103 protein-coding genes and 1 pseudogene (1 of these 104 running past the window's edge) are annotated in these 115,343 nt (G+C 48.5%); 41 read left to right on the top strand and 63 right to left on the bottom strand.

Annotated features, from left to right (window positions below; all coding sequences use genetic code 11):
- From WCN91_RS06875 to WCN91_RS06905, 7 genes and pseudogenes are all read left to right on the top strand, one after another.
- Positions 1–238: transposase (locus WCN91_RS06875; protein WP_342676409.1), on the top strand; the 238-nt coding region annotated here is incomplete at its 5' end.
- 393 nt (positions 239–631) lie between these two features.
- Positions 632–1,063: pseudogene (locus tag WCN91_RS06880) on the top strand (NAD-binding protein); the annotation flags it as partial.
- Positions 1,064–1,393: 330 nt separating this feature from the next.
- A complete protein-coding gene (locus WCN91_RS06885; RefSeq protein ID WP_342677567.1) occupies positions 1,394–1,774 on the top strand; it encodes a response regulator in 381 nt (126 codons plus the stop codon).
- Between the two features lie 5 nt (positions 1,775–1,779).
- On the top strand, positions 1,780–2,688 hold the full coding sequence (locus tag WCN91_RS06890) for an AAA family ATPase (protein ID WP_342677569.1): 909 nt from the start codon (positions 1,780–1,782) through the stop codon (positions 2,686–2,688).
- A gap of 1 nt (position 2,689) precedes the next feature.
- Positions 2,690–3,679 (top strand): DUF58 domain-containing protein, encoded by a 990-nt coding sequence (locus tag WCN91_RS06895; RefSeq protein ID WP_342677571.1) that lies wholly within the window; start codon positions 2,690–2,692, stop codon positions 3,677–3,679.
- Positions 3,672–5,609, top strand: coding sequence for a transglutaminase TgpA family protein (locus tag WCN91_RS06900; protein WP_342677574.1), 1,938 nt, complete (start codon positions 3,672–3,674; stop codon positions 5,607–5,609). The genes WCN91_RS06895 and WCN91_RS06900 overlap by 8 nt, the downstream gene beginning before the upstream one ends.
- 2 nt (positions 5,610–5,611) lie before the next feature.
- Complete coding sequence (locus WCN91_RS06905) at positions 5,612–6,928, top strand: Na+/H+ antiporter family protein (protein ID WP_342677576.1); 1,317 nt, start codon at positions 5,612–5,614, stop codon at positions 6,926–6,928.
- 224 nt (positions 6,929–7,152) lie between these two features.
- Here WCN91_RS06905 and WCN91_RS06910 read toward each other — a convergent pair whose 3' ends face one another.
- Genes WCN91_RS06910 through WCN91_RS06920 form a run of 3 tightly spaced genes read right to left on the bottom strand, consistent with a single transcriptional unit; the run spans position 7,153 to position 9,293 of the window.
- Entirely contained in the window at positions 7,153–7,590 is a 438-nt protein-coding gene (locus WCN91_RS06910) for an acyl-CoA thioesterase (RefSeq protein WP_342677578.1), read from the bottom strand.
- Entirely contained in the window at positions 7,583–8,443 is an 861-nt protein-coding gene (locus tag WCN91_RS06915) for a M23 family metallopeptidase (protein ID WP_342677580.1), read from the bottom strand. Before WCN91_RS06915 ends, WCN91_RS06910 begins: the two co-directional genes overlap by 8 nt.
- Positions 8,436–9,293: a 6-carboxytetrahydropterin synthase gene (locus WCN91_RS06920; protein ID WP_342677582.1), complete on the bottom strand. Its 858-nt coding sequence runs from the start codon at positions 9,291–9,293 to the stop codon at positions 8,436–8,438. Before WCN91_RS06920 ends, WCN91_RS06915 begins: the two co-directional genes overlap by 8 nt.
- 237 nt (positions 9,294–9,530) lie before the next feature.
- On the opposite strand from WCN91_RS06920, the gene fabA reads away from it, so the two are divergent.
- Positions 9,531–10,046 (top strand): bifunctional 3-hydroxydecanoyl-ACP dehydratase/trans-2-decenoyl-ACP isomerase, encoded by a 516-nt coding sequence (fabA, locus tag WCN91_RS06925; protein WP_105189746.1) that lies wholly within the window; start codon positions 9,531–9,533, stop codon positions 10,044–10,046.
- Between the two features lie 62 nt (positions 10,047–10,108).
- Here fabA and rmf read toward each other — a convergent pair whose 3' ends face one another.
- Complete coding sequence (rmf, locus tag WCN91_RS06930) at positions 10,109–10,279, bottom strand: ribosome modulation factor (RefSeq protein ID WP_105189745.1); 171 nt, start codon at positions 10,277–10,279, stop codon at positions 10,109–10,111.
- A 469-nt stretch (positions 10,280–10,748) separates the two neighbouring features.
- The gene (locus WCN91_RS06935) at positions 10,749–12,566 is read right to left on the bottom strand and encodes a protein kinase domain-containing protein (protein ID WP_342677585.1); all 1,818 of its coding nucleotides are present in this window, start codon (positions 12,564–12,566) and stop codon (positions 10,749–10,751) included.
- 168 nt (positions 12,567–12,734) lie between these two features.
- Here WCN91_RS06935 and WCN91_RS06940 point away from each other — a divergent pair, with 168 nt between their 5' ends.
- A complete protein-coding gene (locus tag WCN91_RS06940) occupies positions 12,735–14,474 on the top strand; it encodes a hypothetical protein (protein ID WP_342677587.1) in 1,740 nt (579 codons plus the stop codon).
- Between the two features lie 234 nt (positions 14,475–14,708).
- Here the strand turns inward: WCN91_RS06940 and WCN91_RS06945 are convergent, their stop codons facing one another.
- From WCN91_RS06945 to WCN91_RS06975, 7 genes are all read right to left on the bottom strand, one after another.
- Complete coding sequence (locus tag WCN91_RS06945; protein ID WP_342677589.1) at positions 14,709–15,482, bottom strand: SDR family oxidoreductase; 774 nt, start codon at positions 15,480–15,482, stop codon at positions 14,709–14,711.
- Positions 15,483–15,484: 2 nt separating this feature from the next.
- Positions 15,485–16,372, bottom strand: a complete 888-nt coding sequence (gene mmsB, locus WCN91_RS06950; protein ID WP_342677591.1) for a 3-hydroxyisobutyrate dehydrogenase — start codon at positions 16,370–16,372, stop codon at positions 15,485–15,487.
- 9 nt (positions 16,373–16,381) lie between these two features.
- Positions 16,382–17,515 carry an enoyl-CoA hydratase/isomerase family protein gene (locus WCN91_RS06955; RefSeq protein WP_342677593.1) on the bottom strand — a complete coding sequence of 378 codons (1,134 nt, stop codon included), beginning with the start codon at positions 17,513–17,515 and terminating at the stop codon, positions 16,382–16,384.
- Entirely contained in the window at positions 17,515–18,291 is a 777-nt protein-coding gene (locus WCN91_RS06960) for an enoyl-CoA hydratase (protein WP_342677595.1), read from the bottom strand. The genes WCN91_RS06955 and WCN91_RS06960 overlap by 1 nt, the downstream gene beginning before the upstream one ends.
- A gap of 9 nt (positions 18,292–18,300) precedes the next feature.
- On the bottom strand, positions 18,301–19,458 hold the full coding sequence (locus WCN91_RS06965; RefSeq protein ID WP_342677597.1) for an acyl-CoA dehydrogenase family protein: 1,158 nt from the start codon (positions 19,456–19,458) through the stop codon (positions 18,301–18,303).
- 57 nt (positions 19,459–19,515) lie between these two features.
- Entirely contained in the window at positions 19,516–21,006 is a 1,491-nt protein-coding gene (locus tag WCN91_RS06970) for a CoA-acylating methylmalonate-semialdehyde dehydrogenase (protein WP_342677599.1), read from the bottom strand.
- Between the two features lie 63 nt (positions 21,007–21,069).
- Positions 21,070–22,263 carry a thiolase family protein gene (locus tag WCN91_RS06975; protein WP_342677601.1) on the bottom strand — a complete coding sequence of 398 codons (1,194 nt, stop codon included), beginning with the start codon at positions 22,261–22,263 and terminating at the stop codon, positions 21,070–21,072.
- 293 nt (positions 22,264–22,556) lie between these two features.
- Here WCN91_RS06975 and WCN91_RS06980 point away from each other — a divergent pair, with 293 nt between their 5' ends.
- The 9 genes from WCN91_RS06980 (at position 22,557) to WCN91_RS07020 (ending at position 33,864) form a co-directional block, all read left to right on the top strand.
- Positions 22,557–22,973 (top strand): MerR family transcriptional regulator, encoded by a 417-nt coding sequence (locus WCN91_RS06980; protein WP_342677603.1) that lies wholly within the window; start codon positions 22,557–22,559, stop codon positions 22,971–22,973.
- Positions 22,974–22,978: 5 nt separating this feature from the next.
- Complete coding sequence (locus tag WCN91_RS06985; RefSeq protein ID WP_342677605.1) at positions 22,979–24,154, top strand: isovaleryl-CoA dehydrogenase; 1,176 nt, start codon at positions 22,979–22,981, stop codon at positions 24,152–24,154.
- A gap of 8 nt (positions 24,155–24,162) precedes the next feature.
- Positions 24,163–25,770, top strand: a complete 1,608-nt coding sequence (locus WCN91_RS06990) for a carboxyl transferase domain-containing protein (protein ID WP_342677607.1) — start codon at positions 24,163–24,165, stop codon at positions 25,768–25,770.
- 8 nt (positions 25,771–25,778) lie between these two features.
- Complete coding sequence (locus WCN91_RS06995; RefSeq protein WP_342677609.1) at positions 25,779–26,555, top strand: enoyl-CoA hydratase-related protein; 777 nt, start codon at positions 25,779–25,781, stop codon at positions 26,553–26,555.
- A 3-nt stretch (positions 26,556–26,558) separates the two neighbouring features.
- Positions 26,559–28,523 carry an acetyl/propionyl/methylcrotonyl-CoA carboxylase subunit alpha gene (locus WCN91_RS07000; protein ID WP_342677611.1) on the top strand — a complete coding sequence of 655 codons (1,965 nt, stop codon included), beginning with the start codon at positions 26,559–26,561 and terminating at the stop codon, positions 28,521–28,523.
- The gene (locus tag WCN91_RS07005) at positions 28,523–29,434 is read left to right on the top strand and encodes a hydroxymethylglutaryl-CoA lyase (protein ID WP_425416020.1); all 912 of its coding nucleotides are present in this window, start codon (positions 28,523–28,525) and stop codon (positions 29,432–29,434) included. The genes WCN91_RS07000 and WCN91_RS07005 overlap by 1 nt, the downstream gene beginning before the upstream one ends.
- 18 nt (positions 29,435–29,452) lie before the next feature.
- A complete protein-coding gene (locus WCN91_RS07010; RefSeq protein WP_105199023.1) occupies positions 29,453–30,154 on the top strand; it encodes a CoA transferase subunit A in 702 nt (233 codons plus the stop codon).
- Positions 30,155–30,164: 10 nt separating this feature from the next.
- Positions 30,165–30,824 (top strand): CoA transferase subunit B, encoded by a 660-nt coding sequence (locus WCN91_RS07015; RefSeq protein ID WP_342677614.1) that lies wholly within the window; start codon positions 30,165–30,167, stop codon positions 30,822–30,824.
- 253 nt (positions 30,825–31,077) lie between these two features.
- A complete protein-coding gene (locus tag WCN91_RS07020) occupies positions 31,078–33,864 on the top strand; it encodes a M16 family metallopeptidase (protein WP_342677616.1) in 2,787 nt (928 codons plus the stop codon).
- 185 nt (positions 33,865–34,049) lie between these two features.
- On the opposite strand, the gene WCN91_RS07025 is transcribed toward WCN91_RS07020, so the two are convergent.
- Both WCN91_RS07025 and WCN91_RS07030 read right to left on the bottom strand, forming a co-directional pair.
- Positions 34,050–34,427, bottom strand: a complete 378-nt coding sequence (locus WCN91_RS07025) for a DoxX-like family protein (protein WP_342677841.1) — start codon at positions 34,425–34,427, stop codon at positions 34,050–34,052.
- 294 nt (positions 34,428–34,721) lie between these two features.
- Positions 34,722–35,081, bottom strand: a complete 360-nt coding sequence (locus WCN91_RS07030) for an NADPH-dependent FMN reductase (RefSeq protein ID WP_342677618.1) — start codon at positions 35,079–35,081, stop codon at positions 34,722–34,724.
- Between the two features lie 469 nt (positions 35,082–35,550).
- Between WCN91_RS07030 and WCN91_RS07035 the strand changes: the two genes are divergently transcribed.
- The gene (locus WCN91_RS07035) at positions 35,551–35,886 is read left to right on the top strand and encodes a zinc ribbon domain-containing protein YjdM (RefSeq protein ID WP_342677620.1); all 336 of its coding nucleotides are present in this window, start codon (positions 35,551–35,553) and stop codon (positions 35,884–35,886) included.
- Between the two features lie 81 nt (positions 35,887–35,967).
- Here WCN91_RS07035 and WCN91_RS07040 read toward each other — a convergent pair whose 3' ends face one another.
- The 3 genes from WCN91_RS07040 to hutH form a co-directional block, all read right to left on the bottom strand.
- Positions 35,968–36,531 carry a Tll0287-like domain-containing protein gene (locus WCN91_RS07040; RefSeq protein ID WP_342677622.1) on the bottom strand — a complete coding sequence of 188 codons (564 nt, stop codon included), beginning with the start codon at positions 36,529–36,531 and terminating at the stop codon, positions 35,968–35,970.
- Positions 36,532–36,666: 135 nt separating this feature from the next.
- Entirely contained in the window at positions 36,667–38,667 is a 2,001-nt protein-coding gene (locus tag WCN91_RS07045) for a urocanate hydratase (RefSeq protein WP_342677624.1), read from the bottom strand.
- A 14-nt stretch (positions 38,668–38,681) separates the two neighbouring features.
- Positions 38,682–40,175, bottom strand: coding sequence for a histidine ammonia-lyase (gene hutH, locus WCN91_RS07050; protein WP_342677626.1), 1,494 nt, complete (start codon positions 40,173–40,175; stop codon positions 38,682–38,684).
- Positions 40,176–40,337: 162 nt separating this feature from the next.
- Between hutH and WCN91_RS07055 the strand changes: the two genes are divergently transcribed.
- Entirely contained in the window at positions 40,338–41,240 is a 903-nt protein-coding gene (locus tag WCN91_RS07055) for a LysR family transcriptional regulator (RefSeq protein ID WP_342677628.1), read from the top strand.
- 62 nt (positions 41,241–41,302) lie between these two features.
- Here the strand turns inward: WCN91_RS07055 and sucD are convergent, their stop codons facing one another.
- The 8 genes from sucD to sdhC form a co-directional block, all read right to left on the bottom strand.
- A complete protein-coding gene (gene sucD, locus WCN91_RS07060; protein WP_342677630.1) occupies positions 41,303–42,175 on the bottom strand; it encodes a succinate--CoA ligase subunit alpha in 873 nt (290 codons plus the stop codon).
- Positions 42,175–43,341, bottom strand: a complete 1,167-nt coding sequence (gene sucC / locus WCN91_RS07065; RefSeq protein WP_105199039.1) for an ADP-forming succinate--CoA ligase subunit beta — start codon at positions 43,339–43,341, stop codon at positions 42,175–42,177. Before sucC ends, sucD begins: the two co-directional genes overlap by 1 nt.
- Before the next feature lie 181 nt (positions 43,342–43,522).
- Positions 43,523–45,019 (bottom strand): 2-oxoglutarate dehydrogenase complex dihydrolipoyllysine-residue succinyltransferase, encoded by a 1,497-nt coding sequence (gene odhB, locus WCN91_RS07070; protein WP_342677633.1) that lies wholly within the window; start codon positions 45,017–45,019, stop codon positions 43,523–43,525.
- Between the two features lie 10 nt (positions 45,020–45,029).
- On the bottom strand, positions 45,030–47,843 hold the full coding sequence (locus tag WCN91_RS07075) for a 2-oxoglutarate dehydrogenase E1 component (RefSeq protein WP_342677635.1): 2,814 nt from the start codon (positions 47,841–47,843) through the stop codon (positions 45,030–45,032).
- Between the two features lie 114 nt (positions 47,844–47,957).
- Positions 47,958–48,674, bottom strand: a complete 717-nt coding sequence (locus WCN91_RS07080; protein WP_105189709.1) for a succinate dehydrogenase iron-sulfur subunit — start codon at positions 48,672–48,674, stop codon at positions 47,958–47,960.
- Positions 48,675–48,685: 11 nt separating this feature from the next.
- Positions 48,686–50,458, bottom strand: a complete 1,773-nt coding sequence (sdhA, locus tag WCN91_RS07085) for a succinate dehydrogenase flavoprotein subunit (protein ID WP_342677638.1) — start codon at positions 50,456–50,458, stop codon at positions 48,686–48,688.
- A complete protein-coding gene (gene sdhD, locus WCN91_RS07090; protein ID WP_105189707.1) occupies positions 50,459–50,806 on the bottom strand; it encodes a succinate dehydrogenase, hydrophobic membrane anchor protein in 348 nt (115 codons plus the stop codon).
- Positions 50,797–51,174 (bottom strand): succinate dehydrogenase, cytochrome b556 subunit, encoded by a 378-nt coding sequence (sdhC, locus tag WCN91_RS07095; RefSeq protein ID WP_105254189.1) that lies wholly within the window; start codon positions 51,172–51,174, stop codon positions 50,797–50,799. Before sdhC ends, sdhD begins: the two co-directional genes overlap by 10 nt.
- A 427-nt stretch (positions 51,175–51,601) precedes the next feature.
- Between sdhC and WCN91_RS07100 the strand changes: the two genes are divergently transcribed.
- From WCN91_RS07100 to WCN91_RS07110, 3 genes are all read left to right on the top strand, one after another.
- On the top strand, positions 51,602–52,891 hold the full coding sequence (locus WCN91_RS07100; protein ID WP_342677640.1) for a citrate synthase: 1,290 nt from the start codon (positions 51,602–51,604) through the stop codon (positions 52,889–52,891).
- Positions 52,892–53,008: 117 nt separating this feature from the next.
- Complete coding sequence (locus WCN91_RS07105; RefSeq protein WP_342677642.1) at positions 53,009–54,220, top strand: aminotransferase class V-fold PLP-dependent enzyme; 1,212 nt, start codon at positions 53,009–53,011, stop codon at positions 54,218–54,220.
- The gene (locus WCN91_RS07110; protein ID WP_342677644.1) at positions 54,220–54,633 is read left to right on the top strand and encodes a SufE family protein; all 414 of its coding nucleotides are present in this window, start codon (positions 54,220–54,222) and stop codon (positions 54,631–54,633) included. The genes WCN91_RS07105 and WCN91_RS07110 overlap by 1 nt, the downstream gene beginning before the upstream one ends.
- 363 nt (positions 54,634–54,996) lie before the next feature.
- On the opposite strand, the gene tcdA is transcribed toward WCN91_RS07110, so the two are convergent.
- The 7 genes from tcdA to WCN91_RS07145 are packed head-to-tail and all read right to left on the bottom strand — an operon-like array spanning position 54,997 to position 62,176.
- The gene (gene tcdA / locus WCN91_RS07115) at positions 54,997–55,794 is read right to left on the bottom strand and encodes a tRNA cyclic N6-threonylcarbamoyladenosine(37) synthase TcdA (protein WP_342677646.1); all 798 of its coding nucleotides are present in this window, start codon (positions 55,792–55,794) and stop codon (positions 54,997–54,999) included.
- Between the two features lie 4 nt (positions 55,795–55,798).
- The gene (locus tag WCN91_RS07120; protein WP_342677648.1) at positions 55,799–56,464 is read right to left on the bottom strand and encodes a TIGR01621 family pseudouridine synthase; all 666 of its coding nucleotides are present in this window, start codon (positions 56,462–56,464) and stop codon (positions 55,799–55,801) included.
- Positions 56,461–57,210, bottom strand: a complete 750-nt coding sequence (gene kdsB / locus WCN91_RS07125) for a 3-deoxy-manno-octulosonate cytidylyltransferase (protein WP_342677650.1) — start codon at positions 57,208–57,210, stop codon at positions 56,461–56,463. The genes WCN91_RS07120 and kdsB overlap by 4 nt, the downstream gene beginning before the upstream one ends.
- Complete coding sequence (locus WCN91_RS07130) at positions 57,198–57,395, bottom strand: Trm112 family protein (RefSeq protein ID WP_342677652.1); 198 nt, start codon at positions 57,393–57,395, stop codon at positions 57,198–57,200. Before WCN91_RS07130 ends, kdsB begins: the two co-directional genes overlap by 13 nt.
- Position 57,396: 1 nt before the next feature.
- The gene (gene lpxK / locus WCN91_RS07135) at positions 57,397–58,413 is read right to left on the bottom strand and encodes a tetraacyldisaccharide 4'-kinase (RefSeq protein WP_342677654.1); all 1,017 of its coding nucleotides are present in this window, start codon (positions 58,411–58,413) and stop codon (positions 57,397–57,399) included.
- On the bottom strand, positions 58,413–60,155 hold the full coding sequence (gene msbA / locus WCN91_RS07140) for a lipid A export permease/ATP-binding protein MsbA (protein ID WP_342677656.1): 1,743 nt from the start codon (positions 60,153–60,155) through the stop codon (positions 58,413–58,415). The genes lpxK and msbA overlap by 1 nt, the downstream gene beginning before the upstream one ends.
- 59 nt (positions 60,156–60,214) lie before the next feature.
- Positions 60,215–62,176, bottom strand: coding sequence for a DNA internalization-related competence protein ComEC/Rec2 (locus WCN91_RS07145; RefSeq protein ID WP_342677658.1), 1,962 nt, complete (start codon positions 62,174–62,176; stop codon positions 60,215–60,217).
- Between the two features lie 306 nt (positions 62,177–62,482).
- On the opposite strand from WCN91_RS07145, the gene WCN91_RS07150 reads away from it, so the two are divergent.
- The gene (locus WCN91_RS07150; RefSeq protein WP_342677660.1) at positions 62,483–62,986 is read left to right on the top strand and encodes a DUF2062 domain-containing protein; all 504 of its coding nucleotides are present in this window, start codon (positions 62,483–62,485) and stop codon (positions 62,984–62,986) included.
- A 64-nt stretch (positions 62,987–63,050) separates the two neighbouring features.
- Here WCN91_RS07150 and bamJ read toward each other — a convergent pair whose 3' ends face one another.
- The 6 genes from bamJ to WCN91_RS07180 form a co-directional block, all read right to left on the bottom strand.
- The gene (gene bamJ / locus WCN91_RS07155; protein ID WP_342677661.1) at positions 63,051–63,668 is read right to left on the bottom strand and encodes a BamJ family beta-barrel-assembly machinery protein; all 618 of its coding nucleotides are present in this window, start codon (positions 63,666–63,668) and stop codon (positions 63,051–63,053) included.
- Positions 63,669–63,763: 95 nt separating this feature from the next.
- Entirely contained in the window at positions 63,764–64,126 is a 363-nt protein-coding gene (locus tag WCN91_RS07160; protein WP_342677663.1) for a hypothetical protein, read from the bottom strand.
- A gap of 133 nt (positions 64,127–64,259) precedes the next feature.
- Positions 64,260–64,637, bottom strand: a complete 378-nt coding sequence (locus WCN91_RS07165) for a hypothetical protein (RefSeq protein ID WP_342677665.1) — start codon at positions 64,635–64,637, stop codon at positions 64,260–64,262.
- A 185-nt stretch (positions 64,638–64,822) separates the two neighbouring features.
- A complete protein-coding gene (locus WCN91_RS07170) occupies positions 64,823–65,374 on the bottom strand; it encodes an NAD(P)H nitroreductase (RefSeq protein ID WP_342677667.1) in 552 nt (183 codons plus the stop codon).
- 87 nt (positions 65,375–65,461) lie between these two features.
- Positions 65,462–66,151 carry an HvfX family Cu-binding RiPP maturation protein gene (locus tag WCN91_RS07175; protein ID WP_342677843.1) on the bottom strand — a complete coding sequence of 230 codons (690 nt, stop codon included), beginning with the start codon at positions 66,149–66,151 and terminating at the stop codon, positions 65,462–65,464.
- A gap of 142 nt (positions 66,152–66,293) precedes the next feature.
- Positions 66,294–68,264, bottom strand: coding sequence for an FAD-dependent oxidoreductase (locus WCN91_RS07180; RefSeq protein ID WP_342677669.1), 1,971 nt, complete (start codon positions 68,262–68,264; stop codon positions 66,294–66,296).
- A gap of 209 nt (positions 68,265–68,473) precedes the next feature.
- On the opposite strand from WCN91_RS07180, the gene sppA reads away from it, so the two are divergent.
- Together sppA and ansA are read left to right on the top strand one after the other, a co-directional pair.
- Complete coding sequence (sppA, locus tag WCN91_RS07185) at positions 68,474–70,339, top strand: signal peptide peptidase SppA (RefSeq protein ID WP_342677671.1); 1,866 nt, start codon at positions 68,474–68,476, stop codon at positions 70,337–70,339.
- Between the two features lie 85 nt (positions 70,340–70,424).
- Positions 70,425–71,435, top strand: a complete 1,011-nt coding sequence (ansA, locus tag WCN91_RS07190) for an asparaginase (protein ID WP_342677673.1) — start codon at positions 70,425–70,427, stop codon at positions 71,433–71,435.
- A gap of 76 nt (positions 71,436–71,511) precedes the next feature.
- On the opposite strand, the gene gndA is transcribed toward ansA, so the two are convergent.
- The gene (gene gndA / locus WCN91_RS07195; protein WP_342677675.1) at positions 71,512–72,885 is read right to left on the bottom strand and encodes an NADP-dependent phosphogluconate dehydrogenase; all 1,374 of its coding nucleotides are present in this window, start codon (positions 72,883–72,885) and stop codon (positions 71,512–71,514) included.
- A gap of 452 nt (positions 72,886–73,337) precedes the next feature.
- Between gndA and pyk the strand changes: the two genes are divergently transcribed.
- Positions 73,338–74,774 (top strand): pyruvate kinase, encoded by a 1,437-nt coding sequence (pyk, locus tag WCN91_RS07200; protein WP_342677677.1) that lies wholly within the window; start codon positions 73,338–73,340, stop codon positions 74,772–74,774.
- Between the two features lie 38 nt (positions 74,775–74,812).
- Positions 74,813–75,802: an ATP-dependent 6-phosphofructokinase gene (locus WCN91_RS07205; RefSeq protein WP_342677679.1), complete on the top strand. Its 990-nt coding sequence runs from the start codon at positions 74,813–74,815 to the stop codon at positions 75,800–75,802.
- Positions 75,803–75,831: 29 nt separating this feature from the next.
- Here WCN91_RS07205 and WCN91_RS07210 read toward each other — a convergent pair whose 3' ends face one another.
- The 4 genes from WCN91_RS07210 to ggt all read right to left on the bottom strand — a co-directional run bounded on the left by WCN91_RS07210 (position 75,832) and on the right by ggt (position 81,803).
- Complete coding sequence (locus tag WCN91_RS07210) at positions 75,832–76,659, bottom strand: LytR/AlgR family response regulator transcription factor (protein WP_342677681.1); 828 nt, start codon at positions 76,657–76,659, stop codon at positions 75,832–75,834.
- Positions 76,656–77,729 (bottom strand): sensor histidine kinase, encoded by a 1,074-nt coding sequence (locus tag WCN91_RS07215; protein WP_342677683.1) that lies wholly within the window; start codon positions 77,727–77,729, stop codon positions 76,656–76,658. The genes WCN91_RS07210 and WCN91_RS07215 overlap by 4 nt, the downstream gene beginning before the upstream one ends.
- A 436-nt stretch (positions 77,730–78,165) precedes the next feature.
- Positions 78,166–79,884 (bottom strand): NAD-dependent malic enzyme, encoded by a 1,719-nt coding sequence (locus WCN91_RS07220; RefSeq protein ID WP_342677684.1) that lies wholly within the window; start codon positions 79,882–79,884, stop codon positions 78,166–78,168.
- Between the two features lie 155 nt (positions 79,885–80,039).
- Positions 80,040–81,803, bottom strand: a complete 1,764-nt coding sequence (gene ggt, locus WCN91_RS07225) for a gamma-glutamyltransferase (RefSeq protein ID WP_342677685.1) — start codon at positions 81,801–81,803, stop codon at positions 80,040–80,042.
- 244 nt (positions 81,804–82,047) lie between these two features.
- Between ggt and rrtA the strand changes: the two genes are divergently transcribed.
- Positions 82,048–82,629: a rhombosortase gene (rrtA, locus tag WCN91_RS07230; protein ID WP_342677687.1), complete on the top strand. Its 582-nt coding sequence runs from the start codon at positions 82,048–82,050 to the stop codon at positions 82,627–82,629.
- Between the two features lie 241 nt (positions 82,630–82,870).
- Here the strand turns inward: rrtA and WCN91_RS07235 are convergent, their stop codons facing one another.
- The 4 genes from WCN91_RS07235 to purE all read right to left on the bottom strand — a co-directional run bounded on the left by WCN91_RS07235 (position 82,871) and on the right by purE (position 88,580).
- Positions 82,871–85,357: a S9 family peptidase gene (locus tag WCN91_RS07235; RefSeq protein ID WP_342677689.1), complete on the bottom strand. Its 2,487-nt coding sequence runs from the start codon at positions 85,355–85,357 to the stop codon at positions 82,871–82,873.
- Positions 85,358–85,565: 208 nt separating this feature from the next.
- On the bottom strand, positions 85,566–86,792 hold the full coding sequence (locus tag WCN91_RS07240; RefSeq protein WP_342677691.1) for an endonuclease/exonuclease/phosphatase family protein: 1,227 nt from the start codon (positions 86,790–86,792) through the stop codon (positions 85,566–85,568).
- Between the two features lie 154 nt (positions 86,793–86,946).
- Positions 86,947–88,086: a 5-(carboxyamino)imidazole ribonucleotide synthase gene (locus WCN91_RS07245; protein ID WP_342677693.1), complete on the bottom strand. Its 1,140-nt coding sequence runs from the start codon at positions 88,084–88,086 to the stop codon at positions 86,947–86,949.
- Between the two features lie 11 nt (positions 88,087–88,097).
- A complete protein-coding gene (gene purE / locus WCN91_RS07250; RefSeq protein ID WP_342677695.1) occupies positions 88,098–88,580 on the bottom strand; it encodes a 5-(carboxyamino)imidazole ribonucleotide mutase in 483 nt (160 codons plus the stop codon).
- Between the two features lie 489 nt (positions 88,581–89,069).
- On the opposite strand from purE, the gene WCN91_RS07255 reads away from it, so the two are divergent.
- On the top strand, positions 89,070–89,633 hold the full coding sequence (locus WCN91_RS07255; RefSeq protein ID WP_342677697.1) for a TetR/AcrR family transcriptional regulator: 564 nt from the start codon (positions 89,070–89,072) through the stop codon (positions 89,631–89,633).
- 27 nt (positions 89,634–89,660) lie between these two features.
- Here the strand turns inward: WCN91_RS07255 and WCN91_RS07260 are convergent, their stop codons facing one another.
- Positions 89,661–90,146, bottom strand: a complete 486-nt coding sequence (locus WCN91_RS07260) for a GNAT family N-acetyltransferase (protein ID WP_342677700.1) — start codon at positions 90,144–90,146, stop codon at positions 89,661–89,663.
- Positions 90,147–90,226: 80 nt separating this feature from the next.
- Between WCN91_RS07260 and WCN91_RS07265 the strand changes: the two genes are divergently transcribed.
- A complete protein-coding gene (locus WCN91_RS07265; protein ID WP_342677702.1) occupies positions 90,227–90,427 on the top strand; it encodes a hypothetical protein in 201 nt (66 codons plus the stop codon).
- A gap of 40 nt (positions 90,428–90,467) precedes the next feature.
- Here the strand turns inward: WCN91_RS07265 and htpX are convergent, their stop codons facing one another.
- The 5 genes from htpX to bioB all read right to left on the bottom strand — a co-directional run bounded on the left by htpX (position 90,468) and on the right by bioB (position 95,119).
- The gene (gene htpX, locus WCN91_RS07270) at positions 90,468–91,328 is read right to left on the bottom strand and encodes a protease HtpX (protein WP_342677704.1); all 861 of its coding nucleotides are present in this window, start codon (positions 91,326–91,328) and stop codon (positions 90,468–90,470) included.
- Between the two features lie 190 nt (positions 91,329–91,518).
- Positions 91,519–92,199, bottom strand: a complete 681-nt coding sequence (bioD, locus tag WCN91_RS07275) for a dethiobiotin synthase (protein WP_342677706.1) — start codon at positions 92,197–92,199, stop codon at positions 91,519–91,521.
- Positions 92,196–92,939 (bottom strand): methyltransferase domain-containing protein, encoded by a 744-nt coding sequence (locus tag WCN91_RS07280; protein ID WP_342677708.1) that lies wholly within the window; start codon positions 92,937–92,939, stop codon positions 92,196–92,198. Before WCN91_RS07280 ends, bioD begins: the two co-directional genes overlap by 4 nt.
- Positions 92,936–94,075 carry an aminotransferase class I/II-fold pyridoxal phosphate-dependent enzyme gene (locus WCN91_RS07285; RefSeq protein WP_342677710.1) on the bottom strand — a complete coding sequence of 380 codons (1,140 nt, stop codon included), beginning with the start codon at positions 94,073–94,075 and terminating at the stop codon, positions 92,936–92,938. Before WCN91_RS07285 ends, WCN91_RS07280 begins: the two co-directional genes overlap by 4 nt.
- The gene (gene bioB, locus WCN91_RS07290; RefSeq protein ID WP_105189673.1) at positions 94,076–95,119 is read right to left on the bottom strand and encodes a biotin synthase BioB; all 1,044 of its coding nucleotides are present in this window, start codon (positions 95,117–95,119) and stop codon (positions 94,076–94,078) included.
- Between the two features lie 95 nt (positions 95,120–95,214).
- On the opposite strand from bioB, the gene bioA reads away from it, so the two are divergent.
- Positions 95,215–96,516, top strand: a complete 1,302-nt coding sequence (gene bioA / locus WCN91_RS07295; RefSeq protein ID WP_342677711.1) for an adenosylmethionine--8-amino-7-oxononanoate transaminase — start codon at positions 95,215–95,217, stop codon at positions 96,514–96,516.
- A 448-nt stretch (positions 96,517–96,964) separates the two neighbouring features.
- On the top strand, positions 96,965–98,302 hold the full coding sequence (locus WCN91_RS07300; protein WP_342677713.1) for a KamA family radical SAM protein: 1,338 nt from the start codon (positions 96,965–96,967) through the stop codon (positions 98,300–98,302).
- 62 nt (positions 98,303–98,364) lie between these two features.
- Here the strand turns inward: WCN91_RS07300 and WCN91_RS07305 are convergent, their stop codons facing one another.
- A complete protein-coding gene (locus WCN91_RS07305) occupies positions 98,365–98,796 on the bottom strand; it encodes an ATP-binding protein (RefSeq protein ID WP_342677715.1) in 432 nt (143 codons plus the stop codon).
- 548 nt (positions 98,797–99,344) lie between these two features.
- Here WCN91_RS07305 and asnS point away from each other — a divergent pair.
- Positions 99,345–100,742 (top strand): asparagine--tRNA ligase, encoded by a 1,398-nt coding sequence (gene asnS / locus WCN91_RS07310; protein WP_342677717.1) that lies wholly within the window; start codon positions 99,345–99,347, stop codon positions 100,740–100,742.
- A gap of 307 nt (positions 100,743–101,049) precedes the next feature.
- Here asnS and WCN91_RS07315 read toward each other — a convergent pair whose 3' ends face one another.
- From WCN91_RS07315 to WCN91_RS07340, 6 genes are all read right to left on the bottom strand, one after another.
- Positions 101,050–102,069 (bottom strand): SMI1/KNR4 family protein, encoded by a 1,020-nt coding sequence (locus WCN91_RS07315; RefSeq protein WP_342677719.1) that lies wholly within the window; start codon positions 102,067–102,069, stop codon positions 101,050–101,052.
- 140 nt (positions 102,070–102,209) lie between these two features.
- A complete protein-coding gene (locus tag WCN91_RS07320) occupies positions 102,210–102,476 on the bottom strand; it encodes a hypothetical protein (protein WP_105188985.1) in 267 nt (88 codons plus the stop codon).
- A gap of 146 nt (positions 102,477–102,622) precedes the next feature.
- The gene (locus tag WCN91_RS07325; RefSeq protein ID WP_342677722.1) at positions 102,623–102,988 is read right to left on the bottom strand and encodes a hypothetical protein; all 366 of its coding nucleotides are present in this window, start codon (positions 102,986–102,988) and stop codon (positions 102,623–102,625) included.
- A gap of 418 nt (positions 102,989–103,406) precedes the next feature.
- Positions 103,407–103,718, bottom strand: coding sequence for a hypothetical protein (locus tag WCN91_RS07330; protein ID WP_342677724.1), 312 nt, complete (start codon positions 103,716–103,718; stop codon positions 103,407–103,409).
- 471 nt (positions 103,719–104,189) lie between these two features.
- The gene (locus WCN91_RS07335; RefSeq protein WP_342677726.1) at positions 104,190–105,116 is read right to left on the bottom strand and encodes an electron transfer flavoprotein subunit alpha/FixB family protein; all 927 of its coding nucleotides are present in this window, start codon (positions 105,114–105,116) and stop codon (positions 104,190–104,192) included.
- Positions 105,113–105,865, bottom strand: coding sequence for an electron transfer flavoprotein subunit beta/FixA family protein (locus WCN91_RS07340; protein ID WP_342677728.1), 753 nt, complete (start codon positions 105,863–105,865; stop codon positions 105,113–105,115). Before WCN91_RS07340 ends, WCN91_RS07335 begins: the two co-directional genes overlap by 4 nt.
- A 230-nt stretch (positions 105,866–106,095) precedes the next feature.
- Between WCN91_RS07340 and WCN91_RS07345 the strand changes: the two genes are divergently transcribed.
- From WCN91_RS07345 to WCN91_RS07360, 4 genes are all read left to right on the top strand, one after another.
- Positions 106,096–107,742, top strand: a complete 1,647-nt coding sequence (locus WCN91_RS07345; protein WP_342677730.1) for an electron transfer flavoprotein-ubiquinone oxidoreductase — start codon at positions 106,096–106,098, stop codon at positions 107,740–107,742.
- A 270-nt stretch (positions 107,743–108,012) separates the two neighbouring features.
- Positions 108,013–108,489: an acyl-CoA thioesterase gene (locus WCN91_RS07350; RefSeq protein ID WP_105199913.1), complete on the top strand. Its 477-nt coding sequence runs from the start codon at positions 108,013–108,015 to the stop codon at positions 108,487–108,489.
- Between the two features lie 102 nt (positions 108,490–108,591).
- Entirely contained in the window at positions 108,592–109,299 is a 708-nt protein-coding gene (gene tsaA / locus WCN91_RS07355; RefSeq protein WP_342677733.1) for a tRNA (N6-threonylcarbamoyladenosine(37)-N6)-methyltransferase TrmO, read from the top strand.
- 72 nt (positions 109,300–109,371) lie between these two features.
- Complete coding sequence (locus WCN91_RS07360) at positions 109,372–111,099, top strand: proline--tRNA ligase (protein ID WP_342677735.1); 1,728 nt, start codon at positions 109,372–109,374, stop codon at positions 111,097–111,099.
- A gap of 73 nt (positions 111,100–111,172) precedes the next feature.
- Here the strand turns inward: WCN91_RS07360 and WCN91_RS15170 are convergent, their stop codons facing one another.
- The 3 genes from WCN91_RS15170 to WCN91_RS07370 form a co-directional block, all read right to left on the bottom strand.
- The gene (locus WCN91_RS15170; RefSeq protein WP_425416021.1) at positions 111,173–111,304 is read right to left on the bottom strand and encodes a DUF333 domain-containing protein; all 132 of its coding nucleotides are present in this window, start codon (positions 111,302–111,304) and stop codon (positions 111,173–111,175) included.
- Positions 111,305–111,745: 441 nt separating this feature from the next.
- A complete protein-coding gene (locus WCN91_RS07365; protein ID WP_342677737.1) occupies positions 111,746–111,886 on the bottom strand; it encodes a hypothetical protein in 141 nt (46 codons plus the stop codon).
- A gap of 70 nt (positions 111,887–111,956) precedes the next feature.
- A complete protein-coding gene (locus WCN91_RS07370) occupies positions 111,957–112,154 on the bottom strand; it encodes a hypothetical protein (protein ID WP_342677739.1) in 198 nt (65 codons plus the stop codon).
- A gap of 46 nt (positions 112,155–112,200) precedes the next feature.
- On the opposite strand from WCN91_RS07370, the gene WCN91_RS07375 reads away from it, so the two are divergent.
- The 3 genes from WCN91_RS07375 to WCN91_RS07385 form a co-directional block, all read left to right on the top strand.
- Entirely contained in the window at positions 112,201–113,001 is an 801-nt protein-coding gene (locus tag WCN91_RS07375) for a UDP-2,3-diacylglucosamine diphosphatase (RefSeq protein WP_342677741.1), read from the top strand.
- 103 nt (positions 113,002–113,104) lie between these two features.
- Positions 113,105–114,679 carry a peptide MFS transporter gene (locus WCN91_RS07380; RefSeq protein ID WP_342677743.1) on the top strand — a complete coding sequence of 525 codons (1,575 nt, stop codon included), beginning with the start codon at positions 113,105–113,107 and terminating at the stop codon, positions 114,677–114,679.
- 183 nt (positions 114,680–114,862) lie between these two features.
- Positions 114,863–115,343 carry the 5' end (the start) of an SLC5/6 family protein gene (locus tag WCN91_RS07385; RefSeq protein WP_342677744.1) on the top strand. 776 nt of this gene lie beyond the right edge of the window, so the window shows 481 of its 1,257 coding nt (coding positions 1–481); it begins with the start codon at positions 114,863–114,865; its stop codon lies off the right edge, out of view.

Raw genomic sequence — 115,343 nt, forward strand, 5'->3', positions numbered from 1 at the left:
AAAATATATTGAAGCCAAAGGAGGCGCTTCTGTCATACCCAAACGAAATTATGGCCAAGATATGGACAAAGAGAGTGTCGATTGGTGTCTTTATAAATATAGGCACTTAGTTGAAAATGCATTCGCACGAATAAAACATTATCGTTCAATATCAACTAGATATGAAAAACTCGCGAGGAATTATGCCAGTATGGTGTCACTGGCATTTTCAATGATGTGGCTGCCGATGTATTGCTGAGTAAAATATGTACAGCAAAGATCAACAGGCCCTAGGCAAAATCAAAGCCTTAGTATAAATAGTCGTCTAAACTTGCCCTTAAGCGTGAATTGGTATTCCTAGCTCAAGGGCAAATTGAAGTATTGTCGCCTGTATTTATCTTATCTCCGGTATAGTGGCCGTTCCCATTGCCACGCGCTTTGGTTTAGGCTCCGTACTTGGTTATCTGATAGCCGGTAATTTATTCCTGGTGATAGGCATAGCCTTAATGATGACATTAGTTGGATTATCGCCGGCTTTAGGTACCTTTATCGCCGGGGTAGTTCTTGCAAATGTGCCACGGTTATTGACCTTAATTATCAACATTTGGAAGCCATGGCACGTATCGGTGTGCATTAGTTTTATGGGGCTGCGACACGGCCTGATCTATTAAATAGTGCCGGAATAGATAAAGCGAAATTATTGGTGATAGCCCTGGACGATAAAAAGCAAATCACCACCTTAACTCAGTACGTTTTGCAGAAATATCCCCATGTTCATGTGTTAGCAAGAGCCATAGACAGACATCATGTTTATCAGTTATGGGCACTGGGTTGCCGTGACATTATCCGAGAAACCTACGACAGCTCATTGCGTATAGGGCGCGCCGCTTATGAAGCGCTTGGCATAAACAGCGAACAGGCAGCAGATATCATTTCCAAGTTCGATTCCTATGATAAGAAAATGATGCGGGTAACCGACGAGGGCTTTGATGCCAACTTGCCGTTTCAGGACAATGATGAGTACGTGAAGCTAGTGAAAGACTATATGCAGCAATACGCGCCGGAATTAAAAGATTTAGTATGAGCCAAATAACAAAGGACTTTACCTTATTAATCTTTTTAAACACCCTATTTAACATAACATAAATTATAGGTTGTTTAGGTTTATGTCCAGCAGCACAGATCTACGCGCCTATATATGTCCAATACTAGACGGTATCGGACATTTTAATGGTTTCTATAAATCTTATTCAGCTCTTTTCTATAGCACTAACAATGATCTGATACAGCGGCTATAGCTTCACATTAAATTTCGATTAAATTCACTATAAGTGTTCAATCATGCCTTGGTTGTATTGAGCAAATGCGCCTTATCGCATAGTATTGTTTAAAACAGCAATAAAAAAGATGCATTATGGAGTTTGTTCGCCCGCTGGAGCCAATTCTGATCATCGACCATGATCAGTCCATGCGCAGTTCTTTAGCCGCGATTCTCACCGACCTAGGTTATGACCAGATCACCGGTAGCGCGGATATTAACGACGCTAAGCCTTTACTCGCTCAACTCGATCCCAAGGTTATCTTTGTTGATATTGCCTTACCCGACTGCGACGGTTGTGACATTATCAGCTACCTGTCGGAGCTGCATCCGCACAGTAAAATCATTCTTTGTGCTGACCATAACTCTTACGAGAATGTTGAGCACAACTGGGAATTTGGCGCCGAGGAATACATAAGTAAACCCTTTAATGCCAATAAGGTCGACATGGTTATGAAGCGTTTAGAGCTTAATTAATCCCTATGCAAGAAAAATTAAAACAACTGACGCTGGGCTTAGCGGATGTCATCTATGGCAAAGAGCAACAAATAAAACTCGCTTTATGCGCCATGCTGGCTCGCGGCCATTTATTGCTTGAAGACCTGCCAGGCATGGGTAAAACAACTTTGTCTCACGGTCTAGCGCAAACCCTGGGCATGAGTTATCAACGGATTCAATTTACCAGTGACTTATTGCCCGCTGATATTCTCGGCGCCAGTATTTTTAATACCAAAGAGCATAAATTCACGTTTCACAAAGGCCCTATTTTCAGCCAAATTGTGTTGGCGGATGAAATCAACCGTGCCGGCCCTAAAACTCAAAGTGCCTTACTTGAGGCCATGGAAGAAGGCTGTGTCAGTATTGACTCCGAGCGCTACACCTTACCCGAGCCTTTTTTCGTAATTGCCACGCAAAACCCCCAGCATCAATCCGGGACTTTTCCTCTCCCGGAATCCCAGCTGGATCGCTTTTTTATGCGCCTTAGCCTAGGCTTTCCACCGGCAGACGCAGAAAAACTGCTGATAAAAGGCCAAGGCCCGCAAAGGCACAAAACCATAGAACCTATTATCAGCTGCGCCGAACTGCAACAAATGCAAAATCAGGTGGATAATATCAGTATCGCCAATACCGTGGTTGATTATATTCTCGCCTTGGTGACTCTGACTCGTCATGACCGTAATATTACCCATCCTTTATCACCGCGAGCCAGTATTGCTCTGGCCCAAGGCGCTAAAGCCTGGGCGTTTTTGGAAGGCCGGGATTATGTGATGCCCGAGGATGTGCAGGCAGTATTTGCCAGCATCTGTGAACATCGTATCAATCCACATGACAATTACAGTCAGGCCAGTGTTTGCGACGATATCTTACGCCGGGTTAAGGTGCCGCTTTAGCATGACCGCCCTGCTGCGCAAGGCATTCGCCCCACTTCACTATCGCTTACAAGATTGGCTGCTAAGAGATAAACATAAAACCACGTCGCTCACTTTAGGTCACAGCACAGTTTATGTGCTGCCCTCAAAGCTGGGGTTTGGTTTTATCCTGGTGGCCGCTCTGAATTTTATACTTGCCGCAAACTATCAAAATAATCTGGTGCAACTGAGCTCCTATTTAATGCTGGTGCTGGTGCTTATGTCTTTGATCCAGTCCTACGCCAATATCAAAGGGCTGCAGTTGCAATTCAAAGAAGTGGCCAATGGTTATGCCAATCAAGGACGCACTTATCGCCTGAGTCTGGCGAATCAGCAGCGCAACAGCTATGCCATTCAATTACAGTGGCAAGGCAATACGGCTTTAGTTGAGAAGGTCGAAAATAGCAGCCAGGATGTCTCCATCCAATGCGCTAAACAAGCCCGTGGTTATTATAAGGTACCGAGATTAAAGGTGTTTTCCACCTATCCATTTGGCTTAGCCAAGGTATGGAGCTACCTCGAAGCAAACGCCGATTATTATGTTTATCCGGCTCCTCTGCCCCATAATCATGGTTTAAGTAAACAAGCGCTTGATGACGCGCCGCAACAAACTTCCGGTACTTTAAGCCAGTCCGGTAATGATGAGTTCGATGGTCTTAAAGAGCATAAACAACTCGCCGATTACCGCCGTGTTTCCTGGAAACACTTTGCCAAGCGTGAGCAGCTTTTAGTCAAAGAGTTTATTACCGAGGCCGACAGCGCCTACGTGGTTGATTTTGAGCAGTTTCCTGGCGATGTTGAAAACCGCTTAAGCCTAATGGCTTATAGTATTGAGCAGGCGCAAATCCAACACACTCCCATAGCCATCAAACTGCCTGGCCTTACGCTTGCCTGTGATAACAGCGATGAGCATTATCTCAAGGCGCTGCGTGCCCTCGCCCTTTATCAAAAGTCGGGCTCACACCATGAGTAATTTTGCCAGCACTGCCCTTAGCTTTATTTATATCGGCATCCTGATGATGTTGGCGGCCGAGTTGCCGACCATGCTGTTAAGCCTGCTGCTACTGCTGTGCCTTTGGAACCTGTTATTAGCAAACAAGGGGCTCAAACGCCCAGCCATGCTGGTGACCAATATTCTTGCCGCAGCCTTATTGGCGGTCCTCTTTATTACCGTAAACCTAAAACAAAGTGTCTTGTTATTTGTGATCATGCTGCTACAGGCCAGTATTTTGAAACTGTTGCAGGCAAAGAGTGCGAAACAACAACAAACCGTGATAGTGCTGACGTTTTTCTCTATCTCAACCGTGTTTCTTTATCAACAATCACTTTATAGCACTGTACTTGTAGCCATTTTTTTCGTCACCTTAACCATAGCTCTGGCTAGCCTAAACGGCTTGCCCACCACACGTTTGGCCGTGCGCAAGAGCATTTATTCGCTCTGTATTGCCGTACCTTTAGCAGCCTTAATGCTGGTGTTTGTGCCGAAAATGCCGGCGTTTTGGCAGCTACCCGGCGCTAATACCGCTAAAACAGGCTTGAATGAACGCGTCGACCCCTTTGATATCGCCAGTTTGGCAAAATCCGATGAACTGGTATTTCGCGCCGAGTTTAATGATGAACAAGCAGCTCCGCCCTATTACTGGCGTGCCATGTTACATACCAGTTTTGATGGTAAGGCCTGGGTAAAAGAAAAAGCCCCAACCCATGAGCGTAAAAATATAGATTGGGCTGCCTATACGAATTCGGCGCAAATATACCTAGAAAAAAGCGCCAATCCTTGGCTATATACCTTGGGCGATGGGGTTAGCCGTGCTGCCGATGTCAGAAACATCAATGATGGTTTATTGCTGCGCCAGGACCCATCGGCGTCGAACTTTAAATACCCTTTGCGTTATCGTCCACAATTGTCCGCGGCGCTAAGCCAATCCGAGTATCAGTACTACACCCAATTGCCAGGGCAAGGCAATCCGCAGGCCCGTGCTCTGGCCAAACGTCTTGGTGCAAAAAGCGACAATGCTGACGTATTTGTCAGTGAGCTCTATGATTATTACCGCACTCAAGGTTTTACTTATACTCTGACGCCAACTCCCATTACCAGCACTAACAGCTTGGATATCTTTCTCACTCAGACTCAACGTGGCTTTTGCGGTCATTACGCCAGTGTCAGTGCTTTTATGATGCGCAGCATCGGCATTCCGGCTCGTTTGGTGTCTGGTTATCTGGGTGGAGAAAATGTCGGCGACAGTAATTATCTTTCTGTATATCAATACGATGCTCATGCCTGGGTGGAATATCACAATGGTGAACAATGGCAACGTTTTGATGCCACCTCAGTGGTAGCGCCGGAGCGCTTGAATGGCTCTTTATCTCAGGTCGATGAGCTGCAGCAGGAGTTTCGCGATAATTTGAATCTTGGGCTATTACAGCTAAGTGGCTTCAAATCATTAAACTGGCTGCGGATTCAATTAGAGAAAATCGATTACCGCTGGACCAAATGGGTGCTGGGGTTTGATCAGGAAAAACAAAATAACTTCCTAAAAGACTTGCTAGGGAGTCAGCTCGCACAATACAGTATGGCCCTTGTGGTTATAGGCATTGCCCTGGTATTGTTTGTTGTTTTGCTCCTCAGTTCGCGCCATCGCAAGGTGCAATTGAGCTTCAGTGCTAAGCAGCTGAACAAACTTTTTAATGCGGCTGACACTTCTGCCCTTTTATCACCAGAGCAACTGACGCCGGTGGCGCAATTGAACTACTTGGCGATGCATACGCCGCAACTTAAAACCCAGATGGAACACATTTCACGTTTGTATGTTCAGACCACCTATGAGCAGAAGCCGCTCACAAAAAAACAGTGTTCAGAGCTTAAAAAAGCAGTAAATAAATCAATAAAAATAATAGGTTAAAAATGAATTCAGTCATTGTCGGCGTATTTCTTATGCTGTTATTGACCCTTTTTCGGGTCAATGTCATTGTCGCCATGACGGTCGCGGCGCTTGTCAGCGGCTTGGTTGGCGGGCTTTCCCTTACCGATACGGTTACGGCTTTTAATAACGGCCTCTCCGGAGGCGCCGAAATAGCCTTAAGTTATGCCATGCTTGGTGCCTTTGCCGTGGCCATCGCCAAATCTGGACTGACCAATTTATTGGCAGCGCGCTTATTGGCGTTAATGGGAAAAGAGCAAACCTCAGAGCGTTTTTTATCCTTCGCGATTATGACTGTGGTGCTGTTTTGCGCCTTAAGCTCGCAAAACCTGATCCCCGTGCATATCGCCTTTATTCCTATTTTAATACCGCCGCTTTTGGGAATTTTTAACCGCTTGCAGCTGGACCGCCGCGCCATTGCCTGTATTCTTACCTTTGGTTTAGCCACCGCTTATATGGTACTGCCCTACGGTTTTGGCGGTATTTATCTGTACAATATTTTGCACCTTAACCTGGTTGAAAATGCTTTGGTTATCGACAAAAACCTGGTGCCACAGGCCATGATCATCCCCGCCATTGGCATGTTTGTGGGTTTATTGGTGGCTGTGTTTATCAGCTATCGTCGCAAGCGTGAATATAATCACAGCATAGTGACTGAGGCCAAGTCCTTAGCAGTTGAAAACCCAGGCAAGGTGTTATTGGTTGGCACCTTAGCCATTGTTTTATCCCTGATAGCCCAGTTTATGAGTCAATCTATGATCCTCGGTGGCTTGGTTGGGGTTATGGTTTTTACCCTTTTTGGTATCGTTAAATGGCATGAAAACCAGGATGTGTTTTCTAAAGGCGTGGCCATGATGGCGATGATAGGTTTTATTATGATCTCAGCTCAAGGCTTTGCCGAGGTAATGAAAACCACCGGCCATATCGATACTTTAGTCAGCGGCGCAGCGGATATGATAGCCGGTAATAAGCCTTTGGCTGCCCTGCTTATTTTATTGGTTGGCCTGATGATCACCATGGGCATAGGCAGTTCGTTTTCTACCGTGCCCATTATCGCCGCCCTTTTTGTGCCCTTGTGTTTGCAACTGGGTTTTTCTCCCATGGCCACCGTAGCCCTGGTTGGTACCGCAGGTGCGTTAGGGGATGCCGGCTCCCCTGCTTCGGACTCAACCTTGGGGCCAACTTCGGGCTTAAATGTCGATGGCCAACATGATCATATCTGGGATTCAGTGGTGCCAACCTTTATCCACTTTAATATTCCTTTAGTCCTGTTCGGCTGGATAGCAGCAATGGTGCTTTAGACAAAAAAGCTAGATTCAAAAAGAGCCGCATCGCGGCTTTTTATCTTTTTTAATACTACTAACACCACTATCCGCCATTCCCTTGAAAAACAAGCAATAACCACAAGTTAGGTTAGCTGAGATTAATTAGAACAAATAAATAGTATGATGTGTTCATTGTTGACAGGGAGAATAAAAAAGGGAGCCTTAGCTCCCATTCTTATATCAGTGCATTATATAAATGCTTAGTCTTGAAACCCGTTTATCATTCGCTCACAGACTACAGGAGTTGGTCTGTGGTTTTCATCAACGGCAACAAAGGTGAAGCTACCACGAATAGCTAAATGCTTGTTGTCCTTGTGCATGGTTTCAAGGAAGATTTCCACGTCCACTTTTAAACTGGTGTTACCTACGTGTACAACCTTAGACACTAACTCGGCAAAGGTGCCAGCAGGGATCGCTTCTTTAAAGTCAACGCGGTCTGATGAAATGGTTACCAAGGGCTTGCGACAAAAACGGGTTGCAGCAATAAAAGCAACCTCGTCCATCCAGGCCAAGGCATCGCCACCGAACAAGGTGTTGTGGTGGTTGGTACGCCCAGGAAACACGGTTTTAGTTACATGGGTAATTGAGTCTTGAATACGCTGTGCAACAACGGCTTCTTTATCTAGGGTATTAGTCATTCGTGTTAGCTTCGCTCGCTAAAGTATCTATCATCATAAGTTGCGGGTCTAATCGGGTGTTAAACCAGTTAAAACGCCAGTCTAAATGCGGGCCTGTCACCCGCCCTGTGGCACCAATTTGGCCGATGCGCTCGCCTGTTTTTATCATTTCACCTTTTTCCACCAACACCTTGTGCATATGGATATAGGTTGAACTGATACCGTGGCCATGATCGATAATCACAGTACCACCTGAGTAATATAAATCCGGATGAGCAAACACTACGCGTCCTGGTAAAGGTGCATAGATGGGTGTGCCCGTCTTATTGGCGATATCCAAACCGAAATGAGGGCGTTTAGGCGTACCGTTAAAATACCTTTGACTGCCATACACACCAGAAATACGACCTTTGGCTGGGCGATACACGGGCGCGATAAAATCTGTCAGGTCAGACTCATTGGCGCGGGCCTCACGAACCATGGCGGCATCGCTACTGATACGTGCCAACACCTCTTTAGGTGGTTCTACGTACTTTTGCTCCACCCCTTCGATTTTATCTATCTTGTACTGACGCTGGGTGACGTTAAAATCGAGCTGCTGCCAGTTACCCTGCTTATCAAGCCATTTTAGCTGCTGCTGTAGCTCGGCATCACGGTCTATACCAAAGACAAAGTAACCTTCGGCACTGCGTTTAAGTTCACGCTCAGCAAACACGACTTTTTGCGCATTCAGCAATTGACCAATAAGCATGGCGCCTTGCGTTAGGGTGCCCTTAACCAAGGGCTGGGGCAATTGCGCCGCTTTGGCGGCAACGAGCGAACTGCTAAGGCAGGCAAGCGTAAACAGGCCTGAGCTAATAAGGCGTTTAAGCATAACTGATGGACCCTTTCCCTACCCCTTCATAAGCCGTTACCTTAACCTGCTTATCCGGGTATTCACGTTTTAATTCTTGCGCCATAAAGTCGGCAATACATTCAACCGTGGTATCGCAAGGGAGTACTTCAACACGCTCGGCACTAATAGCCAGCTCAAACTCACCTTGAGTCGAGCGATAGCGGCTGCAAAGGTCGCCCTCTTTGGCTTGAATATGTTGCAGTTGCGTTGCTTCAACCTGATCTTCTGCACTAAGCAGGTAGATATCTTCCCAGCGGTCAGCCCACTGTTTTTGCAGGCGCGGCATTGCCATACCATCAAGCTCTATACCTAGTGTGCTGCGATGACCATGAATAATACGCTGACAATTGCCATCGTGCTTTTTCAAGCCGTGAGAATAATGATAATAGAAGCTGTTACTTGGCTCAGGGCGTAAATGCAAACCCATGCCGGTAACATTGACCGGTAATTGCGGTGTGATCAAGGCAATAAGATGCGTGATTAAGGCCTGCTCATCAATGCGCGGCGCATCGATTTTGCTTACCGCCTGCAGCGGTGCACTCATAGCCAGGTGGTGCTTGGCACCAAAGTGCGCATCAAGAATCACTAAGTCGTCACGCTCAGTCAGGCTTATATCCGCCTGCATTGGCACCGCCAAGGTATGGTCGACGCTGTCATCGATAATGCGCTTTATCTGCTTTTTTACCAAGCCAAAATCCAGCACCATGGACTCATCATTTAAAGCCCCATCCAGGGTCAAATCAACAATCCAACTTTCTCCTACCGGTCCACGGTCGGGACAAAAATATGAAAAATCGATAACGGTAAGATCGTTGACAAACAAAGTCATAGGTCAGCCTAACAAGCAATTGATAATTTTGCCCAAATTATACAGGGGAAAGGGTTAAATTGCTGCCCCTTTGGCGATTTATTGATTTTTTCAGGCCCTATAACAGTGACACAACGACAGGTTCACATAAATTACATAAACAAGGGGTAAAACTAAGGTATAAATTGACTGCTCAGAGTTGTTTAGCGTACATGTGTACGCTAAAGTAGCTGCAAATTTTCAAACAATAAGTGTGATATGGAACGTAAGAATAGCTACTCGAAAGAAGACTTGGTGTTGTGTGGTGAAGGCAAAATGTTCGGTGAGAACAACTGTCGTCTGCCTAGCGATAATATGTTAATGATGGACCGTATCGTTTCTATTACCGAAGACGGTGGTGAGCACGGTAAAGGCCAGATCATAGCCGAGCTGGATATTGACCCATCACTGTGGTTCTTTGACTGTCACTTCAAGGGCGATCCGGTTATGCCTGGTTGTCTTGGCCTTGATGCTATGTGGCAAATCGTCGGCTTTTTCTTAGGTTGGTCAGGTGGCCCAGGCCTAGGTCGCGCTCTCGGTGTGGGTGAAGTGAAATTCACAGGTCAAATCCTACCTACGGCGAAAAAAGTAACCTATCGCATCGATATGAAGCGCGTTATTAAGCGTAAATTATTTATGGGTATGGCCGATGGTACTGTAGAAGTAGATGGCCGCGTTATCTACGAAGCAAAAGATTTAAAAGTGGGTCTTTTCCAAGATACCAGCGCGTTTTAATCGCCCCTGGTAACCAAAGACCACAAAAAACGCCGCTTTATAGCGGCGTTTTAATTGATAATTTAGACTTTAAATTGAGCTCGTTCTTCGATGGCTTCTCGCCACCCGCCAAGCCATTGTGATCGCGGGTCGAGTTGCTGGTAGGGGCAGTTTTCTTTTGAGCGGCCTGCCATGCCTGCTTTATATCCTTGAGAATGGGCGCGTTCTAAACGATCACGTTTTTGTCTCTTCATAGGTAAAGTCCTCACCATTGTAGTTTCGTCATTTGTAGTGTTTTTATCATCTACAAGTAATGGATAATTAATAGAACTGTCACTTTTCAAAGCCATAATTAAACCAACTTGGGCTATTGCGGCTAAATGAGCAGTTATTGACTGCGAAAAAAAGTGGCCGTACCTCTGTTTCTTCGACCGATTACGTGGACTCCGTAATAAGCGCATAGTCGGTTGTGCTAAAACCCCGTGTAATTAGCGGTAATGTTTTTTTGCACAAAACGGACAATGCTTACAACTACTGACAGCCAAAACACTTAATAAGTTCCGCTGTCCCTAAGCTCAATCTGCCGTCTCTTGAAGCAGTTTTCAAGTCTTATTTTTTTATCTGACTAGATATAATATGTGCGGGCATTTGGTAGAAAAGAAAAGTGGCGCAGTTCTTTGTGAAACTGCGCTGACGAACCCCATTCTTATGTTAATTTTTGCATCAACTATGTTTTTTTGGGTTCTTTGATAAAAAATAATCCGGCTGTTTTGCGCACAATGAAAACTCACGAGTATTCTTATAAGGCAGCTTCATAAAGCCCGCCACACCTACCCCGTCTATGCTCATGGCATACTGCATAATTTCATTTAATAACTGGGCAAATCGCGCTTCCTGACTGGCATCAAGCAGGCGATAATAATGGTGTATTTTCAAACGTTGCGCTAATGACTCAAAAATAATACAGCCGGTATGGTGAATTTTGTTGAGCTCGAAAACGCATTGGATGATCTTTTTTGGCAGTTGCAACTGCTCGTCCGGATCCTTGCCATCTTCAAAGTAGGAGTGCGGCCTTAGCATTTCCTTAGTGGGAATATCCGTGACGTCATAACTGAGCTCAGGCAGCTGCTCAAACGCAAAGGCGCCTGTGTCGTCTCGCTCTAGCTGAATCGTTTGCCTGGCATCGAACAGACAACACTTAAACAAGCCCTTTTGCTCAATGCCCTGAGCCAGTTTCACCGTGTTGTCCACCGCATCCTGAAACGCCAATTGCAGGGACTCGTCATAAAGTACCAAGCTGGACTCGACAAACAGGCTGTCCTGTTTCCAGTGAAAACTCAGACCGCCCACCACAGGGTATTTAGCCAGGCGGCTAATGGCGGCAAGAAAGGCTTTTTCCGTATCGCCGGTATCGAACAGAAACTCCCGATAATAACGCTCTAACTGAGCATCATTTACATCGCTTAAGCGCTGATCGCTGTCGGCCTGACGTAAAAATTGTTTGCGCGAGCTATATACTACAGTGTCGGGCAAAATATCGGCAACAGAGCTCCAAAACGGGATCATCGACTTGGACGCAACGCGCTGCTGCACAGGCACATAAGCTCGCGCCATGGCTGGCATATTACGAATAAAATAATCCCCAGCACTGTCCCGCGTCGCCTTATCTTTACTGAGCATGCCATCAATCACCTTGGCAAACTCCACAGGCAAACCCAAAGAGCTGGCGGGAATAACCTGAGCACCAAAGCGACAGGACTGAGCGGAAGCGAGCGCATAGAGCGTTGAGGCCACACCTTGCTCGTCAAAACGCGGCGACGATTTAGCACCAGACATCTGCTCATCACCGATAAAGTACACATCCCCCATGCGGGCATTGGTATTGGTAATATCCGCCGACATTAAATCCATCACATTGGCGCCAACAGGATGCCCCTCGGCATCAAGCTGAGCATAAACGGAGCTGCCCCAATCGACCAAAGATAAGGCGCTGCTATTGGGGTCCCACACCAGATTGGAGGGTTTAATATCGCCATGAACCACGGGCGTGGGTGCAAGGCCGTTTCTATGTTGGCGCAGCAGCAAGAGTAACTGGTGTAATTGCAACCCAAGAGCCAAGATTTGTTTTGCGGATATCTTCCCTAAACGCAGAGAAAAATGCTCAAGGTCGTGGCCTTGAGAGCGCTCCATCATGAGTATTCCCTGCTTTTTTATGCGCTCAAAGGCATAAAACTTAGGGATCATCGGATGGTCGAAGCGAGATAGCATATAGGCTTCGTCTTCAAGGCGATCACGCACAGATTGCGCCAAGGTAATACGGGAAAACTTAAATACCCACTGCTGCGCTTTGTCATCCACACCGGCAAACACAAAGCCATAAGCACCGGAGCCAATTAGCTCAACATCCCGATAACCCAGCATGGTCAGCTGTTTAATACAGATATTTAGCCATTGCTTGTGTTTTTTTGCATCACGGTGTGAGAGCAGATAAATAGACTGCTCTTCGTTGATGTAAAAGTTCGTGATCGGTCGTTGCGCCACCGCCGCCTCAAGGTTTGTAAAAGTGCTAACTATCTGCTCAGTTTACGCTTTTTTTTAACCATTCGAAATAACAGGAAACAAATTCATCATTCCCCTGCGCTTGTGAAGAACCGCACATTAAAGTATTCTTTTTGCTCGAAATAATTATCAACTAGAAATGGAGTTCTCATGAAGAAAGTCCTCATTGGTGCTGCGGTCGTTGCCGCCCTAGGTGTCGGTGTTTATTACCAGCAAAGCAATCAATCCAGTGCCAAAATAGAACTTGCACAATTGGACTATGTACCCGCAGACACTGTCTTTTTTGCCTCTCAGCTCACCCCCTTTCCTTATGAGCAATATGCAAAACTGCTACCCGCAACTCAGCTTAGCGAAGAGCAACGCGGTCAGTTTAGTGAGATCACAGAAGCACTAAAACAAGATGGCGATAACATTGCTGTATTTATCGCCGAGTTATTAGAAAAATATGAGCAAGCCATAGCCACGCAAAGCGCCGATAAGATATGGGGCTTTGGCAGCGAACTGCGTTACCTGACCTATGCGGTTGGCCTTATGCCCGTAGCCCGTATCGAGCTGGCCGAGCCAGACATCTTTGTCAATACGGTGAAAGAAGCCGCAGACAAGGCGGGGATCAGCCACGAAGAAAAAACACTGAATAACACCGCCTATACTCGTTTTATTCTAGAAGCAGAGCAAGGTCAGTCTCTTGAGCTAGTTCTCAGCGTTCAGGGGCAATGGTTAACCTTAACTCTAAACAGCGATATGGTAAGCAGTGAAGACGATCTCGCCTTGGCACTGGCGGCTAAAAAGCCGACCAGCTCACTGGCAAGCACAGGACGTTTACAAGCTTACGCCGACAAATATGGCTGGGATGGCAGCTCGGTCAATTTTATCGATAATAAGGCCTTGGTTTCGGCCCTAGTTGCAGAAAAACCTTCGCGCCTAGGTACCATGTTAGACACCTTTATGAGCAAGGCCGGTAAGACCAACGCCTTGGATGCAGTACGTACTCCAGGCTGTAAAAAAGACCTGCCTGCCATAGCAACTAAGTTCCCGGGCCTGGTCTGGGGCACATCAGATCTGGAAGTGACCAGCAGCCATGCTAACTTCGATATAGATATGATTTTTGAAAGCAGTGATAGCGACCTGCTTGGTGCATTAGCAACTCTGCGCGGCTTTATTCCCAAACATGTTACCGATGCCGACGACGCCATTTTGAGCCTAGGTTATGGCATTGACGTATCAAAGGTGGGTTCTCTAACCAACACCCTATGGACCTCCTTCACTCAAGCCGAGTTTGAATGTGAGCCATTATTAATGGCCCAAGAGCAAGCACAAGGCGCAAACCCTATGGCTATCGCCATGGCCACAGGTATGTTTGCTGGCGTAAAAGGTGTCAGTGTGACCATTAACGACCTGGACTTGGATTTAACGAACCCGCACGCCCCTGATATCAAGCAATTTAGCGGCCTGTTCACTCTCAGCGCCGACGATCCTATGACGCTTATCAATACCGCTAAATCTCTGGTACCTCATATGGCAGGTGTAAATGTACCAAGCGATGGCAGCCCAGTCTCGGTTAACGAACTGCTGGAAATGGGCATGAAGCACGATTTAGACGTTAAATTGGCCGTAAAGGGCAATCACATTACGCTATATACGGGTGAGCAAGCCGAGCAACAGGCCGGCGCCTTGCAAAACGAAGCGCTTGAAGCCAATGGTCTGCTTGGTATGACAGTAAAACTGGCACCATTAATGAAGATTGTCGTTGCCGCCAACGAGGCGAGTGGTCAAGAAACGCCCCCTGAACTTAAGGCCCTGGCCGAGCAGGACATTTCTACCTCTATGACCACAGACATCAATGGTCATGGTTTACAACTAAGTTCAAGCTCGCATATTCGCAAGAATTAACGAATAACAAGCAAACACAAAAAAGGCGGTCACTTCACAGTGACCGCCTTTTTTTACGCCAAATTTACGTACAATACCAATTCACTTAAATAGCTAATCATTCTAGCGGGCTAAATATCATGCTCACTGTGTTGGAATTTTTATATGTAGAATTACTACATAAGAAAAATCCCGCCTTGTGTTCATATCATTTATCCAGCGCTATCTCTGATCACATATATAACAGAATTGGTATTACAAGCGAATGCCGCCGTCGATTTCTACCACTCGGCCGGTGAAGAAATCGTTTTCAAAGATATACTTGGCAGTATGGGCGATTTCCTCGGCTTCACCAAGGCGGCCTACAGGCTTCATCTTAACTAAGCGCTCTTTGGCTTCTGGCTTCATGGCATCCGTCATTTTGGTACGAATAACGCCCGGAGCAATAGCGCCCACGCGAATACCAAAACGACCTAACTCTTTGGCCCAACTGGTCGTCATGGCGACCACGCCAGATTTCGCCGCAGAATAATTGGTCTGACCCATGTTACCAGCACGAGCCACACTGCTCATATTGATGATAACGCCGCCCTCGCCGCTTTCAACCATGTGTACCGCAGCTTCACGGCCACATAGGAAAACACCGGTAAGGTTAACGTCAATAACAGACTGGAACTGCGCCAGCGACATCTTATCAACCACCTTGCCTTCTTTGGCCTTGATAAACAGACCATCGCGCAAAATACCAGCGTTATTGATAAGACCATGAATGGCACCAAAGTCGCTGGCGATAGCGGCAAAGGTCGTCTCCACTTCCTGCTCAACACTGACATTGGCCACATAGGCTTTAATTTTTGCATCCGCATTGGTACTGGCCTGACGTAAATGCGTCACAGCTTCATCCAACAGAGCACTGTCCATATCGATCAGGGCCAAGTGGGCGCCTTGTTCGGCGGCCATTTGCGCCATGGCTAGACCCAAGCCCTGGGCACCACCGGTGACAACTATGGTTTTATTATTTAAATCCATGCTTATTTCTTCTCAAATAGGGTAAAAATAGCGCTGAAGTCTTTCGCTCCCGCCCCTTGGTTTTGCAACAGGGTGTAGAGGTTTTTGCTAAGCGCACCAAGCGGGGTTGCCGAGCCTGAGTTTTGCGCCGCTTCCAACGCCAAACCTAAGTCTTTGGCCATCAAATCAACCATAAAGCCTGGCTGATACTGGTTGCTTGAAGGCACGGAATCAATCACACCCGGACATGGGTTATAAAGCTCTAGCGTCCAGTTACGGCCTGAACTGTTAAGCATGATCTCAGACAGAATCTTAGGATCAAGGCCGTGGTTGATCCCCATTTGCAGCGCTTCACTGGTACCTGCCATCAAGATGCTCAGCAGCATGTTGTTACAGATTTTCGCTACTTGTCCGGCGCCGATTGCACCGGCATGGAAAATGTTTTTACCCATGTTTTGCAAAATCGGTTCAACCGCTTCAAAGTGCTCCTGCGCACCACCGACGATAAAGGTCAAGGTACCCGCCGCGGCACCTGCTACACCGCCTGAAACCGGTGCGTCAACAAAGGCAATGCCCTTGTCCATTAGCGCTTCGCCAAGGCTCTTGGCACTGGCCGCATCTATAGTTGAGCAGTCAATCACTATGGTATCGTCACCAAGGTGGTTAATTAAGCCATCATCGCCTAAATACAGTGATTGCACATGCTTGGCCGCTGGCAGCATGCTGATCACAAAATTCGCACCCTCGGCGACATCATTGGCGTTTTTACAGGCCCTTGCCCCTTCTTCTGCCAATTGGCTGACCACATGCTGGTTTAAGTCAAATACTTGCACTTGGTGGCCGGCGGCAATCAGGTTACGCGCCATTGGCGCGCCCATATTACCCAGGCCGATAAATCCTATTTTAGCCATGCCTTTCTCCTAAGCTAAGCTTGACAACGGGTGGCTCTCACCCATGGGTGCAAAAAATCGTTCAATTACATCCGCAGGCACACTTTCTAAAGTGGGGTATTGCCACTTGGGTGCCATGTCTTTATCTATCAAGAGTGCACGTACGCCCTCTTGGAATTCACCCACCTCACAGCAGGTTACCGACATGCCCAGTTCCATTTGGAAACAGGCTTTAAGGGATAAACCCTGAGCGCGTTTAAGCTGTTCGAACACTAAATGCGCGCTAAGCGGACAACCGTGTTTCAGAGTTTTAATGGCCTTGGCGAGCCACTTATCGTCGGTCTCTAGGGCGCTCAGGTAATCCACCTTGGCTTCTAGCGTGTCAAACTCGGCAAGCTTGGTGATCACTGCCTGATGCTTACGCAGGCCACCTTTTTCCATCGCCTTAGACTCGCTTTCGAATTTCTTCAGAAGCTGAGTCAGCTTATCGTGATTAAGGGCGGAAACCTGGCCCCAGCTTTGCTCACACAAGGTGCTTAGCAGATCTACAAAGCGCTCACTGTCGATGCTGTGATCCGCCAAACTGGCAAAACGAGCATCATCGGCATTCATTAGCGCCCCAGTTAGACCGAGGAACAAACCCACCTGATCCGGCGCTTTTTGTAAGAAATAGCTGCCGCCCACATCCGGGTATAAGCCTATGGTGATTTCCGGCATGGCGAGCTTAGAGCGCTCGGTGACCACGCGGTGACTGGCACCAGCCATCAGGCCCATGCCGCCGCCCATGATAAAACCATCACCCCAGACGACTATAGGCTTGTCATAACAATGAATGGCATAGTCCAGACGGTATTCTTCGCTAAAGAAGGTCTTAACATAGTCTTTGGGCTCACCCGTGGCCATGGCGCGATGCAGGCTAACCACATCACCGCCGGCGCAAAAGGCTTTTTCCCCAGCGCCCTTGATAATAACGAGAGCAACCTCGTCATCGCTTTGCCACTTGGTCAGCTGCTCATCAAGCAGGCGGATCATATTAAGATTTAAGGCATTGAGTGCTTTGGGCACATTTAAGGTAGCAAGGGCGATTTTTGCGCCATTGCTACACTGAGCCAGCTCAAACACCACCTCAGATTCTGGGTTATTGAGAGGGATCAGTGTATCCATTAGCCGTTCACCCAGTTCGCTTTGCGTTTTTCTAAGAAGGCGTTTACACCTTCTTTTTGGTCTTGGGTGTCGAACAATTTCACAAACAGCTCGCGCTCAAGCGGCAATGCACTGGTGATATCGCCGTGACGACCTTTCTGGATAAGCTCTTTACAGAAGCTCACCGCCACTGGGCTTTGCTCGCCCACTTGCTCGGCAAGGGCCATGGCTTTATCAAGGGCGCCACCTGTGGCTACCACTTCTTCTACCAGACCGATCTCTTTGGCCTTGTCGGCTTTAATGCGCTCACCACACAGGATCATGCGCTTCGCCCAGCCTTCGCCCACCAGCCATGCCAGGTTCTGAGTACCACCGGCACAAGGAAGCAGACCCACCTTGGCTTCCGGCAGTGCCATTTGCGCTTGCTCTTCAGCAATACGGATATCACAGGCCAGGGCCACTTCCAGACCACCGCCCATGGCATAGCCGTTGATTGCGGCAATCGACACGCCGCGGAAATTGCTTAGCGCTTCAAAGGCGGCACCAAATACTTGTGACATCTGCGCAGCTACGCCCTTGTCACCACTGGCGAATACATTTAAGTCGGCGCCGGCAGAGAAAAACTTCTCACCTTCGCCTGTCAGTACCAGGGCAAAGATGTCTTTATCGGCGTTAAGGGCTTCAACCTGCTCTTTAAGGCTGATTAGCGTTTGTTCAGTCCAGGTGTTTGCCGGCGGATTACTCATGGTAAGCACGGCAATGTGCCCTTTTTTTTCTAGTTGAATTTGTGCTGACATAACTTCCTCCTAAAGAATTTCGTTCACTTCATCGGCCAGAATACGTCTAGCAACGATCAAGCGCATGATTTCGTTCGTACCTTCGAGAATTTGGTGAACACGTACATCGCGCAGATGACGCTCAAGCGGGTATTCTTTGATGTAACCGTAACCACCGTGGATCTGCAGTGCATCATCACACACCTTTACGCCCACATCGGTAGCAAAACGCTTGGCCATAGCGCAATAAGCGGTTTTTTCGCTATCGCCACTGTCCAGTTTAAAGGCCGCCAGGCGAACCATTTGACGTGCTGCCACCAAGTCGGTGTTCATATCCGCCAATTTAAATTGCAATGCCTGGAATGCCGCCAGCGGCTTACCGAACTGCTCACGCTCTTTAAGATAGGCTTTTGCCGTGTTCAAGGCTTGTTGTGCAGTACCGATTGAACAGGTAGCGATATTAATACGACCGCCATCTAGGCCCTGCATGGCAAACTTAAAGCCTTCGCCTTCGTTACCTAACAGGTGATCCGCCGGGATACGTACGTTTTCAAAGGTAACCAGACGAGTCGGCTGGGCGTTCCAGCCCATTTTCTCTTCCGCTTTACCATAGCTGATCCCTTCCGCGTCCGCTGGAACTACAAAGGCGCTAATGCCTTTGGGGCCATCTTCACCAGTACGGGCCATGACCACCAGCACTTCTGTGCTGCCGGCGCCGGAGATAAACATTTTTGAACCCGTGATGTAGTAATGGTCGCCATCACGTACGGCCTTGGTTTTAAGTGAGGCCGCATCAGAACCGCTGCCCGGCTCAGTCAAACAGTAAGAAGCCAGTTTTTCACCTGTTACCAACTCAGGGCAATAGGTGTCTTTGGCCGCTTGGGTACCGAAACTTGCTACCATCCAGGTCGCCATATTGTGAATGGTCAACATTGCGGTGGTGGCGGTACAGCCTTTGGCCAGCTGCTCAAAAATAATGCTAGAGTCTAGTCGAGAAAGGCCTAAACCACCGGCTTCTTCCGGGGTGTAAAGTGAACAAAAGCCAAGCTCACCGGCTTTTTGAATGGTTTCTTTGGGGAAAATATGTTCCTGATCCCACTTTGCTGCAAATGGGGCTAGTTCCTGACTGGCAAAACGTTCGGCCATATCGGCAAAGGCCAGTTGATCTTCGCTAAGATTAAAATCCATAACACACTCTCTTGTACTACATGTTTACGGGCCGCACAGAGGCGACCCGAAAAGAAATTATTTAAGGTCAATACTCATGTTTGGTCCACTTACCACATCGTCTTCAAACCAACGCGCGGTAATGGTCTTGGTCTCGGTATAGAAACGGACACCCTGCTTACCATAGGTATGCTGGTCGCCGTAGAAAGAGCCTTTCCAACCTGTGAACGAGAAGAATGGCAATGGCACAGGGATTGGCACGTTAACACCAACCTGACCCACCTCAATGTGGTGCTGGAACTTACGTGCCGCAGCGCCGCTGGCGGTAAAGATAGAAGTACCGTTACCGTATGGGTTGTCATTGATAAGGGCAATGGCTTCGTCCAAGGTGTCTACAAACACACAACACAATACCGGGCCGAAGATTTCTTCGCGGTAAATGGCCATCTCTGGCGTTACATTGGTGAACAGCGTAGGTCCAACCCAGTTACCTTCTTCATAGCCTTCGACGGTGAAGTCAGAGCCATCAAGCAGACAGTCGGCGCCTTCTTGCTTACCTTGGGCAATGAGCGACAAGATACGTTGCTTCGCGGCTATGGTTGTTTGCGGACCGTAGGCTGAGTCAGCTTGATCCCATGGACCTGGCTTAACGACACTTAGAGCATCTTTAAGCTCATCAACCCAGTCTTTCGCACTGCCAACGAATACGGCGACCGAAATACCCATACAACGCTGACCGGCAGCACCGACCGATGAACCAACCAGATTATTGATCACGTTTTGTTTATGCGCATCTGGCATCACGACCATGTGGTTTTTCGCACCCACGCAGCATTGCACGCGTTTAAGGTTCGCCGTGCCCTTGTCGTAAATGTACTGACCAACACCACACGAGCCTACGAATGAGATAGCACGGATATCCGGGTGCTCTAGTAGCTGATCAACCTGGCCCTTGGTGCCATGTACTACTTGCAGTACGCCCTTAGGTGCACCGGCTTCTTCGAACAGCTCAACCAAACGCATTGGCGTAAGCGGGTCTTGCTCAGACGGTTTCAATACGAAGGTGTTACCGCATACTATTGCCAGCGGGAACATCCACAATGGGATCATCGCCGGGAAGTTAAAGGGTGTTACACCGGCACACACGCCTAATGGCTGGATAAGTGAATAGGTGTCGATATTACGAGCAACGTTAGACACGGTTTCACCCATCATGTTCGATGGTGCATTAGCCGCTTGCTCAACCACTTCGATACCACGCCATACGTCGCCCTTGGCATCTTCAAAGGTTTTACCAAGCTCATGGCAAATAATGGTGGCCAGCTCGTCGTGATGGTCTTTTAGTAACTGGGCGTAACGCATCATGATACGCGCACGCTCACTTACCGGTACTTCTTTCCAGGTTTGGAAGGCTTCTTTGGCCGAAGCAATGGCTTCAGTTACTTCTGCTTCGGTGGCCATAGGCACTTGTGCAAGTACTTCCTGGTTAGCCGGGTTTACTACGTCTAACCACTGAGATGTTTCAGATTGGCGCATTTCGCCGCCGATATATAATGGCACCTTGTGCATAATACAGGTCTCCCCAAATTGACTGCGCGCCCGGAAGTTATCGTTATACGGGCGCTGAAAAAATTAAAGTGCTTCGACTGCCAAGGCTACGGCTTCGCCGCCACCGATACATAAAGAAGCAACACCACGGCGTTTGCCCTGGTTACGCAATGCGTGAACAAGTGTAGTCAGAATACGCGCACCGCTGGCACCGATTGGGTGACCTAGGGCACAGGCGCCGCCGTTAACGTTTACCTTGTCTTTATTCAGACCCATTTCATTAATGGCCAACATGGTCACCATGGCAAAAGCTTCGTTGATTTCCCACAGATCCACGTCATCCGTGCTCCACTCTAGCTTGGCCAGCAGTTTCTCCATGGCGCCCACTGGGGCAATGGTGAATTCCGCAGGTAAACGCGAATGCGTGCTATGACCGCTGATACGTGCGATAGGTGCAAGACCTAATTTCTGTGCCTGCGCATAGCTCATTACTACTAAGGCCGAGGCACCATCAGAAATAGACGATGAGTTTGCCGCGGTAATGGTGCCGTCTTTTTTAAATGCTGGACGTAGCGAAGGAATTTTATCTGGGCGAGCATTACCAGGTTGCTCGTCGGTATCAACTACCAGGTCGCCTTTACGCGTACTGATGGTGTGCGCCACAACTTCGTTAGTAAATGCACCGCTGCCGATAGCCTTGTTGGCTTTTTCCAATGAAGCGACGGCAAATTCGTCCATTTGCTCACGGGTAATATCATATTGATCAGCCGTAGCCTGGGCAAAACAACCCATGGCCAGGTTATCGTATGCGTCTTCAAGACCGTCCATCATCATATGGTCTTTTACTTCACCGTGACCCATGCGCATGCCGCCACGAGCCTTAGGTAGCATATAAGGCGAGTTAGACATGCTTTCCATGCCACCAGCCACTACGCTGTTTACGCTGCCGGCCTTAATAAGGTCATGGGCCAACATAACGGCTTTAAGACCAGAGCCACACACCTTATTAATGGTGGTCGCACCTGTGTGCTTATCCATACCCGCCTTAAGCATAGCCTGACGCGCCGGCGCCTGACCTAGACCCGCAGGCAGAACACAGCCCATAATGACTTCATCGATCTCACTGGGGTTAATATTCACACTCTCGAGCGCGCCCTTAATAGCAGTGGCACCAAGTTCGGTGGCACTTGCGCCGCTCAAGGCGCCCATAAAACCGCCCATGGCGGTACGCTTTGCACTGACAATTACAATGTCATTATCGTTTAACTGTGAGCTCATATTCGGGTCTCCATAATCAATTTCACTTGAGCATACATAAAATTTACGTTTACGCCAACGTCAATTAGATAAGTTTAAAATGTACATTTTCTAAGCTGTAAACTTATCTAACCAGCCCAAAGCAAGCTATTTAAAAATCCTAGCTTTTCTCCCAACACCAATAAATGCAAGCTTTTACGCACAAATTTATGTTTTCTTACCCCTTCTAAAGAGAGTTGAAATCCAGCTTTACCTTTACGTAAACTTCACTTATATTGGTGTTAATATTTTGTAGTAGATAAGACTAAATAACGATGACTGAGCAAAGCCAAAGCCCGAATGAGCAAATGGAACAAACTTTCTCCATCAGCGATCTGGCAAAAGAATTCGATATCACCACCCGCAGTATTCGTTTCTACGAAGACCAAGGGCTGATCACGCCACGTCGTAACGGCCAAACCCGCATTTACTCAAAGCGCGATAAGGTCCGTCTAAAGCTGATTTTACGTGGCAAACGCCTGGGCTTTAGCCTGGCGGAAACCGGCCGCTTGTTCGAGCTTTACGACGCCGACAAATCCAGCGCCAAACAGTTAGTCACTATGTTAGACCTTATCGAAGAGAAGAAAGCACACCTAATACAGCAAATGGACGACATTAAAGTCGTACTAATGGAACTCGTAACGGCCGAAAAACGCTGCCGTGAAACTCTTTCACATTTACAACAGGATTAATCATCATGAGTACTATCTCTCTATATAAAGAGCTTAACTTTGGCCTAGGCGAAACCGCCGATATGATCCGCGCCCACGTTAATAGCTTTGCCAGCGCCGAGATTGCGCCTTTAGCTGAGCAAACCGATGAACAGAATATGTTTCCTAACCAGTTGTGGACCAAGTTTGGTGATATGGGCCTGTTGGGCATGACGGTTAGCGAAGAATTTGGCGGTGCTGGCCTTGGCTACCTTGAGCACGTAATTGCCATGGAAGAGATAAGCCGTGCCAGTGCCTCTATCGGCCTAAGCTATGGTGCCCACTCTAACCTGTGTGTAAACCAAATTTTCCGTAACGGTAATGAAGAGCAAAAAGCAAAATACCTGCCTAAGCTGATCAGCGGTGAGCACATTGGTGCCCTGGCCATGAGTGAGCCAGGTGCGGGCTCTGACGTGGTTTCTATGCGCTTAAAAGCAGAGAAAAAAGGCGACCACTATATCCTTAACGGCAATAAAATGTGGATCACTAACGGTCCAGACGCCCACACCTATGTAATTTACGCGAAAACCGACGCGAACGCCGGCCCTAAAGGCATCACCGCCTTTATCGTTGAACGTGACACCCCGGGATTCACCCAAGCGCAAAAGCTAGACAAACTAGGTATGCGCGGTTCAAACACCTGTGAACTGGTATTCGAAAACTGTGCAGTACCAGAAGAAAACATCCTAGGTAACCTAAACGAAGGCGTTAAGGTGCTAATGAGCGGCCTTGATTACGAGCGCGTGGTTCTCTCTGGCGGTTCACTGGGCATTATGCAGGCCTGTATGGATGTGGTTGTGCCTTATATCCATGAGCGTAAGCAATTCGACACCCCTATCGGTCAGTTCCAGCTGATCCAAGGTAAGGTTGCCGATATGTACACGCAAATGAATGCGGCGCGTTCATACGTGTACACCGTAGCCCGCGCCTGTGACCGCGGTGAAACCACACGTAAGGATGCCGCTGCGGTTATCCTTTACGCTGCCGAGCTGGCGACTAAGATGGCCCTGGATGCAATTCAAATCCTAGGCGGTAACGGATATATCAACGAATACCCTACTGGCCGTCTATTACGTGATGCCAAGTTGTATGAAATCGGTGCCGGTACATCTGAAATTCGTCGTATGTTGATCGGCCGCGAACTGTTCAGCGAAAGCCGCTAAGGTGTTGTATGACCATTCTATCTTCAAGCATAAACCCTAAGGACCCGCAGTTCGCCGTCAATGATGAAGCGATGCGTGCCCTGGTTCAAGACCTGCATAACAAGGCGGCCACCCTGCGCGGTGGCGGCGGCCCTAAATATGTAGAACGTCACCAAAGTCGCGGCAAGTTATTTGTGCGCGACCGTATCGAACACCTGCTCGATGAAGGCTCGCCGTTTTTAGAGATCGGTCAGTTCGCCGCCTATGGCGTGTATGAGCAAGACATTCCTTGTGCCGGCGTGGTCGCCGGTATCGGCCGCGTTCAAGGCGTTGAGTGCATGATAGTAGCCAACGACGCCACGGTTAAGGGCGGTACCTACTTCCCACTAACGGTGAAAAAACACCTGCGCGCTCAGGAAATTGCCGAGCGCTGCCACCTGCCCTGTATTTATCTTGTCGACTCGGGCGGTGCGAACCTGCCGGAGCAGGACGAGGTCTTCCCGGACAAGCTGCACTTCGGTCGCATCTTCTTTAACCAGGCGCGCATGTCGGCCAAAGGCATAGCGCAAATCGCCGTGGTAATGGGTCTGTGTACCGCAGGCGGTGCCTATGTACCGGCCATGGCCGATGAAAGCATCATCGTTAAAGAGCAAGGCACCATTTTCCTGGCCGGCCCACCGCTGGTTAAAGCGGCCACAGGTGAAGAAGTAAGCGCCGAAGACCTAGGCGGTGCGGATGTGCACTGTAAGGTATCTGGCGTGGCGGATCACTACGCCGATAACGACGAGCATGCCTTGTCTATCGCCCGTCAGTGTATTGCCCGTTTAAACCATGTGCGCCCACTTGCGCCCGTGTTAAACGAGGTAAAAGCACCACGCTACGATATTCATGAGCTTTACGGCATTGTCGGCAGCGACCTGAAAAAGAGCTTTGATGTGCGCGAAGTTATCGCCCGTATCGTCGACGATTCATCCTTTGATGAATTTAAACGTTACTTTGGTGAGACCCTGGTCACCGGCTTTGCTCATATCTACGGTCACCCGGTTGGTATTGTTGCCAACAATGGCGTGTTATTCAGCGAGTCGGCGCAAAAAGGCGCCCACTTTATCCAGCTCTGTGCCAAGCGTAACATCCCACTGATTTTCTTACAGAACATCACCGGCTTTATGGTTGGTCAGAAATATGAAGCCGAAGGCATTGCCAAGCACGGCGCGAAAATGGTGACCGCGGTTTCTTGTGCCGAAGTGCCTAAATTTACAGTGTTGATCGGTGGCTCATACGGCGCCGGTAACTACGGTATGTGTGGTCGCGCCTACGACCCTACCATGATGTGGATGTGGCCTAACGCCCGTATCTCGGTCATGGGTGGTGAGCAAGCCGCCGGCGTATTGGCTCAGGTGAAACAAGATGGTCTTGCCCGTCAGGGTCAATCCATGAGCGATGAGCAAGTGGCCGAGTTTAAAAAGCCCATTGTTGAGCAGTATGAGCGTCAGGGTCACCCCTACTACGCCAGTGCGCGCCTGTGGGATGACGGCATAATCGACCCAGCGGACACCCGCTCTGTTCTCGGTTTAGCCCTTGAGGCGGCTGCCAACGCACCACAAAAAGACACCGAGTTCGGTGTGTTTAGAATGTAGGAGGCGCTATGTCAGTTACACTCAATATTAGTAAAAGCCGTATCGCCACGCTTACTCTGCAGCGCGTCGAAAAGCACAATGCCTTTGACGATGCGCTAATCAGCGAAATGATCCGCTTAATCGAGCATGCAAGCACATTGGATATTCGTGCCTTGGTGCTAAATAGCGAAGGCAAACACTTCTCCGCGGGTGCCGATCTTAATTGGATGAAATCCATGAAAGACAACTCCTTCGAGGACAACGTCGCCGACTCGCTGGAGCTTGCCAAACTCATGCATGTGCTGCACACCTGCCCGCACCCAACCATTTGTTTGGTGCAAGGCGCAGCCTTTGGTGGTGCCCTGGGCCTTATCGCCAGTTGTGACATTGCCCTTGCCAACCCGACTGCCAAATTCTGTTTGTCAGAGGTAAAACTTGGCCTGATCCCGGCTGTGATCAGCCCCTATGTGATCAAAGCCATAGGTGAGCGCAATGCCAGACGTTACTTCTTAACCGCAGAGGTCTTTAACGCCGACGAAGCGCACGCCATGGGGTTAATTCACGAGGTGTGTGAAGACCTGCAAGCCCAATGTGACAAATTCCTCGATATCATTACCGACAATGGCCCCATGGCCGTTAAAGCAGCGAAGAACTTAATTAATGACGTTGCTGGTAAAGACATTGATGCCGACCTGCGCCATTTAACCGCCGAGCGCATTGCCGCCATTCGCGTAAGCGACGAAGGGCAAGCGGGCTTAAACGCGTTTTTCAATAAGCAAGCGCCGGCTTGGCAACAACAAGGATAACTCATGCTAAAACGAATTCTTATTGCCAACCGAGGTGAAATAGCCTGTCGCGTAATTCGCAGCGCCAAAATGCTGGGCATGCACACCATTGCCGTCTATTCGGACGCCGATGCCAATGCTCAGCACGTACAAATGGCGGACAGCGCCTACCACATAGGCCCGGCACCGAGTAAGTCGTCTTACTTGGATATGGACAAGCTGTTTGCCGTTGCCGAGCAGGCCGGCGCCGACTGCATTCACCCGGGTTATGGTTTCCTCTCTGAAAACGAAGCCTTTGCCGCACAGTGCGAGCAAAAAGGCATTACCTTTATTGGTCCCTACGCCAAAAGCATCGAAGCCATGGGTTCAAAAACCCGCGCCAAAGAGATTATGGCAGGCGCCAACGTGCCCTTGGTACCCGGCTATTACGGTGACAACCAAGACCCGACTTTCCTAAGCGATGAGGCCGATAAAATCGGTTATCCTGTGCTTATCAAGGCCGCTTATGGCGGTGGTGGTAAGGGCATGCGTGTGGTACGGGATAAAAAAGACTTTATCAGTGCCCTGGAGGGTGCCAAGCGTGAAGCTATTAGCAGCTTTGGTAATGACCTGGTGTTGATTGAGCGTTATGTCGATAATCCGCGTCACGTGGAAGTGCAAGTATTTGCCGATAAACACGGCAACTGCGTGTACTTGGGCGACCGCGACTGCTCATTGCAGCGCCGCCACCAAAAAGTAATTGAAGAAGCCCCTGCTCCCGGTCTGAGTGACGCCATGCGTAAAAACATGGGTGAAGCGGCGGTACGCTGTGCTCAAGCCATCGATTATGTGGGTGCTGGTACGGTCGAGTTCCTGCTGTGTGGCGAGGAATTCTTCTTTATGGAAATGAATACCCGCTTGCAGGTAGAACACCCGGTTACCGAAATGGTTACAGGCGTGGACCTGGTGCAATGGCAAATCGCCGCAGCCGGTGGTGATACCCTGCCTCTGACCCAAGAGCAGGTAACAATCACAGGTCACAGCTTTGAAGCCCGTTTATATGCCGAAGACCCAAGTGAGCAGTTTATGCCTTCAAGCGGACGTCTGACGCATTTACGCTTCCCGGAGCAAAATGCAAACGTGCGTATTGATACTGGCGTTACCTGTGGCGATGAAATCAGCTCCTTCTACGACCCCATGGTTGCCAAACTGATCGTTAAAGGCGATAACCGTGCGCAGGCACTGTCACTGTTAGAGCGCTCATTGCGTCATACCTATGTTGGCGGCGTTAAAGCCAATACCGGCTTCTTGGTAGCCCTGTGTGAGTCGCAGCCGCTGCAAGAAGCCACCATGGACACCCACTTTATCGACAATAACTGTGACAGCCTAACTCAGGCGCCACAGGCCGATGTTCATACCTTAGCCATGGCCGCCTGGGTGTACTATTGTCATTTACAGGGTACCTGCAAGGCCCCGGCTGCAACTTCGCCGTGGCAGAGCCTATCTGGCTTTAAACTGAATTCCATCAATGAGATCAAGGTGCCGCTGGCGGATCATCAGCTGGTGTTACATGTAACGTCAACCGGTATCAAGGTCGATATCGACGGCCAAGGGCATAGTTTAAGTGGTGAGTATCAAGGTCATGGCCACTATGTTGCCGTGGTCGATGGTCAGCGCCTAAGTGCCGATGCACGAATCGATGACGAAGCACTGAGTATCATGTATCAAGGTGCCCAGTATGACTTTGCCCTGACTTCTAAGCATTATGTCGGCGCCGAGCAAAGCGGTGGCGATGCCTTGGCGGCACCAATGAACGGCACTGTGGTAAAACACCTGCTGGATATTGGCACCGAGGTAAAACAAGGCGATGCCATAGTGGTGATGGAAGCCATGAAGATGGAATACACCCTTAATGCGCCATTTGATGGCGTGCTTAGCAGTTATTGCTATGGCGAGGGCGAATTGGTCAGCCATGGTGCCCTGCTTGCTATCGTTGAGGAGCAAGCATAATGGCCTTTCCAAAACAGGTACGTGTCGTTGAGGTAGGTCCTCGTGATGGCCTGCAAAACGAGGTCAATGTCAGCCTTGAAGACAAGGTGGTCTTGATCAACAGCCTGGCCAAGGCGGGATTAAAGCATATTGAGGGCGGTGCTTTTGTATCGCCTAAATGGGTGCCACAAATGGCGGACTCAAGCGCCGTTTTTGCTGCTATTGAGCGCCATGATGATGTGTTGCTCAGTGCCTTGACGCCAAACTTAAAAGGCGCGGAATTGGCATTGGCAGCCGACGTTGGCGAGTTTGCTATTTTCACCGCTGCCAGCGAGGCCTTTACGCAAAAGAATATCAATTGTTCAATCAGTGAAAGCATTGAGCGCTTCCGCCCTGTGGTAGAGCTTGCCAAGGCAAACAACATCAAGGTACGTGGTTATGTCAGCTGCGCTCTGGGTTGCCCTTACCAGGGCGCGGTGGCGCCTGAGCAAGTGCTTGAGGTGTGTAAACAATTGTTGGCTTTGGGCTGCTACGAAGTCAGTCTCGGCGATACCATAGGCGTGGGTACGGCCAATGAGGTGGAGCAATTGCTTGACCTGCTGCTTAAACACCTGGATGCCAGCCAGTTGGCGGTGCATTTCCACGATACCTATGGCCAGGCCATCAGTAACATCTATGCTGCCTTAAAAATGGGCATTAGCACGGTAGACAGTGCGGTTGCAGGCCTAGGTGGCTGCCCTTATGCCAAGGGTGCGTCAGGAAATGTTGCCACCGAAGATGTGGTCTATCTACTGCAAAAGCTTGGCATAGACACAGGAATTGATTTAAAAACACTGGCCCAAGCAGGCGCGACCATTTGCAAGGCGCTAAACAAGCATCCACAGAGCAAGGTGGCCAACGCCATACTTGCCGATTGTGACCAAGAACAATAAACCTAGGAGTGCTTAGACATGTCCGGATTCGATAAAGTAGTAACAAGTTATGCCGATGCCATGGCAGGACTAAAAGACGGCGATACCATTATTGCCGGTGGTTTTGGCCTGTGCGGTATCCCCGAAGGCCTAATTGCCGAGATTAAGCGCATGGGTACCACAGATTTAACTGTAGTTTCAAACAACTGTGGTGTGGATGATTTCGGTTTAGGCGTGCTGCTTCAAGACAAACAAATCAAGAAGGTCATCGCCTCTTATGTGGGTGAAAACGCATTATTTGAAAAGCAGTTGCTTGACGGTGAGCTGGAAGTAGAGCTTACGCCTCAGGGCACACTGGCAGAGAAAATGCGCGCCGGCGGCGCTGGTATCCCAGCATTTTACACCGCCACAGGCTACGGTACGCCGGTTGCCGAAGGTAAAGAAGTAAAAGAATTTGACGGTCGTCCCTATATTCTTGAAGAATCCGTTACCGGTGAATTTGCCATTGTGAAAGCATGGAAAGCAGACCGTTACGGTAACCTGGTGTTCCGCCACACGGCGATGAACTTCAACCCTATGGCCGCCACTGCCGGTAAGATCACCGTAGCCGAGGTAGAAGAAATAGTTGAGCCGGGTGAACTTGAGCCAAGCCAAATTCACACCCCGGGCATTTATGTAAACCGCGTTATCAAGGGCAACTTTGAAAAACGCATTGAACGCGTTACCACACGTAAAGCCTAAGGAGATTAAAATGTCATTAAACCGTGAACAAATTGCTCAACGTGTTGCCAAAGAATTGGCTGACGGCTATTACGTGAATCTGGGTATTGGTATCCCTACCCTGGTTGCCAACTATGTACCAGAAGGCATTGAAGTTATGCTGCAGTCGGAAAACGGCCTGCTGGGTATGGGTCCTTACCCAACCGAAGACGAGCTTGATGCAGACATGATCAATGCGGGTAAAGAAACCGTTACAGCAGCTAAAGGTGCAGCAATTTTTAATAGTGCCGATAGCTTTGCCATGATCCGTGGTGGTCATGTAGACTTGACAGTCTTAGGTGCATTTGAAGTTGATCAGCACGGCAATATTGCCTCGTGGATGATCCCGAAGAAGTTAATTAAAGGCATGGGCGGCGCAATGGACTTAGTTGCCGGCGCAAAGAACATAATTGTTACCATGACCCATGCCAGTAAACACGGCGAATCTAAGTTACTAAAAGAATGTTCACTGCCTCTAACCGGCGTGAATTGTGTAAAGAAAATAGTAACCGACTTGGCCGTGTTAGAAGTCAAAGACGGCGCTTTCCATTTGCTAGAGCGCGCCCCGGGTGTTAGTGTTGATGAAATCATCAGTAAAACAGCGGGTAAACTCATCGTCGAAGGCGATGTACCAGAAATGAGCTTTGACTAACGGATAGCTTGGGAGCCCTCCCATAGCATACCCGTAAATGTACCGTCCTCATTCCCAGTGCTAGTTGGCACTGTGTTACCCAAAACCCCTCTTTTGAGGGGTTTTTTTTCGTCTCTATTACGCATAATTCAGCCATTAAACATTTGCTTACATCTTTGTTGCGCTAGTTTGATCTGTTCAATTTCCCCGTTCCGAATATAGTGGTAGATTAGTGTGGATACATAGGACACCAACAATTTTAATAAGGATCTCCATGAATAAGATGACCCTAAGTGCCCTTAGCGTGGCAGTGATGATCTCCCTTGGTGGCTGCTCGGCCACCAGCGATACACAAACTACGGCGCAGCAACAACAAGTTGCGCAAAATGCCGCGAATTTGCCTTTCGTTGATATCAAATATGATTCATTTACCCTGGATAACGGCCTTAAGGTTATCGTCCACACCGATCGCAAAGCCCCTATTGTTGCGGTTAATGTTTGGTATGACGTGGGTGCTAAAAATGAAAACGTTGGCAAAACCGGTTTTGCCCATTTGTTTGAACACCTGATGTTTAATGGCACCGAAAACTACGACGACGAGTATTTCGGCCCCTTCGAGCGCGCCGGTGCCACCGAGCAAAACGGTACCACCAACTCGGACAGAACCAACTATTTCCAAAACGTACCAACCCCGGCGTTGGATATGGCCTTGTGGATGGAGTCAGAGCGTATGGGCCACTTACTTGGCGCCATCACGCAGGATAAGCTCGATGAGCAACGCGGCGTAGTACAAAATGAAAAACGCCAGGGCGAAAGCCAGCCTTACGGCACCATGTGGGATAACATCTGGAGCAATACCTTCCCTCAAGGTCACCCCTACTCCTGGTCTGTAATCGGCTCAATGGAAGACTTAAACGCGGCGTCACTAGAGGACGTACACCAGTGGTTTAAAGACTACTACGGCCCGAACAATGCTGTGTTAGTGCTTGCCGGTGATATCGATGTTGAGACGGCAAAACAAAAAGTGGGCAAATACTTTGGCGATATTAAACCCGGTAAACCGGTAGCCAAGCTGCAAAAGTGGATTGCCAAGCGTGACGAGCAAACCCGTTTAGTAATGCAAGACCGCGTGCCTGCATCTCGTATCGTTAAAGTGTGGAATACCGCGGAAAAAGGCAGTGTGGAAGGTGAATACTTGTCGCTACTGAGCGATGTACTCGCCGGTGGCAAGAACTCACGCCTTTACCAGCGCCTGGTGTATAAGGAGCAACTGGCTTCAAGCGTCTTTGCCTTTAACTATCAGCGCACCCTGGCCGGTCAGCTGATGATCGGTGTCGATGCCCTGGATAAAAACAATATCGACAAAATTGAACGCATTATCGATGAAGAGGTTGCTCGTATAATCGACGAGGGCCCAACGGCCGCAGAGCTAAGCCGCATTAAATTTGCCAATGCCGCCGGCTGGGTGAAGAATGTGGAAGGTGTGGGTGGCTTTGGCGGTAAGTCAGATGTATTGGCCTCGGGCGCCGTTTACCACAACAACCCTACCTATTATAAAGAGGCCTTTGCCATTACCGCCAATGCCACACCGAGCGATCTCCAAATGGTGGCAAGCAAATGGTTAAGCAGTGGTGACTTTGTGCTGACCGTTCACCCCTTTGCTGAGCTCAGCGCCAGCGAGCAAGGTGTGGATCGCAGCACGGGCGTGCCTAGCGCCGGCGAGGTCCCTGCCCTTGATTTGCCAAGCGTTGACAGCTTTACCCTAAGCAATGGCTTAGAAGTGGTACTGGCGAAACGCAGCGACACCCCGGTTATTAACATACGTTTAGACTTTGCCGGCGGTACCGCCACCGATGCCAACGATAAGCCTGGCGTTGCCAACTTTGCCGCCAACATGCTTGATGAAGGCGCAGGCTCGCGCGATGCACTGCAACTGGCCGCCGAACTTGAATCTCTGGGTGCGTCTATCTCTGCCAGTGCTGGTTTGGATAAAACCTCGGTGATGATGTCAGCCATGGCGACCAACTGGCAGCCAAGCCTGGCACTGTTTGCCGATGTATTGCAAAAGCCACGCTTCGCCGACAGCGATATAGAGCGTGTGCGTAAGCTACTGCTTCAAGGTATTAAGCAAGAAAAAGCAAGCCCAACCTCCAATGCCCTGCGCGTGTTACCGCCGCTGCTATACGGCGAAAACCACCCTTATGGTAAGCCGCTAACCGGTTCAGGCACGGAGCAATCGGTCGCGCAGATCAGTCGTGATGACCTATTAGCCTTTACTTCGACCTGGTTACGTCCAGATCTGGGCCGTTTAGTAGTGGTTGGTGATATCGATAAAGCCGAGCTACAAACATCTTTGGAAACAGCACTGGCAAGCTGGGAAAAACCTCAGACAGCGGCACCGAAGCTTGATATCGCCGATGTGGCTATTCCTGAAAAAGCGCGGGTATTTGTATTGGACAAGCCTGAGTCGCCGCAGTCTTTGATCATCTCTGGCCTATTGGGTCCAAACAGCCAATCATTAAGCGCTCAGGATGAAGTAACCCTAGATATGATGAACACCATCATAGGCGGCAGCTTCACCTCGCGTATGAATATGAACCTGCGTGAAGACAAGGGTTGGTCATATGGCGCGCGCACCATTTTAATGGATACCAAGGCGCAAAGCCCCTTCTTTGTTTACGCCCCGGTACAAACCGATAAAACCAAAGAGTCGATTCAGGAAATCCTAAAAGAACTCAATGGTTATATCGGCAATAAACCGGCAACCGATGAAGAGCTGGCCAAGGTGGTATCGAATAAAACTGCTAAGCTACCCGGTCGTTATGAGAAGAAGTGGTCACTGCTTAACTCACTGGCGGATGCCTACAGTAAAGACCGTGACGTCACCTATCTTGAAAATTACGCCGAGCTGGTTCGTAAGCCAGACACCAAAACCCTGGCCGCCGAGGCCAAGAAGGTAATTAAACCTGAGCAACTGACCTGGGTGATCGTCGGTGACGTCGCCAAGATCAAAGAGCAAATCGAAAGTCTAAATCTAGGTGAAGTAACTTACCTGGATTAAGCACCGAGTTTAATCTTAGAAAAAACTAAGCCCCAGCGTATGCTGGGGCTTTTTTGTGGGTTGTTTATAGAAAATGATACTCAGAGCGGGCTGTGGGCTAAGATTGAGTGGTGGAACGCCCGCCACAAACGCGAGCAACGTGTTACGAGTCGAGCGCCCAAGGGGCGCGTTTTTGATGGCGATTGTTATACGTTTTTTGCATGACCTGAACCAGTTTGCTGCAATAAAAAATACCCAAGAACCATAAGCGGAATATTTGTTGTAACAGGATTAAATGCTTCCAATAAAAAATGCGGAGTCATAACTGCAGCAAAGACCAATAATCCAGCTAAACCTGCCAGGTTAAGCAGCTGCACGACTTTGCTCCTGTATAACAAGATAAAGACTAACCCAAAAAAAACTTCACCAACGCCAGCACTTTTAATCAATTGATAAGTGATATCTTCGGAAAACCCTAAACTTCCAGTCATTGCCTGCTCAAGCGGAGCAATTTGCAATAACTTGGGAAATAGACCGTGATATATCCATGTCAGTCCAATGACATATCGAGCTAATTGAATCATGTTCAAGAAACTGAATTCTCCAGAAACGTATAACGCCGTGGTAAGGGGCAAATTGAGCGAAGCTTAATTTGTCCCGCGCAGGCCCGCAGGGCCGGAGTGAACTTGACCACTTTGTTATGAATGCCTCGCGGCAAATTCTACAAAGCCCGAAAAATGTCGTTCTAAACGATTTCTGAATCTATCATCGTTGATAGCGCCGTCATCATTTACTAACTGATCTATTCCAGTGATCATCATTTCATGCGCCGGATATATTAACGATAATGTTGAGTCAAAAATTAACTTTAAATGAGCTTAAGCTCTTGCCCCACCCACAGGGCTATTTGCCTGAGTAATTATAGTTACAGGCTTATCCTTTAATACAGAGTTAAAGGCTGGTCGTGACACCCAATCTATGGCATTTTTTAATACAGCAGGAACACTATGATTGTACTCCGGTGAGCATACGATAATTCCTTCGCACTCTCCGACTTGATCCAGCAACCTCAAAATAGAATCAGGTTTATTAACTGCTAAATCTTCACTATAAAAAGGAAGATCATCTAATTTTGGAAAGTGGAAGTTATCGCTAGGGAAGTATTCCTGAATCATCTTCAGTACTGCGATGCTTTTGCTTTTGGAGTGAAAGCTACCTGACATTAATAAAATATTCATACGTTCACTCTATACCTCTTTGTATTCATAACAGCTTATTAGTGCGAATTCCCGGTTAAGGAAGTTATCCACAGCAGGAGTAACTCTCACTAATAAAGATTTTATTTAATAATAATAACAAGTAATCAGGTGTTTTTCTCACACGCAATCAAGAAGTAAGCCGAAGAAGCCTTTATTGGCCTGCTATGCAATTTGTTGGTTGCGGGTTGTCAGGTTGAAACCTGACCTACAGGGATCGCCCCTTCCCGTTTAGATTCGCTTTCGATCTCAGGTTTTGTTGCCCTCTAAGCCGGCCTTTCGGCAATGTGCTCCTGCATTGCTCAACTACCGCCACCCATGGCGGCAAAGGCCGGCCTACTATGTAATTATTCCTGCGGCCTTAATTCAGCGCTTATTTTCACTTGCGCGCTCGATCCCGTTACCGAGAAGTTTTATTATTGGTGCACAGTAACTAAAGAGCTCCTGCATTATGGCCCCCCCACCTTGTTTAAATTGTACTTCTCCCTATGTGTATCAAGTTCAAAATCTGCTTATTTGCCCCGAGTGTGGCTATGAATGGGACCCGGCGCAACTGGCCGAAGAAGAGCTGATCACCGCCAAAGATGCTAACGGCACCGAACTTAATGCCGGCGATAAAGTGACACTTGCCAAAGATTTAAAGGTCAAAGGCAGCTCCATGGTGATGAAAATAGGCACCAAGGCGCAGATCCGCAGCATCAAGGACAGCAAAGATCACGAGCTGGACTGTAAGGTCGATGGCGTTGGCGAGATGATGATCACCGCCAAGTTTGTTAAAAAAGCCTAACCCGGCGACACATAGCACTAAATCTGGTACAGGGACACGCCACAGCTTAAGCGGTGGCGTTTTATATACTTAAACTCTTCTTTATTTTCCATCACCACTATAGCTAAGGCTGAAGGCGCCACGCATATCACCCAACTTAAACCCCCTCGCCTCATCGCCAACATAGAGGCTATCGAGCTTTTCAATCAGTTGTGGGCTGATCTTTTCACCATGACAGGCCAGACACAGCTGGCCGGTAGGTATAGGTTTCATATAGCGATATTGATTTTTTTCTGGGTCGTAATTGGAATAAGTTAGGCTTTTTATTGCTTCACCCTCGGCCAACTTTTGTGCAAAGCCTTGCAGTACCGCTAGTTCCTCGAATGTTGGCTCATTAGCCTTGTTACGTGTTTTAAGGCTGGTCCTGCGCACTTGCCAGCCGTGGCTTGAGTAGGCATCGGCTATCTCAGGGGCTTTTGTATGACACACATCTATGGCCGCAGCAAAGCCCCCTTGTTGCACTGCTCCAAGCAAGGCTGATTTAAGCTCGGCAGCAAAGTCACCGGTGATCTGCCGTGCTTTCAATTCAAGTTCTTTAGCCTGCTCGCCTTGTTCAGCACTTGCCCAAGGCAGGTATAACAAGGTTAAGAGTAAAAACTTTTTCATAGTACATCCTACACGTTAATAGACTCGTTTAGCATACCTTATGGCAGATAAATCTCCCTAGGCAATTAGTTGAATAACAGCCATAAAAAAAAGGAAGCACTTAGGCCTCCTTTGTAATTTGACTTGCTTGGCAAATTAGAATGACAAGTTTGTTAGGATCTCGTCATCAACCCGATTTGCCAGGGTTACCTTAAGCTTAGGCGTACGTTCCATTTCGCGTTTAATCGCGAAGTTGGCTTCTTCGTTACGAGCCCAGCTACGGCGGGCAATACCATTATTTACATCGAACAAGAGCATGGATTTCAAGCGACGCTCGGCACCTTCGCTGCCATCAAGCAGCATACCGAAACCACCGTTGGTTACTTCGCCCCAACCTACACCGCCACCATTGTGGATAGAGACCCAGGTTGCGCCACGGAAACTGTCGCCGATCACGTTGTGAATCGCCATATCCGCGGTGAAACGACTGCCATCATAGATGTTTGATGTTTCACGGAACGGTGAGTCGGTGCCGCTCACGTCATGGTGGTCACGACCTAGTACGACCGGGCCAATTTCACCGCGATTAATGGCATCGTTAAAGGCTTTCGCGATTTCAATACGACCTTGGGCGTCGGCGTAAAGAATACGCGCTTGTGAACCCACAACCAGCTTGTTTTGCTTGGCGTCTTTGATCCAGGTGATGTTGTCCTGCATCTGCTGCTGAATTTCTTCTGGCGATTCGGCCATGATCTTGTTCAGTACTTCTGCGGCGATGGCATCGGTTTTATCCAGATCGTCTGGCTTGCCTGAGGCACATACCCAACGGAATGGACCAAAACCATAGTCAAAACACATAGGACCAAGAATATCCTGCACGTACGACGGATATTTAAAGTCGATGCCGTTTTCGGCCATCACATCGCCACCGGCGCGCGACGCTTCCAATAAGAAGGCATTACCATAGTCAAAGAAATAGGTACCACGAGCGGTGTGCTTGTTTACCGCATCGGCATGACGCTTCAAGGTCTCTTGTACCTTCACCTTGAATACTTCTGGCTCTTCACGGATCAGTCGATTTGACTCTTCAAACGAAATATCAACCGGGTAATAACCGCCCGACCAAGGGTTATGCAGTGACGTTTGGTCTGAACCCAGGTGAACAAAAATGTCTTGCTCGTAGAAGCTTTCCCACACATCTACAATGTTACCCACGTAGGCAATAGAGACCACTTCTTCATTGGCTTGTGCCTGGCGAACACGCTCAATCAGCGCATCCATGTTGTCGATCAGCTCATCAACCCAGCCCTGCTGGTGGCGCTTAGTGGCGGCCTTGGCGTTCACTTCGGCACACACGGTAATACAGTTGGCGATGTTACCCGCTTTTGGCTGTGCACCACTCATGCCGCCGAGACCTGCGGTCAAGAAGATCTTACCTTGCGGGCTTTGGCCTTTCTCAAGCACCTTACGGAAGGCATTCATCACCGTAATCGTGGTGCCGTGTACTATACCCTGGGGACCGATATACATAAATGAACCGGCAGTCATTTGCCCGTACTGAGTTACACCCAGAGCATTAAACTTCTCCCAGTCATCCGGCTTAGAGTAGTTCGGGATCATCATACCGTTAGTCACCACCACGCGCGGCGCATCTTCTGATGAGGGGAACAGTCCCATTGGGTGACCCGAGTAAATGTGCAAGGTCTGGTCTTTTTCCATCTCGCTCAGGTACTTCATGGTTAACAGGTACTGCGCCCAGTTTTGGAATACCGCACCGTTACCACCGTAAGTGATCAGCTCCTCTGGGTGCTGAGCAACGGCTGGGTCAAGGTTGTTATCAACCATCAGCATGATCGCGGCAGCCTGCTCGCATTTTGCCGGGTAGTCAGAGACCGAGCGCGCCTTCATGTCATAGCTAGGCTTAAAGCGGTACATGTAAATACGGCCAAATTGCTTCAGTTCCTCGGCAAATTCAGCGGCCAGCTCCTGGTGCCATTCTTTAGGGAAATAACGCAAGGCGTTACGTACCGCCAGTTGCTTTTCCTCTGGGCTAAGAATGTCTTTGCGCTTTGGCGCGCGGTTTACACCCGCTGGGTATGGCTTAGGCTCAGGTAAAACGCTGGGAATACCTTGCTTAATTTGTTCTTGGAAAGTCATTGTTATTGGCTCCCTTAGTTGACGCTAAACGCTTGTGCTTTAACTAGTTCAATCATGGCATCGATATCCGGCTTAAGTAGACGGTCTTCTTCAAGCTTGGCTACCTTGTCGCGGATGATGGCGAAGTTCTCTTCGATGATGTCAGAGCACTTGTTCGGACGACGGAATTCAATGGCCTGCGCCGCATACATTAATTCGATAGCAAAGATCTTTTCCAGGTTGCCAAGGATTTGATTTAGTTTTCGACCCGAGATGCTGCCCATGGATACGTGATCTTCCTGACCCATAGAGGTAGGTACGCTGTCCGCTGATGGTGGGAAGCATAGTGATTTGTTCTCTGTTACCAAGGCCGCAGTGGCATACTGAGGGATCATCATGCCCGAGTTAAGGCCACCGGAGGTGGTCAATAAACGCGGCAGACCGTGCAGGCCTTCAAGCATTAAATAACAACGGCGGTCGGAGATATTGCCAAGCTCGGCAGCTGCAATCGACGCATAATCCAATACCATGGCCAAAGGCTGACCGTGGAAGCTACCACCAGAAATTGCTTCTTCTGCACTGATCACGATTGGGTTATCGGTCACCGAGTTCATCTCGATTTCTACCAGCTCCTTAAGGTGGTTAAAGGCGTTACGTGATGCGCCGTGTACCTGTGGAATACAACGCAGCGAGTAAGGGTCTTGCACGCGATCGCAGTCAGTGTGTGCAGCCATATTTTGTGAGCCGTTGAAGAACATACGCATACGCTTAGCGACTTCAATGTTACCTTCAAACGGACGAGTTGCATGCAGCTCTTCCCTAAAGGGTGAGCCACTGCCCTGCATGCCTTCGATGCTCATGGCACCGGCTAAGTCGGCAAGATCAAGGAGGTAACGCATCTTGGTCAGCGCCGTGATACCGTGCGAAAGAATAAACTGGGTACCATTGATAAGAGCCAGACCTTCTTTGGCATGCAGCTCAAGCGGCGCTAGGCCATTGGCTTCTAGCAAATGGGCCGCAGGTACGGGTTTGCCGTCTTGCCAGAACTCACCTTCGCCAATCAGTGGCAGGAATAAGTGTGAAAGCGGTGCCAGGTCGCCCGACGCACCGACCGAACCTTGCTCTGGTACCACGGGAATAAGATCAAGCTCAAGGAAAGCCAACATGCGCTCTACCACTTCAAGGCGAATACCCGAGAAGCCTTGGCTTAGGGCGTGTACCTTAGTGATCAGCATCAATTTAGAAATTGCTTTGGCGATAGGCTCACCCACACCTACGGCATGAGTGATCAACAGGTTCTTTTGTAAAAGATGGGTTTCTTCTGGTGAGATTTGCGTATCGCACAAAGGGCCAAATCCGGTATTGATACCGTAAACGGCCTTATCTGAAGCGGCCATCACATCTACATTCTGACGGCTTTTATTAATTTTATCTATGGCTTGTTGGCAAAGCTCGGCTTTAATGCTGCCATCAGCGATGCCGTTCACAGTATCAAGATTTAGCTGGTCTACACCATATCTAAACGTCATCTTATTCTCCTAACTTGTTGTCTGTGCGAAGCAATACTTGCTCAATTAAACCATGCTAACTTGCCAGAGATGTTTTATAAATACATAATAATCGTAATTCATTCCGGTTTTACCGAACTAAACTTATCTAATTAAACATCCTTCTCGAATTAAGGGGATCAAGTGCAAGTCCATGACGTAGACCTACGCTTGCTGCGTATCTTTGTGGCCATAGTTGAGTGTGGCGGTTTGGCCGCGGCGGAGTCGCGCCTGAGCATAGGCCGCTCCACCATAAGTTCACATTTATCGGACTTAGAGGTACGCCTGGGTATTAAACTCTGTAAACGCGGGCGCAGCGGTTTCGAGCTTACCGAGCCCGGTCGCATCACCTATCAGGCGTCGTTAGAACTGTTACAACAATGCGAGGCCTTTGCTAGCACGGTGGCGACATCAAAAAATGAATTATCCGGGCGAGTAAGCCTTGCGATCATAGATACCCTGGTCAGCGATCCGCGCTGCGCCGTTGCTCATGTTATTGCCGAGCTTAAGGAGTGTGGCAGTAACATTCAGTTCGATATCAATGTGTGTGAAGCGCGGGAAGTTGAAACCTCTGTGGTCAATGGCCGGGCGCTGGTGGGCATAGGGGTCAGTCGCCATCATTTAAGGGGCCTTGATTATTACCCGCTTCATGATGAAACCAACTACTTGTATTGTGCGCTGGGCCATCCCCTGTTCGACTGTGAACCCTCTGCCGTGAGTGAATTGCTAGCCGATGCGGAAGTGATCACCAGTAACTATATGCGTGACCGCGAAAGCCGCAACGATGGTTTAAATTATCAAAACAGTGCTATCGCCTATCATGATGAAGGCATTGCCCATTTGATTTTATCCGGGAAGTTTATCGGCTATCTGCCCGAGCATTATGCTAAGCATTGGGTTGATAAGGGGATGTTTAAGGCTATCGAGCCCGAAGTGTATCGCTATACTATACCGGTAGTGTTGATCACTTCTAAAAATAACTCAGCCTCGCCGCTGGCGCAGGCATTGATAGAAGAAATGAAGCGCTGTCATAAAGCCCTGACCTAAGCTCATGTATAGAAACAAAAAACCCGCCAGAAGGCGGGTTTTTTTTTAAGCGTTAGCAGAGATTACCAACCGGTTTTCTCTTTAAGCGCTTTACCGATATCAGCAAGTGAACGTACAGTTTTTACGCCAGCTGCTTCAAGGGCTGCGAACTTCTCGTCAGCAGTACCTTTACCACCGGCGATGATGGCACCAGCGTGGCCCATACGCTTACCCGGAGGAGCAGTAACACCAGCGATGTAAGATACAACTGGCTTAGTGACGTTTTCTTTGATGTAAGCCGCCGCTTCTTCTTCAGCTGTACCGCCGATCTCACCGATCATTACGATAGCTTCAGTTTGCGGATCTTTCTCGAACATCTCTAGTACGTCGATGAAGTTAGTACCAGGAATTGGGTCACCACCGATACCTACACAGGTAGACTGACCGAAGCCAGCGTCAGTAGTTTGCTTAACCGCTTCGTAAGTAAGAGTACCAGAACGAGATACGATACCTACTTTACCAGGCTTGTGGATGTGACCAGGCATGATACCGATCTTAGTTTCACCCGGAGTGATAACACCTGGGCAGTTAGGACCGATCATACGAACGCCAGTTTCATCAAGCTTAACTTTAACGTCAACCATGTCTAGCGTTGGAATACCTTCAGTGATACAAACGATAAGCTCGATGCCTGCATCGATAGCTTCAAGGATTGCATCTTTACAGAAAGGTGCTGGTACGTAGATTACTGATGCAGTTGCACCAGTTGCTTCTACTGCGTCACGTACTGTGTTGAACACAGGTAGACCAAGGTGAGTTTGACCGCCTTTACCAGGTGATACACCACCTACCATCTGCGTGCCGTACTCAAGAGCTTGCTCAGAGTGGAAAGTACCCTGACCACCAGTGAAACCTTGGCAGATTACTTTAGTGTCTTTATTAATTAGTACAGACATTATTTGCCCTCCGCAGCAGCAACAACTTTTTCAGCAGCGTCTGTTAGAGATTCTGCAGCAATGATGTCTAGACCTGAGTTCGCAAGAACGTCACGACCTAGTTCAGCATTAGTACCTTCAAGACGTACAACTACAGGAACGTTTACGCCAACTTCTTTAACAGCACCAATGATGCCTTCTGCGATCATGTCACAACGTACGATACCGCCGAAGATGTTAACTAGAACAGCTTTAACGTTGTCGTCAGAAAGGATGATCTTAAACGCTTCAGCTACACGCTCTTTAGTCGCGCCGCCACCAACGTCTAGGAAGTTAGCTGGCTTACCGCCGTGTAGGTTTACGATGTCCATAGTACCCATTGCTAGGCCTGCACCGTTAACCATACAACCTACGTTACCATCTAGTGCAACATAGTTAAGTTCCCACTGTGCAGCGTGAGCTTCACGCTCGTCTTCTTGTGAAGGATCGTGCATAGCGCGGATTTTAGGCTGACGGTATAACGCGTTACCATCAACACCGATTTTACCGTCTAGACAGTGAAGGTTACCTTCTTCTGTGATTACTAGAGGGTTGATTTCAAGTAGAGCGAAATCGAAATCGTTGAACATGTTCGCAAGACCCATGAAGATCTTAACGAATTGCTTCATTTGTGTTGGGTTAAGACCCAATTTGAAGCCTAGTTCACGAGCTTGGTAAGCTTGAGGACCTACTAGTGGATCGATCTCAGCTTTGTGAATTAGTTCAGGCGTTTCTTCTGCAACTTGTTCAATTTCAACACCGCCTTCAGTTGACGCCATGAAAACAACTTTGCGTGAAGCGCGGTCGACAACAGCACCAAGGTAGAGTTCGTTAGCAATGTCTGTGCAGCTTTCAACAAGGATCTTAGCAACTGGCTGACCGTTTTCGTCAGTTTGGTAAGTTACTAGGTTCTTACCTAACCAGTTTTGAGCGAAGTCTTTGATCTCTTGTTTGCTGTCTGCTAGTTTTACACCGCCCGCTTTACCACGGCCACCGGCGTGAACCTGACATTTAACAACCCACTTGTCACCACCGATTTTATCGGCAGCTTCAGCAGCTTCTTGAGGCGTGTCACATGCATAGCCTTCAGAAACTGGTAAACCATATTCGGCAAAAAGTTGTTTTGCCTGATACTCATGCAAATTCATGATGCTTTATCCAATTTTTTATACTAAAAGAGCTGAATAAATATGCAATTTATTCAACCATCCCAAATTGCGCACCTAGTATAGATCCCATGGCTATGCTTGAAAACCCTAGTAAGACTAAAGGTGGCAAAAAAAAAGCTGCGGCAAGAGCCACAGCTTAATTTATATTCAATTTAGACGATTATACGTCTAATAGAAGACGCGTAGGATCTTCTAACATCTCTTTGATGGTTACCAAGAAGCCTACTGACTCTTTACCATCGATTTGACGGTGGTCATACGATAGTGCTAGGTACATCATAGGTAGGATTTCTACCTTACCGTTAACCGCCATAGGACGGTCTTGGATCTTGTGCATGCCTAGGATTGAAGACTGCGGCAAGTTGATGATAGGCGTAGAAAGTAGTGAACCGAATACACCACCGTTAGTGATGGTGAAGTTACCACCTGTCATATCTTCAACAGTTAGTTTGCCATCGCGGCCTTTGATCGCAAGCTCTTTGATGCCTTTTTCGATTTCAGCAAGAGACAGCTTGTCACAGTCACGAAGAACAGGAGTCACTAGACCACGCGGAGTAGATACCGCGATGCTGATGTCGAAGTAGTTGTGGTAAACGATATCATCGCCGTCGATTGACGCGTTTACTTCTGGGAAGCGCTTAAGTGCTTCAACCACTGCTTTCACGTAGAAAGACATGAAACCTAGACGCGTACCGTGACGCTTCTCGAATACTTCTTGGTATTGCTTACGAAGATCCATGATTGGCTTCATGTTTACTTCGTTGAAGGTAGTCAACATAGCAGTTGAGTTCTTCGCTTCAAGTAGACGGTTAGCAATGGTCTTACGTAGACGTGTCATAGGAACACGTTTTTGCGTACGGTTACCAACAGGAGCAGGTGTCGCAGCTGCAGCAGTTTCTTGCTTAGCTGACGCGCTCTTGATGAAGGCATCAACGTCTTCTTTAGTTACACGACCGTTTTTACCAGAACCCTTGATTTGCGAAGCATCTAGGCCTTTTTCAGCAATTAGGCGACGTACAGAAGGCGTTAGCGCATCGGCAGCGCTGTCGTCACTTGACGCTTCAGCAGCAGGAGCAGCGGCAGCTGGAGCAGCACCGGCTGTGGCGCCAGCGATTAGCTTACCAATGACTTGTTCACCAAGTACGGTGTCGCCTTCGCCGTGGATGTGCTCACCCATTACGCCATCTTCAGGTGCTACCACCTCAAGAACAACCTTATCAGTTTCGATATCAACCAGGTTTTGGTCGCGGCTTACCGCTTCACCAGGTTGTACGTGCCATGTAGCGATTGTTGCATCAGCAACAGATTCTGGAAGTACAGGAACTTTAATATCCACTTCTTTACCTTCTTGTGCGCCAGCTGCAGCTGGAGCGGCTTTGTCTTCAGATGGAGCTGGTGCAGCACCAGCGTCAGCGGCATCAGCTTCACCGATAATAGCAATAACCTGCTCGGCTAAAACTGTTGCACCTTCTTGTTCTTTGATTTCAGTGATCACACCGTCAGCAGGTGCAACAACTTCTAAAACAACCTTGTCGGTTTCGATGTCAACCAGGTTTTGATCGCGACTTACTTTGTCGCCAACACTCACGTGCCACGTTGCGACCGAAGCGTCAGCAACTGACTCAGGAAGAACAGGAACCTTGATTTCTGTGGTCATCTCTTATCCCTTATTTTTTAATGGTAAGCGCGTCAGCGACTAACGCTTGTTGTTCTTTAGTATGTACGGCCATATAACCACATGCAGGTGCTGCAGAGGCTTGACGACCTGCGTATGTTAGGTTGGCACCCTGTGGAATTGAATTCCAGAAGTTGTGCTGCGAGCAATACCAAGCGCCTTGGTTTTGCGGCTCTTCCTGACACCATACAAAGTCTTTCACATGGCTGTAACGCTCAACAATGTCCGCCATTTCCTGATGTGGGAATGGGTATAATTGCTCAACGCGCACAATAGCAATGTTGTCTAGTTCTTGCTTGCGACGCTCTTGCAGTAGTTCGTAATAAACCTTACCGCTACAGAAAATCACACGCTCAACTTTCTTCGCATCGATATCATCAATCTCGTCGATCATATTGTGGAATACGCCTTCAGAAAGCTCTTCCAGAGACGATACCGCAAGTGGGTGACGTAGCAATGATTTCGGCGTCATTACGATAAGCGGACGGCGAAGAGGACGTACCGCCTGACGACGTAGCATGGCGTAAACCTGTGCTGGAGTCGAAGGCACACATACCTGCATATTGTGATCCGCACACAGCTGAAGGAAACGCTCAAGACGTGCCGAGCTGTGCTCTGGGCCCTGACCTTCATAGCCGTGTGGTAGCAAACAAGTTAGACCGCATAGACGGCCCCACTTTTGCTCACCCGAGCTTAGGAATTGGTCGAATACAACCTGGGCACCGTTGGCGAAATCGCCAAATTGCGCTTCCCACATAACCAGAGAAGTTGGCTCTGCCGTGGCATAACCGTATTCGAATGCCAGTACCGCTTCTTCAGAAAGGACTGAGTCATATACTTCAAACTTACCTTGCGCTTCGCTGATATGCTGTAGCGGCAAGTAAGTTGAGGCGTCAGTCTGGTTGTGTACAACCGCGTGACGGTGGAAGAAGGTACCACGGCCTGAATCCTGACCCGTTAGGCGGATGTCCGTGCCCTCTTCTACCAGGGTGGCGTAAGCAAGTGTTTCTGCCATACCCCAGTCCAGTAACTTGTCACCGGCAGCCATGGCTTTACGGTCGTCGTAAATTTTCTTAACGCGCGACTGAGCCTTATGGCTTTCAGGGTAAGACGCTACCTTGTTGCCAAGCTCTTTAAGCTTTTCAACAGATACGCTGGCATCGTATTGGGTATCCCAATCGTGACCTACGAACTTAGACCACTCTGAAGAGTGCTTAGTCTCTGGCTCGATTTCTTCAACCACACAGTGACCATCATCAAGACCAGCACGGTAAGTATCGATCAGGTCTTTGATTTCAGCTTCTGTAAACAGACCTTCAGAAATCAACTGCTGAGCGTAGATTTCACGTGGTACCGCGTGCTTTTTGATCTTTTGATACATCAACGGCTGGGTTGCATTTGGCTCGTCGGCTTCGTTGTGACCGTGACGACGGTAACAAACAAGGTCGATAACCACATCGCGCTTAAACTGATTACGGAAATCAAGGGCGATTTGGGTAACCATGGCAACCGCTTCTGGGTCGTCCGAATTCACGTGGAAAATCGGCGCCTGAACCATTTTAGCTATGTCGGTACAGTAATCTGTAGAACGTACGTCATCCTTGTTCGAGGTGGTAAAACCAACCTGGTTGTTAACAACGATACGTACGCTACCACCTACCTTAAAGGCGTTGGTTTGCGACATATTGAAGGTTTCTTGCACCACGCCCTGACCGGCGATCGCCGAGTCACCGTGAATGGTGATAGGCAGTGCTTTAGAGCCGCTTTCACAGTCTAGACGGTCTAGACGAGCGCGAACCGAGCCCATAACTACCGGGTTAACGATTTCCAGGTGCGACGGGTTAAATGCAAGTGCCATATGAACACTGCCGCCAGCGGTTGCGAAATCAGACGAATAACCCATGTGGTACTTAACGTCACCCGAGCCCAGCGTGTCATCGTGCTTACCGGCAAACTCATCGAACAAGGCCGACGGGTTTTTACCCAGTACATTCACAAGCACGTTTAGACGACCACGGTGGGCCATACCGATAACCGCTTCCTGTTGACCGCTTTCACCGGCACGGTGAATAAGCTCTTTCAACATAGGTACCAGCGCGTCACCACCTTCAAGTGAGAAACGCTTAGCGCCTGGGAACTTCGCACCCAAGTACTTTTCTAGACCATCGGCAGCAATCAGACCTTTAAGGATACGCTTTTTAGTGGCGCTATCGAATTGCGGGCGAGCCTGCACCGATTCTAAACGCTGTTGTAACCAACGTTTTTCTTCAGTCGATGTGATGTGCATGTATTCAGCACCAATAGAACCACAATAAGTAGTCTTAAGTGCTTGATAAAGTTCACCCAGTTTCATCATTTCACCGCCTGCGGCGAATGAACCTACATAAAACTCAGTGTCAAAATCTTCTTTGGAAAGGCCGTGGAATTCTAAGTCTAAATCGCGTACGCGTTCACGCTGCCATAGACCCAGGGGGTCAAGGTTCGCGTTTTGATGACCACGGAAACGAAAAGCATTGATAAGTTGCAGAACTTTGATCTGTTTCGGGTCAGCTTGACCCCCTTCTGCAAGAATTACTTCTCGGTGTTTATTTTTTGCCAGTTCGGCGAATTCGGCTCTAACTTGTGAATGTTTGGTTTCTACATCCACGCCTTCCACTTTTGGAAGTTGTTCGAACACTACACGCCATTCTTCTGGCACTGAAGTCACATCATCAAGATATGCTTCATAAAGCTCCTCAACATAAGCAACGTTGCCGCCGTATAGATGAGAAGACTCTAGCCATGCCTTCATCACACCATCGTGCATTTATAAGCCCTTTTATCTAGCGCAGATTTACATTGTCTAGCCTACTCAATGATTGAGTAAGTGATCGAAGAATGGCCAGACAGATGTCCAGCCATTCTTTGCGTTATTATGCCCTTAAACTGAACGATTAAGAAGCATTGATTTGATTTGACCAATCGCTTTAGTCGGATTCAAGCCTTTCGGGCACACGTTGACACAGTTCATGATATTGTGACAACGGAATACGCTAAATGCGTCGTCCAAATCGGCCAAGCGTTCTTCGGTTGCCGTATCACGGCTGTCCGCTAGGAAGCGGTAAGCGTGTAGCAAGCCCGCAGGGCCAATAAATTTGTCTGGGTTCCACCAGAAACTCGGACAAGAAGTCGAACAACAGGCACACAAGATACACTCGTATAGGCCGTCAAGCTTATCACGCTCTTCGATTGATTGAAGGCGCTCGCCTGCTGCCGGCGTGTCATTGATTAGGTACGGCTTCACTTTCTCGTATTGGGTATAGAACTGAGTCATATCAATAACGAGGTCGCGCACTACAGGTAGACCTGGAAGTGGACGAATAACTACCTTACCCTTGCCGTTTTTCTGCAATGCAGAAATAGGCGTGATACATGCAAGGCCGTTTTTGCCGTTCATGTTTACACCGTCAGAACCACATACACCTTCACGGCAAGAGCGGCGGAATGCCAGGCTTGGGTCTTGTTCTTTTAATAGAATCAAGGCATCAAGCACCATCATATCGCGGCCTTCTTCCACCTCTAGGGTGTAGTCTTGCATGCGCGGTGCGTTATCCACATCTGGATTGTAACGATAAACAGATAATTCTAAAGTTGCCATCGTCATCTCTCCTAGTAAGTACGAGCTTTAGGTGGGAACGCTTCACGCAGCTTAGGCGCGTAGTTCACGTCACGTTTTGACATCTGCTCTGTCTCAGGGTTGTAAACACTATGACATAGCCAGTTATCATCATCACGCTCAGGGAAGTCAAAGCGTGAGTGCGCACCACGGCTCTCGGTACGGAAGTTAGCAGCAACAGCCGTCGAGTAAGCAGTTTCCATCAGGTTGTCTAGTTCTAGACATTCGATACGCTGGGTATTGAAGTCGCTTGATTTGTCATCAAGACGAGCGAACTGTAGACGCTCACGGATTTCTTTAAGCTCTTTAAGACCAGTGGCCATAGCATCGCCTTCACGGAATACCGAGAAGTTAAGCTGCATGCACTGCTGTAGGTCTTTCTTAATTTGAACTGGGTCTTCACCTTGACCAGGCTTAGATGTTTCCCAACGGTTAAAGCGTGCAAGTGCACCATCGATGTTGTCAGTTGAAGCATCACGCTGCGCTTGGTAATCATTTAGGTAAGTACCTAGGAAGTTACCCGCTGCACGGCCGAATACTACAAGGTCAAGAAGTGAGTTACCGCCTAGACGGTTGGCACCGTGTACAGATACACAGGCAATCTCACCTACCGCGAATAGACCTTCTACCAGCTTTTCGTTACCAGCATCATCAATGTTCAGAACCTGACCATTAACGTTAGTCGGTACACCACCCATCATATAGTGACAGGTTGGGATTACTGGAATTGGCTCTTTCGCAGGGTCAACGTGGGCGAATGTTTTCGCCAGATCACATACGCCAGGAAGACGTAGGTTAAGGGTTTCTTCACCTAGGTGGTCTAGCTTAAGTTTGATGTGAGGACCCCAAGGACCTTCACAGCCACGACCTTCACGGATCTCAGTCATCATTGAACGAGCAACAACGTCACGTGATGCCAAGTCTTTAGCATTTGGCGCATAACGCTCCATGAAACGCTCGCCGTCTTTGTTTAGAAGGTAACCACCTTCACCACGACAACCTTCCGTTACCAGTACACCGGCACCGGCGATACCGGTTGGGTGGAACTGCCACATTTCCATGTCTTGCATTGAAACGCCGGCACGCGTTGCCATACCAACACCGTCACCTGTGTTGATGTGCGCGTTGGTAGTTGAGGCGAAGATACGACCTGCGCCACCTGTTGCAAGCACAACGGCTTTAGACTTGAAGTAAACCACTTCACCGGTTTCGATGTCGATTGCTGTACAACCCACAACGGCACCGTCGTCGTTCTTAACTAGGTCTAGTGCATACCACTCAGAATATACGTTTGTTTTGTTCTTAACGTTCTGCTGGTATAGGCAGTGAAGAAGCGCGTGACCTGTACGGTCGGCTGCAGCCGCTGTACGCGCAGCTTGCTCACCACCAAAATTCTTCGACTGACCGCCGAAAGGACGCTGATAAACACGGCCATTTTCAAAACGTGAAAACGGAAGACCCATGTTTTCTAGCTCGGTAATAGCTTCCGGGCCTGTTTTACACATGTATTCGATAGCGTCTTGGTCACCGATATAATCAGAACCTTTAACGGTATCGTACATGTGCCATTCCCAGTTATCCTCGTGCGAGTTACCTAGCGCAACTGTGATACCACCCTGCGCAGATACAGTATGAGAACGAGTTGGGAAAACTTTAGAAATAAGAGCACAAGACTTGCCCGATTCGGTGATAGCCAGTGCTGCACGCATACCTGCGCCGCCTGCACCAATTACTACCGCATCAAATTCGCGAACTGAATATTTCACTTAAACACCCCATAGAACGAATAGGCCGATTACTACGTAAGTAAGCGCCATAAGGTTTAGTACGAAGCCAAGAAACGCACGTAGTTGAGCGTTCTTTACGTAGTCAGTCAGTACCTGCCAAAGGCCGATACGTGCATGCACCATGATGCAAGTCAGTGCCACAAGCGTGAACACTTTCATTGCTAGGTTGCCGAAAAGGCCTGACCATGCTTCATAGGTTAGTGCTGGAGTGCAAAGCAGATAACCAATAATAAAGAGTGCGTATGCACTGATAACCAGCGCCGTTGCGCGAAGAGATACGAAATCCTGAACGCCATTGCGCTTAAGAGATGCTTGATTTAAGACCATAGCCAAACTCCCGCTAAAACAGCAACAATTACCCACAACACAAAACCAGCTTTTGCAGTCGCGTTAGCTGAGTCTAATTCTTTCCACGGACCCAAATCTTGGATTAAGTGGCGTACACCTGCGATGAAGTGATACGAAAGAACGGTGAGGGTACCCCAGGCGATAAATTTGGCAACAAACCCGGTTAACAGGCTTTTGACAAATTCAAATCCTTCCGGAGAAGATAAAGACTCAGCCCATGCCCAAATCACAAAGGTCAAGGCAAAGAACATTGCTACACCGGTGACGCGGTGAAGAATTGAAGCTTTGGCCGTTGCTGGCATAGAGATGGTCGTTAGATCGAGATTTACAGGTCTTTGCTTTTTCACAGTTACTTGCCCATCTTGCTCACATTGAAAAATAGAGCCATCTACATTGTTTTTATAACCATTTATGCATCACTGCATAAATGCGCTCACAGAAATAAACCGCAGACATGCGAAAAATTCATCTTAGGTGTTCGACTTTAAAGCGAATTTCCACTGATTTGTCATAATCGGTTTACTCAAAGACGTTACGGTATTGAACCTCAGACAGTATATAAGTCTGAAGAGGATATTACAATTCTTGTTTAGTCTCGCAGGTTTGCGAATTAGCCATTGGTATAATATTTAATCTGCGAGGAATATTTATTATACGAATATGCATTAAAATTGACTTTCTACCCCTCTTGTACGTTAGAATGATCGTAATTTGCTTAACATTAGTATCACGTATAACAGCATCAGCTTGTTATTCTTATTAGGAGATAAATAGATGGCAGATAAGAAAGCCACAGTTCATATCGATGGACACGACCCTATCGAGCTTCCAATTTATGAAGGCACAGCGGGTCAAGACGTTATCGACGTTCGTACCTTGGGTTCTCACGGTTACTTCACTTACGACCCAGGTTTTATGTCGACTGGCTCTTGTGACTCATCTATCACCTACATCGACGGTGCGAAAGGTATTTTATTACACCGCGGTTACCCAATTGATCAGCTTGCTGAGAGCTCAAACTACGTAGAACTGTGCTACTTGCTTTTGAACGGTGAACTACCATCAGAAGCAGAGCTTGAGAAATTCTCAAACTCAATTACCTTAAGTACTATGGTTCACGAAAAAGTGGCAGCTTTTTTCCAAGGCTTCCGCGTTGATGCGCACCCAATGGCCATGTTGTGTGGCGTGGTTGGTGCTATGTCTTCTTTCTATCACCAGGACCTGGACATTGCCGACCCAATTCAGCGTAAACGCAGTGCCATCCGCCTGGTAGCCAAGCTGCCTACAATCGCAGCAATGGCTTATAAATACACCATAGGTCAGCCTTTCGTTTACCCACGTAACGACTTGAGCTACGCAGAAAACTTCCTACACATGATGTTCTCTGTGCCGTCGGAAGAATACAAGGTAAGCCCAGTTTTAGCTAAAGCTATGGACCGTATCTTCATGCTTCACGCGGACCACGAGCAGAACGCATCAACTTCTACCGTTCGTATTGCTGGTTCATCAGGCGCTAACCCATACGCTTGTATCGCAGCGGGTATCGCATCGCTTTGGGGCCCCGCGCACGGTGGTGCTAACGAAGCGTGTCTGAACATGCTGCAACAAATAGGCTCTGTAGATAATATCGATGAGTATATTGCACGTGCCAAAGATAAGAACGACCCATTCCGTCTAATGGGCTTCGGTCACCGTGTTTATAAAAACTTCGATCCACGTGCGACTGTAATGCGTGAAACCTGTCACGAAGTGTTGAAAGAGCTAAACATTCAAGATCCACTACTAGACGTAGCTATGCGCCTAGAGCAAATCGCTTTGGAAGACCCCTACTTCGTTGAGAAGAAACTCTACCCGAACGTAGACTTCTACTCAGGTATCATTCTTAAAGCAATCGGTATTCCTACCAGCATGTTCACAGTGATCTTTGCTATGGCCCGTACCGTAGGTTGGATCTCACACTGGGATGAAATGCTATCTCAGCCTGGTCACAAGATCAGCCGCCCACGTCAGCTTTATAAAGGCGCGACCAAGCGTGATTATGTAAGCCCGGCAGAGCGCTCATAATCTAGCGTGATTATTAATATAGGCCAGCTTTATGCTGGCCTTTTTATTTGCCATTTGTAGGCAACTCTCTACAATAGCCGCCATTGTTTTAGCGCCACCTTCTTATTCCAAGCCAATATGTTCGATATCGATGCCATTCGTGGCGACTTCCCCGCTCTTATTCACCATCAACAGCAGGAAGTTGTCTATCTCGATTCTGCCGCCACCAGTCAAAAACCCCAGTGTGTGATAGATGCAATCTGTGATTTTTATAAAAATGGCAACGCAAATGTACATCGCGGCGCCCATAGGCTCAGTCAACTTGCTACAAAAAGCTACGAAGAGGCACGCGAAAAGGCAGCAAAGTTTATCAATTGCCAGGCTAAAGAGCTGGTTTGGACAAAGGGCGCAACCGAGGCCATCAACCTTGTGGCCTATGGTCTGACTCATCTGTTGGGCAAAAATGATGTGATTTTAATAAGCGAGCTTGAACACCACGCTAACATAGTGCCCTGGCAGCAATTAGCCAAACGCAGCGGTGCTAGCTTGCGTGCTATCCCGGTGGACAGTGACGGGATAATACATACCGAGCAGGCTCTGGCGCTAATTGAAGAGCAAAAACCTAAGGTCTTGGCTATCAGCCATGCCTCTAATGCCCTTGGTAATATTCAACCTGTGCAAACACTTATCAAGGCAGCTAAGGCACATAACGCCTTTACCTTGGTCGATGGCGCCCAATCTCTGCTGCACTTGCGCCCGGATGTAAAAGCCCTCGACTGTGATTTCTTTGTGTTTTCCGCCCATAAATGTCTTGGCCCTACCGGCCTGGGTGCCCTTTATGGCCGTTATCAGTGCCTGGAAGCTCTGGATGTCTTTCAAACTGGGGGCGAGATGGTGACCAAGGTAAGCATAAAGCAAACGCAATTTAACCCGCCGCCAAGCAAGTTTGAAACCGGCACGCCAAATATCGCCGGTGTGCTGGGTTTTAGTGCTGCCATCGACTACCTTAATGGCCTTGAGAGTGCGCAGCTAAGAGAGCATGAGTTGCAGTTGTTTACCTATCTATGTGAGCAATTGGCGCAATTCTCTGAGGTACGTATCCTTGGTGATATGGATAACAACATAGGCACCATAAGTTTTGTGGTCGGCGGTGAACATCCTTATGATTTAGCGACCTTGATGGATATGGAAGGCATAGCCCTGCGCCACGGTCATCATTGTGCGCAACCGCTTATGTCGGCGCTTGGAGTGAACGGCACGGTGCGGGTAAGCCTGGCGTTTTATAATAACAAGGCGGATGTCGACGCCTTTATTACGGCACTTACCAATACCTTGGAGATGATGGCCTGATGGTTGAGAATTTCAATGAATTAAAACAGCAGTTTATCGCCTTGGGTAGCTGGCAACAACGTTATCGTGAGTTGATGTTACTGGGTAAAACCCTGCCCGTGATGGCCAATGAGCTCAAGGTGGATGAAGCTAAAGTCGCTGGCTGCGAAAGCAATGTATGGATGTATATAGATTTCACCCCGCAAGAAGATCAGCTGCTGATCATTGCCGACTCGGACACCCGTATCGTTAAGGGGTTACTGGCGGTGATCTTGCTTATGTACCGAGACAAGACGCCAGCTCAAATCCTGGCTATTGATGCGGAAAAGGAATTTGATGAGCTAGGCTTACTAAAACACCTAAGCCCATCAAGAGGCAATGGCATACGCGCTATCGTGCAGCAAATTAACGCTTTTGCCGAGCAGCATCTTTAGGGTCTGTTGACCTTTGTTGTTCGTTTCTGCAGCAGTTTGTAGTGTATTTATACAAGGCGGCACATGTGTGGTGTAGTTATTCTACATAAGCATGTAACAACACAGTAGAAATGCGCTACAAACGCTGCCCTGCGGGTTCATCTAAACGCATCCTGCTCTGTGTTACTCGCTATGAACATAGGCGAGCAAGACCGAAGCAATGCTTCGCAGCTTAGCGAGGTGAGCGCATGGATGCGCGATGTAACCAAGCTTCATGGATGAATTTGACCACATAAATTAGTGATTATATTCATCAGAATGCGTTTAGATTGAACATAAAGTAAACCTCAAAGATAAACAGACCCTCGATACTCGGCCTTTTAGTTACGGCTTCTGCAGGCGAGCGCGCTTATCAAGGTATTTGCGCACCGCTTTGGCGGCGGCAAAAAAGCCGAAGGTGCCTGTGACCATGGTTGCCGAGCCAAAACCGGTCGCACAGTCCATATTCATGCTTGAGTCCGCTCCCTGCTTGGCCTTACATACCTGGCCGTGACCATCGGGGTAAACCAGCTGCTCCGTTGAGTAGATACAATCCACATCAAACTTACGCTTGGGGTTGGAGCTAAAGTTATATTGTTTACGCAGGATATAGCGCACCTTGGCCAATAAAGGGTCGTGGGTGGTTTTGGCCACATCACCAAATTTTATCTCGCTCGGATCTGTCTGCCCACCGGCGCCACCTGTGGTAATAATGGGGATCTTGTTGCGCTTACAATGGGCTATCAGCGCCGCCTTTTCTTTTACCGCGTCTATGGCATCAATCACATAATCAAAACCTTGAATATGTTCACGGTAATTATCCAGGGTGATAAAGTCATCGATAACATTGACTTGAATATCTGGGTTGATCAGCTCGCAACGGGCCTTCATGGCATCGACTTTGGCCTCACCCACACTGTTGCGATGGGCGTGAATTTGCCGATTGGTGTTAGTCACACAAATATCGTCCAAGTCGATAAGGGTCAATTTGCCCACGCCGGTGCGCGCCAGGGCTTCAGCCACCCAGCTACCCACGCCACCTATGCCAATGACGCAAAAGTGCGCTTCACTTAACCATTGTAATTGTTGCTGACCATAAAGGCGGCCAATGCCACCAAACCTGAGTTCGTAATCTTGCGTCATGTATCTACCATTCTAATTGCCACGGCTGCTCTGCGAATTCGCGGGTAAGTGCACTCATATACTTGCCCAATTCACCCTCGCTCGATGGCACAGAGAACTGAAAATTCTGTTGTTGATATTCAAATTGTAAGGCATAAGCATGCAAATAGGTGCGATCCGATCCCTGCCCGCCATAGAGCTTATCGCCAATAATGGGCGCCGAAAGCGATTTCATCGCCACCCTGAGTTGATGGGTTTTACCACTGTAAGGTTTAAGCACAAAGCCGCGCACCTTAGGTGCCAAAGAGTAGGAATAAAACCGGGTAATAGCCGGGTTTTCCTGGCTTTTAAGTAGCTTAAAGGCACCGCGTCGCGCCTTGACCATATCACCCTTTACCCAGCCCTGCTTTTTCTTGGGCTTCTCACTGGCCAAAGCAAGATAGAATTTATTGACTCGGCGCTCGGAAAAAAGCGTTGTAAAACGTGCGGCTGCCTCCGAGCTTGTTGGCAACAATACCAGGCCGGAGGTCACCTTATCGAGGCGATGCACAGGAAACAGCTGCAGCCCAAATTGCTCAGCGGCCAAGGCTACCAAGCCTGGGGTGTCATCTTCTGTGTGAAAATTCATCCCCGCAGGCTTGTTGACGACAATAAAGTCGCGCTCTTGGGCGACCAGTTGCAATTGGCTCATTGTAAGGTCGCAATCACACGCGCTAAGTCTTCCGGGGTATCGACACCCGCCGCCGGCACCACTTCGGCCTCGGCAATTTTAATGATGTAGCCATGATACAAGACTCTAAGCTGCTCTAAAGACTCCAGCTTTTCCATGGGCGACGGCGTCAATTCAATGTACTTAGAAATAAAACCGGCGCGGTACGCATAAATACCAATGTGGCGTTGCATATGGCTGAAGTCCAGCGCACATTGCTGCGCCAGCAAGGCATCGCGATGATATGGAATGGGTGCACGGGAGAAGTACAAGGCATTATTGCTGGTGTTGCTGACCACCTTAACCGCATTAGGGTTTAATGCTTCTTCAGCGTCAATGATGGGCGTTGACAGGGTCGCCATGGGCGCATCATTGCCATCAAGCAGTCGCGCCACTTGCGACACATTTTCTGGCGCCAACAGCGGCTCATCGCCTTGTACGTTAACGACCAGGGTGTCATCACTCAAGCCCAGCTTGGTAACGACTTCTGCCAAACGCTCGGTACCGGATTGATGGTCTTCACGGGTCATCACCACCTCGGCGCCAAAGGCTAAGCAGGCTTGCTCAACCTCCGGGTGATCGGTGGCTATATACACGGCACTGGCACCCGATGCCTGAGCACGTTCATAAACATGTTGGATCATCGGCTTACCGCAGATATCGGCAAGCGGCTTGGCCGGAAGCCGAGTGGAAGCATAGCGAGCTGGAATTATTACTACGAATTCCACTTCTCTACCTCATCGCTGCTCAACTCCCTGGCTTCGTTCTCAAGCAATACAGGGATGTCATCACGCACCGGGTAAGCCAATTTAGCAGCCGTGCTGATCAGCTCCTGGTTTTCTTTATCATAATGCAACTTGCCCTTGGTTACCGGACAAGCAATGATTTCTAACAACTTGGTATCAAACGCCATGTTAAATGACCCCTTTACGTTTAAGTAGGCTTTGCAGTTGCTGCTCTAGGACTTGATTAGCCTTGGCATCAACGCGTAAATAATAACATTGCCCATGGGCAATGGCGCGACATTTTACCGCGTCCTTCTCGGTCATATAGACCGCACTGTGAGTGGGCAAATCCTCAGCTTGGTATTGATGATGGTCGCGAAAATGACGTTTCTCGGTAAGCTCAACACCTAGCTGCGTCAAACTGCGCTCAAAGCGCTGCGGATTACCTATGGCGCTGACAGCCACACCCGATGTGAAAGGCGGCTCGATACCAGTATCATCGGCAACACTGAACATACCGCTAGGTTGCAGCCGATAAGCAGCATCGTGAGGCCCAGCTTCACCATTGTAAATAACCAAATCGACTGTGTTTAATCGCCACTGTCCTTCGCGCAGCGGTCCAGCAGGCATCAGCAGGCCGTTACCAAAACGGCGCTCGGCGTCGACTATGCACAGCTCTATATCTCGCCCTAAGGCGTAATGTTGCAAACCATCGTCGCTGATAATGACATCAATCTGATGCTCGGACATCAATTTTTCAATGCTGGCGCGGCGGTCGCCACCTATCACCACAGGGCACCCGGTGCGCTGCGCCAATAGCACAGGCTCATCGCCGCCGGTTTTAGTGTCGCACTGGCCATCGACCATAAAAGGAGTATAGGGAGGCTCGGCGCCATAGCCGCGAGAGATGATCCCTACTCGCTTGCCCTGCTGTTTTAGCAGCTCGGCCAGAAACAGGGTCATGGGCGTTTTACCATTGCCGCCCACACTGATATTACCGACCACTAGCACGGGGACCGGAGCACGATAGGCTTTTTTAATCTTAAGACTAAATAACAAGCGATTAAATGCACTTAGCAACCAAAACAAGGTACTCAAAGGCAGCATAACGAACGCCAGCCAGTCGCCTTTGCGGTACCAGGCACGCTCTAAGCGCTGGGCAAATCCTTGAGGCTCGTTAGTCGATTGGTGCTCCAATCCTGCCATTAATTCTCGCCCTGCTGCATTTTGGCCAGCGCCGCATAGGTGCCATTCTGAGTAAGTAACTCTTGATGCGTACCCTGCTCGATTATACGCCCCTTATCAAGCACATAGATACAGTCAACCTGCTCTATGGTAGATAAGCGATGGGCAATAATAATGGCGGTTTTATCACGCATCAGCGATTCCAGGGCATTTTGGATCAGCTTTTCCGACTCGGTATCGAGCGCCGAGGTGGCCTCATCGAGAATAAGAATAGGCGCATCTTTAACTATGGCGCGGGCTATGGCGATACGTTGACGCTGACCACCTGAAAGCATGACTCCATCTTCTCCAACCAGAGTATTTAACCCAAGTGGCAAGTCCTTTACAAATTCCCATACATGGGCCTTTTTCGCAACATCCATCAGCGCCTCGTCACTCAGTGGCGTTTCCAGACCATACATAATGTTGTTGGCTATGGTGTCATTAAAGAGTACCACCTGTTGAGACACTATAGCGAATTGTTGGCGCAAGCTGCGTAGCTTGTAATCACACAGGGGGATGCCATCGAGCGTGATGGCCGAACTTGGCTCAACATCATAGAAACGTGGCAACAGGCTCGACAAGGTGGATTTACCCGAGCCCGAGCGCCCCACCAGCGCAATATTGGTACCAGGTTTAAGGTCCAGATTAAGGTTTGTGATAACCGGATCTAGGCTATTTGGATAAGCAAAAGACAAGTCCTTAATTTCGATATGCCCCTTTGCCTTGGCTATCTCCAAGGTACCATTGTCTTTTTCAATCTCGGTATCGAGCACAGCAAAAATACTTTGCGCTGCGGCAATACCACGCTGCAATTCACTGTTCACGTTGGAAAGCTGTTTAAGCGGGCGCAGCATTAACATCATGGACGAAATAAGGGTAACAAAGGTGCCCGAGGTAATGCTGTCAATCATTCCCGGCATGGAAATCAACACCAGGATCACCGCCATGGATGAAGCTGCCAGAATCTGAATAACCGACACACTCAGTGCCTTGGTGGCATCCATTTTCACCCGTTGCAAACGGTTAATATTATTCACGCGGCCAAAGCGTTCGGTTTCTTGCTGCTGGCCGTTAAAGCCGTGGATCACCTTATGCCCGGCAAGCATCTGCTCTGAGCAACGAGTTACATCACCCATAGCATTTTGAATATTGCGGGAAATTTTACGAAAGCGCTTTGACACCACAGCGACTATTACCGCCACTATAGGGGTGATCACCAAAAAGATAAGGCTTAGCTTCCAACTGGCGTTAAACATCACCATTAGCAGGAAAACCACATAAGCTCCTTCTCGTACCAGTACCAGAAGCGCCTTGGTAATGGCCTGCTGCACCTGCTCGGTATCAAAGGTTATTTTAGAGATCAATTCACCATTAGAATGATTATCGTGGAAGCTCACCGGCAGGTTAAGCATGTGCACAAACAAATCCTGGCGCAACGAGCGCACTACCTGAGAGCCCACATAGGCTAAACAATAGCTGGATAAGAAGTTAAAGGTACCACGGCCGATCACCAGAGCTATTACCACATAGGGCGCCCAACTTAGTACAGTGTTATTGCGCTCGGTAAGGCCTTCGTCGATAAAGGGCTGCATCAACCACACAAAGGTGGCATCCATGGCGGAATAACCAAGCATACCGATAATGGCGACAATGGCCGCAGACTTATAACTCTTAACGTAGCCTAAAAGGCGCTTATAGGTGTGGGTGGCGCTATGTTGCATAAGACTCTCAAATTCACGCATTAGCGGCTATTGTAGCTTTGCGCGGCGAAAAACAAAACTTAATCGGTGATAAACCAATAGTTTTTCTGCTCTTTTGCCGCCTCTACCTGTATTTTATCGCGATAAAACTGAAGCCTAATTCCTCCTTGAGTTTTAGTTTGCCATTGCCTTGCTCCCGCCAGTTGATATCTTGCCACCACATCAGGATGAGGCATTTGCCAATTGCTACGGGCGCTACTTGAATGGATCACCTCATTTGGTTTTAGGGCATTAATAAAGGCCAGGCTTGAAGAAGTACGGCTGCCATGATGGGGGCTTACCAAGACATCCACCTGAGGCAGAGCCTTTAATGTCAGAAGTTCAGCTTCCTCTGCGGCGCTGATATCACCGGTTAATAACACCCTATAGTTACCATCTGAAATAAGTAGCACACAGGAGTTGGCATTATCATTACTGCCTATGTGCTTAGGCCACAGTGGCGTTAACTTAAAACCATGCCAATTAAAGGCTTGTTGGTTACAGGTTCGCATGCCACCGGGATGAAACTGCGCTAAGGTGTGCCCATGGCCTGCACTGCGCCAAAACTTCAAGCCGCCAGCATGGTCGTTATCCCAATGAGAGATAAGGGTCAGCTCAGGGCTTAGCTTTTCGCTTTGTATAAATGGCAATAAGGTATTATCGACTATGGAATATTGACCAAAATAGCTGGCGCCTAGGTCATATACCAGGGCATGCTCCCCTCGCCTAAGCACTATGCTCAGACCATGGCCGACATCCAGCACATCCAGTTGCCAGCTCGGTGCCTGTACCCGCTCAATTAAAGTAAAAGTGCTCAGCAGTATTAGGGTATATAAGGCAGGCCACCAGGTACGAAGCAGCAACATGGCTAAAATAGCAAGATAACAAGCCAGCACCATAACCACATGTAACTGAGTAGCTATTAACTCAGAGCCAGGTAAATCAGAGCCAGTCAGCCAAAACTGGCTGCTTAAAGGCAGTAAGTAAGCAATTCCAGCTCCGGCATAAGAGTCGAAAAGCGCTAACCCAGACACCAACCAAGGTGCAAAACCACTTAGCGCACTGACTATTAACAGTGGCAGCAAAATAAAGCTCACCAAGGGCACAAACAACAAATTAAACAGCGCCGCAGACCAGGAAAAGCCACCAAATATCAAAAAACTCAGGGGCGCCAAGCCCACACATAAACTCATCTGCACCCAGAGGTAGCGCACCAACCAATGGCGCCCAGTGCTAAGCCTAAGGGCAACAAAAATAACCGCCACCGCAAAGAAGGAAAACCACATACCCACATCTAAAAGCGCAAAAGGATTTATCACCAGCACCAAGGTTAAGGCCAGCAATAAACTAGGGCCGAGTCGATAGTGTAAGCGACTGAAATATAAGGCCACGAACAAGGCCAGCATGAGCCAGGCGCGCTGAGCACTAATAGGCAGCTGGCACAGCAGCACAAATAGCGCACACAAGAATAAGGCCATAAGCGCAACAAGACCATTGATACTTTGGGCTTGGCGAAAAACACTCGAAAAGCAGCGCCCTAGCACCAAAAGAAGCAGCTTAATTGCATAAAAACAAAAGCCGTAGAGCAGCGCTATATGCAAGCCGGATATAGCCAGCAGGTGAATGGTGCCGGTATCACGAAACAATTGCTTATGTTGCTCAGGTATAGCACCTCTATCGGCACTCAATAACGCCTTATATACGCCATAAAGCTGATAATCACGCAGATTTTCATCGAGCCAATGGCGGTAATGCTGAGCAAAGGTTACTTGCGCCTCGCCAAAATCCAGGGTCGCCGGTTTTGAACCCTGCAGATGCGGCCCATGCAAAAAGCCGTAAATACGCGCATCGCGCACGGAAAAATTAACCCGCCACTTTTTAATCCGCACTCGGGTGTATGCTTTGACGGTAGCGCCTGGAGACAGGCTGATATCAGTAGTCAGCGGTAAGTTAATAATAACCCGCTGATAAAAAGGTACTTTATATTCGTCAATGCGATTCAATTTTAGCGTGGCGAATTGGCTGCTTGGTAATGTACTGAGCGCTACAACCTGTCCTTCTATATGCCTAACGCTATTATTAATTTCGGGTCCATGCCAATGATAAAACAGCTGAAAATAGGCTAAGGTATAAAGGAGAGCGAACAGGCAAGCTCGAGTCTGGCCGATAAAATAACCAGTTACTGTTCGAATAACTAGCAATATGGCTATTATTGTAAAAAGTACTAGCAGTGACGGGGTGAAAAGTGACAGAATACAGCCGAAAGAAAACCCACTGCACAGCGCAATAGATGTACAGGGCCCCATCCGATGGCGAAGAAAACCATTCAACGGTTCTTACCCGATCATAATAAGATCAAGCAGCTTAAATCGCTTCGTATTTTTGGGCGGCTATTACACGATGCTAATCTCTGGCATCTAAATAGACGTTCGGCGCGCGGCGCCTTTTCCGTTGGCTTATTTTTCGCGTTCATTCCAGTTCCCTTTCAAATGATTTTAGCCGCGGCCGTTGCTATTCCTCTGCGCGTTAATTTGCCGCTTTCCATCGCTTTGGTGTGGATCACTAACCCCTTAACCATGCCGCCGATTTTCTACTGCTCCTATGTTGTAGGGACTTGGATCCTCGGTCACCCGCAGCAGGAATTTTACTTTGAACCCAGTTGGCAATGGCTTAGTGACAGCCTGACAAGCATAGGCCCGGCCTTCTTACTCGGCTCTGCGGTTTGTGGCTCCTTGGCAGCACTGATAGGGTTTATTTTAGTCGACTATTTGTGGTGCCGCGGTGTTAAAAAGGCCTGGGAGTCGCGCAAATAACCCAAGGCGCTATTTGCAGATATAAAAAAACCGCCATTAGGCGGTTTTTTTAGCACACTTAAAATTAAAGAATATCAAGTAGTTCGATATCAAAAATAAGTGTTGAGTAAGGAGCTATAGCAGCACCGGCACCGCGCTCACCATAGGCAAGGTCGTGCGGGATGTATAGACGCCACTTTGAACCTGTAGGCATCATTTGTAATGCTTCGGTCCAACCTTTAATTACGCCACCAACTGGGAATTCAGCAGGTTGACCACGCTCGTATGAGCTGTCAAATACAGTGCCGTTTACCAGCGTACCGTGGTAATGAGTGCGTACTGTAGACTCAGCTGTTGGCTTCTCACCAGAGCCAGCTTCGATAACTTCGAACTGTAGGCCAGACTCAGTTACCGTTACTTCAGCGCGCTTAGCGTTTTCAGCAAGGAAAGATTCGCCCTCAGCGGCAAGTACTTTCGCTTCTTCTTCACGACGGGCTTGAATTTCAGCATTGATTTTTTCGAATGCAGCTTGAATCTCAGGGATCTCAACTTGGAAGCTCTCACCTGTGTAAGCATCTTTCATGCCTTCGAATACTGAGTTCAGGTTAAGACCTTCGAAAGGGTTTGCTTTAAGTTGCTCGCCCATTTGCAGACCAATACCATAGCTGGCTTTATCCGCATGAGTAGTAAATTTATCAGACATAAAATCGTCCATCTTTTTGAAAATATAAAATTCGCGCACAGGGTAACATACTCAAAGCGCAACGTCAGGCTTAGGCCTAAAAACCGCGGTGATCGCTATTTGTTTGCCGATATATTGGCCATTTTCTTAGCCATAAACGGCCAAGCCCAGGTAAAGACTAATAAGGAGACAATTAAATAAGCCCACAGCCAATAGGGCATATCAATAAACCAGGGCCATAAAAGAACGCCACAGCCGATCACGCCCAAGCAACCTACCAATAAGGCGCATAAGGTGGAAAGTTGTGTTTCATACTTAACGATCAGATGTGCAACCAAGGCGTTGAAAACGGCAAAACTTGCCAATTGCGCGAGCATAGTCAGTTGTGCATCAACAAGTAACTTGTTGACCACATCCAATCCCACGGCATAAAAAAAGGCTAACGCCAGCCAAAAGAAAACACGCATTGGTGCTGCCACTGTATTCACTCCATAAGTTTAGAATTGGAAAAGCTATCACAAAAAAACCGCCAATTTAGACGGTATTTAAGATCGCGCATACTAAAGACTCAGAAAAGCAAAGTAAAGCCAGGTTCAACACTGTGACCCTGGCCTAGTAATACTGTTTTGGGCGCTTAGCGATAAGTGCACACACAACGCAGCCTACAAGGGCTAGCAGGGCAAAAAACACGCTTTGAAAAATAAGCTCACCACGTTGTTGTTTAGCGGCGGGAATGATAAGTAAGGTTAAAGCCGGCAGCACGCTGACAAACAATATGTAGGCGGTGACTTTAAGGGCGCGTAGAAAGTCATAACGTTTACTGTAGAGCATCCAGCTCGATACCAAGATGACCACGCACATAGCGGCAAGGGTAATATACAAAGGGGCTTTAGTGGCCATGGCCACATAGGTGGTCAGCATAGCGCCTATTACTCCCCAAAATGACCATAATCCCCAACGCTCTTTTTCTCTTAAGAATAAGTTACCCATTGACTCTTATCTTCTTATTATTTTGTTAGTGATAATTTTGTACAATTCTTAGCCTAACAAAAAATACAGGTTTAAAAAACCACACAAAGTGATTAATTAAGCAAAAAAGCAGTCTAAATGAATCAAGATTAATCTAAGATGACGGCGCCCCAATCGGACGATTAAATGCGCCGTTTTAGGTCAGATCAGATACCGTAAGAAAAAAAGTCAGCCACCTGATGACGGCGCTTTTTCGGGCAGTCCAAAGTAGGCGTGCCCAGATATAAATAGCCGATTATTTCGTCCTCGCTGCTCAGTCCCAGTTCGCTCTTAACCATGGGCGATTGGGCAAAAGCACCGGTTCGCCAAATACTCGACAGACCCTGAGCGAAAGCCGCCTGTTGCATGGCAAAAGTGGCGCATGATGCACTGGCAATTTGCTCCACCCTTGGCACCTTGTCATGTGGGGTGTATTTCATAATACAGACGATCACCATGGGCGCTCTGTCCACTAAACTGGCTGCACGCTCTATAGCACGCTCGCCCATGTCTTCGGCTAGTGCAGCCTTGGCAAAGATGCTGCCAAGCGCGTCGCGCTTTTCATCTTCTAAAACAATAAACTGCCAAGGAGCAAGGTTGGCATGATCCGGCACTCTCAGTGCCGCTTGTTGAATAAGCTCCATCTGCTGTGGTGTTGGACCTGGATAAGATAATTGGCTATCGGATTGGCGATTTAATAACAGCTGGGTTGCATTCATTATGAAGGATTCTTTCTATTAAGTACTTGGGCCTAAGGCTACCATAGTCGCCCCAGGCTGATAAGGGAAAAGCCGCCTAAGCAAGTATTATGTGCGCCTGCGTCGCGGCGCCAAATAATAGTCCAAACTCACATAACGGCCGCCGCCGACAAAAAACAGGGATAACAACATAACAAAATAAATGGCGGCAAACTCAATGCCACTATTGAGGATCACAATATTACCGCGCTCATAGAGGTATTCGGGCTGACCATTCGCTGCCACCAGCACCTTGATGGTTTCCAAGCGTACTTTGGCTGCATTTGAATTCTCCAGGCTTTCTTTCGCACCATCGATGCCAACCCAATTAAGCACTCGCGCCGGGCTTGTTTGCGTATCCGTTGGCGTAATGGCAAACCAGCCGTTATCCCAATGCACCGTTGTGGCCGCCACCACCATAGTGATCATCAAGGGAATGGCCACCAAACGCGTAAACAAGCCGATAAGCAATAACCAACCTCCGGCAAATTCGGCCCAACCGGCTAATAAGGCAAGCACATCGGCAAAGGGTAAACCTAAACCCCAATCGCTGTTGCCAAACCAGGCCACTACATTCGAGTCTGCCAGCAGACGTTGTGACCAAGGCAAGTCACCATTGCCCAAATTTAATTTACTGTATCCGGCGATGATCATCACAGGTGCCAAAATTAAGCGCATTAACAAGGGCGCTAAGCCATCGAAAGACTCAAATAATCTAGGTGAGGAAACACGAGAAGTGGGAGGAACTCGGGTGTTCATAAAGCGGCCTTGTCTATCGGTTAACATCTATTGATATAGCACAAAGACCCGCATTCCCCTGCTTTTAGAACAAAAAATATTTAAGACATAAAAAATGCCGCAACTAGGCGGCATTGATAAAAAAGCTGTGTAAGCGGGTAAATTAAATCTCCCGCGCCAGCATAAGCGCTTCCTTAATGGCGCGCTTGGCATCAATTTCTGCCGCCAGCTTGGCGCCGCCAATAACGTGTAAATCGGCTTTTCCTGCACCTTTTTCGGCCTGTTGAAGCTCGGTGTCATTAGAGGTTTGTCCGATACAGCCGATCACTGTATCTACATCCAACACTCTAGCTTCACCGGCCACACTGATATGCAGGCCCTGAGCATCGAAGCGCTCATATTGGCAGTCAGCAATTTGCTCGACACCGTGCATTTTGGCCACCTGACGATGGATCCAGCCTGTGGTTTTGCCTAACCCTGCACCAAAACGTCCACTGCTACGTTTGAGCATATAAAGTTTCTTATCGCTCTTATGCAACTCAACCGGCTGCTCTATGCCCCACTGCGCCTTAAAGTTAGCAATGCTCTGATGATGCTCTTCGGTTAAAAACGCCACCATGTCAAAGCCGATCCCGCCAGCGCCCAAAATGGCAATGCGAGAGCCTAGCTCGACTTCGCCGCGGATCACCTCATCATAGCTATAAACCCGCTTGCCATCCTCACATGGGAAGCTCGCCTGCCTTGGTGACACGCCACAAGCAAAAACGATATCGTCATAATCATTTAGCATTGAGGCGTCATAGGCGGTGTTCATATGTAACTGCACACCCTGACGCACCACTTCTTCGCTGAAATACTTAAGCGCTAACTGAAAGTCTTCTTTGCCGGGAATACGCATGGCCAGGTTAAACTGGCCGCCTAGCGTATCTGAGCGCTCAATTAATGTGACCTGATGGCCGCGCTGGCGCAAATAAATACTAGCAGCCAGACCCGCAGGACCGGCACCAACCACCAGCACATTTTTACTTTTCGCTGCCTTTTCAATGGCTAAATCAAGCTCAAATGCCGCCAAAGGGTTCACCAAACAGGTGGCGCGCTGACCTTTAAATACATGGTCTAAACAGCCCTGATTACAACCAATACAGATGTTGATCTGCTCGCTTCGCTGCTGCACATACTTATTGAAAAGCTCCGGGTCGGCCAATAAGGGACGGGCCATGGAGATCATATCAGCCTGACCAGCTCTTAGGATCTCATTGGCTATATCTGGGGTGTTTATACGGTTAACGGCTATTACAGGTTTGTCGGTGGCCGCTTTTAAACGCTGCGAAGCCTCACGAAAAGCGCCAGGTGGAACCATAGAAGCTATGGTCGGTACCCTGGCCTCGTGCCAGCCGATGCCCGTATTAAAGATATCAACACCGGCCGCAGCCAATACCTTGGCCTGCTCGGTGACTTCCTCGGCAGTTGAACCGTTAGGAATAAGGTCCATCACCGACAAACGAAAAACGATAATAAATTTATCGCTCACCTGAGCGCGCACTGCCTCGACTATTTCCTTGGCAAAGCGCATACGAGCTGTGTTATCGCCGCCATATTCATCGCTGCGCTTATTGGTATGAGGCGCCATAAATTCATTGATCAGATAACCCTCAGAACCCATGATCTCAACGCCATCGTAGCCAGCCTGCTGAGCCAAACGGGCGCTGTTAGCAAAGTCTTTAATGGTGCTTTTGATCATGCCCAAACTCATGGCCTTAGGAGCGTAGGGAGTAATAGGTGATTTAATGGCGCTCGGCGCACAGTTAAAAGGATGATAGCCATAGCGGCCGGCGTGCAGCAGTTGCAAGCAGATTTTACCGCCGTGCTTGTGCACCGCCTGAGTGTACTTTTTATGTTTGAGCACATCGAACAGGGTATTAAAAGATGAGGATATGGGCGTCAGCTTGCCGCGAATATTAGGGCTATAACCGCCGGTAATAATCAGGCCCACACCACCTTTAGCACGCTCCTCATAAAACGCCGCCAGGCGCTTACGGTTATGCCACCCTTCTTCTAATCCTGTATGCATAGAGCCCATTACTAGGCGATTTCGTATTTGCCCATGCGCTAATTCTAATGCTTGTTCTAGCATGGCTATCCTCTTTAACTAATCTGGTCATACCTGTTTGAGAGTAGCGATTTTTAACTTAAGCGGCAAGTAGATTCGACAGCGCCCTTGGTGAAAGCAAAGATAACTGTAAACACTTAGTTACTTTTTTCTGTTTAAAGTTTTGAAGTCTTTGGGCTAATATGGAAGTCTAAACTAGGTGTAGAGCAGATTTTAATATTAAGGGTCTGATTTTGATTAAAAAAGTAGTAAAAGCCACTTGGGATGGAATTAACTTTTCCCGCCGCCTGGTGGTCAACCTCATCTTTATAGCTTTAGTTATCGTCGTGATCGCATCGATTACCAGCGACGATGGCGAGATCATGGTTCCCAAGGGCGCGGTGCTTAACCTAAACCTAAATGGCAACCTGGTCGAACAAAAGCGCTATGTAGACCCACTCGATGCCGCCCTTGCTCAATCCATGGGCCCTCAAGATGAGCCGGCCGAAATCCTGGTTGATGATGTGGTTGATGTGATCAACAAGGCCGCAAATGATGAGCGCATTGAAGCCATGCTATTGAACGTGCAAAACCTAGGTGGCGCTCATATCAATAAGCTGGCGGCCGTTGCCAAAGCCATTGATGCTTTTAAAGCTCAGGGCAAGCCGGTAATCGCCACAGGCTACTATTACACCCAGAGCCAGTATTATCTTGCCGCTCACGCCGATGAAATTAACCTACACCCTTATGGCGGCGTGTCTATCGAAGGCTTTGGTGTCTACCCTGTTTACTTTAAAGATGCGCTGGACAAGCTGAAGATCACCCAACACGTGTTCCGCGTGGGTACCTTTAAGTCGGCGGTAGAGCCGCTGATCCGCAACGATATGTCGCAAGCGGCTAAAGAAGCGAACAAAGAATGGCTTTCGCACCTATGGCAGCAATATAAAGACGAAATCGCGACCCTGCGTGGTTTTGAGCAAAGCAACTTTGATGAAAGCCTGGATGCCTACCTTGCCAAACTTGAGAAAGTAAATGGCAACAGCGCCGAATACGCGCTACAAAACGGCTGGGTCGACGCGCTTAAAAATAATCAAGAGCTGCGCCAACAGATGATCGACTTGGTTGGTCTTGATGAAAAAGGTAAGAGCTTCCGTCAAATCGGCTTCAACGATTATCTGGCTACCTTTAAGCTGCCTATTGCAGTGGATAACCCTTTATCTGAAAAAGTGGCGGTTATTGTGGCTAAAGGCACCATAGTCGACGGTCACCGTAAGGCCGGTGAGATCGGCGGCGACAGCACAGCTGCCCTACTGCGTGAAGCTCGTAATAATGATCGCGTTAAGGCCGTAGTGCTTCGTATCGACTCAGGCGGCGGGAGCATGTTTGCTTCCGAGCTTATTCGCCGTGAAGTGATTGCCCTTAAAGAAGCAGGCAAGCCAGTGGTTGCCTCCATGGGCTCAGTGGCTGCCTCAGGTGGTTATTGGATAGCCAGTGCCGCCAATGAAATTTGGGCAGCGCCAAGCACTATTACCGGCTCTATCGGCGTCTTTGGCACCATAATGACCTTTGAGAACAGCGCTGCAAAACTAGGTGTTTACTCAGATGGTGTTGGCACCACGGAGCTAAAAGGCTCATCGGTATTGCTTGGCCTGGACGATAAACTGGCGCAAGCCATTCAAATGAGTGTGGAAAATGCCTACTCTCGCTTTTTAGAAGTAGTGTCGGAGTCTCGCGGCCTATCTCTTGAAGAAGTAGATCAAATCGCACAGGGCCGTGTTTGGATTGCCACTCAAGCGAAGCAACTGGGTTTGGTTGACCAACTTGGCGACAAGCAGGCCGCCATTAGCGCCGCCGCTAAACTGGCAAGTTTACAGCACTATGATGTGCAGCTTATTGAGCAGCCGTTATCGCCACAGGATATTTTCATTCAAAACCTATTTGGCAATGCCGCGGTGCAGTCATTGGTTGCTAAGCAAGCACCGCAAAGTGCCAGCGTAGGTGCGGCCATGCAGTTCGATAATTTTGTTGAGCAAATTGAACAACAGGTGAACTCGCTTAAAGCCTTCAATGATCCTGACGGTATCTACGCCCGCTGCTTGGTATGTGCCATAACGAATTAATTTTCGTAAATAAATCCTGGCGCCACATTTAGTCACGGCGCCACAGCATGTATACTTAGCCCGATAGCATTTATCGGGCTTTTTTATGAAACGTAAACGTATTTATATCGCCTACACCGGCGGTACCATAGGCATGAAGAAATCAAGCCAGGGCTTTATTCCCGCCGCCGGCTACCTGACCGAAACGGTTAAAAACAGTGCTGAATTTAACCGCGATGAAATGCCGCTGTTCGATATCGAAGAATACAGCCCCCTTATCGACTCTTCCGATATGTCACCTGCTCATTGGCAGATGATAGCCGACGATATCCAGGCCAAATACCATGACTATGATGGCTTTGTGGTATTGCACGGCACAGATACCATGGCCTACACGGCCTCGGCGCTGTCGTTTATGTTTGAAAACCTGACCAAGCCTGTAATAGTGACCGGCTCGCAAATCCCCTTGTCGCAACTGCGCTCCGACGGCCAGGTTAACCTGTTAAACGCCATGTATTTGGCGGCGAATTATCCCATTGCCGAGGTAAGCCTCTTCTTTAACAATCAGCTTTTCCGCGGCAACCGGGCAACCAAGATACATGCCGATGGCTTTAATGCTTTCGACTCCCCTAATATGGCGCCCTTAGCCAAAGCCGGTATTAATATTCGCCTGATTGAAGGCCTGCTCAGCCCTTATATCGACAATGAATTACAGGTCTCACGGATTACCCCACAAGCCATTGCCGTATTGCACTTATACCCTGGGATCAGCGCCGATGTGGTCGGCTCGATAATAAACGACGATATTAAGGCCCTTATCTTATTGAGCTTTGGCGTCGGTAACGCACCGCAAAACCATGAGTTCTTAGAGCTTCTAGCCAACGCCAATGAGCGTGGCATAGTGGTTATCAACCTTACTCAATGCTTGCAAGGGCAAGTAAATATGGGCGGCTATGCCACCGGCAATGCGTTGTTGAATGTAGGCGTTATTAGCGGTTTTGATATGACCTTGGAAGCCTGTTTAACCAAGCTGCATTATTTACTTAGCAAGCAGCTCTCGGCGCAAAGCATACGTCACCTAATGCAGGATAATTTGCGCGGCGAGTTAAGCCGTTAACTACCAATTTAAATCATAAAAAAGCCCCGCAAGTTACTGTGCGGGGCTTTTATCTATGTGCGTTTAATCTTGGCGATTAACGAACCTTGGCATCAATCTCAACTAGATCTGTAAGGTGACATACCTCACCGCTGTGGGTCTTAATGCCATGCTCACCAAAGTAGTCCCGTTGCGCCTGCACCAGGTGACCATTACTTGGCGTGCTTAAGGTTGCTAAATAGTTTTGTGTGGCGCTCAGTACCGGGAACGCCAGACCTGTGCTCACCGCAGCACCGGTAATACGACGCAGCGCTTTAACTTGTGTGTCCAGGGTATCGATAAACTCTACGCCCTCGGCAATTTGATCCAGATAATCGGCACGGATAATACAGCCGGCACGCCAGGTTTGCAGCGTTTTAGCCAGGTCTACCTTCCACTGATGGGCGCGCGATGCACCTTTGATCAGCGCCAGACCTTGGCGATAACATAACAGGCTCGCCAGATGGAAAGCATCTTTTAACTCATCCAAGTCGATATCAAGACGTTCTGTGGCCTTAGCCGCATAAGTCATTTCTTTTGCAGCATGGGTGTCACCTGTATTGGTAAGGTGACGGGCTTGCACCGCGGCTACCAATGAAGGTACGGCAATGCCCAGCTCCAAGGCGTTTTGCGCCGTCCACAAGCCGGTGCCCTTAGCGCCAACCTTGTTATCGATTAAATCAACAAGCGCCTTGCCGTCTGTGGTTTCAAGTTTAAGAATATGACTGGAAATAGCCAGCAGATAGCTATTCAGTTCGCCCTCAGACCAGGTATCGAAAATCTCAGCGATTTGCTGTGGTGTTTTACCCGCACCCAAGCGTAGTAATTGGTAAATCTCGGCGATTAACTGCATCAACGCATATTCAATGCCGTTATGTACCATTTTTACAAAGTGGCCGCTGGCGGATTGACCCACACGGGCAAAACAAGACTCGCCATTGTAGCTGGCCGCCACTTTTTCAAATGAAGACTCGATACGCTCCCAGCCGCCCTCTGAGCCACTGGCCATCATGGCTGGGCCATGACGTGCGCCTTCAGCACCACCGGAAATACCCATGGTAGCGAATTCAAATTTGTTCTGGTATTTAAGCTTACGGGCTATGCCGTCTTTATAATTACTGTTACCGCAATCGACAATAATGTCGTCCTTGCCCACACCCGCATCAACCAGGTCTTGGCATACGCGATCAACCAGTTCACCGGCAGGAACCAATAACAGGATAGAACGCGGCGCTTCTAAACGGCGCACCATATCATGAAGATCTGAGACTATATGCAAGCGCTCGGCCGTTCCTTGCGTTTTGGCGCAGCTGAGTAACTCTTCACCAGCGTCTGGATTTGTATCATAAGCAACGAGCGTGAGCCCTTTTTCAATTAAGTTCAAAGCAAGATTTTTGCCCATCACTCCCAGACCTACTAATGCTACTTGCATCGAGTTTCCTCCTCGGTATAAACGTGTGACTGGTCTAAAACACCCATGGGTGCAACAACATATTATTGTTAACGTTAGAGCCTAACTCACTAATTGGATTAATAATTCTTATAGAGCCTGGCTCTAAATCTTAATTATTATCCCAGTTAGCACTTAAATGCTCGGGACGCGGGTTGACCACCTTTAAAAATTGGGTGTATAACCTGATTACGGCGGGCATTATAGGGAAAAAGAGACACCATTCAATCCCCGCCTTGGAATTATATCAAATTACCCTGATATCATTGCATAAAGGAGTCAGCCCGCGATTATAGCACAATTGACTGCATCTGACACCGGTGTCATACTACCGACATATAAATAGTAAAAAATAAGTAAAAAGCGGACTCCGAGCTGTGTTCAAGTCAGAGTTTGCTATCCTGCTATTAAGCAACTGCCTACGGGAGACTTTAATGCTTAGACGTACGAAAATCGTGGCCACCCTAGGTCCGGCAACGGACAGAGACAATAATCTAGAAAAAATCATCCGCGCCGGCGCCAATGTGGTGCGCTTAAACTTTTCCCACGGTAAAGCCGCCGATCACCAAGAGCGTGCCGATGCGGTACGTGATATCGCCAGCCGCTTAGGCGTGCACGTGGCCATTCTCGCCGACTTACAAGGCCCTAAAATTCGCGTTTCCACCTTTAAAGATGGCAAGGTTACTCTGACCCCGGGTGAAAAATTTATTCTTGATGCGGACTTAGGCCCGGAGCAAGGCGATGTTAACGCCGTGGGGATCGACTACAAAGAATTACCCCAAGACGTTAAAACCGACGATTTACTCCTGCTCAACGACGGTCTCATTCAATTGACCGTAGATCATGTTGAAGGCAACAAGGTGCACTGTATCGTTAAGGTCGGTGGTGTGTTGTCAAACAATAAAGGTATCAACCGCTTAGGCGGCGGCTTAACGGCGCCCGCCTTTACCGATAAAGACAAAGAAGACTTGATCACCGCCACCAAAATTGGCGTTGATTACATCGCCGTTTCTTTCCCCCGCAGTGGCGAAGATATGCGCTATGTGCGCTCTTTGGCCGAAAAAGCCGGCTCTACAGCTCAGCTATTAGCCAAGATTGAACGTGCCGAAGCGGTAGAAAGCGTTGAAGCCATCGACGATATTATCTTGGCTTCCGATGCGGTCATGGTTGCCCGTGGCGATCTGGGTGTAGAAATTGGCGATGCCGAACTGGTTGGTAAACAAAAGACTATTATCAATCGTGCCCGCTCCTTAAACCGTGTGGTGATCACCGCCACGCAGATGATGGAGTCCATGATAGACAATCCTATGCCGACCCGCGCCGAAGTAATGGACGTTGCCAACGCGGTATTAGACGGCACAGATGCGGTGATGCTATCGGCGGAAACCGCTGCTGGTGATTACCCAGAGCAAACCGTAGCCACCATGGCGCGCGTTTGTTTAGGCGCCGAGTCGCAAAAAGAAACCCATATTTCTAAACACCGCCTCGACAGCATGTTTGCCGACAATGCCGAGACCATTGCCCTGTCCGCCATGTATGCGGCCAACCACCTGGGTACGGTTAAAGCCATTGTGGCGCTGACAGAATCAGGTAATACCGCCAAGCTGATGTCACGTATTTCATCTGGCCTGCCTATTTATTCGCTGTCGCGCCATAAAAAGACGCTAGGTCAGTCTGCCCTGTATCGCGGCGTCTACCCGGTACACTTCGATTCCAGCCTGTATGAGAAAGAAGAAATCGCCAATCAGGCGCTGTCGCGCTTAGTTGAGCTTGGCGACTTGCAGCAAGGTGATACTGTGATCCTCACCCATGGCGACATGATGGAAACCGTTGGTGCCACAAATACCTTGAAAATTGTCACCGTTCAATAAATAGTAAGCATAGGTTTAAGCAACAGACGCAATAACTTATGTCTAAATTGAAACGCGTCGCAATACTCACATCCGGGGGCGATGCCCCCGGCATGAATGCGGCAATCCGTGCCCTAACCCTGCACGCCCTCTCCCATGAGTATCAGGTTGTCGGCTTTTACGGCGGCTATAATGGCCTGATAGATGAAGACTATACCGAGCTTAGCGCCGCCAATGTCGGCGACATCATCCACCGCGGCGGCACCATTTTAAAATCAGCCCGTTGCCCACAAATGCTCAGTGAAGCAGGTATACTCCAAGCGGCCAACAGCCTGCGTAAATGTCATATCGATGCTTTAGTAGTGATCGGTGGCGATGGCAGCTTTAAGGGCGCCCAGGCGCTGCAAGAGCACTGGCAAGGGCAGCTCATCGGCATTCCCGGCACCATAGACAATGATATCAATGGCACAGAGGCCACCATTGGCTTTCATACCGCCATAGATACGGCGCTCGATTGCATAGACAAGATCCGCGATACCGCTCAGGCCTTTGAACGCACCTTTGTGGTTGAGGTAATGGGTCGTGACTGCGGCATTTTGGCTATGGAAGCGGGATTGGCCAGTGGCGCCGAGCAGATCATCTGCAAAGAACTGATTGAGGATGAGCAGGCCTTTCTTGACGAGCTAAAAGAAGAAATGGCACAGTCACTGCGCCAGGATAAACACCCTAGTTATGTGCTGGTGATGGCCGAACACTCGTTAAGTATCAGCGCGCAGCAATTGGCCGATCAGCTCAGCGAATACACAGGAGTCGATAGTCGCAGCGCTATTTTAGGCTATGTACAACGCGGCGGTGCGCCAGTTGCGGGAGATCGTATTTTAGCGACTCAGTTAGGGGTCGCTGCAATTGAGCAATTAGCCATGGGCACCGGTGGTGTGATGGTCGGCATAAAAAATAATGCCATCACCACCATCCCCTTTGCCGATACCGCCAATACACAAACCCGTAATAAGGACTTTGTGGCCCGGTTAAAGCAGTATCGACTCTAAACTAAGCCCTAACCAAGCTTTAGCTATGCTTAGTTAGCCAAAGCTGCCTTGACCTTATCACGGTAGCTACGGCTAACTTTCAGCTCTTGACCGTTACTTAATACCAGCAGGTATTCACCACTGACCTGAGTCACCAGCTTGCTGATCTGTTTTGAATTGACGATGGCGCTGCGGTGAACACGTACAAACAAACCTGGGTCAAGCTCACGCTCCAGCTCTTTCATGGTTTTACGCAGGATATGAGTTTGTCCGTCGCCACAGTGAAGACACATATAATCACCGGCGGCATCCACCCATTGAATGCTATTGGTGGACACACGGATGATCTCACCCTGCTCTTTCACCGCCAATGATTCCGGGTAGCGCTTGGTTTCCAAGCTGTCACCGCTGGCTAATTTCTTAAGAATTTCTTCACAGTTATTACCTGTGATCCCGGCCACAAAACTGGCCAGCTTTTTCTTATGAATATTATCTTGTTGTGTTTTTAGATGTGATTGCACTTTTTCCACCGCCTGTTTTAGTCTGTCGTCATCCACAGGTTTGAGCACATAATCGAGCGCATGTACTTCAAAGGCCTGCACGGCATAGCGATCGAAGGCGGTAACGAACACCACAAGGGGTTGCTGCTCGGTGGGCAAGTGCGCTAGCGCATCCGCCACCTCAAAGCCGTTCATTCCTGGCATCTGAATATCCAAAAACACCAAATCTATCCTTTGCGATTGACACAAGGCCACCGCTTCTGCACCTTGAGCGCACTGCTCGATGACTTCTATGTTATCGAGTTGCGCCAAACGTACGGCCAAGCCCTTACGAGCTAAGGACTCGTCATCGACGATCAGGGTTTTTATGGTATTCACTCTGTTACTGCCTTCTCAAAAGGGATACGAATATTGACGGTTAAACCAGTCGGCGTATTCCCTGATAATACAAATGAATAATTGTTCTCGTAAAGTGTCTTCAATCTATCCTTGGTATTAGCTATGCCAACGCCACCGGCGTGCAGCAACTGCCCATCTTTAAGCTCTGTGCCCGGGCCGTTATCACTGACCTCAAGCAACAATTCCTTGGCAAACACCTGAGCCTTGACGCTGATCACCCCACCTTGGGTCATTTGCGCTATGGCATATTTCAACGAGTTTTCAATTAACGGCTGCAAAATAAGGCTCGGCACCAAGGCTCCTCTGGCCTCGTCACTGATATCCATCTGCACAGCCAAGCGGTCGTCAAAGCGCACCCGCTCAATATCTAAATACAGGCTTAGAGCGTGTAATTCCTGCTCTAAAGCCACTTTTTTAATGGGATCTGTGTTAAGCGTATAGCGCAAAAAGTCACTTAATCGCGATACCATCTTGTTGGCATCCTTGTTTTCCTCTACCAAGATCAAGGTTGATATGGCGTTGAGAGTATTAAACAAAAAATGCGGATTGAGCTGATAACGCAGCATTTTTAATTGCGCTTCATGGGCCATAGTATTGGCCTTAAGCGCCTTTTGTCGTTCACCCTGTAAGAGCTGGTAGTATTTGATCCCAAAATACAAACCGCTCCAACATAAAATAATATAAACCGAGTCAAGGCCCTGCTGAAAATAGTAAAACCACTCATCAGGGCGATAACCGTGGCGGTAAATTTCCCATAGGTTAAACTTTTGCACTACAGACCACAGGGTTCCTGTGATATAGGACACCCCAAACACCACCAGCACCAAAATCCAGGGTTTGGCATTCCACACCCGGCGGTACAAATAGCGCAGCGGTACCGTCATCAGGCACCCGGCATAGGCATTAAGTAAGATCACAAACACGTAAATATCACGCATTTCAAAGACCTTGGAACCTATGTAGTTAACCAGGGCATAGCCAATCCATCCGGCGATTTGCAGTACCCAGAAAAAACGCTGGCGATTATCGACTAATTGCTGCCAATTCAAAATTCACTAAACTCCTTGGGTCTGTTTTTCTTTGTGGTTTACTTTATGTTCAATCTAAACGCATTCTGATCACGACGCTCGTTATGATGCATAGTCATTCTATGTTCATAGCGAGCAACACAGAGCAGGATTCGTTTAGATGAACCCATAGGGCAGCGCTTGTAGCGCATTTCTTCTGTGTTGTTACATGTTCATGTAGAATAACTACACCACACATGTGCCGCCTTGTATAAATCCACTACAAACCGCTGCAGAAACAAACAACAAAGGTCAACAGACCCTTAGCCTCGCCACAATATCCATGCGCGCTGCATACTTATCTAACATCATTATTAATAAAGCCGACTCAAAAGGCACTGTATTTGGTCTTATCTAACCTTTCCTTCAACGCAAAAACGCCGCACTGTGGGTGCGGCGTTTACTTATAAGGCGGAGCTTAAATACTCACACGCTTATAGTTGCGATATTCAGGGTGCCAATAGTTCTTATCTATGGCTTTAATAATGTCCTCATCGCTGACCTCCAGTGCCTCACCCTGCTCAATGGCTACCTTGGCCACCGCAAAGGCAATGCGCTTAGACAAGGCTTCAATTTGCGTCAATGGCGGCAGCAAGTTGCCCGCACCTGAGTTGGCCAAAGGCGAGCTCGAGGCTAAGGTTTCACTGGCGGCCATCAGCATTTCATCGCTAATCCGTTTGGCTTTAATGGCAATAACGCCCAAACCAATACCAGGGAAAATATAGCTGTTGTTACACTGAGGAATGTTGTAATCCTTGCCCTCATAGCTAATGGTGCCAAACGGGCTGCCGGTGGCAATAATGGCCTGGCCCTTGGTCCAGTTAAGTACATCCTGAGGGTGGGCTTCAACCTGCTTAGACGGATTCGACAGTGGGAAGATAATCGGCTGTGGATTATTTTCTGCCATGGTACGTACAACCTGCTCACTAAAGAGACCAGGTTGGCCCGATACACCGATAAGAATGCCCGGCTCGGCGCAATTCATCACGTCCAATAAGGATGGATAATCGCCGCTGTATTGCCACTGCGCCAGATTCTCCTGAGACTGCATCAGCGCCTGTTGGAAATCACGCAACCCTTCCATGCCTTCGGCCAGCAGACCAAAACGGTCAACCATGTAAATTTGACTGCGCGCCTGGGCCTCGCTGATACCTTCAGACACCATTTGGCTGATAACCTGCTCGGCAATGCCACAACCCGCAGAGCCGGCGCCAACAAACACTACCTTTTGCTCACTCAGCTTGGTGCCTTTTACTCGACAAGCGGCCAGCAAGGTGCCCACAGTCACAGCGGCTGTGCCCTGGATATCATCATTAAAGCTACAGATCTCATCACGGTAACGTTTTAGAAGTGGCATGGCGTTAGGCTGAGCGAAATCTTCAAACTGCAGCATCACATTAGGCCAGCGACGCTTAACCGCTTTGATAAAGAGATCGAGAAACTCATCGTATTCCGTTTGACTGATACGCGGGTGGCGGGCGCCCATATACATGGGGTCGTTCAACAGCTTTTCGCTATTAGTGCCCACATCCAGCATCACCGGCAAGGTATAAGCCGGGCTAATGCCGCCACAGGCTGTGTACAGAGACAATTTACCAATGGGAATACCCATACCGCCGATACCCTGATCGCCGAGGCCCAAAATACGCTCGCCATCGGTAACCACTATCACCTTCACCTTGCCCTTGGTGGCGTTGCGAAGAATGTCATCGATATTGTGTCTGTCTTCATAAGAGATAAATAAGCCCCGTGAACTGCGATAAATATCGGAGAACTGCTCACACGCATCGCCCACGGTTGGCGTATAGATAATGGGCATCATCTCGTCGATATGATCCCGTACCAAGCGGTAATACAAAGTCTCGTTATTATCTTGAATGGCACGCAAGTAGATATGCTTATTAAGGTTATCGCGAAAGCTGGAGTATTGTTGATAACAACGCTCCGCCTGCTCTTCGATGGTTTCAAAGCGTGGCGGCAATAAGCCAACCAGGTTAAAACTCTCACGCTCACGCTGGGTAAAAGCACTGCCTTTATTGAGCAAGGGCGTTTCTAACAGAGTGGGGCCGGAATATGGAATATAAAGATAATTTGAATCGCTGATTTGTGTGTGCGGTGCAGATGATTTATCAGTCATGATGCCTACTTAGCGCAGAATACAATTGCCTGATATTATTGCCCCTTGAGGGTAAATTGCAAACCGAAATCAACTAGATTACGTATTCATCACCAGTTTTTGGGCTTGTTAGCAATTAACCAACAAGCCCATGAATTTATATTAACATTGGTACCCTATTGGCCCAGAGCTATGCCCTCACGTCTGGGATCGGCGCTGCCATAAAGTTTGCCGTCAATGATCTCCACCGCATGCAGACCTGAGTTCAAGTCACCAATGCGCACCTCATGGCCACGTAGCCCAAATTGCGCTTTTAGCTTGGCCAATTCGGTCCCCTGCTCCAAGGTGGTTACATCATTGCGGTTGGTCAAACGCGGCATATTAATGGCCTGCTGCGCCGTCAGTCCCCAATCGAGCACACCGATAATGCTGTGCGCCACATAATTGATAATGCGACTGCCACCGGGTGAGCCTATCACCAGGCGCAGTGAGCCATCTTCATTAAACACCATAACAGGTGCCATGGAGCTGCGTGGGCGCTTATTGCCCTCAACGCGGTTTTGCACGTATTTACCGTCGCGTTTAGGCGAGAGCGCAAAGTCGGTGAGTTGGTTATTCAACAAGTAACCATTCACCATAACGGTCGAGCCAAACGCCATTTCAATAGAAGTGGTCATGGACACCGCATTGCCCTTTGCATCCACGATGGAAATATGGCTGGTATTAGGCAATTCAAAGGCATCGTCCTCAGCGTAGCTTAAACCCACAACCGGATTGCCGTGGCTTTGCTTATGGTCACGCTCACCAATTAAAGTCGCACGCTTATCTAAATAAGTGCTGTCCATCAAGGCTTGAGTGGGTACCGCCTGAAAATCCGGGTCGGCCATATACACGTTGCGGTCGGCAAAGGCCAATCTCGAAGCCTGGGTAAAGTAATGCAGCGCTTCTGGGTCGTTAGCCGGGTACTGGCTGAGGTTTTTGTGCTCCAGCAATTTTAGAATTTGCAGTACCGCCATACCACCACTGCTTGGCGGCGCCATTGAGCACACGCGGTAGCTATGGTAACCAACACAGATAGGAGCACGCTCTTTGGCTTGATAGCCTTGAATATCCGCTGCGGTTAAAAGACCTGGGGCAATCTCGCTGTGCTGTACTGCTGTCGCGATGGCTTTGGCATTGTCACCCTGATAAAAGGCGCTAACGCCCTGCTCCGCCATTTTACGATATAAGGCGGCAAGCTCAGGGTTTTTACGCACTGTGCCCACGGCTAAAGGCTCGCCCTCGGGAAAGAAATAGTCACTGGCCACCGGCAGCTGTTCAACACCTGGGTTAATACGACGGGCTAGCAGCTTATGCAGGCGTGGTGATACCTCAAACCCTTGCTCGGATAAGGCGATGGCATCGCTAAAGAGCTCTTCCCAGGGCAAATTGCCGTACTGGGTGTGAGCATCGGCCAGGGCTTTCATCACCCCGGGTACACCCACAGAGCGACCACCGACGACCGCATCTATCCAGCGCACCGCCTTGCCTTCACTATCGAGAAATAACTCGGGCGTGGCCGCTTTTGGTGCGGTTTCACGGCCATCGAAGGTGGTTAACTGACGCCCTTGGGCATCATAATGCATAATAAAAGCACCGCCGCCTATGCCGGAGGATTGCGGCTCAACCAGGGTTAAAACCAGCTGTACGGCGATGGCTGCGTCTATGGCGCTGCCACCTTTGGCCAGCACAGATTCACCGGCTTGTACCGCGTAAGGGTTCGCGGCGGCGACCATGTATTTTTCGCCGACAACCGCATGTTTGGCGACAATACTGGTGGTGGCTTCGGGCTCTCTGTCGGCCAGCACCTGTTTATTGGTATTTGTTTCATCCGTGGCTACACAGCCCGAGGTAAGAAAAAGAGTGACAGCAAGGGTCAGAAGGGATTTGGAAAAAGTCATAAAGATGCCAGGGTCCATTGTCTCGTTTAAGATTAGCATCTTAAGGGAAATACCAATTCACTTAAATAGCTAAGCGGGCTAAATATCATGCTCACTGTGTTGGGATTTGTATAGGGAGAAATACTACATAAGAAAAATTCCGCCTTGTGAGCATGTCATTTAACCAAAGCTATCTCTGATCACATACTTAACAGCATTGGTATAAACGGGCACAATACGCAAAAAATAATAGATAATTGCCGCCATGTTTCAATCCTTGTTTAAAAAATCAACCCTGCTTGCGCCTTTAGCCCTGATCATTCTCTGCGTACTGATCATGGTTTTCAATTTGAATCCCGTGCTGCAGTTTGACCGCGGCGCCATCATTGACGGGCAAGTCTATCGTCTGCTTAGCGGTAATTTTAGCCACAGTAATGGCGCCCATTTATTAATGAATATGGCCGGCGTTGGCGCCCTTTGGCTTCTCCATCATCATTTTTTTACGGTACGTGGCTATTGGCTGGCGATTGTGAGCATGTCATTGGGATGCACCGGACTTATTTATCTGTTCGCCGACAATATTGATATTTATGTTGGCCTCAGCGGCACCTTGCATGGCCTCTTGGTCTATGGCGCCTTGCGCGATATTTACAGCGCCGAGAAAACCGGCTACCTGCTGTTATTAGGTGTGTTAATCAAGGTGGCCTATGAGCAATTCATCGGCGCCAGCGCCGACTTAGAAACCCTAATCGCCTCTCGGGTAGCCATTGAAGCCCATTTGTTTGGTGTGATAGGTGGTTTTGTGCTGGGGGTATTGCACTGGTTAAGGCATCGCGCTCGCCAGTAAATTAGCTGCACTAATGATAAGAAAAAGCCCGGGCTCCAAAGTGATGTCCGGGCTTTTTTATGCTGTTATCGCGAAGCGTTATACCAATTCTGTTAAGTATGTGATCAGAGATAGCGCTGGATAAATGAGATGCTAACAAGGCAGATTTTTTCATATGTAGTTATTCTACATAGAAAAAATCTAACGCCGTTAGCATGATATTTAGCCCGCTAGAATGATTAGCTATTTAAGTGAATTGGTATCATAGGTTTTCTTTAAACAGCTTATGAATACGACGGTATTCGTCTAACCAGCTTGAAGGCTGAATAAAACCATGCGGCTCAACTGGGAAGATAGCGGTCTCGAAGTTCTCTTTTTCCAGCTCAATAAAGCGCTGTACCAAGCGTACTACATCCTGGAAGAACACATTGTCATCAACCATGGGGGCGTTGATCAGCAATGGCTTTTGTAAACCCTCGGCGAAGTAAATCGGCGAGCTGCGCTCATAAGCTATGGGATCAACATCCGGGCGGTTTAGAATGTTCGATGTGTACGGCGCATTGTAATGAGCCCAGTCGCTGACCGGACGCAAGGCGGCACCGGCTTGGAATACTTCCGGCGCGGTGAACAGAGCCATAAAGGTCATAAAGCCGCCGTATGAGCCACCATAAGTGCCCACGGCACCGGTATCAACATTGGCATGCTCGGCCATCCAGTTAACACCATCGATCAGATCTTGGGTTTCTGGTGTGCCCATTTGGCGATAAATAGCGGTACGCCAGTCACGGCCATAACCTTTTGATGCTCGGTAATCCATATCCATCACCACATAACCTTCATCGGCCAGTAAAGAATGGAACATAAATTCACGGAAATAACCGGACCAGCCGAAGTGTGAGTTTTGCAAGTAGCCGGCGCCATGGTTAAAGATCACCGCTTTACGGCTCTTACCACTTTCCCCTTCCACGTAGTCGCTTGGGTAATAAACCTTGGCATACACAGGCTGCTCACCATGACTTGAAGGCACGGCAACAATTTTCGGCGCTGTCAGTTTAGTGGCTTTAAATTGCTCGGATACGGTGTGAGTCAGTTGCGTTACTTCGGCCTTAGGCGCCGCGTCCATTACAAATAGCTCAGGCGGATTCATAATGGTCGAATGGGTCAGCAACAACTTGCTCTGATCCGGGCTCAGCACATAGTCCGTCATACCGTTAAGGTCGGTCAGTGCTTCAACATCACCACCGGCCAGAGGCAAACGGTAGATTTCATAGATGCCCGGGTGCTTTTTATTGCCCTTAAAGTAAAGGTAAGCATCATCATTGCTTAGAGTCAGATCGGAGACCTCAAACGCACCACGAGTACGCTGTATCGCCTTACCATCTAACGCCTTGGTATAGATATGGCTATAACCGGACTGCTCAGATAGGTAATACAAGGTATCGCTGTTATTTAACCAACCAAAGTCGTTAAAGGTGTAGTTTACCCAGGCATCATCGTGCAATCTGTGTTGGTTAACCAGCTTCTTGCCATTGAAATCAACGGTGGCTATCCAGCGGTCTTTGTTGTCCCAGGCTTCCAGCATAACAGCGACTTGCGTCCCAGCGTTATTCCAGACAATAGCGCTTTGATCCCAGCCCCAGTCCATCATCAGATTGATTTCACGGCGTTTCTTTTCAGATTTATACTTTTTGCCTTCGCGGGCATAGTTTTCAGCCTTAACCTCGGCTAAAACGTCTTCATCCCAACCAGGCAAGGTATTGTAGGTCAGGGTCGACTTCTGCTTGTTATCCAGGTCGATATACACCAGCTCGGTTTCCTGCGGCTTATCATCGGCCACACGGCGACGAGCGGGAACCGCATCAATACCGGCATCATCTGTGATGTAATTAGGCATGATATCGCCTTCACCACGCCAGCTGCGGGTGTCGGTCAGGGCCACAATCAGCTTAGTGCCATCCGGTGATAACTGGGCGTCCACCAGACGCTTATTCTCACCCAAGTAAATACTGGCATCCACCAAAGCATCATTGGCATCAAGCAAGGCCTGTTGGCGCGCGACGGCATCTTTTTTGTTCTTTAACTGCAAAGCGACATAGTCGATTAGCTTATGCTGCTCTTTGGCGATATAGCTGCTCGGCTCACTCACCTTCACCGGCTTGTCTTCAAGCTTGAGGTTGACCAACTCGCTGTGCTGACCCGTGCTTAAATCAACCTGCATAAACAGGTTGCCGACTCGGTAAACCAAGGAGTTGTCATTTAAAAACTGCGGCTTAGATTCAAATGCCGATGTTTTAGTAATTTGGATCAGGGTGTTGTTAAGAAGATCCTTAACAAAGATATCGCCTTCAAACTGATAGGCCTGCAAACGCTGATCTTTGCTCATAACCGCGGCGTCATCGCCCAAGGTATGAAGCTCGTTTAGAGGCACCACGGCGGCGCTGTTACCAAGCTCTTGAACATAATGATCTCTTAGTTCATTGCCCTGCTGCTTCTGTTGATAAATCACCGCGCTCGAGTCGGCGCGCCAAAACGCACCTTCCGGCTGGTTACCCAACCAGTCTGGATGCGCCATGGCCTGCTCTAGGGTAATGGCGATAGAGCCAGGCTTAGCTGGAGTCGATACTTGTTGTTTTTCAATGGTGCTGGGCTCGGCATTAACCGCTGCCACGCTTTGGGGTGCCGTGCTTTGACAGCCCGCAAGGATAAAGCTAGAAGCTATGGTGGCCGCTAGCACTGTTTTATGAAACATAATTATTAGTATTGAAATTGCAGGTGCCAAGATTTAAGCAAAATCTCAGCAATAAAAACAGGTGTTTTAGATTAAATAGGCGCTTAATGGGGTGAATAACAACGCAAAAAAGGTCAGCAAGTGTTGCTGACCAAAACTCTGCGCTAGCAATAAAACAAGCTATGAACCTGTTCCCTATAAATATAGACCATAATTTAAACAAATACGTTTATTCATTTGTGATTATCTGCACATCCATCCAAACCAGACGATGATCCGAAGATAACTTTCTATCACGCACTAACTCATAGCCGGACTCCCCCTGACCCGGCCAATACACACCCGAGGCCACGCTCTGCAAACCAAACTGGGATGGCAAAACATAATCGACGCGGGCTTGCCAGCTGGCGGTATAGAATTTTGCAAAAGGCTCGGTGGAGGATTCGGCGCCACCCTTACTAACAGGTATTAAGCTGCTATCCACCTTGGGATGCTTTAACAGCTGATCAATGGCCTCAGGTCTTGCCTTGGGGCCTTGGGGCGCGACGTTTAAGTCACCAAGAATCACAAATCGGGTGTCGCCGCTAAGGCCACCCGCTTGCCCCTTATCATCCACAAGGTAACCTGGGGCTGGCGTGGTGATATAATCTGCCACTAACTTTATCTCAGCGAAATTACGCAGGCCGTTTCTGTCTTCCGCGCCGTCAAATACCGGCGGCGTGGGATGTGAGGCTAGAATATGCAGGCGTTCACCGGCAATTTCCAGCGGGATATCCCAAAATGATTTTGAACTTAAACGCGCCGCCTGCCAGGTTTGTTGATCGTAAAAAGGCTGACCTTCGAGCTGGGGCATAGAAGCGCCGCTTTGTGTATGCCAAGGCAAATGCTGAAAGGTACGCACCGCATCTGTATCTATGGGAAAACGACTCAGTAAAAGCATGCCGTATTGGCCGGGATAAAAACCAAAACCATAGGCATCACCGGCTATGCCCGTCTTTTTGCCATTACCATCAAAGTCATACTCACTGGCAACACCTGTATTGACCGGCGCCGCATAGCTGTATTGATAGCTAATGGCTTGGTAGTCGCCATGGGTCTGAGTAAGAAAATTTTGCTGAAACAGCGCTACGTTTTGTTGCCAATCACCGGTGAAATCAAATTCATTAAGTAAAATTACATCCGGGCGCACCGCTTGGATAATGGCGGCGATATTATGAATTTGCTTGTGGCTGCCCTCGGCCAGTAACTGAGGCAATGGCGACTGGGTTAATGAGGTAAAGTGTTCGTTGTAATTAGAGCCGTCCATACTGACGTTAAAGGTGGCAATACGTATACTGGGCGCAGATTGCGCGGCATCAGAGTTAAGCCTGGGGGTGGCGCTGGTGCAAGCGCTTAAGCCGCTTACCCCGAGCAGTAATGCGCCCAGAAGATAAAAAGCCTGACCTTGTGCTTTCATACTAGATTCCATTAAGCTGACGAAAAAAGCTAATACCCACTTAGATTAAAACAGGTACTAGAACGCAATGGTAGCAGCTAAGCTGTTGACTTTGTAATTAAAAAAGATAAAAAAACCGAGCTTAGCTCGGTTTTTAAGAAGTGCCTGATTTGGCTTAATTGAGAGTAAGTCGCTGAGCCATGGCCGCAATCCCAGGGTATTGCTCCTCGGGCAGATACTCAGCTAAGGTTGCTAAACACTCACCTAAGGCATGCAGGTTATCGGCACTGACGTTAATATGACCCATTTTACGCCCAGGCTTTACGCCCTTGCCGTACCAGTGGCTGCGGGTTTGCGCTACGCTAAGCACCTCGGCTGGAATAGCCGCCTGACCCAGCACATTAATCATCGCGCTTGGGCGCAATAAGGCAGTGTCACCTAAGGGCAAACCGGCCACGGCGCGCACATGGTTTTCAAACTGACAGCTATAAGCGCCCTGTTGTGTCCAGTGCCCAGAGTTATGCACCCGAGGCGCTATTTCATTAACCAGAAGTTGGCCGTCAACATCGAAGAACTCTATGGCCAGTACGCCCACGTAATTCAGCGCATTTGCCAATTTGCTATAGGCGTCAATGGCTTGCTGTTGCACGCTGTCATTGACTAATCCGGCCACAGACAAAGTCAGTACACCGTTCGTGTGTTCGTTCTCTGTTACCGGGTAGATGGCTACATTACCCATATGATCACGGGCGCCGATCACCGACACTTCGCGATCGAAGGGGATCATTTTTTCACAAATAATGCTGTGCTCAGAGTCTTTTTCTAAAAACTCACGCATTTGCGCCCAAATCTGATCCGCATCCGCGGCGTCTTTTAAGCGCCATTGACCCTTGCCATCGTATCCCGCCTGACAGGTTTTAATTACCAGGGGTAAGGCCAGCTCAGAGATGGCTTTATCCAGGTGGCTACGCTCGGTTACCAGCACATAAGGGGCGCTCGGCACACCAGCGTGCTCTAGTAAGGCCTTTTCTTTTGCTCGGTCGCCACCGCAGGCAATGGCTTCTTCGCCAGGGAAGAACTTACCGCTTTGCTCACACAGCGCCAATACATCCGCAGGAATATGCTCGAATTCAGCGGTAATGCGCTCGCTCTGTGCAATCGCCTGCTCCAGCGTTAATTCATAGATTTCGCCGGTTACCGGATGAACCACCTGCTTTGAGCCTACATCATAGGCACGGATATGAATATCCAAAGGCGCGCCAACAAGCGCCATCATTCGCGCTAATTGTCCCGCACCAAGCACTAACATATTCATGGCTGGGGACCTTATTCAGCTGGGTTTGGGTTAGCTAGCACGGTATCGGTTTGCTCTTTACGGAAAGCATCGATTTTTACCAATAGCTCAGGCTGCTGACAGCCTAAGATCTGTGCCGCTAACAAGCCGGCATTGGCCGCACCTGGGTCACCAATGGCTAGCGTGCCTACGGCAACGCCTTTAGGCATTTGGCAAATAGAGAGCAATGAATCTACGCCGTTTAGGGCTTTAGACTTCACGGGTACACCCAGTACCGGCAGTGAAGTAAAGGCTGCAGCCATACCAGGTAGGTGAGCAGCACCGCCGGCACCGGCGATGATTACCTTGATACCACGCTCGGCGGCAGATGAGGCATAATCGGCCAATAATTGAGGAGTACGGTGCGCCGAAACAACCTTGGTTTCATAGTCGATGCCAAATTTATCCAACATATCCGCTGCATGTTGCATAGTGGGCCAATCAGACTTGGAACCCATAATAATACCTACTTTCATTGTCACTCCTCGGGTCAATAACGATACCAATTTAACCATGGTTATCACTAAGATTTAGTGCGCCGGCGCCAAGCTATACACACTTGAGGGGTACGCCCGCCCATGGCTGTTGGCCATTTGCCAACAATAAGTTGCGGCGCATTATACAAAAAAGCCAGATAAAAAGCATGCCAAGTTGGCCGATAAAATGACCTTATTCTGACTTGCTATCCGGCCTGTGAGCATGAGCTTCACGCCATACGCGTACGAACTCCTTAGGCCCTAAAATAAGTGCCAAAAGGGCTAAGCCGCCGGGCAGTAAAATTGCTTTGAGTATAGGACCTAGGATATAACTATAAAAAATAATAATTGCATAAAGATAATATAGCCAAGCACCAAGGTGACGGGGTTAGTTTTTGATATCATGCTGTTTTCCTTAACGATTTTAAATTGAGCGCGCTCATTATAATATTTGAGCGCGCTCAATTCCAGTTCTTTAACGGGTGTTTTGTGAGCAACAAGCAAGTAACAAGCGAAGCGGGAAACAAGGTAACAAGCAAAAAACAGCGAACCCGGGAGCGCATCATGGATGCGGCTTGGCAACTATTTCAAGAGCATGGCTTTGCCGCAACTTCTACACGCGATATCGCCAAGCATGCTCAGGTAGCCAATGGCACCTTGTTTACCCACTTTGAAAATAAAGACGATTTGCTGCGTCAACTTATGCTGATGCATATAGATAAGGTGATAGCTGAAGCTAAACGTGAAGATACCTTTGAACAGCCAAAGCTGAAAATGCGTCACTATGCCCTGCACCTCTATCGGTTTTATCTAGCGCACACGGAATTCAGCAAGTCTTTATTGCAGGGTCTGGTTTGGCAAGGCGCGTTTTTCAGCGCGCAGATGGAGGCATTTAAGAAGCTGTTATTCGATGGTACGCGTCAATACGATGAAGTGCGAGCCGCGGCCATGATGGATTGCTACTTTATGACCTTAATTGAAGGCCTTAACAGCGAGCACCCGGATGTCTCTAACTTGGTTCGTCGTTTGAGCGCCAAGATAGCGCTGTTATAGGCCCCAAATCTCCAAATATTAGAATGCCTAGGAGCGTGGGGGCCAGGGTAATTGATAGACTCCAGGCTCACTGCAGACAAAACCAAGACGTTGCAGTAGCTTAATACTGCGCAGGTTATCCAGGTGCACCTGGGCTTGTACTGTGGTTACATCGGCGCCCATATATTGCTGCCCCTCGGACAATAATAAAGACAAGGCAAGATGCATTAGCCCTCGCCCCCAAAACAGGGGGAGAAGTTCATAGCCAATTTTAGCCACCTTGGTATGGGCATCATAAATACCACAGCTGCCCACTACTTGCTCCTGATAAAGGATGGCCATGCGCACACCTTCACCCGTAAGTAGCAGCTCTATATCCCCTTGAATAATATCTTGAACCTCGGATGGGTTTGAAGGGACGGCATAATCGTTATAACGACCGACTTCTGGGTGCGTAAGTATGCCATAGAGCGCCGACACGTCTTTATGCCGTATTGGGCGAAGCGCCAATGAGGCTTCTTGGCAATGGATCATGAAACTTAGCTCGCAGAGGTTGAGTTGCGGGATTATTGCCTTAAACTAGGGCCATCAGCAAGTTTAAAAACGGCAAGCGAATGAGCCAAGCACAATTTATCATGGTGCCACCCACCACCACAGTATACTGCCCAGAGCGTGGCGAGGGATGGACGCTAACGGGGATCACCGGCCTGGACGAATATACCTCGGTGATGTTTGGCGGGGTGCGTTATACCCTGCCGGCCAAAGAAATCATTGAGCAACTACTGCCTAATCAGCAAGCGCGCGAACAAGCATAAAAAGGGCCTTTCGGCCCTTTTTACTATTACAGTACAGTAATTACTTTAAAGCGTTAATACGCGCATCCAGCGGTGGGTGCGAAGCAAACAACTCGCCGATTGAACGCCCCGAGGCAATACCAAAGGCCATCATAGAGCCTTCTAGCTGCGACTCATGGTTGCCCTTTAAGCGCTCCAGTGCGGCACGCATTTTATTGGCACCAACCAGCTCGGCGGCACCTCTGTCAGCGGCATATTCACGTTTACGGCTGAAGTAGGCAACAACCACGGAAGCAAGCACACCAAAGAGGATTTGAAACAGCATATCAAAGATGAAGTATGTCCAGCTTGGACCACTTTCTTCTTCATTGCCGCTTAGGAAGTTATCCACCACCCCAGCAAGTACTTTCGCCAAGAAGATCACAAAGGTGTTAACCACGCCTTGGATCAGAGTCAGAGTCACCATATCACCATTGGCCACGTGTGAAACCTCGTGGGCCAGTACCGCCTCAGCTTCATCCTTAGTCATGTTATGAAGCAAACCACTGCTTACCGCTACTAAGGCATTGTTTTTAGACGGGCCGGTAGCAAAAGCATTGATCTCAGGGCTGTCGTAAATCGCCACCTCAGGCATTTTAATACCGCGCTGCTGTGCCTGCTCGGCTACTGTGGCCACCAGCCATTGCTCGGTTTCGGTACGCGCCTGCTCGATAACATAAGCGCCGGTTGAGCGCTTAGCTATCCATTTCGACATGGCTAGAGAGATAAAGGCGCCGCCAAAGCCAAATACTGCAGCGATCACTAAGATCCCGCCCATGCTGCGCGAGGAAATACCTAAAACGGCAAATATAATCGATAACACCACACCTAGCACCAGCATTACCGCCAGGTTGGTCAATAAAAAAAGCACTACACGCTTCATACGTCATTCTCCAATCGAGTAAGATTATTCATTAGGGGTCTCCCTTAGCTGGGGCATCCTGACCCATAATGGATAGCATCACTCTTGGCGCTATGAGTTCTATATATAGGCTAACCATGACAGCATCAAGACATTGTATCTTAAACAATTGTAAATAGTTGTAACAAGATGCCAGGGGGAAGGAAATGCGCTAGCGCAGCGCCAGCACATCCAATAAGGCGCCATGAATACGCAGTTTTGGCGTGCCCTCAGTATAAGGACTCTCGGCCAGCATGGGCACAGGCAGGCGCGCCTTTAAAGTGGCCAAATTAGCATCGTATTCGGCCATGTCAGGGTCAACCTGATTGGCTATCCACCCTGCTACCTCTACTCCTTGCTGTTGCAGGGACGCCATGGTGAGCAAGGCATGATTTAAACAGCCGAGCTTCATGCCGACCACCAAGATCACAGGGAGTTTCGCCGCCACCACCCAGTCGCTAAGTAACTCTTGATCATTGATAGGCAATAACCAGCCACCGGCGCCCTCGGTAAGCAAGATATCCGCATCCAAGGCGCTTACCTCTTCATAGGCCTTATTTAGCTTGGCCAGAGTGATCTGTTCACCCTGCTGCGCTGCGGCAATATGAGGAGCGATTGGCGGCTCATAAATAAAAGGGTTGACTTGCTCGTAGACGGCTTGCGTATTACCGCTTTCAATTAATGTCAGCGCATCGGTATTAACCAGACGACCAAAGGCCTGCTCAGCACCGGCCGCTATGGGTTTAAAGCCCAGAGCCTTGCGTTTACGTTGCACAGCCAATTTCAGCAAAAGGCTGGTTACATGGGTTTTACCGGCATCCGTGTCCGTGGCGGTAATAAAAAATTGCTTCATTTAATCAGTTCCAAAAAGACCACGTTATAGCTCAGGGCAACCTCTTGGCTGTCGCCCCCTAAGCGCTGTAACACTTGAAGATATTCGCCCTTGGTAAGCGCCTTATGGCCTTGCTCGGCACTGTTTGCCCCTATGGCAGAGAGGCTTTTTAACGCATCCTTGGCACTTGAGTAGGTGTCAAACAAGGGCAACTCTTGCTGCCAATTGACCTTAAAACCGGCATTGTGCGCTGCACTACGTATTTCTTCAAAGCTAGCGAAATGGTTAATCGCCTCTCGCCCTATATCGGCAAACGCCATTTTTACCTCAACCAAGGAGCCAGCGGCAACTATGGCCAGGTAGGCCCGCCCTTTAGGTTTAAGCACACGGTAAAGCTCGGCCAGGGCGATGTTTAAATCACTCGACCACTGCATGGCAAAGTTACTAAATACCGTATCTAGGCAGTTGGCCTGCAGTGGCAGTGCGTCCATATCGGCACAGAGCTTAACGCTTGGCGTGCGAATTTGTGCCAGCATAGAGGGCGATAAATCAAGAGCTATCAGGGCATCGCTTTGCGCTGCCAAAGCCGCGCTGTTAACACCGGGACCCGCCCCTAAGTCCAAGCACAACCCTAATGACCGCTGCGCCAGATGCGCTAACAGCACCTCGCTGGCACTGGCCTGCACGCGGGCGTGGTGCTGATAACGACACGCCGCCTTGGAAAAATGCGATTGGGTTTGTTGCTTTAACGCCGCGCTCATCGACAGGACTCCAGGGCCTTAACCAGGGTGTCTATATCCTGCTTTTGATGGGCCGCGGTCAGGGTAATACGTAAACGCGCGGTATTGTGGGCAACCGTAGGCGGGCGAATGGCGCTGAGCCAAATCCCCTGCTCACGTAAATCGTTTTGCATTTGCAAGGCGCTTTCGCTGTCACCGACGATCAGCGGTTGAATTGGCGTTTGTGAGTCCATTAATGCCAAAGACGCTTGCGCACAACGCTCTCTAAAATAAGCGATATTACCCGCCAGTTGCTGGCGCTCGGCGTGAGCGTCTAGCAATTGAGTAAGGCGCTGATCGGTAACAGCGCATTGCATCGGCGACACCGCGGTGGAATAGATATAATCGCGATTACTTTGTAATAACAGCTCAATCACAGGCGTTGGGGCCAATACTACTGCACCGTTGCTAGCCAAGGCCTTACCAAAGGTGATCACCAGAATATCTGGGCGGGCGCGCTCGGTATCTGTTTCGCCATAGGCTGTGCCCAAACCATTGCCCAGCACGCCAAAACCATGGGCGTCATCAAGCATAAACCAGGCATCATGGGCGCGGCACAAGGCATGAATATCCGCAACCGGGGCGCAATCTCCGTCCATTGAGAACACGCCCTCACTGACCACCAGCTTATTTTTCGCCTTAGACTTGCTCAAACGCGCCTTCAAATGGCTGATATTGTTATGATTAAAACGCTGCATGGCGGCATTGGCCTGCAGGCCGCCGTCGATCAAACTGGCGTGATTAAGCTTATCCTGAACTATAAGCCCATCATTATTTTCTGCAAACAGGGCTTTTAATACGCTGATATTGGCGCTAAAGCCGCTCGGAAAAAGCATGGCAGCTTGGTAGCCAAGCAAGTCACAAAAACGCTGCTCTAATGCTTGGTGGCAACGCTGATAACCTGTAACCAAGGGAGAGCTGTGAGCGCCAGAGCGAGCATCAAGACCAGACAGGGGTAAATCCCCCAAGGCAAGATAGTCGTTAGAAGCAAAATTAAGATAATCCTTGCCAGCCACACGAATGCTGTGGGCACTGACCTCTTCCACCAGTACCCGACGACGCAACAGGTGTTGCTGTCGTCTGGTTTCTAATGCGTCATTGATATAGTCAAACGCCATTTATTTTGCTTCGTAGAACAGCTCAGATTCGGCCTTGTCGGCAATGGCCGAGCTTAGTGATGCCTCATATGCTTCATCTGAATAGTCCTCACCCTGAGCCGGGCGCATGCCTAGCTTACGAATCAGGTTCATATCCGTGTCTGCTTCCGGGTTTTCCGTGGTAAGTAGCTTATCACCGTAGAAAATGGAGTTGGCACCAGCAAAGAAACACATGCTTTGCATCTGCTCGTTCATGGCCGTACGGCCAGCAGACAAACGCACATAGCTTTTTGGCATCATAATACGAGCCACGGCTATGGTGCGGATAAATTCAAAGTGATCCAGGTCATCTACATTTTCCAGCGGCGTACCCTTTACCTTAACCAACATATTAATTGGCACACTTTCTGGCTGTTTTGGCAGGTTAGCAAGCTGGATCAAAAGGCCGTATCTGTCTTTGGCCTGCTCACCCATACCGACGATACCGCCGGAGCATACCTTCATGCCGGCATCGCGAACATGATCTAGGGTATCTAAACGGTCTTGATAGGTACGAGTAGTGATGATCTGCTGATAATACTCAGGCGAGGTGTCCAGGTTGTGGTTGTAATAGTCCAAACCGGCATCGCGCAACTGATGCGCCTTATCGTTATCCAGCATGCCCAGCGTCATACAGGTTTCAAGGCCAAGCTCTTTGACCTCACGAACCATTTTTTCGATATAAGGCATATCGCGGTCCTTAGGATCGGACCAAGCGGCGCCCATACAAAAACGGGTCGCGCCCTTTTGTTTTGCTAAACGGGCCTGCTCAACTACCTTTTCCACTTCCATCAGGCGCTCGCGCTCTAGGTCAGTTTTATAATGACCGGATTGAGGACAGTATTTGCAATCTTCAGGACAGGCGCCGGTTTTAATCGATAACAGGGTCGAGATCTGCACCTCATTGGGATTAAAGTGCTGCCTATGAATGCTCGCCGCCTTAAACAGAAGATCGTTAAAAGGCATTTCGAAAAGGGCTTTTACTTGTTCATGGGTCCAGTTATGGCGGATTTCAGCCTGTTGCATAGGGTTCTCTTTATTATCGACGGTAAACTTATTTTGTATCAGTCTACGAGTTGCCTTAGTATTGTCAACGCCAGTGCAATGTTTAAAGTTTACCTATGAGCAACAATTATACAAAAAGTAATTCTATAGATATCGAGTTTGACCGTGACCATATTTGGCACCCCTACACCTCCATGCTCAAACCCCTGCCCAACTATCCGGTCACCCATGCCCGCGGTACCCGCTTGCATTTAGCCAGTGGCGAGAGTTTGGTCGATGGCATGGCCTCATGGTGGAGCGCACTGCATGGCTATAATCACCCACGCTTAAACCGTGCACTGCAAGAGCAAAGCGAAAAAATGAGCCATGTAATGTTTGGTGGTATTACCCACGCTCCGGCGGTAGAGCTATGTAAAAAGCTGATTGCCATGACCCCGGCGCCACTGGATAAGGTGTTTTTGGCGGACGGTGGCTCGGTCAGTGTTGAAGTGGCTATCAAGATGGCGCTGCAGTATTGGTTTAGTCAGGGTCATACACAAAAGCATAAGATAATGACCCCACGCAAGGGCTATCATGGCGACACCTTTGCGGCGATGAGCGTGTGCGATCCAGTTAATTCCATGCACAGCATGTATCGCGGCTTTTTGCCCGAGCAGATCTTTGTGCCGCAGCCACAAAGTGCCTTTAATGGCGAATTTAACGAGCAAGAAGCGGACGAATTAGCCCATTACTTTGCCGAGCATCATGGGGACATTGCCGCCTTTATTATCGAGCCCATAGTGCAAAATGCCGGCGGCATGAACTTCTATCACCCCGCATACCTAAAGGCCGTTCGCGCCCTGTGCGACCAATATGATGTGCTGCTGATCTGCGACGAAATCGCCACCGGGTTTGGCCGCACGGGCAAGCTATTCGCCGTCGAGCATGCAGATATCAGTCCGGATATCATGTGTGTGGGCAAGGCCCTAACCGGTGGCTATATGACCTTGGCCGCGACCCTGACCACGGATAAGGTCGCGCGCGGCATTTGTAGTGGTGAAGCCGGTGTCCTAATGCACGGCCCGACCTTTATGGGCAATCCGCTGGCCTGCGCCGTGGCCAACGCCAGCCTGAGCCTGTTACAGGAAAACGACTGGCAGCAACAGGTCGGCAACATCAATCTTTGGCTACAACAACTGACACGCTGCACAGAGTTTGATGCCGTGGTCTCGGTGCGTACCTTGGGTGCCATCGGCGTGGTGGAGCTGGATACCAATGTCGATGTGGCTAAAATTCAGCGCTTTTTCGTAGCAAACGGGGTGTGGATCCGACCTTTCGGTAAACTTATCTACCTTATGCCACCTTTTGTCAGCTCAGAGCAGGACATAGAAACCCTGTGCAATGCCATTTACCAAGCCATTGCCGAAAAACATTACTAGATCAAACAACTTATAAGCTAGCAGCGATTTTATTTGTTTCCATACAAAGCAATATAATCACTATAAAAGTGTTCAAAAGCGCTTTTATGGTGAAATTTGCCGAGTAATACCGGGGTTTCCCTAGGGTCTGTTTATCTTTGCGGTTTACTTTATGTTCAATCTAAACGCATTCTGATCACGACGCTCGTTATGATGCATAGTCATTCTATGTTCATAGCGAGTAACACAGAGCAGGATGCGTTTAGATGAACCCGCAGGGCAGCGTTTGTAGCGCATTTCTACTGTGTTGTTACATGTTTATGTAGAATAACTACACCACACATGTGCCGCCTTGTACAAATACACTACAAACTGCTGCAGAAACAAACAACAAAGGTCAACAGACCCTAGGAATCCCCCCTTGCTTTTTGTTAGAGTACTAACCTTTTCAATAAGCAAGTGACATTCTATGCAGCAACACGTCCAGATTCAGCCAGCGGAGGCCTTTGTCCCACCCAGATTTACCGTGTATCAACATCGCCAAATCGATAAAATTGAGGCTTTGCATCAACTGCCGGAGCATATGCGCTTTGAAATGAAGGTGGTCGCAAGTGTATTCCCTTTCCGCGTCAATAATTTTGTCATTGAAGAATTGATTGACTGGGATAAGGTACCCAATGATCCCGTCTTTCAATTGACCTTTCCTCAGCGCGGTATGCTTGATGACGAGTCATACGAACAAATGGCGGCGCTACATAGAAGCAACCCCAGTACTGAAGAAGTGATGACACTGGCACAGGAGATTCGCTTAAAGCTGAACCCGCATCCCGCCGGGCAAATGGAAAAGAACGTGCCTGAACTGGATGGCGAGCGCGTCGAAGGGATCCAACATAAATACAAAGAAACCGTCCTCTTCTTTCCATCTCAGGGCCAATATTGCCACTCTTACTGCACTTTTTGCTTCCGCTGGGCGCAGTTTGTAGGTAAAGCCACACGCTTTAACAATAACGATACCGAACTGCTGCACGGATATTTGCGCGAGCATACCGAAGTAACCGACCTACTGATGACCGGCGGCGACCCTATGGTGATGCGTACGGTCAAACTTCGTGGCTATCTTGAAAAGTTAAAAGAGCCCGAGTTTGATCATATTCGTACTATCCGTATCGGCACCAAATCATTGACCTTTTGGCCATACCGATACCTGACCGACCCAGACGCGCAGGACTTATTAGCACTCTTAAAGGAATTGGTCGATGCCGGTAAACATGTGTCCATTATGGCTCATATAAACCATAAGCAAGAGCTGCGCAGTCCAGCCACCCGCGAAGCCATCGCCTTGATCCGTAAAACCGGAGCACAAATTCGTACCCAGGCGCCATTGCTCAATAACATCAATACGGATCCCAATATGTGGGCCGAGATGTGGAAAGAGCAAACCCAGCTTGGCATGATCCCCTACTATATGTTTATCGAGCGGGACACAGGTGCAAAACGCTACTTTGAGTTACCCCTGTATAAAACCTGGGAAACCTTCCGCGAAGCCTATAAGCAGATCTCCGGAGTAAGTCGCACCGTGCGTGGCCCGTCTATGAGTGCTGGCCCAGGCAAGGTCGAAGTATCGGGTGTGAGCGAAATCGCCGGTGAAAAGGTGTTCGTATTGCGTTTTATTCAGGCCCGTAATCCGGACTGGGTGCAACGTCCTTTCTTTGCCAAATACGACGAAACCGCCACCTGGCTTGATGACCTAAAGCCCGCTTTCGGCGAAGAGAAGTTCTTCTGGGAAGACGAATACAACGCCATGTAAGGCCATAAAAAATCCCGCTTAATGCGGGATTTTTACTTTTATAAGAGGCTTTCGTACAGGCGTTACCATTCAAACTGATAGGCCATCTTCGCTATGGTTCTCAGTGCCACATTATGGGTATTACGCTGGGCGTAAAGATGCTGCATGGCCTTGTCTTTAATCTCCCCCACTATTACTTCTTTAACCTGATATCCCAAAGCATGGGCGGCTTCAATGTAGGCAATAAATTCCCACTTTTTAATATTGGTGTTATCGGCTATCACCAAGGGAATGCCCTCGCTCAGGGCCTTGATAAAGCGTGCCAGGTTAAGGTTATGGTATTCAGGCAGCTTATGCTTATCGAATTGATAGCCCTCGGCGCCAACAAAGTAATCATCGGTGCTGCAAATAACATATTGACTGCTGTCGCCGGCGACCAAATCGTCGGCCAGGTTGTGCGCATAGTTGGTTTTACCGCTGCCGGGTAAACCGCGCAAAATAAACACTTGTTTCATTAACTACTCACTAAGGCTAGCGTGAAGCTGATGCACAAAAACACCAAGGCAATTAGGGATAAAGGCGCCAGGTGCATCATTTTATTTATCTTTCTGGCTCTTATAATGCCACAAACTGCACACAGACTGCACAACCCAAGTAACATTAAAGCGGAATTTTTTGCACTCAATAGCCAAAAATCCCGTGTTTGCACGCCTAAATAGCGCCAAAGGCCAAAATCCTGCTCCGGACGGCCGTAATGGATCATGATCAAAACCAGCACAAATAGGCTCCATCCCAATACCGCACACCAGCCAACCAATATAAACGGACCCGCTCTATCGCCTCGTAACATATGCCTTAGCCTTATAATTTCACGCTCAATTTTAGTTTAGGTGAATTATTGGCCATTTTTCAGCGATTAAGTGGTAAAGAGCACAATTGGCAGTTTTTTTCTCACCCGAACAGGGTTAAGATAGACCTCTTAATTTACATCATAATAAAGCTGCTTAGTAAGAGCCTGAACAAGGGCTAAGCAACTTGGGCAATAGTAATCATTGGAGTGAAAATGAGCCATACAGCAATCGCCGAGCTATTAAAAGGCGCCGTTGCCGTGGACAGCCAGGTCACCATTAAGGGCTGGGTGCGTACACGTCGCGACTCAAAAGCAGGTATTTCGTTTTTAGCCGTTCATGACGGTTCGAGTTTTGATCCTATTCAAGCGGTCGTGCCCAATTCGCTCAATAATTATGATGAAATCACTCGTTTAACCGCTGGTTGCTCTGTGTCTGTAACCGGTAAATTGGTTGCCTCCGAAGGCCAAGGCCAAGCGTTTGAAATTCAAGCCGAAACCGTTGAGGTGATTGGCTGGGTTGAGAACCCGGATACTTACCCTATGGCGGCCAAGCGTCACAGCATCGAATTTTTACGTGAGCACGCCCACCTGCGTCCACGTACCAATGTAATTGGTGCCGTAACGCGCGTGCGTAACTGTTTAGCGCAAGCTATCCACCGCTTCTTCCACGAGCGTGGCTATATGTGGATAAGCACCCCTATCATCACCGCCAGTGACTGTGAAGGTGCCGGTGAAATGTTCCGTGTATCGACGCTTGATATGCAGAACCTGCCACTGACCGACAAGGGTGACATAGATTACAGCCAGGATTTCTTCGGTAAAGAAGCCTTCCTTACCGTATCGGGTCAGCTAAACGGCGAAACCTATGCCAGTGCCCTGTCTAAGATTTACACCTTTGGCCCGACTTTCCGTGCCGAGAACTCAAACACCTCACGCCACTTGGCGGAGTTTTGGATGGTTGAGCCGGAAGTTGCCTTTGCCGATCTGAACGACATCGCCAAGCTGGCCGAAGACATGCTGAAATATGTATTCGCCGCCGTACTTGAAGAGCGCCGTGATGATATGGAATTCTTCGCTCAACGTATTGAAAAGACGGCAATCTCTCGCCTGGAAGAATTCGTGAGCAAAGACTTTGCTCAGGTGGATTACACAGACGCCATCGAAATCTTGAAAGAATGTGGCAAGAAATTCGAATTCCCTGTTGAGTGGGGCGTAGATCTGCAATCAGAGCACGAGCGTTACCTAGCCGAAGAGCACTTTAAATCACCGGTTGTTATCAAAAACTACCCACGTGATATTAAGGCCTTCTATATGCGTCAAAACGAAGACGGCAAAACCGTGGCAGCCATGGACGTGGTTGCCCCTGGTATCGGTGAAATCATAGGTGGTTCACAACGTGAAGAACGTTTAGACGTACTGGATGCCCGCCTAGATGAAATGGGTCTAAATAAAGAAGACTACAGCTGGTATCGTGATCTGCGCCGTTACGGCACAGTACCACACTCAGGCTTTGGTCTAGGTTTTGAGCGCCTGGTTGCTTATGTAACCGGCATGGGCAACGTTCGTGACGTTATCGCCTTCCCTCGTACTAAGGGCAGCGCTACTTACTAAGTTCAAGATTTAGTTAAGTACCAAACACAAAAAACCGCTCAATGAGCGGTTTTTTATTTTACTTTGAGTTATTGTAGGAGAGGAATAAAGTTTCATACTAAATGCTACTATCCAGTCCGAATCAAGCTACAACTGAGTGTTAAAGTATCATACTCGTTGTAACTCACTTCTGGACAAAAACACGTTAGAGTATTTATTCGGTAACGCCTTGCACACCGGCCCAGTTACGTTGTGCCATTATTTGGTAAAGTGAGCGCAGCGAGCCAAATAATGGTGCGGCGTGACTGGGTCCGCGTGCTGCAAATTGTTAGGGTTGATTGGCACTAAAATCAATTTCAAGGCCAACCTCATTGTCAATAGTTTCTAGTTTATATACTTTATACGTACCATCTCCCCGACCCGCGGGGCAGCATAAAACCTCTGACGAGCTTCCAATCTTGATTATGCTGATATCAGGATCAAGCTCAAGAAGCTCCATACCTAGATCTTCTCGTTCGTATAGGGATACTTGACGAAAGAGCGATTGCCTATCGAAGATACAAACGGAACCCACATCTATATCGATGTCAAAAGCCTCAATCTTTGAATTCAACTTGCTTGCCTCAGGCAGCAATCGAAGCCCTTTAAGTGTGAAAGTTTTGTTATCCGGATGTGCTATAGACCTGAAGTACACATCGAATTTTCCAGGATTGACCTTTAATGAAGGTGAAACATCTGAATCGGGAGTTTGCCCCAGATCGCAGGGAGTAAGCCATTTACCTTTTATAATCATTGAGCCAAGTTTTAGCCATTCATCTTGGTCTTTTTCCACAAGCTCATTTACAACAAGGCTTGTGACATCCTTAATAAAGGTTTCATCTTCCGGCAAGGCTAAACCTAAGCTTTCAAATAGAGGCTTATCTCTACCGTAGTAAACTTCAATTGGTGATGATAGCCAACAATCCACGCTACAGTCTTTTGATTTTTTACCTCTATCTAGATCCCAGCTATATATCGTGTTTGAGAGAACTCCTGGATTCTTTTTATCTGGAATCCAGAACCTCAAATATCCCCACTTAGATTTATATCTAATGTTCTTAGTGGGACAAAACATTACAATTGCATCTTTGGGAAAGTTAGGATCTATTTCTTTCACTATTTTCGAATACTCTACAAAATCGAGCATTGACAGGGATGGGTCGATAAATTTGCACTTCTTAGAAGTTAACGCCTTAAGCACTTTCTCGTTGCAAACCAGTTCTTTGTATCTCTCAGGCAATTTAATGCCAAGAAGTTTTTCGGCTTCTAGAATTTGATCTTCATAGACTGGAAAACAAGAACTGAACATTAAACCTTTACTCCATTTACCCTAACGCCTCAATATGGGGCGCATAAATGCATGGCTATACTCAGCGACGAAGGAGCGCAAGCCATGCGTTTTGCGTCCATGCCATTATTGACTTGTTATATGAATTTAACCCAATAACGCTATGAAAGTGCTGCGATAAATAAGACCACAAAAAACAAAATTACACAAATAGCTAGAATATTTCCGATGATTGCCAACGGCTTAGGTAACTTCGTAAATGAACCGCCTGACAGGAAATACCTTTTGGGATTGGTATTAACTAATTCAACCAACTCATCTTTTTGTTGCTTATCAAGTTGAGAGAAATCTTTGTTAACTTTTCGCGAATGACGAACCGCTTTTATCAAGATAAAACCAACGAAAATTACGATGACGATTTCAATCATACTCAAGATTCATATAACGCCTTGGTAAGGGGCAGGCAAAGTGTGGAGCGTTTGTGACAACGTGGCGAAAGCCATTCACAAACGAACCGCGCTTTGACTGTCCCGCGCAGGCGGCGACAGCCACCGGAGTGAACTTCACCAACTTGTTAGGCTTCACAGGTTAAACTTACCGGAACTTTTGAAGAAGGAGGTGTAAATAGCAAAGAAAGGCCAATGCCCTCATGATCAATTGCTGTTCCCGTTGCCTGAACAAAACTCTGCCCTTGATACCTTACAAAAATACTAATGCTATTTTTTGGAATATGATGATGTGCCTCTATACTAATTACTGCCTCCCCAGCCACATCAATTTCTATATCTTTGACAGCTAGTTGATCTTCTATTCCTGGATAGGAAGGCAATCCTGGATACTGCTTTTGAAAAACCTCCTCATATGGCACCAGATCGATATAGGACGATTCACCCCACTCTTCAGTTTCTGGATTTCCAACCTCAACTCTAATTCTTCTCATAGCCAATTCCGAGTTTTGAGCCTAACAATTTAATAGTGCGCAAATCGCGCATATTTCTACCACACAACTGCTCACTTTTCTGATTACTACGTTTTTATCAAATTAGCTAACCTTTTGCTAGCTAACAAAATATTTTTAAATTGGTAAAGTGGTCTGACGACAAATATGCGCAAATTGCTCATTTTCCTGAATATAGGGGAAAGTTGTAAATTCTGAATATAAAACTGTATCAAAAGAAAGTATTCAATGTTCGCTTAAAGCAGACTTTTAGAGTAATTACGTTAACTCTTTTTGGGGCATTTTCGATTTAGGAATGGCAGCCTATCGATTACGAACGCTGCCATTTTAGTATGATACTTTAATACTCAGAATCTTTATTACTTGGTATGAGTCTTTATTACTCTCTCACAGTTATCCATCAACGATTGCGTTGCTTGGAATCTATACTTGTTACTTTATCGCCTTTAAAGGTGACAGATACCAAGTATTCACCGCCAATATCGCCTTGCAATCGATAAGACCAAATTTCGGTTTTCTTACCAGCAAAGCCATCGCCTTTGTCTACACCAATACTTTGCACATCCTTTATTAACGGCTCACCCAGCTTATCAAGTATTTCTATTTTATTCATACCCGTATAAACCAAGTCGCCATCCGAAAGACGGAAGCTTTGCCCCGCAAACGCCATGGCGCTGCACAAAATCAGCAATAAATAGATGACATTTTTCATACACTCTCCTTGTAGATAATACTAATTCACTTAAATAGCTAATCATTCTAGCGGGCTAAATATCAACATAAAGAAGCCCGTATAAGAAAAGCTCATACAGGCTTAGATAGGGTCTGTTTATCTTTGCGGTTTACTTTATGTTCAATCTAAACGCATTCTGATGAATATAATCACTGATTTATGTGGTCAAATTCATCCATGAAGCTTGGTTACATCGCGCATCCATGCGCTCACCTCGCTAAGCTGCGAAGCATTGCTTCGGTCTTGCTCGCCTATGTTCATAGCGAGTAACACAGAGCAGGATGCATTTAGATGAACCCGTAGGGCAGCGCTTGTAGCGCATTTCTACTGTGTTGTTACATGTTTATGTAGAATAACTACACCACACATGTGCCGCCTTGTATAAATTCACTACAAACTGCTGCAGAAACAAACAACAAAGGTCAACAGACCCTGTATATCCAGCATCTTTTACAGAGCGGCTTCAAGCTCAGGTAATACCTCGAACAGATCCGCTACCAGACCATAGTCGGCCACCTGGAAGATAGGAGCATCCGGGTCTTTATTGATGGCCACAATCACCTTAGAGTCTTTCATACCTGCTAGGTGTTGAATGGCACCACTGATACCCACGGCAATGTAAAGGTTAGGAGCAACGATTTTACCCGTTTGACCTACCTGCATATCGTTAGGTACGAAACCTGCGTCTACCGCGGCACGAGAAGCACCAATGGCGGCACCTAGCTTATCGGCAATACCTTCAAGCAGCTTGAAGTTCTCACCGTTTTGCATGCCACGACCACCCGAGATGATCACATCGGCAGCGGTAAGCTCAGGGCGCTCAGACTCGGTCTGCTCTTTTGATACAAATGCGCTGTTGCTAGAGGCAATCACATCAGCAATTGCTTCAATCGGTGCGCTGCCGCCCTGCTCGGCAATATCAAAGGCACTGGCACGTACGGTGATGATGTGCTGTGACTCCAATGATTTCACCGTGGCAATGGCGTTACCGGCATAAATTGGACGCTTAAAGGTTTCGGCGTCGATTACGTCAATAATGTCCGATACCTGTGCTTTATCAAGTAACGCGGCAACACGTGGCATCATGTTTTTGCCTGTGGTGGTGGCGCTGGCGAAGATATGGCTGTAATCGGCGCTTAGCTTAACCACTAGGTCGGCACAGTTTTCTGCTAGCTGATGTGCGTACTCAGCGTTGTCGGCTACTAGAACGCGACTTACACCACTAATAGTGCTTGCTTCTTGAGCCGCAGCCTCCAAACCTTCACCAATAAGAAGTAGGTCGATATCGGCGCCAACTTTAGCGGCCGCATGCACTGTTTTTGCCGTTTCCGGCTTTAGTTGACCGTATTCGTGTTCAGCAATAACTAATGATTTCATGACACCACCTTCGCTTCATTCTTCAACTTACTGACCAGGGTTGCTACGTCTTCAACGATCACTCCACCTTGGCGCTGACTTGGCTCTTCAACGCTTACCAATTGCACGCGAGGGGTAAGATCAACACCCATATCGGCGGCATTTTTAACATCCAACGGCTTACGTTTAGCCTTCATGATGTTAGGTAAAGATGCATAACGAGGCTCGTTCAAACGCAGATCCGTTGTCACGATTGCCGGCAGTGTAAGGGCCACGGTTTGCAGACCACCGTCTACTTCACGGGTCACATTCACCTTACCGTCGTTTAGTTCTACTTTTGAGGCGAAGGTGCCTTGCGGCCAACCACGCAGCGCTGCCAGCATTTGACCTGTTTGGTTGTTGTCGGCATCAATACTTTGCTTACCTAAAATCACCAAATCTGGCTGCTGTTCGTCAATGACCTTATCAAGCAACTTGGCCACATGCAGTGAGTCCAGCTTATCTTCGCTTTCAATATGAATAGCGCTGTCGGCACCCAGAGCTAATGCGGTACGCAGTTGCTCTTGAGCGGATTTATCACCAATAGTCACGGCCACAACTTCGGTCGCTTTACCCGCTTCTTTTAAACGAATCGCTTCTTCGATGGCAATTTCACAAAATGGGTTCATCGCCATTTTTACATTGGCCAAATCCACATCACTTTTATCAGCCTTAACGCGTACTTTTACGTTGTAATCGATTACACGTTTAATGGGCACTAATACTTTCATATATGCTCCTAATAGAGACGCAGGAAGATGGGGATACGGCTAAAACCCGCATAATCACTATTTTGACACCACAACCTGACGTTAACGTAAACTTATTTATTTTGATGAAATCAGCCTACTTCCTGTTGACGTAAACGTCAACCTAAAATAACCTTGGAGCACTATCTTTTGTGTAACGATTAATTTGCATTTCGTAACACTTTGACCGTCATCAATAGCAGGGGATTATTATGGTAGAACGTGAGACCATGGAATTTGACGTGGTGATCGTAGGCGCAGGGCCTAGCGGCCTTGCCAGCGCCATTAAACTTGCGCAGCTTGCACAAGAACAACAACAAGAATTAATGATATGCGTGGTAGAGAAAGGCTCGGAAGTCGGTGCTCATATTCTCTCCGGTGCGGTATTTGAAACCAAGGCCCTTGACGAGCTGTTGCCAAACTGGAAGGAGCTAGGCGCTCCGGTAACCACAGCTGTGACCGAGGATGAGATCTATTGGTTCAACGACGAGAAAAGCGCCAAGTCCCTGCCCCACTTTATGGTTCCTAAAACCTTCCATAATAATGGTAACTACATTGTTTCCATGGGTAATGTTTGTCGCTTTTTGGCCGAGCAAGCCGAGCAGCTTGGGGTAGAAATCTTCCCAGGCTTTAGCGCCCACGACCTTATTATCGAAGACGATACGGTGAAAGGCATTATTACCGGTGATATGGGACTGGATAAAGACGGCAATGAAAAGCCAGGCTATATGCCGGGCATGGAACTGCGCGCCAAGTACACCATCTTTGCCGAGGGCTGTCGTGGTCACCTGGGTAAGCAGTTAATTAATCAATTTGCCCTGGATAAAAACAGCTCGGTGCAACACTATGGCATCGGCTTTAAAGAGATCTGGCAAATAGATGCGGATAAACACCAAGCCGGTAAAGTAGTCCATGGTACGGGTTGGCCTTTATCAGGTGATACCAACGGCGGTGCCTTTATGTATCACGCTGAGGACAACCAGGTGGTGGTTGGTTTAATCGTGGATTTGAACTATTCAAACCCGCATCTAAGTCCATTTGATGAATTCCAGCGCATGAAGCATCATCCTGTGTTTGCCGATATGCTCAGCGGCGGTAAGCGCCTGGCCTATGGTGCCCGCGCCCTTGCCAAAGGTGGTCTGCATTCTTTACCTAAGATGCACTTCCCAGGCGGTTTATTGGTAGGCTGCGACGCCGGTACCCTGAACTTCGCCAAGATAAAGGGTAATCACACGGCGATGAAGTCTGGCATGCTAGCTGCGGAAAGTATTTTTGCTGCGCTTAAAGCAGACCAACAACATACGGATCTGGTTGACTTCGCAGATCGCTTTGAAGCGTCCTGGTTGTATGATGAGTTATACCGCTCGCGTAACTTTGGCCCGGCCATGCACAAGCTGGGTAAGTTCTTAGGCGGTGCTTATAACACCCTAGATCAAAACCTGTTTGCCGGTAAACTACCCTTCACCTTTAAGGATAATACCCCGGATTACGCCACCTTGTTACCGGCAGCGCAAACGCCAAAAATTGATTACCCAAAACCAGATGGCCAGCTCAGCTTTGATAAATTGTCCTCGGTATTTTTATCAAATACCAATCACGAAGAGTCGCAGCCTTGTCATCTTAAACTTAAAGATGCCAGCATCCCTATCAAGGTGAACCTGGCGCGCTTTGATGAACCGGCGCAGCGCTATTGCCCAGCGGGTGTTTACGAAGTGGATAACAGCGAAGGCGAGCCTAAGTTTGTGATCAATGCGCAAAACTGCGTGCACTGTAAAACCTGTGATATTAAAGACCCTAGCCAGAATATCACCTGGGTAACCCCAGAAGGTGCCGGCGGTCCAAACTATCCAAATATGTAATACCAATTCACTTAAATAGCTAATCATTCTAGCGGGCTAATTATCATGCTCACTGTGTTGGAATTTTTCGATGTAGATTACTACACAAGAAAAATTCCGCCTTGTGATCATCTCATTTATACAGCGCTATCTCTGATCACATACCTAACAGAATTGGTATAAACCTTTTCTATATCCTAAGTTGCAACTGGGGCGTCAGCCCCTTTTTTGTGCCCAAATTCAAACATTTACTATACTATGAATAAGCACTTAGGCAGCCGAGGAAGAACAATGCCACAACAATCAGTGACCTTTCGCTTTTTAGCCGAGCCCACAGACGTCAACTTTGGCGGTAAGGTGCATGGCGGCGTAGTAATGAAATGGATAGATCAGGCCGGTTACGCCTGTGCCGCTGGTTGGAGCGGCCATTATTGTGTGACCGTGTCGGTGGCCGGGGTCAAGTTCAGCCGCCCCGTACTTGTTGGCCAACTAATTGAGGTTGAGGCCAGTATCGCCCACACCGGCAAAACCAGTATGCAAATCTTTATTCAGGTGCGCTGTGGCGACCCAAAAACCCAGCATATGGTGGAGACCAACCATTGCGTGATCAGCTTCGTCGCCATGGATCAAGCTGGCTACCCGGTTGAGGTACCCGAGTTTGTCGCCAAAACCACAGAGCAAAAACGCCTCGAAGCCTACGCCATACGGATGAAAGAAATTGCCATAGAAACGGAAAATCTGTTGCAGCAAACCACAGACAAGGGCTAGCCCTAATATTAACGCTGGTATCGAATGCTCGGTGCCAGCCCTTGAATTAAACCGGCGCCGCCGATACACTGGCGCGCTTATTTAACACCTAATAGTATTGCCGTGACCACATCCTTTGCCATCGACGCCATAGGCCATATCCGCTCACCCTATAAACAAAAGTTTGCCATTCCCAGGCAGCCACGCTTAGTGGATACCGCTCGTGCTCAGTTGGTGCTGACGGGCGAATTTAATCACGAAGAGTTTGTTCGCGGCATTGAAGAATTCACCCATATCTGGGTGCTGTTTCGCTTTCATGAAACTGCCGATAAGGGCTATTCCGCCTTGGTGCGCCCACCTCGTTTAGGCGGTAATGCGCGCAAAGGAGTATTTGCCACCCGTGCCACCTTTCGTCCCAATGCCATAGGCATGAGTGCGGTGGAGCTGCTTGGTGTTGATTATGCAAACGGCCAAGTCACATTACAGCTCGGTGGCGTCGACTTACTTGATGGCACTCCGGTGCTGGATATCAAACCCTATCTGCCTTATTCCGACGCCCTGCCCGATGCCAGTGCCGGGTTTGCCGACACCCGCCCGCAAACCCAGATGACGGTGAGCTTTTCCGAGCAGGCGCTGACCTTTATCGCCAAGGTCGATCCTGCTTTACAGCTGCAAACCTTTATTACCCAGGTATTGCAGCAGGACCCGCGTCCGGCCTATAAGAAAAACAAAGAAGGGACGCAAAGTTACGGCATGACCTTGTATGATTTTAATATTCGCTGGCAAGTTGATGGCGAGCATAATCATGTCGAGCAAATATCGCCACTTTAGCGCTTTGCCCACGGGCGCAGCACTGCTAAACTAGCGCCCATATCTATTTACTAATAACAAAACGGAACCTTCATGCGTACCAGTCAGTATTTACTTGCGACCTTGAAAGAAACCCCTTCAGATGCCGAGGTGGTAAGCCACCAGCTTATGCTTCGCGCCGGGATGATCCGCAAATTGGCCTCGGGCCTGTACACCTGGCTTCCAAGCGGTGTAAAAGTACTTAAAAAAGTAGAAAACATTGTTCGTGAAGAAATGAACAAGGCCGGCGCCATCGAAATGCTGATGCCCATTATCCAACCCGCCGAGCTATGGCAGGAGTCGGGTCGTTGGGAGCAATATGGTCCCGAGCTACTACGTATTGAAGACCGTCATAATCGTCCGTTTGCCTTAGGTCCAACGCATGAAGAAGTGATCACAGATTGCATTCGTCGTGAAGTAAGCAGCTATAAGCAGTTACCTATCACCTTGTATCAAATTCAAACCAAGGTGCGCGATGAAATTCGCCCGCGCTTTGGCATCATGCGCTCACGCGAGTTTATGATGAAAGACGCCTACTCTTTCCACCTGAGCGAAGAGTGTTTGGCGCAGACTTATGAAAAGCTGCACCAGGCTTACTGTAATATCTTCGACCGTTTAGGTCTGGATTACCGCCCTGTATTGGCCGATACCGGCTCTATCGGCGGCAGCTTCTCCCATGAGTTCCACGTTTTAGCCGAATCCGGCGAAGACGCCATCGCCTTTAGCGACGGCAGTGATTACGCCGCCAACATCGAAAAGGCAGAAGCCTTAGCACCGAGTGATGCACGCCCTGAGCCAAGTAAAGAGCTGCAAAAGTTCGACACCCCGAATGCCAAAACCATTGCCGAGTTAAAAGAGCACTATGGTGTAAAACCACACCGCGGCGTTAAAACCCTGTTCGTTTACGGCGAAGAAAACGAGCAAGGCGAGCGTGGCCTGGTAGCCCTTGTGGTACGTGGCGACCATGAACTGAACGAATTGAAAGCCGAAAAGCTGGCCGGTGTGTTCTCACCGCTGGAAATGGCTAAAGAAGAAGACATAGTAGCCACCGTTGGCGCTCGTCCTGGTTCACTTGGCCCGGTTGGCCTTACTGTGCCAATCATTGTTGATCGCAGTGCGGCGGTAATGGCTGACTTTGTTGCCGGTGCCAACAGCGATGATGTGCACTACAGCGGCATCAACTGGGAGCGCGATGTAACTGGCTATGAAGTTGCCGACATACGTAACGTGGTTGAAGGCGATCCAAGCCCTTGTGGTCAAGGTACTTTAAGCATTAAGCGCGGTATCGAAGTAGGTCATATCTTCCAGCTTGGCACTAAATACTCAGAAGCCATGAACGCTGGCGTATTAGGTGAAGACGGTAAAAACCAGACCATGACCATGGGTTGTTACGGCATTGGTGTTAGCCGTGTGGTTGCCGCTGCTATTGAGCAAAACAACGACCAGTACGGTATTATCTGGCCTAAGAATATCGCCCCGTTCGAGGTGGCCATTGTGCCTATGAATATGCACAAGTCACACCGTATTCCTGATATTGCCGAGCGTTTTTATAGCGAGCTGCAAGCAGCCGGTGTGGATGTGTTGTTCGATGACCGTAAAGAGCGCCCGGGCGTAATGTTTAACGACATGGAACTGCTAGGTGTGCCTTATACCCTGGTTATTGGCGAGCGTAACCTGGATAACGACGAAGTTGAGCTGAAAAACCGCCGTACCGGTGAGAAAACCATGCTTAAAATCGACGATGCGGTGGCCGCTATTGTTGCCAAGCTACAACAAGACTAGGTCGCAGCTCACAGCTAAGCTCACAACTGGGCAAAAGAAAAAGCCAGTCTCATCAGGACTGGCTTTTTTAATGTCATTGATAGTCTCGATAAAACTCCCACATATCGACCTTAGTGCCATCATCCAAGACACAATACTGTCGCCGATTAGCAGCTCTACCTTCACTTAGGGTCTGTTTATCTTTGCGGTTTACTTTATGTTCAATCTAAACGCATTCTGATCACGACGCTCGTTATGATGCATAGTCATTCTATGTTCATAGCGAGTAACACAGAGCAGGATGCGTTTAGATGAACCCGTAGGGCAGCGCTTGTAGCGCATTTCTACTGTGTTGTTACATGTTCATGTAGAATAACTACACCACACATGTGCCGCCTTGTATAAATACACTACAAACTGCTGCAGAAACGAACAACAAAGGTCAACAGACCCTAGGTAATGTCCGCCCTGCTCAACGCAAAAGCGTATCGCTGGATTGCCCATATCGCCTGGCTGCAATTCGGTGGCTGGCTGCTGCTCGCAAGCGGCAACAACACACAGTGACACTAGCATTATTACTACACGCATCTGTGCCTCCTTAATCCTTGGTTTTACCACATCAAATTTTGCAGCTAACGCAAATTTACTAACTCCTGTAATTTATTTCTTATTGCTTTAATACCGGTACATCGGGTGCCAATGCCGTAACCCGGATTTGCACGCGATAAAACTGAACCCCCTCTTCGGGCACCTTGATTTTAACCAGGTGGCTTTTAAGATCCGTCCCTTGATAATAGCTTAAACGCAATTATTCGCCATGGTAGCTGTGCGCCGGGAAGCCGGTTCCGCACTGAGCCGCTGCGTCAATCTGAGTGCAACTAACATGAGCCGTGCTGCCTTCTTTCTATCACCGCCAGCTTTACATCCCTTATCTGCGCCCCGGTGCGATTAATAAAGTCGACACCAACAAATGCATCGCCGCCATTAATAGTGGACTTACAGCCACCGACAAAGAACAATAATAACAAGATCAGCATTGTCATGGATTGTTCTTTTTTTAGACTTCTTATTGTCATTCGCGCCTCCTAGGCTGGATTCTACTACTCTGGAATGAAGCTGATTATGGATACGAATAAGCGCACCTACTACCGAGCCGTTTTTATATCAGATGTACACTTGGGCTATAAAGACTGTAAGGCTCAATATCTATTGGACTTCTTAAACAGCATACAGTGCAACCGACTTTATTTAGTCGGTGATATTGTCGACCTTTGGTCGATGAAACGTCGCTTTTTCTGGCACCCCAGCCATTACCATGTGCTTGAAGCCCTAAAAGCCAAAGCTGATGAAGGCACACGGGTTATTTATGTGCCGGGCAACCATGATGAAACCTTCCGCCGCTACGACAAAGACACCCTGATGGGGGTGGAGGTGCATCGTCAGTTTGTGCATACCACGGATGACGGCAAGCGCTTTTTAATTCTCCATGGTGATGATTTCGACTCGGCCACCCGCTACAACAGACTCATTCGAGTGGCAGGCGATGCCGCCTATGATTTTTTGCTGTTTCTAAATCGTTGGCATAACCGTTTTCGCCGTCTCTTTGGTGGTAATTACTGGTCACTGGCGTCTTGGATAAAAGCGCGGGTTCATAAGGCGCAAGCGGCAATAACCGCATTTGAAAATGCCGCCATTCATGAAGCCAAGCGCCAAGGCTACGATGGTATTGTTTGTGGCCATATTCACCAGCCACAGATGCGAGTCAGTGATGGCATTGTTTATTGTAACGACGGCGACTGGATAGAAAACTGCACTGCCCTGGTCGAAAACGAGCATGGTCGTATGGAGCTGCTACACTGGTCTGATACTCAGCATGTGGTGGCAACCAACACCCTGGCGGAAGTGAACAGTAAAGCAGCGTAATTATTCTACAAGGGCCACACAAGTTGGTGGCCAAGGTTGCATATCGCGGCTAATTCACGTACTAATAATTGTTCACTATAACGACAATAATGGAAGTGAATCTATGTCTGACGAGCAATTATCTGGGCAACAAAGCGTGGCTGGGGATGCCAAGCTAGATACTGCGTTTTTCGGTCACCCTAAAGGCCTGCAAACCCTGTTCTTCACCGAAATGTGGGAGCGCATGAGTTATTACGGCATGCGCGCCATGTTGGTGCTTTTTATGACCGCCTCCTTGCAACAAGAGGGTCTGGCCTTTACCGTGGCCTCCGCCGCCGCTATTTATGGTTTATACACGGGGGCTGTGTACTTTTTAGGCCTGCCCGGCGGCTGGATCTCAGATCGCCTCCTCGGCGGCCAAAGAACCGTCTGGTATGGCGGTATCATTATTATGTGCGGCCATATTATTCTTGCCATTCCTCACCCCAGCTCCTTCTTTATCGGCTTGATATTCGTGGCCACAGGCACAGGTTTACTTAAACCCAATATCAGTGCCATGGTCGGTCAGCTCTATAAAACCGAAGACGAGCGCCGCGACAGTGGCTACGCCATCTACTATATGGGGATTAATATCGGCTCCATGATAGGTTATGGCGTCTGTGGTTACTTTATGGAAAATCTTGGCTGGCACTGGGCTTTTGGTGCTGCCGCCGTGGGCATGGCCTTGGGTTTGGTGCAATATCGCTTTAGCCAGGGTTATATTGCCGGTATTAACGACAGACCCGCTAATCCGCTGTCAACCAAAGGGACATCCCTGGCTTGGACTGTGATCGGCGCCTTTATCGCTATTGTTATCCTGACCGTTATTGCCACTTACCAAGGCTGGTTGGTGATCAACCCAGTGGCACTGGCCGGCTCTGTGGCCATCGTCTTTACCATCACCTTCTTTATTTATTTTGGCCATATCTATTTTATGGGTGAGCTCACCGAGAGTGAAAAAAAGCGCATGTGGGCGCTGTTTTTGGTGTGTGTGGCCTCGGCCTGTTTCTGGTCTGGCTTTGAGCAAGCCGGCTCGTCGCTGAACCTGTTTGCCCGTGACTACACCGACCGCTTAGTGGGCAGCTTTGAAATTCCGACCGCTTGGTTCCAATCGGCTAACTCAATTTTCATTATTGTACTGTCGCCATTTTTCGCTGCCCTGTGGATCAATATGGCCAAGCGCATGATCACCCCTTCTTACAGCGTAAAATGTGCGGTGGGCTTAATCATTATGGCCACTGGCTTTTTGGTGATGTTTTTTGCCGCACAATACGCCGCTGATGGTCTGAAAGTAGCACCTTACTGGCTTATTACTACCTACTTCCTGCATACGGTCGGTGAGCTGTGCTTAAGCCCGGTAGCCTTAAGTGCCGTAAGTCGTCTGTCGCCCGCTCGCTATGTGGGACAAATGATGGGGGTGTTTGTACTGACCTATTCCATCGGCAATATTATCTCGGGATTACTGGCCGGCTCGTTCGACCCGGAAAATGTGCAGCAGATCCCAGGCTTATATATGCAAATCGCCCTATTCAGCATAGGCGTGGGTATAGTTCTGGTGCTGCTTAACTTTAAAGCCAAGTTTTGGGAGCGCGCCAATGACACCGATGAGCTCAGGCTCAATACCAGCCCAGGCGAGCAAGCCGAAGAGCAAAAAGTGTAATTAACTAGCTATCCAACTAGGCCTCTGAATTCAGGGGCCTTTTTTATAAATAGAGCAAATAATATCCTGACGACAGGCCCTACCAGTCACATGAAAATACACTCTTTTACGCATAAGTATGAATTATTTTGTCATATTATGTATTATTGCCCCGAATTTTTATGCAGTATCAGGTAATAGTATATGAACTCCTCTCACCAAGTCCTTGGCGCCAGCGCCTCGGCACCAGCAAGTTCATGGAATCGTCACGACACTCATTGGCTGCTTAGCCTTTTTGGTACCGCCGTTGGTGCGGGTATCTTATTCTTACCCATTAATGTGGGCTTAGGAGGGTTTTGGCCCCTAGTGATTATGGCGTTGGCCGCCTTCCCCATGACCTATTTAGCGCACCGCGGCTTAGCCCGTTTTGTACTCTCGTCAAAGAAGGACGACAGCGATTTTACCGATGTGGTGCAGGAACATTTTGGCATCACTGCTGGGCGCCTTATCTCCTTGCTCTACTTTCTTTCCATCTTCCCGATTTTATTAATTTATGGCGTCGCTTTAACCAATACGGTAGATGACTTTCTCGTCCATCAGCTCGGCATGAACTCACCACCGCGCGCGCTGCTTTCGGGTGTACTGGTGGCGGCCATGGTGGCGGTAATGCTAGGCGGCGAAAAGC

The organism is Pseudoalteromonas qingdaonensis (assembly GCF_038739665.1).
GTDB lineage: Bacteria > Pseudomonadota > Gammaproteobacteria > Enterobacterales > Alteromonadaceae > Pseudoalteromonas > Pseudoalteromonas qingdaonensis.

What these genes read in the sequence shown, in the direction of transcription:
- ansA (WP_342677673.1), top strand. Translation starts at nt 70,425, where the DNA reads ATGAAACGTAAACGTATTTATATCGCCTACACCGGCGGTACCATAGGC.
- WCN91_RS07260 (WP_342677700.1), bottom strand. Translation starts at nt 90,146, where the DNA reads ATGATCCATTGCCAAGAAGCCTCATTGGCGCTTCGCCCAATACGGCAT.
- WCN91_RS07380 (WP_342677743.1), top strand. Translation starts at nt 113,105, where the DNA reads ATGTCTGACGAGCAATTATCTGGGCAACAAAGCGTGGCTGGGGATGCC.
- WCN91_RS07280 (WP_342677708.1), bottom strand. Translation starts at nt 92,939, where the DNA reads ATGAGCGCGGCGTTAAAGCAACAAACCCAATCGCATTTTTCCAAGGCG.
- WCN91_RS06920 (WP_342677582.1), bottom strand. Translation starts at nt 9,293, where the DNA reads ATGACTTTGTTTGTCAACGATCTTACCGTTATCGATTTTTCATATTTT.
- WCN91_RS07180 (WP_342677669.1), bottom strand. Translation starts at nt 68,264, where the DNA reads ATGCTAGAACAAGCATTAGAATTAGCGCATGGGCAAATACGAAATCGC.
- odhB (WP_342677633.1), bottom strand. Translation starts at nt 45,019, where the DNA reads ATGACCACAGAAATCAAGGTTCCTGTTCTTCCTGAGTCAGTTGCTGAC.
- sucD (WP_342677630.1), bottom strand. Translation starts at nt 42,175, where the DNA reads ATGTCTGTACTAATTAATAAAGACACTAAAGTAATCTGCCAAGGTTTC.
- WCN91_RS07010 (WP_105199023.1), top strand. Translation starts at nt 29,453, where the DNA reads ATGTCCGGATTCGATAAAGTAGTAACAAGTTATGCCGATGCCATGGCA.
- WCN91_RS07220 (WP_342677684.1), bottom strand. Translation starts at nt 79,884, where the DNA reads ATGACTGATAAATCATCTGCACCGCACACACAAATCAGCGATTCAAAT.
- WCN91_RS07035 (WP_342677620.1), top strand. Translation starts at nt 35,551, where the DNA reads ATGGCCCCCCCACCTTGTTTAAATTGTACTTCTCCCTATGTGTATCAA.
- WCN91_RS07375 (WP_342677741.1), top strand. Translation starts at nt 112,201, where the DNA reads ATGGATACGAATAAGCGCACCTACTACCGAGCCGTTTTTATATCAGAT.
- WCN91_RS06940 (WP_342677587.1), top strand. Translation starts at nt 12,735, where the DNA reads ATGAAGAAAGTCCTCATTGGTGCTGCGGTCGTTGCCGCCCTAGGTGTC.
- asnS (WP_342677717.1), top strand. Translation starts at nt 99,345, where the DNA reads ATGAGCCATACAGCAATCGCCGAGCTATTAAAAGGCGCCGTTGCCGTG.
- WCN91_RS06905 (WP_342677576.1), top strand. Translation starts at nt 5,612, where the DNA reads ATGAATTCAGTCATTGTCGGCGTATTTCTTATGCTGTTATTGACCCTT.
- WCN91_RS06980 (WP_342677603.1), top strand. Translation starts at nt 22,557, where the DNA reads ATGACTGAGCAAAGCCAAAGCCCGAATGAGCAAATGGAACAAACTTTC.
- WCN91_RS06975 (WP_342677601.1), bottom strand. Translation starts at nt 22,263, where the DNA reads ATGAGCTCACAGTTAAACGATAATGACATTGTAATTGTCAGTGCAAAG.
- WCN91_RS07340 (WP_342677728.1), bottom strand. Translation starts at nt 105,865, where the DNA reads ATGAAAGTATTAGTGCCCATTAAACGTGTAATCGATTACAACGTAAAA.
- WCN91_RS07075 (WP_342677635.1), bottom strand. Translation starts at nt 47,843, where the DNA reads ATGCACGATGGTGTGATGAAGGCATGGCTAGAGTCTTCTCATCTATAC.
- ggt (WP_342677685.1), bottom strand. Translation starts at nt 81,803, where the DNA reads ATGACTTTTTCCAAATCCCTTCTGACCCTTGCTGTCACTCTTTTTCTT.
- WCN91_RS06915 (WP_342677580.1), bottom strand. Translation starts at nt 8,443, where the DNA reads ATGCTTAAACGCCTTATTAGCTCAGGCCTGTTTACGCTTGCCTGCCTT.
- rrtA (WP_342677687.1), top strand. Translation starts at nt 82,048, where the DNA reads ATGTTTCAATCCTTGTTTAAAAAATCAACCCTGCTTGCGCCTTTAGCC.
- htpX (WP_342677704.1), bottom strand. Translation starts at nt 91,328, where the DNA reads ATGAAGCGTGTAGTGCTTTTTTTATTGACCAACCTGGCGGTAATGCTG.
- hutH (WP_342677626.1), bottom strand. Translation starts at nt 40,175, where the DNA reads ATGACGTTTAGATATGGTGTAGACCAGCTAAATCTTGATACTGTGAAC.
- WCN91_RS06995 (WP_342677609.1), top strand. Translation starts at nt 25,779, where the DNA reads ATGTCAGTTACACTCAATATTAGTAAAAGCCGTATCGCCACGCTTACT.
- pyk (WP_342677677.1), top strand. Translation starts at nt 73,338, where the DNA reads ATGCTTAGACGTACGAAAATCGTGGCCACCCTAGGTCCGGCAACGGAC.
- WCN91_RS07105 (WP_342677642.1), top strand. Translation starts at nt 53,009, where the DNA reads ATGTTCGATATCGATGCCATTCGTGGCGACTTCCCCGCTCTTATTCAC.
- mmsB (WP_342677591.1), bottom strand. Translation starts at nt 16,372, where the DNA reads ATGGCTAAAATAGGATTTATCGGCCTGGGTAATATGGGCGCGCCAATG.
- WCN91_RS06895 (WP_342677571.1), top strand. Translation starts at nt 2,690, where the DNA reads ATGACCGCCCTGCTGCGCAAGGCATTCGCCCCACTTCACTATCGCTTA.
- WCN91_RS06960 (WP_342677595.1), bottom strand. Translation starts at nt 18,291, where the DNA reads ATGTCAGCACAAATTCAACTAGAAAAAAAAGGGCACATTGCCGTGCTT.
- WCN91_RS07170 (WP_342677667.1), bottom strand. Translation starts at nt 65,374, where the DNA reads ATGAATGCAACCCAGCTGTTATTAAATCGCCAATCCGATAGCCAATTA.
- bioB (WP_105189673.1), bottom strand. Translation starts at nt 95,119, where the DNA reads ATGCAACAGGCTGAAATCCGCCATAACTGGACCCATGAACAAGTAAAA.
- purE (WP_342677695.1), bottom strand. Translation starts at nt 88,580, where the DNA reads ATGAAAGTAGGTATTATTATGGGTTCCAAGTCTGATTGGCCCACTATG.
- WCN91_RS07130 (WP_342677652.1), bottom strand. Translation starts at nt 57,395, where the DNA reads ATGGCGTTTGATACCAAGTTGTTAGAAATCATTGCTTGTCCGGTAACC.
- WCN91_RS07045 (WP_342677624.1), bottom strand. Translation starts at nt 38,667, where the DNA reads ATGACTTTCCAAGAACAAATTAAGCAAGGTATTCCCAGCGTTTTACCT.
- sdhD (WP_105189707.1), bottom strand. Translation starts at nt 50,806, where the DNA reads ATGGTCTTAAATCAAGCATCTCTTAAGCGCAATGGCGTTCAGGATTTC.
- WCN91_RS07025 (WP_342677841.1), bottom strand. Translation starts at nt 34,427, where the DNA reads ATGATTCAATTAGCTCGATATGTCATTGGACTGACATGGATATATCAC.
- WCN91_RS07350 (WP_105199913.1), top strand. Translation starts at nt 108,013, where the DNA reads ATGCCACAACAATCAGTGACCTTTCGCTTTTTAGCCGAGCCCACAGAC.
- WCN91_RS07240 (WP_342677691.1), bottom strand. Translation starts at nt 86,792, where the DNA reads ATGAAAGCACAAGGTCAGGCTTTTTATCTTCTGGGCGCATTACTGCTC.
- WCN91_RS07165 (WP_342677665.1), bottom strand. Translation starts at nt 64,637, where the DNA reads ATGGGTAACTTATTCTTAAGAGAAAAAGAGCGTTGGGGATTATGGTCA.
- msbA (WP_342677656.1), bottom strand. Translation starts at nt 60,155, where the DNA reads ATGCAACATAGCGCCACCCACACCTATAAGCGCCTTTTAGGCTACGTT.
- WCN91_RS07320 (WP_105188985.1), bottom strand. Translation starts at nt 102,476, where the DNA reads ATGATTGAAATCGTCATCGTAATTTTCGTTGGTTTTATCTTGATAAAA.
- WCN91_RS07325 (WP_342677722.1), bottom strand. Translation starts at nt 102,988, where the DNA reads ATGAGAAGAATTAGAGTTGAGGTTGGAAATCCAGAAACTGAAGAGTGG.
- WCN91_RS07030 (WP_342677618.1), bottom strand. Translation starts at nt 35,081, where the DNA reads ATGAATATTTTATTAATGTCAGGTAGCTTTCACTCCAAAAGCAAAAGC.
- WCN91_RS07100 (WP_342677640.1), top strand. Translation starts at nt 51,602, where the DNA reads ATGGCAGATAAGAAAGCCACAGTTCATATCGATGGACACGACCCTATC.
- WCN91_RS07370 (WP_342677739.1), bottom strand. Translation starts at nt 112,154, where the DNA reads ATGACAATAAGAAGTCTAAAAAAAGAACAATCCATGACAATGCTGATC.
- WCN91_RS07150 (WP_342677660.1), top strand. Translation starts at nt 62,483, where the DNA reads ATGGCGAAGAAAACCATTCAACGGTTCTTACCCGATCATAATAAGATC.
- WCN91_RS07205 (WP_342677679.1), top strand. Translation starts at nt 74,813, where the DNA reads ATGTCTAAATTGAAACGCGTCGCAATACTCACATCCGGGGGCGATGCC.
- WCN91_RS06900 (WP_342677574.1), top strand. Translation starts at nt 3,672, where the DNA reads ATGAGTAATTTTGCCAGCACTGCCCTTAGCTTTATTTATATCGGCATC.
- WCN91_RS07110 (WP_342677644.1), top strand. Translation starts at nt 54,220, where the DNA reads ATGGTTGAGAATTTCAATGAATTAAAACAGCAGTTTATCGCCTTGGGT.
- bioD (WP_342677706.1), bottom strand. Translation starts at nt 92,199, where the DNA reads ATGAAGCAATTTTTTATTACCGCCACGGACACGGATGCCGGTAAAACC.
- WCN91_RS07335 (WP_342677726.1), bottom strand. Translation starts at nt 105,116, where the DNA reads ATGAAATCATTAGTTATTGCTGAACACGAATACGGTCAACTAAAGCCG.
- WCN91_RS07300 (WP_342677713.1), top strand. Translation starts at nt 96,965, where the DNA reads ATGCAGCAACACGTCCAGATTCAGCCAGCGGAGGCCTTTGTCCCACCC.
- WCN91_RS06945 (WP_342677589.1), bottom strand. Translation starts at nt 15,482, where the DNA reads ATGGATTTAAATAATAAAACCATAGTTGTCACCGGTGGTGCCCAGGGC.
- WCN91_RS07015 (WP_342677614.1), top strand. Translation starts at nt 30,165, where the DNA reads ATGTCATTAAACCGTGAACAAATTGCTCAACGTGTTGCCAAAGAATTG.
- WCN91_RS07120 (WP_342677648.1), bottom strand. Translation starts at nt 56,464, where the DNA reads ATGAGCCAATTGCAACTGGTCGCCCAAGAGCGCGACTTTATTGTCGTC.
- WCN91_RS07245 (WP_342677693.1), bottom strand. Translation starts at nt 88,086, where the DNA reads ATGAATATGTTAGTGCTTGGTGCGGGACAATTAGCGCGAATGATGGCG.
- WCN91_RS07000 (WP_342677611.1), top strand. Translation starts at nt 26,559, where the DNA reads ATGCTAAAACGAATTCTTATTGCCAACCGAGGTGAAATAGCCTGTCGC.
- WCN91_RS07330 (WP_342677724.1), bottom strand. Translation starts at nt 103,718, where the DNA reads ATGAAAAATGTCATCTATTTATTGCTGATTTTGTGCAGCGCCATGGCG.
- sucC (WP_105199039.1), bottom strand. Translation starts at nt 43,341, where the DNA reads ATGAATTTGCATGAGTATCAGGCAAAACAACTTTTTGCCGAATATGGT.
- WCN91_RS07360 (WP_342677735.1), top strand. Translation starts at nt 109,372, where the DNA reads ATGCGTACCAGTCAGTATTTACTTGCGACCTTGAAAGAAACCCCTTCA.
- WCN91_RS07080 (WP_105189709.1), bottom strand. Translation starts at nt 48,674, where the DNA reads ATGGCAACTTTAGAATTATCTGTTTATCGTTACAATCCAGATGTGGAT.
- bamJ (WP_342677661.1), bottom strand. Translation starts at nt 63,668, where the DNA reads ATGTCTGATAAATTTACTACTCATGCGGATAAAGCCAGCTATGGTATT.
- WCN91_RS07005 (WP_425416020.1), top strand. Translation starts at nt 28,523, where the DNA reads ATGGCCTTTCCAAAACAGGTACGTGTCGTTGAGGTAGGTCCTCGTGAT.
- WCN91_RS06990 (WP_342677607.1), top strand. Translation starts at nt 24,163, where the DNA reads ATGACCATTCTATCTTCAAGCATAAACCCTAAGGACCCGCAGTTCGCC.
- WCN91_RS06985 (WP_342677605.1), top strand. Translation starts at nt 22,979, where the DNA reads ATGAGTACTATCTCTCTATATAAAGAGCTTAACTTTGGCCTAGGCGAA.
- gndA (WP_342677675.1), bottom strand. Translation starts at nt 72,885, where the DNA reads ATGCAAGTAGCATTAGTAGGTCTGGGAGTGATGGGCAAAAATCTTGCT.
- WCN91_RS07235 (WP_342677689.1), bottom strand. Translation starts at nt 85,357, where the DNA reads ATGTTTCATAAAACAGTGCTAGCGGCCACCATAGCTTCTAGCTTTATC.
- WCN91_RS06965 (WP_342677597.1), bottom strand. Translation starts at nt 19,458, where the DNA reads ATGGATTTTAATCTTAGCGAAGATCAACTGGCCTTTGCCGATATGGCC.
- WCN91_RS07175 (WP_342677843.1), bottom strand. Translation starts at nt 66,151, where the DNA reads ATGAACACCCGAGTTCCTCCCACTTCTCGTGTTTCCTCACCTAGATTA.
- bioA (WP_342677711.1), top strand. Translation starts at nt 95,215, where the DNA reads ATGAGCAACAATTATACAAAAAGTAATTCTATAGATATCGAGTTTGAC.
- WCN91_RS07345 (WP_342677730.1), top strand. Translation starts at nt 106,096, where the DNA reads ATGGTAGAACGTGAGACCATGGAATTTGACGTGGTGATCGTAGGCGCA.
- WCN91_RS06910 (WP_342677578.1), bottom strand. Translation starts at nt 7,590, where the DNA reads ATGACTAATACCCTAGATAAAGAAGCCGTTGTTGCACAGCGTATTCAA.
- lpxK (WP_342677654.1), bottom strand. Translation starts at nt 58,413, where the DNA reads ATGGCAGGATTGGAGCACCAATCGACTAACGAGCCTCAAGGATTTGCC.
- fabA (WP_105189746.1), top strand. Translation starts at nt 9,531, where the DNA reads ATGGAACGTAAGAATAGCTACTCGAAAGAAGACTTGGTGTTGTGTGGT.
- WCN91_RS07285 (WP_342677710.1), bottom strand. Translation starts at nt 94,075, where the DNA reads ATGGCGTTTGACTATATCAATGACGCATTAGAAACCAGACGACAGCAA.
- WCN91_RS06970 (WP_342677599.1), bottom strand. Translation starts at nt 21,006, where the DNA reads ATGCACAAGGTGCCATTATATATCGGCGGCGAAATGCGCCAATCTGAA.
- WCN91_RS06955 (WP_342677593.1), bottom strand. Translation starts at nt 17,515, where the DNA reads ATGGATACACTGATCCCTCTCAATAACCCAGAATCTGAGGTGGTGTTT.
- WCN91_RS07040 (WP_342677622.1), bottom strand. Translation starts at nt 36,531, where the DNA reads ATGAAAAAGTTTTTACTCTTAACCTTGTTATACCTGCCTTGGGCAAGT.
- WCN91_RS07265 (WP_342677702.1), top strand. Translation starts at nt 90,227, where the DNA reads ATGAGCCAAGCACAATTTATCATGGTGCCACCCACCACCACAGTATAC.
- rmf (WP_105189745.1), bottom strand. Translation starts at nt 10,279, where the DNA reads ATGAAGAGACAAAAACGTGATCGTTTAGAACGCGCCCATTCTCAAGGA.
- WCN91_RS07315 (WP_342677719.1), bottom strand. Translation starts at nt 102,069, where the DNA reads ATGTTCAGTTCTTGTTTTCCAGTCTATGAAGATCAAATTCTAGAAGCC.
- WCN91_RS06885 (WP_342677567.1), top strand. Translation starts at nt 1,394, where the DNA reads ATGGAGTTTGTTCGCCCGCTGGAGCCAATTCTGATCATCGACCATGAT.
- WCN91_RS07020 (WP_342677616.1), top strand. Translation starts at nt 31,078, where the DNA reads ATGAATAAGATGACCCTAAGTGCCCTTAGCGTGGCAGTGATGATCTCC.
- tcdA (WP_342677646.1), bottom strand. Translation starts at nt 55,794, where the DNA reads ATGACGCAAGATTACGAACTCAGGTTTGGTGGCATTGGCCGCCTTTAT.
- WCN91_RS07305 (WP_342677715.1), bottom strand. Translation starts at nt 98,796, where the DNA reads ATGAAACAAGTGTTTATTTTGCGCGGTTTACCCGGCAGCGGTAAAACC.
- WCN91_RS06890 (WP_342677569.1), top strand. Translation starts at nt 1,780, where the DNA reads ATGCAAGAAAAATTAAAACAACTGACGCTGGGCTTAGCGGATGTCATC.